General features: G+C 52.5%; 105 protein-coding genes, 5 tRNA genes, 1 riboswitch and 1 other annotated feature (1 of these 112 running past the window's edge). Of the genes, 89 read left to right on the forward strand and 21 right to left on the reverse strand.

Annotated elements, in window-relative coordinates; translation table 11 throughout:
* Window positions 1-3 precede the first annotated feature (3 nt).
* Together GN107_RS00005 and GN107_RS00010 are read left to right on the forward strand one after the other, a co-directional pair.
* Window positions 4-76: transfer RNA gene (locus GN107_RS00005), tRNA-Asn, on the forward strand.
* Between the two features lie 4 nt (window positions 77-80).
* Window positions 81-170, forward strand: a tRNA-Ser gene (locus GN107_RS00010).
* A gap of 555 nt (window positions 171-725) precedes the next feature.
* Here GN107_RS00010 and GN107_RS00015 read toward each other — a convergent pair.
* On the reverse strand, window positions 726-1,625 hold the full coding sequence (locus GN107_RS00015) for a DMT family transporter (protein WP_155286269.1): 900 nt from the start codon (window positions 1,623-1,625) through the stop codon (window positions 726-728).
* Window positions 1,626-1,629: 4 nt separating this feature from the next.
* A complete protein-coding gene (locus GN107_RS00020; protein WP_155286268.1) occupies window positions 1,630-2,277 on the reverse strand; it encodes a hypothetical protein in 648 nt (215 codons plus the stop codon).
* Between the two features lie 89 nt (window positions 2,278-2,366).
* Window positions 2,367-2,445: riboswitch (SMK box riboswitch) on the forward strand.
* Between the two features lie 2 nt (window positions 2,446-2,447).
* Between GN107_RS00020 and metK the strand changes: the two genes are divergently transcribed.
* Both metK and GN107_RS00030 read left to right on the forward strand, forming a co-directional pair.
* Window positions 2,448-3,629, forward strand: coding sequence for a methionine adenosyltransferase (metK, locus tag GN107_RS00025; RefSeq protein ID WP_155286267.1), 1,182 nt, complete (start codon window positions 2,448-2,450; stop codon window positions 3,627-3,629).
* A 209-nt stretch (window positions 3,630-3,838) separates the two neighbouring features.
* Window positions 3,839-5,308 (forward strand): MDR family MFS transporter, encoded by a 1,470-nt coding sequence (locus GN107_RS00030; protein ID WP_155286266.1) that lies wholly within the window; start codon window positions 3,839-3,841, stop codon window positions 5,306-5,308.
* A 55-nt stretch (window positions 5,309-5,363) separates the two neighbouring features.
* Here the strand turns inward: GN107_RS00030 and GN107_RS00035 are convergent, their stop codons facing one another.
* Window positions 5,364-6,011 (reverse strand): phosphatase PAP2 family protein, encoded by a 648-nt coding sequence (locus GN107_RS00035; RefSeq protein ID WP_155286265.1) that lies wholly within the window; start codon window positions 6,009-6,011, stop codon window positions 5,364-5,366.
* A 9-nt stretch (window positions 6,012-6,020) separates the two neighbouring features.
* Window positions 6,021-8,366, reverse strand: a complete 2,346-nt coding sequence (locus GN107_RS00040) for an LTA synthase family protein (protein ID WP_196246223.1) — start codon at window positions 8,364-8,366, stop codon at window positions 6,021-6,023.
* A gap of 98 nt (window positions 8,367-8,464) precedes the next feature.
* Window positions 8,465-8,667, forward strand: a binding site (T-box leader).
* Between the two features lie 50 nt (window positions 8,668-8,717).
* On the opposite strand from GN107_RS00040, the gene leuS reads away from it, so the two are divergent.
* Both leuS and GN107_RS00050 read left to right on the forward strand, forming a co-directional pair.
* On the forward strand, window positions 8,718-11,129 hold the full coding sequence (leuS, locus tag GN107_RS00045) for a leucine--tRNA ligase (protein ID WP_155286263.1): 2,412 nt from the start codon (window positions 8,718-8,720) through the stop codon (window positions 11,127-11,129).
* Window positions 11,130-11,394: 265 nt separating this feature from the next.
* Window positions 11,395-13,035, forward strand: coding sequence for a putative polysaccharide biosynthesis protein (locus tag GN107_RS00050; RefSeq protein WP_155286262.1), 1,641 nt, complete (start codon window positions 11,395-11,397; stop codon window positions 13,033-13,035).
* 65 nt (window positions 13,036-13,100) lie between these two features.
* Here the strand turns inward: GN107_RS00050 and GN107_RS00055 are convergent, their stop codons facing one another.
* Window positions 13,101-13,934: an NAD(P)H-hydrate dehydratase gene (locus GN107_RS00055; protein ID WP_155286261.1), complete on the reverse strand. Its 834-nt coding sequence runs from the start codon at window positions 13,932-13,934 to the stop codon at window positions 13,101-13,103.
* A gap of 121 nt (window positions 13,935-14,055) precedes the next feature.
* On the opposite strand from GN107_RS00055, the gene GN107_RS00060 reads away from it, so the two are divergent.
* From GN107_RS00060 to GN107_RS00075, 4 genes are all read left to right on the forward strand, one after another.
* Window positions 14,056-14,139: transfer RNA gene (locus GN107_RS00060), tRNA-Leu, on the forward strand.
* A 328-nt stretch (window positions 14,140-14,467) separates the two neighbouring features.
* Window positions 14,468-14,551, forward strand: a tRNA-Leu gene (locus GN107_RS00065).
* A 173-nt stretch (window positions 14,552-14,724) separates the two neighbouring features.
* Entirely contained in the window at window positions 14,725-15,573 is an 849-nt protein-coding gene (locus tag GN107_RS00070; RefSeq protein WP_196246222.1) for a Cof-type HAD-IIB family hydrolase, read from the forward strand.
* A gap of 100 nt (window positions 15,574-15,673) precedes the next feature.
* Complete coding sequence (locus tag GN107_RS00075) at window positions 15,674-16,012, forward strand: hypothetical protein (protein WP_155286259.1); 339 nt, start codon at window positions 15,674-15,676, stop codon at window positions 16,010-16,012.
* Window positions 16,013-16,132: 120 nt separating this feature from the next.
* Here the strand turns inward: GN107_RS00075 and GN107_RS00080 are convergent, their stop codons facing one another.
* From GN107_RS00080 to GN107_RS00090, 3 genes are all read right to left on the reverse strand, one after another.
* Window positions 16,133-16,351 (reverse strand): hypothetical protein, encoded by a 219-nt coding sequence (locus GN107_RS00080; protein ID WP_155286258.1) that lies wholly within the window; start codon window positions 16,349-16,351, stop codon window positions 16,133-16,135.
* A gap of 66 nt (window positions 16,352-16,417) precedes the next feature.
* A complete protein-coding gene (locus GN107_RS00085) occupies window positions 16,418-17,764 on the reverse strand; it encodes a PTS sugar transporter subunit IIC (RefSeq protein ID WP_196246221.1) in 1,347 nt (448 codons plus the stop codon).
* A gap of 65 nt (window positions 17,765-17,829) precedes the next feature.
* Entirely contained in the window at window positions 17,830-19,203 is a 1,374-nt protein-coding gene (locus tag GN107_RS00090; RefSeq protein WP_155286257.1) for a glycoside hydrolase family 1 protein, read from the reverse strand.
* 213 nt (window positions 19,204-19,416) lie between these two features.
* Between GN107_RS00090 and GN107_RS00095 the strand changes: the two genes are divergently transcribed.
* Window positions 19,417-20,178 (forward strand): GntR family transcriptional regulator, encoded by a 762-nt coding sequence (locus GN107_RS00095; protein ID WP_230678534.1) that lies wholly within the window; start codon window positions 19,417-19,419, stop codon window positions 20,176-20,178.
* 63 nt (window positions 20,179-20,241) lie between these two features.
* Here GN107_RS00095 and GN107_RS00100 read toward each other — a convergent pair whose 3' ends face one another.
* Complete coding sequence (locus GN107_RS00100; protein ID WP_155286255.1) at window positions 20,242-20,949, reverse strand: GntR family transcriptional regulator; 708 nt, start codon at window positions 20,947-20,949, stop codon at window positions 20,242-20,244.
* Window positions 20,950-21,207: 258 nt separating this feature from the next.
* Between GN107_RS00100 and GN107_RS00105 the strand changes: the two genes are divergently transcribed.
* From GN107_RS00105 to GN107_RS00155, 12 genes are all read left to right on the forward strand, one after another.
* Window positions 21,208-21,531 carry a PTS sugar transporter subunit IIB gene (locus tag GN107_RS00105; RefSeq protein ID WP_155286254.1) on the forward strand — a complete coding sequence of 108 codons (324 nt, stop codon included), beginning with the start codon at window positions 21,208-21,210 and terminating at the stop codon, window positions 21,529-21,531.
* A 113-nt stretch (window positions 21,532-21,644) separates the two neighbouring features.
* On the forward strand, window positions 21,645-21,938 hold the full coding sequence (locus GN107_RS00110) for a PTS lactose/cellobiose transporter subunit IIA (protein WP_371863471.1): 294 nt from the start codon (window positions 21,645-21,647) through the stop codon (window positions 21,936-21,938).
* Window positions 21,939-22,078: 140 nt separating this feature from the next.
* Complete coding sequence (locus tag GN107_RS00115) at window positions 22,079-23,524, forward strand: 6-phospho-beta-glucosidase (protein ID WP_155286252.1); 1,446 nt, start codon at window positions 22,079-22,081, stop codon at window positions 23,522-23,524.
* A gap of 94 nt (window positions 23,525-23,618) precedes the next feature.
* Window positions 23,619-24,779, forward strand: coding sequence for an ArgE/DapE family deacylase (locus GN107_RS00120; protein ID WP_155286251.1), 1,161 nt, complete (start codon window positions 23,619-23,621; stop codon window positions 24,777-24,779).
* A 75-nt stretch (window positions 24,780-24,854) separates the two neighbouring features.
* Window positions 24,855-24,977, forward strand: coding sequence for a hypothetical protein (locus GN107_RS11445; protein WP_269057676.1), 123 nt, complete (start codon window positions 24,855-24,857; stop codon window positions 24,975-24,977).
* Between the two features lie 276 nt (window positions 24,978-25,253).
* Window positions 25,254-27,053 carry an oligoendopeptidase F gene (gene pepF / locus GN107_RS00125; RefSeq protein WP_155286250.1) on the forward strand — a complete coding sequence of 600 codons (1,800 nt, stop codon included), beginning with the start codon at window positions 25,254-25,256 and terminating at the stop codon, window positions 27,051-27,053.
* Between the two features lie 127 nt (window positions 27,054-27,180).
* Window positions 27,181-27,654, forward strand: coding sequence for a nucleoside 2-deoxyribosyltransferase (locus tag GN107_RS00130; protein ID WP_155286249.1), 474 nt, complete (start codon window positions 27,181-27,183; stop codon window positions 27,652-27,654).
* Window positions 27,655-27,911: 257 nt separating this feature from the next.
* Window positions 27,912-29,819, forward strand: a complete 1,908-nt coding sequence (locus GN107_RS00135; RefSeq protein WP_155286248.1) for an HTH domain-containing protein — start codon at window positions 27,912-27,914, stop codon at window positions 29,817-29,819.
* A gap of 184 nt (window positions 29,820-30,003) precedes the next feature.
* Complete coding sequence (locus GN107_RS00140) at window positions 30,004-30,270, forward strand: ACT domain-containing protein (RefSeq protein ID WP_196246220.1); 267 nt, start codon at window positions 30,004-30,006, stop codon at window positions 30,268-30,270.
* Window positions 30,271-30,279: 9 nt separating this feature from the next.
* Window positions 30,280-31,623, forward strand: a complete 1,344-nt coding sequence (locus GN107_RS00145; RefSeq protein ID WP_155288040.1) for a PFL family protein — start codon at window positions 30,280-30,282, stop codon at window positions 31,621-31,623.
* 98 nt (window positions 31,624-31,721) lie between these two features.
* Window positions 31,722-32,696, forward strand: coding sequence for an asparaginase (locus GN107_RS00150; RefSeq protein WP_196246219.1), 975 nt, complete (start codon window positions 31,722-31,724; stop codon window positions 32,694-32,696).
* A 63-nt stretch (window positions 32,697-32,759) separates the two neighbouring features.
* Window positions 32,760-33,821: a competence protein CoiA gene (locus GN107_RS00155; RefSeq protein WP_196246218.1), complete on the forward strand. Its 1,062-nt coding sequence runs from the start codon at window positions 32,760-32,762 to the stop codon at window positions 33,819-33,821.
* Here the strand turns inward: GN107_RS00155 and GN107_RS00160 are convergent.
* On the reverse strand, window positions 33,808-34,401 hold the full coding sequence (locus GN107_RS00160; protein WP_155286246.1) for a CYTH domain-containing protein: 594 nt from the start codon (window positions 34,399-34,401) through the stop codon (window positions 33,808-33,810). The genes GN107_RS00155 and GN107_RS00160 overlap by 14 nt on opposite strands.
* A gap of 139 nt (window positions 34,402-34,540) precedes the next feature.
* Here GN107_RS00160 and yjbM point away from each other — a divergent pair, with 139 nt between their 5' ends.
* The 4 genes from yjbM to GN107_RS00180 are packed head-to-tail and all read left to right on the forward strand — an operon-like array spanning window position 34,541 to window position 37,716.
* Complete coding sequence (yjbM, locus tag GN107_RS00165; protein ID WP_155286245.1) at window positions 34,541-35,293, forward strand: GTP diphosphokinase; 753 nt, start codon at window positions 34,541-34,543, stop codon at window positions 35,291-35,293.
* A 3-nt stretch (window positions 35,294-35,296) separates the two neighbouring features.
* Window positions 35,297-36,097 carry an NAD kinase gene (locus tag GN107_RS00170; protein WP_155286244.1) on the forward strand — a complete coding sequence of 267 codons (801 nt, stop codon included), beginning with the start codon at window positions 35,297-35,299 and terminating at the stop codon, window positions 36,095-36,097.
* A complete protein-coding gene (locus GN107_RS00175; protein ID WP_155286243.1) occupies window positions 36,094-36,984 on the forward strand; it encodes an RluA family pseudouridine synthase in 891 nt (296 codons plus the stop codon). Before GN107_RS00170 ends, GN107_RS00175 begins: the two co-directional genes overlap by 4 nt.
* Before the next feature lie 57 nt (window positions 36,985-37,041).
* The gene (locus GN107_RS00180; RefSeq protein WP_155286242.1) at window positions 37,042-37,716 is read left to right on the forward strand and encodes a DUF6198 family protein; all 675 of its coding nucleotides are present in this window, start codon (window positions 37,042-37,044) and stop codon (window positions 37,714-37,716) included.
* Window positions 37,717-37,721: 5 nt separating this feature from the next.
* On the opposite strand, the gene GN107_RS00185 is transcribed toward GN107_RS00180, so the two are convergent.
* The 4 genes from GN107_RS00185 to GN107_RS00200 all read right to left on the reverse strand — a co-directional run bounded on the left by GN107_RS00185 (window position 37,722) and on the right by GN107_RS00200 (window position 41,120).
* Window positions 37,722-38,351, reverse strand: a complete 630-nt coding sequence (locus GN107_RS00185) for an endonuclease III domain-containing protein (protein WP_155286241.1) — start codon at window positions 38,349-38,351, stop codon at window positions 37,722-37,724.
* 107 nt (window positions 38,352-38,458) lie between these two features.
* On the reverse strand, window positions 38,459-39,103 hold the full coding sequence (locus GN107_RS00190; protein ID WP_155286240.1) for a copper homeostasis protein CutC: 645 nt from the start codon (window positions 39,101-39,103) through the stop codon (window positions 38,459-38,461).
* Between the two features lie 73 nt (window positions 39,104-39,176).
* Window positions 39,177-39,998 carry an undecaprenyl-diphosphate phosphatase gene (locus GN107_RS00195; RefSeq protein WP_155286239.1) on the reverse strand — a complete coding sequence of 274 codons (822 nt, stop codon included), beginning with the start codon at window positions 39,996-39,998 and terminating at the stop codon, window positions 39,177-39,179.
* A gap of 93 nt (window positions 39,999-40,091) precedes the next feature.
* Window positions 40,092-41,120 carry a lactonase family protein gene (locus tag GN107_RS00200; protein ID WP_230678533.1) on the reverse strand — a complete coding sequence of 343 codons (1,029 nt, stop codon included), beginning with the start codon at window positions 41,118-41,120 and terminating at the stop codon, window positions 40,092-40,094.
* A 140-nt stretch (window positions 41,121-41,260) separates the two neighbouring features.
* On the opposite strand from GN107_RS00200, the gene GN107_RS00205 reads away from it, so the two are divergent.
* Window positions 41,261-41,638, forward strand: a complete 378-nt coding sequence (locus GN107_RS00205; protein WP_155286237.1) for a PTS glucitol/sorbitol transporter subunit IIA — start codon at window positions 41,261-41,263, stop codon at window positions 41,636-41,638.
* Between the two features lie 158 nt (window positions 41,639-41,796).
* Complete coding sequence (locus GN107_RS00210) at window positions 41,797-42,009, forward strand: hypothetical protein (protein WP_155286236.1); 213 nt, start codon at window positions 41,797-41,799, stop codon at window positions 42,007-42,009.
* Window positions 42,010-42,234: 225 nt separating this feature from the next.
* Here the strand turns inward: GN107_RS00210 and GN107_RS00215 are convergent, their stop codons facing one another.
* The gene (locus tag GN107_RS00215) at window positions 42,235-42,894 is read right to left on the reverse strand and encodes a recombinase family protein (RefSeq protein ID WP_155286235.1); all 660 of its coding nucleotides are present in this window, start codon (window positions 42,892-42,894) and stop codon (window positions 42,235-42,237) included.
* 192 nt (window positions 42,895-43,086) lie between these two features.
* Between GN107_RS00215 and GN107_RS00220 the strand changes: the two genes are divergently transcribed.
* The 4 genes from GN107_RS00220 to GN107_RS00235 all read left to right on the forward strand — a co-directional run bounded on the left by GN107_RS00220 (window position 43,087) and on the right by GN107_RS00235 (window position 46,719).
* Window positions 43,087-43,692, forward strand: coding sequence for a helix-turn-helix domain-containing protein (locus GN107_RS00220; RefSeq protein WP_155286234.1), 606 nt, complete (start codon window positions 43,087-43,089; stop codon window positions 43,690-43,692).
* 281 nt (window positions 43,693-43,973) lie between these two features.
* Entirely contained in the window at window positions 43,974-44,951 is a 978-nt protein-coding gene (locus GN107_RS00225; RefSeq protein WP_155286233.1) for a mannose/fructose/sorbose PTS transporter subunit IIA, read from the forward strand.
* Between the two features lie 27 nt (window positions 44,952-44,978).
* On the forward strand, window positions 44,979-45,788 hold the full coding sequence (locus tag GN107_RS00230; protein ID WP_155286232.1) for a PTS mannose/fructose/sorbose transporter subunit IIC: 810 nt from the start codon (window positions 44,979-44,981) through the stop codon (window positions 45,786-45,788).
* A 19-nt stretch (window positions 45,789-45,807) separates the two neighbouring features.
* Window positions 45,808-46,719: a PTS system mannose/fructose/sorbose family transporter subunit IID gene (locus tag GN107_RS00235; protein ID WP_155288041.1), complete on the forward strand. Its 912-nt coding sequence runs from the start codon at window positions 45,808-45,810 to the stop codon at window positions 46,717-46,719.
* Between the two features lie 162 nt (window positions 46,720-46,881).
* Here the strand turns inward: GN107_RS00235 and rpsN are convergent, their stop codons facing one another.
* Window positions 46,882-47,151, reverse strand: coding sequence for a 30S ribosomal protein S14 (rpsN, locus tag GN107_RS00240; RefSeq protein WP_155286230.1), 270 nt, complete (start codon window positions 47,149-47,151; stop codon window positions 46,882-46,884).
* A gap of 112 nt (window positions 47,152-47,263) precedes the next feature.
* Window positions 47,264-48,205 carry a magnesium transporter CorA family protein gene (locus tag GN107_RS00245; protein ID WP_155286229.1) on the reverse strand — a complete coding sequence of 314 codons (942 nt, stop codon included), beginning with the start codon at window positions 48,203-48,205 and terminating at the stop codon, window positions 47,264-47,266.
* Between the two features lie 524 nt (window positions 48,206-48,729).
* Here GN107_RS00245 and GN107_RS00250 point away from each other — a divergent pair.
* From GN107_RS00250 to GN107_RS00300, 11 genes are all read left to right on the forward strand, one after another.
* Window positions 48,730-49,239, forward strand: a complete 510-nt coding sequence (locus GN107_RS00250; protein ID WP_155286228.1) for a tRNA (cytidine(34)-2'-O)-methyltransferase — start codon at window positions 48,730-48,732, stop codon at window positions 49,237-49,239.
* Window positions 49,240-49,402: 163 nt separating this feature from the next.
* Window positions 49,403-51,766 carry an FtsK/SpoIIIE family DNA translocase gene (locus tag GN107_RS00255; RefSeq protein ID WP_155286227.1) on the forward strand — a complete coding sequence of 788 codons (2,364 nt, stop codon included), beginning with the start codon at window positions 49,403-49,405 and terminating at the stop codon, window positions 51,764-51,766.
* A 36-nt stretch (window positions 51,767-51,802) separates the two neighbouring features.
* Window positions 51,803-53,059: an EF-P 5-aminopentanol modification-associated protein YfmF gene (gene yfmF / locus GN107_RS00260; protein WP_155286226.1), complete on the forward strand. Its 1,257-nt coding sequence runs from the start codon at window positions 51,803-51,805 to the stop codon at window positions 53,057-53,059.
* Window positions 53,060-54,361, forward strand: a complete 1,302-nt coding sequence (yfmH, locus tag GN107_RS00265; protein ID WP_155286225.1) for an EF-P 5-aminopentanol modification-associated protein YfmH — start codon at window positions 53,060-53,062, stop codon at window positions 54,359-54,361.
* Entirely contained in the window at window positions 54,361-55,086 is a 726-nt protein-coding gene (ymfI, locus tag GN107_RS00270) for an elongation factor P 5-aminopentanone reductase (protein ID WP_155286224.1), read from the forward strand. Before yfmH ends, ymfI begins: the two co-directional genes overlap by 1 nt.
* Window positions 55,087-55,180: 94 nt before the next feature.
* Window positions 55,181-56,098, forward strand: coding sequence for a helix-turn-helix domain-containing protein (locus GN107_RS00275; protein ID WP_155286223.1), 918 nt, complete (start codon window positions 55,181-55,183; stop codon window positions 56,096-56,098).
* 15 nt (window positions 56,099-56,113) lie between these two features.
* Window positions 56,114-56,704: a CDP-diacylglycerol--glycerol-3-phosphate 3-phosphatidyltransferase gene (gene pgsA / locus GN107_RS00280; RefSeq protein ID WP_155286222.1), complete on the forward strand. Its 591-nt coding sequence runs from the start codon at window positions 56,114-56,116 to the stop codon at window positions 56,702-56,704.
* A 102-nt stretch (window positions 56,705-56,806) separates the two neighbouring features.
* Entirely contained in the window at window positions 56,807-58,045 is a 1,239-nt protein-coding gene (locus GN107_RS00285) for a competence/damage-inducible protein A (protein ID WP_155286221.1), read from the forward strand.
* A 93-nt stretch (window positions 58,046-58,138) separates the two neighbouring features.
* Window positions 58,139-59,284, forward strand: coding sequence for a recombinase RecA (gene recA / locus GN107_RS00290; RefSeq protein WP_155286220.1), 1,146 nt, complete (start codon window positions 58,139-58,141; stop codon window positions 59,282-59,284).
* Window positions 59,285-59,560: 276 nt separating this feature from the next.
* Complete coding sequence (gene rny, locus GN107_RS00295) at window positions 59,561-61,126, forward strand: ribonuclease Y (RefSeq protein ID WP_155286219.1); 1,566 nt, start codon at window positions 59,561-59,563, stop codon at window positions 61,124-61,126.
* A gap of 200 nt (window positions 61,127-61,326) precedes the next feature.
* Window positions 61,327-62,457 carry a glycosyltransferase family 4 protein gene (locus GN107_RS00300; protein ID WP_155286218.1) on the forward strand — a complete coding sequence of 377 codons (1,131 nt, stop codon included), beginning with the start codon at window positions 61,327-61,329 and terminating at the stop codon, window positions 62,455-62,457.
* 57 nt (window positions 62,458-62,514) lie between these two features.
* On the opposite strand, the gene GN107_RS00305 is transcribed toward GN107_RS00300, so the two are convergent.
* Window positions 62,515-63,156, reverse strand: coding sequence for a YigZ family protein (locus tag GN107_RS00305; RefSeq protein WP_196246217.1), 642 nt, complete (start codon window positions 63,154-63,156; stop codon window positions 62,515-62,517).
* 31 nt (window positions 63,157-63,187) lie between these two features.
* On the opposite strand from GN107_RS00305, the gene GN107_RS00310 reads away from it, so the two are divergent.
* The 30 genes from GN107_RS00310 to whiA all read left to right on the forward strand — a co-directional run bounded on the left by GN107_RS00310 (window position 63,188) and on the right by whiA (window position 97,500).
* Window positions 63,188-64,477 (forward strand): helicase-related protein, encoded by a 1,290-nt coding sequence (locus GN107_RS00310; protein ID WP_196246216.1) that lies wholly within the window; start codon window positions 63,188-63,190, stop codon window positions 64,475-64,477.
* Window positions 64,478-64,677: 200 nt separating this feature from the next.
* Window positions 64,678-65,151, forward strand: a complete 474-nt coding sequence (locus GN107_RS00315; RefSeq protein WP_155286215.1) for a ComF family protein — start codon at window positions 64,678-64,680, stop codon at window positions 65,149-65,151.
* Between the two features lie 118 nt (window positions 65,152-65,269).
* A complete protein-coding gene (gene hpf, locus GN107_RS00320; protein ID WP_155286214.1) occupies window positions 65,270-65,830 on the forward strand; it encodes a ribosome hibernation-promoting factor, HPF/YfiA family in 561 nt (186 codons plus the stop codon).
* 214 nt (window positions 65,831-66,044) lie between these two features.
* Complete coding sequence (gene secA, locus GN107_RS00325) at window positions 66,045-68,408, forward strand: preprotein translocase subunit SecA (RefSeq protein ID WP_155286213.1); 2,364 nt, start codon at window positions 66,045-66,047, stop codon at window positions 68,406-68,408.
* Between the two features lie 235 nt (window positions 68,409-68,643).
* Window positions 68,644-69,760 (forward strand): peptide chain release factor 2 gene (gene prfB, locus GN107_RS00330; RefSeq protein WP_155286212.1). Its coding sequence is split into 2 segments (ribosomal slippage): window positions 68,644-68,715 and window positions 68,717-69,760, totalling 1,116 coding nucleotides; the frame shifts between segments, so codons are not numbered across the junction.
* Between the two features lie 15 nt (window positions 69,761-69,775).
* Window positions 69,776-70,462 (forward strand): cell division ATP-binding protein FtsE, encoded by a 687-nt coding sequence (gene ftsE, locus GN107_RS00335; protein ID WP_155286211.1) that lies wholly within the window; start codon window positions 69,776-69,778, stop codon window positions 70,460-70,462.
* The gene (gene ftsX, locus GN107_RS00340; protein ID WP_155286210.1) at window positions 70,452-71,339 is read left to right on the forward strand and encodes a permease-like cell division protein FtsX; all 888 of its coding nucleotides are present in this window, start codon (window positions 70,452-70,454) and stop codon (window positions 71,337-71,339) included. Before ftsE ends, ftsX begins: the two co-directional genes overlap by 11 nt.
* A gap of 149 nt (window positions 71,340-71,488) precedes the next feature.
* Entirely contained in the window at window positions 71,489-72,601 is a 1,113-nt protein-coding gene (locus GN107_RS00345; protein WP_155286209.1) for a PDZ domain-containing protein, read from the forward strand.
* Window positions 72,598-73,293: a response regulator gene (locus GN107_RS00350; protein ID WP_155286208.1), complete on the forward strand. Its 696-nt coding sequence runs from the start codon at window positions 72,598-72,600 to the stop codon at window positions 73,291-73,293. The genes GN107_RS00345 and GN107_RS00350 overlap by 4 nt, the downstream gene beginning before the upstream one ends.
* Entirely contained in the window at window positions 73,286-74,929 is a 1,644-nt protein-coding gene (gene pnpS, locus GN107_RS00355; protein ID WP_155286207.1) for a two-component system histidine kinase PnpS, read from the forward strand. The genes GN107_RS00350 and pnpS overlap by 8 nt, the downstream gene beginning before the upstream one ends.
* A gap of 64 nt (window positions 74,930-74,993) precedes the next feature.
* Entirely contained in the window at window positions 74,994-75,866 is an 873-nt protein-coding gene (locus tag GN107_RS00360) for a phosphate ABC transporter substrate-binding protein PstS family protein (RefSeq protein ID WP_155286206.1), read from the forward strand.
* Window positions 75,866-76,798, forward strand: coding sequence for a phosphate ABC transporter permease subunit PstC (gene pstC / locus GN107_RS00365; RefSeq protein ID WP_155286205.1), 933 nt, complete (start codon window positions 75,866-75,868; stop codon window positions 76,796-76,798). The genes GN107_RS00360 and pstC overlap by 1 nt, the downstream gene beginning before the upstream one ends.
* Entirely contained in the window at window positions 76,795-77,679 is an 885-nt protein-coding gene (gene pstA / locus GN107_RS00370; protein WP_155286204.1) for a phosphate ABC transporter permease PstA, read from the forward strand. The genes pstC and pstA overlap by 4 nt, the downstream gene beginning before the upstream one ends.
* 9 nt (window positions 77,680-77,688) lie before the next feature.
* Window positions 77,689-78,492 carry a phosphate ABC transporter ATP-binding protein PstB gene (gene pstB, locus GN107_RS00375; RefSeq protein WP_155286203.1) on the forward strand — a complete coding sequence of 268 codons (804 nt, stop codon included), beginning with the start codon at window positions 77,689-77,691 and terminating at the stop codon, window positions 78,490-78,492.
* A gap of 38 nt (window positions 78,493-78,530) precedes the next feature.
* Window positions 78,531-79,289 carry a phosphate ABC transporter ATP-binding protein PstB gene (pstB, locus tag GN107_RS00380; RefSeq protein WP_155286202.1) on the forward strand — a complete coding sequence of 253 codons (759 nt, stop codon included), beginning with the start codon at window positions 78,531-78,533 and terminating at the stop codon, window positions 79,287-79,289.
* Between the two features lie 67 nt (window positions 79,290-79,356).
* Window positions 79,357-80,034 (forward strand): phosphate signaling complex protein PhoU, encoded by a 678-nt coding sequence (gene phoU, locus GN107_RS00385; protein WP_155286290.1) that lies wholly within the window; start codon window positions 79,357-79,359, stop codon window positions 80,032-80,034.
* 214 nt (window positions 80,035-80,248) lie between these two features.
* On the forward strand, window positions 80,249-81,727 hold the full coding sequence (gene liaX, locus GN107_RS00390) for a daptomycin-sensing surface protein LiaX (RefSeq protein ID WP_155286201.1): 1,479 nt from the start codon (window positions 80,249-80,251) through the stop codon (window positions 81,725-81,727).
* Between the two features lie 11 nt (window positions 81,728-81,738).
* Window positions 81,739-82,056, forward strand: a complete 318-nt coding sequence (locus GN107_RS00395; protein WP_155286200.1) for a hypothetical protein — start codon at window positions 81,739-81,741, stop codon at window positions 82,054-82,056.
* Between the two features lie 177 nt (window positions 82,057-82,233).
* A complete protein-coding gene (gene hprK / locus GN107_RS00400; RefSeq protein WP_155286199.1) occupies window positions 82,234-83,175 on the forward strand; it encodes an HPr(Ser) kinase/phosphatase in 942 nt (313 codons plus the stop codon).
* A gap of 9 nt (window positions 83,176-83,184) precedes the next feature.
* The gene (gene lgt, locus GN107_RS00405; protein WP_155286198.1) at window positions 83,185-84,021 is read left to right on the forward strand and encodes a prolipoprotein diacylglyceryl transferase; all 837 of its coding nucleotides are present in this window, start codon (window positions 83,185-83,187) and stop codon (window positions 84,019-84,021) included.
* Between the two features lie 5 nt (window positions 84,022-84,026).
* Window positions 84,027-85,046 (forward strand): NAD(P)H-dependent glycerol-3-phosphate dehydrogenase, encoded by a 1,020-nt coding sequence (locus tag GN107_RS00410; RefSeq protein WP_155286197.1) that lies wholly within the window; start codon window positions 84,027-84,029, stop codon window positions 85,044-85,046.
* 82 nt (window positions 85,047-85,128) lie between these two features.
* Window positions 85,129-86,070, forward strand: a complete 942-nt coding sequence (trxB, locus tag GN107_RS00415) for a thioredoxin-disulfide reductase (protein ID WP_155286196.1) — start codon at window positions 85,129-85,131, stop codon at window positions 86,068-86,070.
* 185 nt (window positions 86,071-86,255) lie between these two features.
* A complete protein-coding gene (locus GN107_RS00420; protein WP_155286195.1) occupies window positions 86,256-87,986 on the forward strand; it encodes a phospho-sugar mutase in 1,731 nt (576 codons plus the stop codon).
* 318 nt (window positions 87,987-88,304) lie between these two features.
* Window positions 88,305-90,308 (forward strand): excinuclease ABC subunit UvrB, encoded by a 2,004-nt coding sequence (gene uvrB / locus GN107_RS00425; protein WP_155286194.1) that lies wholly within the window; start codon window positions 88,305-88,307, stop codon window positions 90,306-90,308.
* A gap of 59 nt (window positions 90,309-90,367) precedes the next feature.
* Window positions 90,368-93,220: an excinuclease ABC subunit UvrA gene (uvrA, locus tag GN107_RS00430; RefSeq protein ID WP_155286193.1), complete on the forward strand. Its 2,853-nt coding sequence runs from the start codon at window positions 90,368-90,370 to the stop codon at window positions 93,218-93,220.
* Window positions 93,221-93,261: 41 nt separating this feature from the next.
* Window positions 93,262-93,801, forward strand: coding sequence for an HdeD family acid-resistance protein (locus GN107_RS00435; RefSeq protein ID WP_155286192.1), 540 nt, complete (start codon window positions 93,262-93,264; stop codon window positions 93,799-93,801).
* 305 nt (window positions 93,802-94,106) lie between these two features.
* Complete coding sequence (locus GN107_RS00440; protein WP_155286191.1) at window positions 94,107-94,586, forward strand: ComE operon protein 2; 480 nt, start codon at window positions 94,107-94,109, stop codon at window positions 94,584-94,586.
* A 50-nt stretch (window positions 94,587-94,636) separates the two neighbouring features.
* Complete coding sequence (gene rapZ, locus GN107_RS00445) at window positions 94,637-95,530, forward strand: RNase adapter RapZ (protein ID WP_269057677.1); 894 nt, start codon at window positions 94,637-94,639, stop codon at window positions 95,528-95,530.
* Window positions 95,527-96,555, forward strand: a complete 1,029-nt coding sequence (gene mgfK, locus GN107_RS00450) for a gluconeogenesis morphogenetic factor MgfK (protein WP_155286190.1) — start codon at window positions 95,527-95,529, stop codon at window positions 96,553-96,555. Before rapZ ends, mgfK begins: the two co-directional genes overlap by 4 nt.
* Window positions 96,556-97,500 carry a DNA-binding protein WhiA gene (whiA, locus tag GN107_RS00455; protein WP_155286189.1) on the forward strand — a complete coding sequence of 315 codons (945 nt, stop codon included), beginning with the start codon at window positions 96,556-96,558 and terminating at the stop codon, window positions 97,498-97,500. It begins immediately after the preceding gene.
* A gap of 82 nt (window positions 97,501-97,582) precedes the next feature.
* Here the strand turns inward: whiA and clpP are convergent, their stop codons facing one another.
* Window positions 97,583-98,167: an ATP-dependent Clp endopeptidase proteolytic subunit ClpP gene (clpP, locus tag GN107_RS00460; protein WP_155286188.1), complete on the reverse strand. Its 585-nt coding sequence runs from the start codon at window positions 98,165-98,167 to the stop codon at window positions 97,583-97,585.
* A gap of 336 nt (window positions 98,168-98,503) precedes the next feature.
* Here clpP and GN107_RS00465 point away from each other — a divergent pair.
* From GN107_RS00465 to GN107_RS00530, 14 genes are all read left to right on the forward strand, one after another.
* Window positions 98,504-98,575: transfer RNA gene (locus GN107_RS00465), tRNA-Arg, on the forward strand.
* Window positions 98,576-99,141: 566 nt separating this feature from the next.
* The gene (locus GN107_RS00470; protein WP_155286187.1) at window positions 99,142-100,185 is read left to right on the forward strand and encodes a sugar-binding transcriptional regulator; all 1,044 of its coding nucleotides are present in this window, start codon (window positions 99,142-99,144) and stop codon (window positions 100,183-100,185) included.
* A 43-nt stretch (window positions 100,186-100,228) separates the two neighbouring features.
* Window positions 100,229-101,254: a type I glyceraldehyde-3-phosphate dehydrogenase gene (gene gap / locus GN107_RS00475; protein ID WP_155286186.1), complete on the forward strand. Its 1,026-nt coding sequence runs from the start codon at window positions 100,229-100,231 to the stop codon at window positions 101,252-101,254.
* Between the two features lie 101 nt (window positions 101,255-101,355).
* Window positions 101,356-102,546 (forward strand): phosphoglycerate kinase, encoded by a 1,191-nt coding sequence (locus GN107_RS00480; RefSeq protein ID WP_155286185.1) that lies wholly within the window; start codon window positions 101,356-101,358, stop codon window positions 102,544-102,546.
* A gap of 175 nt (window positions 102,547-102,721) precedes the next feature.
* The gene (gene tpiA / locus GN107_RS00485; RefSeq protein WP_155286184.1) at window positions 102,722-103,477 is read left to right on the forward strand and encodes a triose-phosphate isomerase; all 756 of its coding nucleotides are present in this window, start codon (window positions 102,722-102,724) and stop codon (window positions 103,475-103,477) included.
* Window positions 103,478-103,629: 152 nt separating this feature from the next.
* Window positions 103,630-104,937 carry a phosphopyruvate hydratase gene (eno, locus tag GN107_RS00490; protein WP_155286183.1) on the forward strand — a complete coding sequence of 436 codons (1,308 nt, stop codon included), beginning with the start codon at window positions 103,630-103,632 and terminating at the stop codon, window positions 104,935-104,937.
* A gap of 157 nt (window positions 104,938-105,094) precedes the next feature.
* Entirely contained in the window at window positions 105,095-106,588 is a 1,494-nt protein-coding gene (locus GN107_RS00495) for a ClC family H(+)/Cl(-) exchange transporter (RefSeq protein WP_155286288.1), read from the forward strand.
* Between the two features lie 107 nt (window positions 106,589-106,695).
* Window positions 106,696-106,932 (forward strand): preprotein translocase subunit SecG, encoded by a 237-nt coding sequence (secG, locus tag GN107_RS00500; RefSeq protein WP_155286182.1) that lies wholly within the window; start codon window positions 106,696-106,698, stop codon window positions 106,930-106,932.
* A 64-nt stretch (window positions 106,933-106,996) separates the two neighbouring features.
* On the forward strand, window positions 106,997-107,725 hold the full coding sequence (locus GN107_RS00505) for an alpha/beta hydrolase (protein WP_155286181.1): 729 nt from the start codon (window positions 106,997-106,999) through the stop codon (window positions 107,723-107,725).
* A 216-nt stretch (window positions 107,726-107,941) separates the two neighbouring features.
* The gene (gene rnr / locus GN107_RS00510; protein ID WP_155286180.1) at window positions 107,942-110,353 is read left to right on the forward strand and encodes a ribonuclease R; all 2,412 of its coding nucleotides are present in this window, start codon (window positions 107,942-107,944) and stop codon (window positions 110,351-110,353) included.
* Window positions 110,354-110,607: 254 nt separating this feature from the next.
* A complete protein-coding gene (gene smpB, locus GN107_RS00515) occupies window positions 110,608-111,081 on the forward strand; it encodes an SsrA-binding protein SmpB (protein ID WP_155286179.1) in 474 nt (157 codons plus the stop codon).
* Between the two features lie 89 nt (window positions 111,082-111,170).
* On the forward strand, window positions 111,171-111,755 hold the full coding sequence (locus GN107_RS00520) for a GNAT family N-acetyltransferase (RefSeq protein ID WP_155286178.1): 585 nt from the start codon (window positions 111,171-111,173) through the stop codon (window positions 111,753-111,755).
* On the forward strand, window positions 111,752-112,192 hold the full coding sequence (locus GN107_RS00525) for a GNAT family N-acetyltransferase (protein ID WP_155286177.1): 441 nt from the start codon (window positions 111,752-111,754) through the stop codon (window positions 112,190-112,192). The genes GN107_RS00520 and GN107_RS00525 overlap by 4 nt, the downstream gene beginning before the upstream one ends.
* A gap of 135 nt (window positions 112,193-112,327) precedes the next feature.
* Window positions 112,328-112,762 carry an ACT domain-containing protein gene (locus tag GN107_RS00530; RefSeq protein ID WP_155286176.1) on the forward strand — a complete coding sequence of 145 codons (435 nt, stop codon included), beginning with the start codon at window positions 112,328-112,330 and terminating at the stop codon, window positions 112,760-112,762.
* A 66-nt stretch (window positions 112,763-112,828) separates the two neighbouring features.
* On the opposite strand, the gene GN107_RS00535 is transcribed toward GN107_RS00530, so the two are convergent.
* Entirely contained in the window at window positions 112,829-113,317 is a 489-nt protein-coding gene (locus GN107_RS00535; protein ID WP_155286175.1) for an LURP-one-related/scramblase family protein, read from the reverse strand.
* Window positions 113,318-113,348: 31 nt separating this feature from the next.
* A complete protein-coding gene (locus GN107_RS00540) occupies window positions 113,349-114,224 on the reverse strand; it encodes a Cof-type HAD-IIB family hydrolase (RefSeq protein ID WP_155286174.1) in 876 nt (291 codons plus the stop codon).
* Between the two features lie 930 nt (window positions 114,225-115,154).
* Here GN107_RS00540 and GN107_RS00545 point away from each other — a divergent pair.
* A protein-coding gene (locus tag GN107_RS00545; protein ID WP_155286173.1) for a uracil-DNA glycosylase crosses the window boundary here: on the forward strand, window positions 115,155-115,343 show its beginning. Its footprint extends 501 nt past the window's final position; the window shows 189 of its 690 coding nt (coding positions 1-189); it begins with the start codon at window positions 115,155-115,157; the stop codon falls past the right edge of the window.

Raw genomic sequence — 115,343 nt, forward strand, 5'->3', positions numbered from 1 at the left:
CATTCCGGTTTAGCTCAGTTGGTAGAGCACCTGACTGTTAATCAGGTTGTCGTCAGTTCGAGTCTGACAACCGGAGTTATGGAGAGTTGTCCGAGAGGCTGAAGGAGCATGGTTGGAAACCATGTATACGGGTTTTGCCTGTATCAAGGGTTCGAATCCCTTACTCTCCGTTTTACAACCTTCGAGCAACTTCAAAAAATACTGAATTCACTAGTTATGCTTAGTGATTTCAGTATTTTTTTGTGCTAAAAACAATAATCAGAAACAGACAAGTGATTGGGGACTTGCACCGCTTGTCGTGAGGCAAAGTCGGAGGATGGCTGAAGCTGAACGCCCGGACGTTCAGGCACTGGAAGCTGGATGATTGCTCTGTCATGAATGCCGGGCGGTGGGATACTGGTACTGACCTGATGAATTGATAAACAGTGGTTGTTTCCCCGCACTCACTTTCGACAATAGTTATGGGCCGTGATGGTTAGCGTATGAGGACCTCTGTTCGCGGACCAGAAGTCCCTTATAGCAGTGTGGGTGCGCTGAATCAAGAGACCACAGCTAGTTGTACGTAGCTGGTTATGAGGACTACGGAGGGATTGGTTAACGGCTAGCAGGTTAATGCAATGTGGCTCATCCTTTTTGAATTGTCGTGACTATTCATAGTGAAAGTAATATAAAAGCCCCAGTCCACAAGTGGACTGGGGCGGGAACCAGATATTCTGGTGGCTCGTTCATGCACGTCGTTCACGCTTAATAAATAGTTTGCGGAAATCAATTTGCATGAGGAGGATGGCCAGCAGGATCAGGCCGCCACCGGCAACAAGGCTGATGGTTAATTCCTCGAAGCCAAAGAGGACGGAGAAGAGGCTACCAAAAACCGATTCGGTCATCATGATGAGACCAGCGGCAGTGGGGTCGGTGAACTTCTGGCCAATCAGCTGGAGCGTTTGGGCGCCGAACGACGAGAGGACCCCGAGAATGATCACCGGACCAATTGCTGCGGACCAGTTAATGGCTGCGTAGTGCGGTGATTCCGTCAGGAGCGACCAGAGCAGACCGCCAGCCCCCTGAATTGCCCCAAGCATGAAGGCGATACACCAGGGGTTGACGGTGGCTGCCTCACGACCAAAATAAACAATTTGGATGGCGTAGAAGATTGCCGACACGATAACCAGGATGTCACCGGTGTGGAACCCGAAATTGCCACCAAAGATATTGGTCAGAACGCACATGCCGATGATACACAGGGTAATGGCGAGGTAATCTTTAGGACTGGGTGTCTCTCTGGTCAATAGCCACATGATGAAGGGCACGAAGACAACATAGGTGGCTGTTAGGAATGCATTGTTGCCGGGCGTGGTGTACATGATTCCGGCTGTTTGCAGCTGGTAGGCAATGAGGTTGATGATTCCAGCGGTCAGGCCGATTTTGAACTCACTTTTGTTCATCCGCAGAATCTGGCGGTGGAAGAATAAGAACGCAAGGCTGGCGTAGATCAAACCGCGAATGGCATTGATGACCCCAGCAGGCATGTGGGCGTTTGTGGCCTGCTTTGAGAATATGTAGCCCGCACCCCAGATGGTGGCGGTGAGCAAGAGGGCGAGGTTGGCTTGGATTTTGCTTAACTTCATCGGCTTAACCATGTAGCATCGACAGGTGGACGAGGATGCTGACCAGCAGGGCGCCACCGAGCCAGTAATATTCGGGCCAGTCGCGCTTGCGTTTAGCTGGCAGCAAGGTCCATAAAATGGTGACAAAAGCGGGGATCAGGGTGAAGCGCTGCGCAACGTAAGCGGCAACGACGATGACAATTTCGCCAAGCCCGATGACTGGGAGGGGCAACTGACGGGCAAAAGCCGCCAAAATGAATGGTAGCAGTCCAAAACCTAGGTCCAGCAGGAACGTGCTAGTGAGTACGTGCGACTCGGTCATGGTCAGTGCAACCTGCATGAAGGCCGCTAGAATGAGCAACCCACTGACTTGCACCGGATGCGTTAGTGACTGGGTACTGATGATCCAGGCCAGACCGATTTGGGCCACGACTAGGGGCAAGAGAATCCACTGGCCACTGCTGGCGATGATGGCGCAAACCAGTGCAGCACCAGCCAGAATTGCGACGTGTTTTTGCAAAAGCATCGCTGCCAGCAGCACGCACAGCGCGAGGAGGGCAATGAAGTTGACTGACCACACTAGGTGACTGCCGCCGATTGCGAGGATCGGGGCGACGACCGCGAGCAGACCAAAACTCAGCGCGGTCACTGGTTTTTCTACATTAGATGACATAATAAGTTCCTTTCTTCTTAATGGATATGCTACTAAATATATCAGCAAGACGCAAAAGTTTATTCGCCGCCCGAGATGTGGTAACATAAATTAGTTGCAAACATTTCCCGATGGGGCTCAATTATTGAGTGTGCCTTGTAACCGAATACTTAAGGGGGAAAACCAATTCCATGCAAGAAAAACATCTATTTACTTCCGAATCAGTTTCGGAAGGGCACCCAGACAAAGTCGCTGACCAGATTAGTGATGCGATTCTCGATGCCATCCTGAAGCAAGATCCAAAGGCCCGTGTTGCCTGCGAAACCACCGTTTCAACCGGCTTGGTGCTGGTTGTTGGTGAGATCTCCACAACCGCCTACGTTGACATTCAAAGCATTGTCCGCGGCACCATTCGCCGCATCGGCTACACCAAGGACAGTGGCTTTGATCCAGATTCCGTCGCCGTACTAGTTTCCTTAGACGAACAATCACCTGACATTGCGCAGGGGGTTGACGACTCACTGGAAGCCCGGAACGCCGATACCGACCCACTGGACCGCATTGGTGCCGGTGACCAGGGCATGATGTTTGGTTATGCTTGCGACGAAACGCCGCAGCTGATGCCATTACCAATCGCTTTGGCCCACGCACTCATGCAGCGGACTGCTAAGGCCCGGCATGAAGGCATCCTCAAGTACCTGCGGCCTGATGCTAAGGCCCAGGTCACCGTCGAATATGACGACCAAGGCAAGCCTTTCCGCGTGGACACGGTCGTATTGTCAACGCAGCACAACCCCGACGTGACGCTCGAACAGATCCGCAGCGACGTTGAGGAACAGATCATCCGCAAGGTTATCCCAGCTGAATTGCTGGATGCCAACACCAAAATTTACGTGAACCCAACCGGCCGCTTCGTACTTGGTGGCCCGGCTGCCGATTCCGGTTTGACCGGACGGAAGGTCATCGTTGATACTTACGGGTCATACGCCCGTCATGGTGGTGGTGCCTTCTCCGGGAAGGACGCAACCAAGGTTGACCGCTCTGCATCCTATGCCGCCCGCTACATTGCCAAGAACATTGTGGCAGCGGGATTGGCTAAGCAGATCGAAGTCCAACTCGCGTACGCCATTGGGGTCGCAAAGCCCGTTTCAATTTCCGTTAACACTTTTGGCACAAACGCCATTTCCGAAGAGAAGATCGTTGAAGCCATTCGCGCCAACTTCGATCTGCGCCCAGCCGGCATCATCAAGATGCTAGACCTGCAGCGCCCAATATATGAACAAACAGCGGCTTATGGTCATTTCGGCCGCACAGACGTTGACCTGCCTTGGGAACACCTGGACAAGGTCGACGCTTTGAAAGCATTACTCTAGAATGATCGATTGGTGGCGGGACATTATTTGATGTCCCGTCTTTTTTTGTGCACAGAGCGGAGGCCCGCGGTCAGAAGCTGAGGACTAACGTACTTCTGGAAGAATGCCTGGTTTTGGGCATTATTTCAGAAGTGTGTTAGCCGCAAGCTTCAGTCCCGCGCAGCTCGCCTATGAAACAGAGCGCAGCGCAGCAGTAAAAAGGAGCAATTATGTCTAAGAAACGACAAACCAACGTGCCAGTTATCACCGCCATGGTGTTCATCGCCACGTTCATGGCGGCAATTGAAGGAACCATCGTCAGCACTGCCATGCCGACAATTTTGGGTGCATTGCACGGCGTCAGCCTGATGAACTGGGTCTTCACCACCTATCTATTGACCAGCGCAATGGCAACGCCGATTTATGGGAAAATGGCGGACCGCATCGGCCGGAAGCCGGTACTGCTGGTGGGCCTGGCGATTTTCGTTCTGGGGTCGCTGCTGAGCGGACTGTCGCAGTCAATGCTCGAACTAATTATTTTCCGGGCAATCCAAGGAATCGGGGCCGGCGCTATCATGCCGGTGACCTTCACCATCATCGCCGACATGTACCCCATCGAAAAACGGGCCCGCGTGCTTGGCTTTAACGGTTCGGCTTGGGGCATCGCGTCCGTCACGGCACCCCTGATTGGGGGCTTTATCGTTGACCGGCTGTCCTGGCACTGGGTCTTCATCATCAATGTTCCAATCGGTGTCATCACGATGCTGCTGACGCAGTTTTACATGCACGAGAATTTTGTCAAAACCGACAAGCCTGTGGATATCCTGGGGACAATTTATCTGGCATTGACCTTGCTGTTCCTGCTGATGGGCTTCCAGATGCTGGACTCGGCGCACGGACCGCTACTGTTCGCATTGCTGCTGGTGCTTACGGCGGGGATGTTAGCACTGTTTGTCCGCCAGGAGGGCCGGGCTCAGGACCCGATTATTAGTCTCAAGCTGTTCAAGTCGCGGACCTTCACGATTCAAAATGTCATGGCGGCGCTGGTTTCCGGTGTCGTAATGGGCCACGAAGTTTACATTCCGATGTGGATGCAGGGCATCCTCGGTCTGAGTGCCTCTCTTGGGGGCTTTGCGGTGACACCAAGTAGCCTGATGTGGATCGTGGGTTCATTCATCGCGGGCCGCATGATTGTGAACATGGTTCCTCGGCGGGTGCTCAGCATCGCCCTGCTGATCATTCTGGTCGGCATCGTTGCAATCGTGCTGCTGCCGCAAACAACGCCGTACGTCGCCTTCTTGGCTGTCTCAGCGGTGCTCGGGACCGGATTCGGAATCAGTATCACCACTACGACCGTGACCTCGCAGGCGGCCGTTGAAAAGGACCAGGTGGGCGTTGCGACCAGTGTGAACACGCTAAGTCGGACCTTGGGCCAAACCATCATGGTCGCGATTTTTGGCATCATCTTCAACATGCGCGTGGCGGCCGGGACTGGCGCCCACCCGGGACTGAACGCCAACATGATGAACAAGTTGGTCAACCCGCAGACGGCGACTCAGCTCGCTCCGGCCGTGCTCAAACCATTGCGAACGGTGCTCTTCTCCGCGTTGCACACGGTGTACGTTGCCAGCGCAATCGTGGTTGTGCTCGCGATTGTCATCAACCTGTTTGACCGGAAGCAGAAGCAATCAGCTGACTAATTGAGTTGGCACAAAAAAAGACGTCCTCGCGTGGAAGACGTCTTTTTTGCTGCAGTTACTGCTGTTCTTCTTTGCGCAGGGCCTTACTGAAGAATGCCCAATTGAGCATCAAGCCGCAGGTGCCGCAAGCATAGCCCGCAAGCACGTCAGTCGGGAAGTGCACCTGGACGTAGATGCGGCTGCAGCCAATGGCCAGGATGAACAAGACGCAGATTACGCGCAGCCTGGCCTGAGTGCTGCGGCGTTTAGCCAGCAGTCCGGCGCAGACAATGATGGTGCCGAAGAAGAGGACGGAGCCCGCCGAGTGGCCACTAGGGAAGCTCCAGCCCCCCGCGGCGACGAGATTGTGGACGTGCGGATCCTGCACGAAGGGGCGCGGCCGCAACACGATGTGCTTGATGATGTAATTGGCGAGGTTGACGCCGATCATGTTGGCGGCGATGAAACCGACGACAGCCGGCTTGCGGCGCCAAGCAAACAGCAGCGCGAGGCAGATGCTGAGAACCGCGACGACTGGCGGGTTGCCGATGCTGGTGATACCGATCACGATGGGGTTGAGCCAGGCTGAACGGTGCACAATGAGGGTGATACCCGCGTGGTCGATTGCGGGGATGAAGCCCGCACCATTCGTGACGCCGAAGCCCAGCACTAGCACGATCAGGGCGCAGCAGCCGGCAATACTAAATTTAACTTTTTGGCTCACAAAATCACGCTACTTTCCCGCTTTCCGCGCGTTACCTTGGTAAACAGTCTGGACGTAGTATTGCAGCGTCCGGAATTCATTGATTTTGGTCTGAACGTTCTTTGGCAGGGATGTTTCGGGCGTGTAGGTACCCTGGTACATGTCCTTACCCTTACCGAAGACTGGAATCGTCTTTTGCATGTTAGCCAGTGTTTGCATGTACTGATTACCCTGCCAGCCGGTGTGCTGGAAAATCGTGGGCAGGATGTACATCGGCGAGATGGTCGGGCCGACGCCCGTAAACTGAGTCTTGAGCCGCTTCTTGGCGGCATTGTTAGCCCACATTACGTAAGGGGTGTCGTAGAAGTTGCCGAAGCCCTGCTGGGTGCTCTGATCAAGGTTGATGCCGAGCATTTTGTAAGTGCTGTTGTTGAGCCCGCCCCACGGGTTGTGGTCACCCCAGAACGCGAGGACGACCGGCTTCTTGGAGTTCTGCAGCTGGTTGACCAGTGCCAAAAGGGCGTTGCTGGTTTTCTCGACCCCAGTCAGGTAGTTGTTGATGATGGCATAATCGGACTTGTTGTAGCCACTTTGCCACTTCACAACTGGTTGGCCGGAGAAGGTGGTGGGGTATGGTCCGTGGTTCTGGTAGGTAACGGTCTGGTTATAGACATACTTCCCATTCTTGGTCCGGTTGTTGATCTGCTTGACCAAATCGTTGAAGACAAGGGTGTCCGGGATAATGGGCGCCTTGCTGACGTGGTCGTTGTAGTAATTCTCCTTGAACAGGCGGGTCGGGAAGCCCAAGTAGCGGTTGATGTTCTGACGGTTGTAGAACCAGGCGTAACCTGCGTGGGCGGAGTATGTGTTGTAGCCCTGCTGTTTAAAGTAATCCGTGAAGGAATTGGTGTTCGTGCGAATGTTTGGTAGGTCGGTGAACCCGGTCAGGGCCTTGCGCTCAGTGTCCACGGTCCCGCCGCCAAAGATGGTAGTGGTGAGTTCACCGTGCATGGCCTCGCTCTGGACCTTGTGCAGGCCCGCGTAGACGCCGGGGTCAATGTTGATCTGCGGGTACTTACTGAAGTCTTGGAAGGCTTCCAGCTGAATCTCGATCACGTTGACGCGTTTATTCTTGGGGATGTTCTTGTAGGTGTACTTATTCAGGCTCTTGACCGCGGCGGCCTTAGTGTAGCCTTTTGGCGCCAAGACTTGGCCCTTATTCAGGGTGTTCATGAAGGAATAAACGAACCCATTCGTCGCGTCGCGGTTGTTTTTCTCCCAAATGTTCCCGTGGGTGATGGGCGCGATGGCGTTGAATTCGTCGTCATTAAGATAGAAGGACTTGGTGCTGACAACAATCGCGGCAACGGTCACCAGGCCGGTCACGAGGCGCCAGCTGAAGCCACGCCGGGATTTCTTGAGCAGGTACTGAGCAACGACGGCCATGATGACCACACCGATCAGCAGTGCTGTGTAGCGAAGCGGAGGCACGTAGCTGTAGTGTTTGCCCATGTCCCCGGCTTCACTGGCCAGGAAAATGTCCGGGAACTCAAAAGGAAAGTTGCGGTATTCAAGCATGAAGTAGTTCACAATGGCGAGAACGACAACTGGCACCCCGCCGATAATAATGCCCCAACCAATGGAATTGCAGATAAAGTAGAACAACAACATCAGGAGGAACACGATGAGGGTGTTGGCCAGCATCAATTTAGGGCCATGGACCAGAATGTCGCTGACTGTGTCGGGGCTGAACTGATTATAGCCAATGTAGAGCGCAATTGCGGTCGTAATCAGTGCCGCAACGAGAATGGTACCGATGTTACGGACCTGCCACAGCAGTTGGGCCCACTGGTACTTGGCGTAGGAACTGAACTCGCGGTCGAGGTCAAAAATGTGTACCTGCTGCTTACTGCTTGCGTGCCGTAAAAAGTGGCGGTAGAAATCGGGGGTGACAACGGCGGTTTCGTTCACAGCGGCGTCGTACTGAGCCGCAATGCTGCTACTTGGTACAACGCTGCCGTCCGCATTGGTGGGGAGACCTTGGGCTTTGAGGCCACTGTCCTTGAGTAGTAAATCAAGAATGAATTGCGGGATCGCATCACAGACGGTCATTCCGCTAGCATGGCGGAATTGCTGGCGGAGCGGCAACCGCTTGCGTAAGTTCTGCCATTCAGCTGTGCTGAGTGGTTTACTGTTGATGAAGCCCCAGCGCTTGCGCAAGTATTCCCGCTCGCTAGTGATATGTAGGCTAAATAATAGGTAGAACCAGAAAATGGGGAAAACGATCCAGAAACGTGCGGGTCGTCGCCACAAGTAATAGCGTAAGATTTGGTTGCTTACGCTCCGGCTCTTGAAAGCTGCATTTGCATTAAGCATGTTGATCCCTCCAAACAATAATGTCTCAATTCTAGCATATTTTCTTGAATGCATTGCTTGTCGCGGGCCGGTTTGTTTGTTATATTAGCTTTAATACTAAACGCACGGGAGAGTATTAGCGGTTAATTCTTCGTTCAGGAAGTCGGCGGGACTGTGAGCCGACCGGAGAATGCCGCGAACTGGCTCCCGCAGTTGTCAGTCCGAACTAAGTAAGACTGACCGGCCTGTCCGTTACCCAGTAAGAGTGCTGCACATTTGCGTGCAGAATTTAGGTGGTACCGCGGCTAAAGCCGTCCTAACAATGTTAGGGCGGCTTTTTGCGTTCAGCTATAAATAGGGAGGAAAATAGCAATGGCTTTTGACCACAACGCCATCGAGAAAAAATGGCAGAAATATTGGCGTGAGAACGATACATTCAAGACGGGGAAGGACCCGAAGAAGCCGAAGTATTACGTCCTCGACATGTTCCCTTACCCGTCTGGGCAGGGCCTGCACGTTGGCCATCCGGAAGGTTACACCGCAACGGATATTGTTGCCCGGATGAAACGGATGCAGGGCTTCAATGTTTTGCACCCAATGGGCTGGGATGCATTCGGTCTGCCCGCTGAGCAGTACGCACTGAAGACTGGGAACGCTCCTAAGGCCTTCACAGCCAAAAACATCGCCAACTTCAAGCGGCAGATCCAAAGCCTTGGCTTTTCCTACGACTGGGACCGGGAAATCAACACCACGGATCCATCCTATTACAAGTGGACACAATGGATTTTTGAACAGCTCTACAAGAAGGGCCTTGCTTATGAAGCCGAGATCCCAGTTAACTGGAGTCCTGACCTGGGCACGGTTGTTGCAAACGAAGAGGTTATCGACGGCAAGACCGAGCGCGGCGGCTTCCCTGTTATCCGCAAACCAATGCGCCAGTGGATGCTCAAAATCACGGCTTACGCTGACCGCCTGCTCGATGACCTGGATGACCTCGACTGGCCAGAATCCATCAAGCAGATGCAGCGCAACTGGATCGGCCGCTCTAAGGGTGCCAGCGTGACCTTCAAGATTGCCGGCACGGACAAGTCTTACGACGTCTTCACGACGCGGCCAGATACCCTGTTTGGGGCGACCTACTCCGTTATGGCGCCAGAACACGAGCTGGTTGCCCAGATCACGACGCCTGAGCAAAAGGCTGCGGTTGAAGCCTACGTTGCTGAAGCGGCCCGCAAGTCTGATCTCGACCGGACCGACCTGAACAAGGACAAGACTGGTGTGTTCACCGGTGCTTACGCCATCAACCCAGTTAACGGCAAAAAGCTGCCAATCTGGATTTCTGACTACGTTCTGGCCACTTACGGGACTGGTGCCATCATGGCGGTTCCCGCGCATGATGACCGCGACTGGGCTTTTGCCAAGAAGTTCGGCCTCGAAATCACCCCTGTAATTGAGGGTGGCGACGTAACTAAGGAAGCTTACACTGGCGATGGTAAACACATCAACAGTGAGTTCCTTGATGGTAAGAACAAGCAGGAAGCCATTGAAGCAATGCTGCAGTGGCTAGAAGACAAGGGTTGCGGTGAGGCTAAGGTCAACTACAAGCTCCGCGACTGGGTCTTCTCCCGCCAGCGGTACTGGGGCGAACCAATTCCCGTTATCCACTGGGAAGACGGCGAGACCACACTGGTTCCCGAAGACGAGCTGCCACTGCGGCTCCCTGAAGAAGCTGACATCAAGCCAAGCGGGACCGGTGAGTCACCACTGGCTAACCTTGACGACTGGGTAAACGTTGTGGACAAGAACGGGCGCAAGGGGAAGCGCGAGACGAACACCATGCCGCAATGGGCTGGTTCATCATGGTACTTCCTGCGTTACACCGATCCGCACAACGGCCGCATGCTGGCCGACCCGAAGAAGCTCAAGTACTGGATGAACGTTGATCTGTACATCGGCGGTGCCGAACACGCCGTTTTGCACCTGCTCTACGCCCGGTTCTGGAACCTCTTCCTCTACGACCTGGGTGTCATCCCGAACAAGGAACCATTCCAGAAGCTGTTCAACCAGGGCATGATCCTAGGCGACAACCACGAAAAGATGAGTAAGAGTAAGGGCAACGTGGTTAACCCTGACGATGTTGTTGCCGAATACGGTGCCGACACGCTGCGGGTTTACGAAATGTTCATGGGCCCACTGGATGCCGGGATTGCTTGGAGCACAGACGGTCTCGCCGGTGCGCACAAGTTCCTCGACCGCGTCTATCGGACCTTTGTTGACAAGGAAGGGAAGATGCGTGACCACATCACGACCATTAATGACGGTAAGCTCGACAAGGTATACAACGAGACCGTCAAGAAGGTCACGAAGGATTACGCTGACCTGCACTTCAACACGGCAATCGCGCAGCTGATGGTCTTCATCAACGAGGCGAACAAGGTTGATGCACTCCCATTCGAGTACTGTGAAGGCTTCGTCAAGATGCTGGCCCCAGTTGCACCACACCTGATGGAAGAAATTTGGTCCATCTTCGGACACAAGGACGGTATCAGTTACTCCAAGTGGCCAGAGTACGATGAATCCGCACTGGTCAGCGATGAGGTTAACGTCGTGGTTCAGGTCAACGGTAAGCTTCGGGCCCAGACCAAGATGGCTAAAGACACACCTCGGGACGAAGCGGAGAAGATTGCCCGCGGTCTCGACAACGTCCAGAAGTTCATCAAGGGCAAGGATGTTAAGAAGGTTATCGTCGTTCCTAACAAGCTGGTTAATATTGTTGCCAAGTAGTCAGTAGTAATACCGGCTGACTATGCCAAAAGAGCGTGCTGCTCCCAATTTTGGGAGGGGCACGCTCTTTTCATGCGGCAAAATGTGACAAGAAGTCAAAAATCCACTCGCAAAATTAGCGAAAATGTTAAGTTATTTAGCCGCAACGCGCAGGACACCGTTAATATCTTAAACTTTGTGCTATGGTTTAGTTTTGCGGTGCTAATTGCATGCCTGGCGCCATTCAATTAGAATTAGTCTGATACGTCTGGAAAGAGGAAAAGTCATGGATGACAAGGAACAAACGCGCAAACCCAAGGAGAAAACCGAACGCCAGAAGATGCTGACAGGTTCAGCGTGGATGACTGCCGGTAGTGTCATGTCCCGCATCCTCGGGGCGGTCTACATTCTGCCGTGGTGGATCTGGATGGGCAGCTCCGCTTATGCTGCCAATGCGCTCTTCACTAAGGGCTACCAAGTCTACTCGATTTTCATCATTATCTCCACGGCTGGTATCCCGGGCGCGGTTTCCAAACAGATTTCGCGTTATGACGCCATGGGTGAGTACTCAACGTCCTGGCGGCTGTTCTGGCACGGAATGATGGCCGTCAGCGTCATGGGTCTTGTCGCAGCGGGCCTAATGTGGGGCTTTGCGCCGCTGCTATCAGCCGGTGACCGCAACATGATCCCCGTGTTCCACTCCTTGGCTACCGCGTTGCTCATAATTCCCTTGCTGAGTATTATGCGTGGGTTCTTCCAGGGACATTCGGAAATGGCCCCGAGCGCCATTTCACAGTTTGTCGAACAACTGGTCCGCGTCGGCTACATGCTGGTCAGTGCCTACATGATCATGGTCGTGGGCAATCACAACTACGTTACCGCCGTTACCCAGTCGACTTTTGCGGCCTTCATTGGTGCCATCGCCGGGATCTTGCTGCTGCTGGCCGTGTTTGTGCGGCGCTTGCCGTGGCTGCGCGCCCGGAACGCCCGCAGTTTGAACCAGGTGCATGTGTCCACCAACCAACTGCTGATCGATATTGTGAAGCAGGCTGTGCCGTTCATCATCATGGATTCGGCCATCAGCTGGTACTACTTGATTGACCAGTACACCTTCTTTAAGGGCATGCTGAGCCTGTACCACACGAACATGACGCAACTGAATTACTTTTACGCCATGTACGCTGGGAACGCCAACAAGCTCATCATGATCGTTGTGTCGCTGGCGACCGCGATGGCCGTCACGGCGATTCCGATCCTGTCGCGGGCCATCACCAAGCGGGACATGAAGAACGTTGCCGCGCAGATTACGAGTATTTTGCAGCTATTCTTCTTCGTGATGTTGCCAGCCGCAATCGGGATGGCGGCAATCTCGCACCCCTTGTACGTGCTGTTTTATGCATATAACCAGCAGGGCTTCTTGATGCTCGAGATTTCCTGCCTGCTAGCCATTTTTCTCGGCCTCTTCACGGTGCTCGCGGCAATTCTGCAGGGCTTGTTCCAAAACGGAACGGCGATTCGGCTCATGCTTTATGGTGTTGCCACCAAGCTCATCTTGCAGCTGCCATTCCTGTACTTGTTCAACGTGAACGGACCAATGTTCACTTCAATTGCCGGGATGCTGGTCTCCTGCGGCTTCATGCTGCACTACCTGCGCAAGAACTTCCGCTTCAAGGTGCGCCAGACCGCACACCGGGTGCTGGGGATGACCGCGTTTAGCCTCGTGATGTTTGCGTTCGCGCGGATCGTGGTGATCCTGCTGTCCCACGTTCTGAATCCCGCCAGCAAAACCCAGTCCGCAGTGATTATTGTTGCGGCGCTTGTAGTGGGGGTGGCGGTCTACGCCTACCTGGTTTTGAAGACGCGGCTCGCAGATCGTGTTCTCGGTGGGCGCGTTGTCCGGATTCGCAATCTGATGCACATCAAGTAGTTAGCAAAATACGGTTCCCGCAGAGCAACTCCCAATTGGGGTTGGAGCATGCGGGAACCGTATTTTTAGTTGGTGCTGCCGCGACTAAGTTCATGCATTAACGCGGGTAATTCGGCGCTCACGGCTGTTGGCAGCGCCACGTATGCGTTCTCCGCGACGATGCTGGCTGCAGCGCTGTGCGTCCACACTGCTGCCGCGATGACCTTGGCGTGATAACCGAATTGAGCGCAAAAGGCTGCGATGACGCCGGTAAGAGTGTCGCCAGAGCCGCCAGTTGCCATCCAGGGCCCGCCAGCGGTGCTGCACCACTGGATGTCCGGAGCGAAAATTTGTGTTTCCGGGCCCTTCACGACGACGATTCCGCCAACTTGGGCGGCAGCTGGCGCGGAGACGGTTGGATTTTGCTGCGCGATGGGGATGCCACTGAGACGCTGCCATTCCATCTGGTGCGGGGTCCAGACCAAGTGACAGTGCGGCGGCGTGAGCTTTTCCCGCGCGAACAGGTCGATGGCGGAACCGTCGATGATCACGGTTTGCTGGGCCTGGACGGTGCTAATTAGCAAGTTGAGCACTGTCAGGGCCGCCGAGTCCGTTCCTAGCCCGGGACCGATTACGATGACGTCTGCACCCTGGATCAGGGGTTGCAGCGTCGCTGGTTGCCAGTCAGTGACCATTGCTTCCGGCAGGCGGGCGTGGAGTGGGCCCCAGTTAAGTGGATCGGTGGCGACAGTGGTCAGACCGGCTCCGGCGTAAACACTGGCTGTGGCGCTCATAATGGCTGCTCCGCCGTAATTTCGATTACCCGCGATAATGAGCACCCGGCCAAAAGTGCCCTTGCGCCCGTTTGCCGCCCGCGGCCGTACCACTTGGGCCGCAATTTCTTGATTCATAGTCTGCATGCTGCTGCCACCTTTCGTCCTTATTCTAGCAAATTCGGATGCGGTCGGGTGCTTAATTACGGAATCTGTCCGAAACCGCTTGGCAAAATCGGTAATGCTTGCTATAATTACATCTGTTGTTGCCGCAATGGCGGAATTGGCAGACGCGCAGTGTTCAGGTCGCTGTAAGGTTATCCTTGTGCAGGTTCGACTCCTGTTTGCGGCATGGCTTCAACGGTTAGAGAGTGGTCCGCAAGGCGGTTAGCTCCCGAGCATTAGAGAAAATGGCACCTACTCCCGACCTTTGGGGGTGGGTGCCATTTTAGCTAAGCGGAGGGAGCTGCATTGTGGACCACGTTTGGAGGCCGACTCCTCACCAGAATTACAAGCGGTCAGGAGTCGGCCGGCAGCGGTGGCCGTTTTAAAAGCAGGCGGAGCATTTGTGAGAGCCTTTTATTATGCGTTCAGCGTGACCTATTTGTGACCCCATGCAGGAATTCGTTACAAAGTGCTTGGCAAAGCGGTGAATGCTTGCTATAATTACATCTGTTGTTGCCGCAATGGCGGAATTGGCAGACGCGCAGTGTTCAGGTCGCTGTATGGTTATCCATGTGCAGGTTCGACTCCTGTTTGCGGCATCGCATCAACGGACTAAGTATCCCGGACCTTATTCGAAAAGGTTCGGGATATTTTTATGCTCGCAATTTTGATTCATGTTCGTAAACAATCGTGCAATTGGTATTTGCTAGGGAATTGCTATAATTAAATTAATTAGTGTGTGGTTCATTCACTAGGGAAAGGAGCGGGTAATTTGGCCACGTGGACGCAAAGTAACTTTAATAAGATTAAACTCGCCGGTTACGATTTGGATGGGACCCTCTACAACCAGCGCCTGCGCGTGTCGCCAGCCAATTTGCAGGCGGTACGTGCTTGGGCCGCTGCGGGACGCCTCACAGCCATCTGCTCCGGCCGGATGATTCCCCGGGTTAGTGCGCTGCTGCGCGATGAGCTCGGTGTCAGCGGCTACAAGATGTGTCTGAACGGTGCTTTAGTCTATGATCAACAGGATCGCTTGCTAGCGGCAAAGCCGATCAACGCACGGACCATCAAGGCGGCGTTCACCATCGCTAAGCGGTATGGAGTGCAGATTCGCTTTTACACCGAGCTCACGCACGCCTTCTACAAACCGGGGCAGCGGTCCACCTATTACGGTGGGGACTTAACATGCGATGTTAATTTTGCCACTCAGGCTGAACTGAGGGACATGCTGAATCACCCCGGGCTACACTTCTACAAGTTCACGCTGGAGGCGGCGTACGGAAATGTGCCCGCACTGATGCTGGCGCTGCGGGCAATGCGGCGGCTGCCGCTAAACATGACCCGGTCCAAAATGCTGCTATACGAGGGCCTGGCTCCTGGTGTCGATAAACTATTCGGGATGCGCGTCATCGCTAAGGATGCCGGGATCGAACTAGCGGACTGCATGTGTTTTGGGGACCAGCTGAACGACCTGACGATGATTCAGGGCGTCGGTTACGGCGTGGCAATGCGTAACGCCGTGCCGCGCGTGCGGCGGGTCGCAGCCTACGTTGCTCCGAGCAACTGGAACGATGGGGTGGCCCGGACGCTGAACACAGTGTTGCGGCAGAGTCCGAAATAAGGATATACATTTAGCAATTATGGGCTTTACATTTGTCCACCTTTCTGCCAGAATAAAGATTGAAAGCGCTTATTCAATTAGCGAAAAGGGGGACAAAGAAATGCTCCACGCACTTACATCCTTATTGATCAACAGCCTGGGAATTGCAGTTCTCATCATTCCGTTATGGTTGTTGACCCGCAATAATAAAACAATTTCTATGGTGCCGCTGGATAGTTCTGGGGCCGACGACGAACGCAGGTTTTACACCAACGTTTGGTTTTACGAGACGGCTAAGCTTAAAATCATGAACGGTGAAGCCTATCAGGTTGGTGCCACGGTTGGTACTCCTAATGGTCAGCGGTTCACGGTTGAAGAGGTTGATCATTTCCGGCGCTGCTTGGGAATGCAGAACCACTTTGAACTAACGGTTCACGTTCAAACCGCACCAATTGCATAATCAAAAATCTCGTCGTTAACGCGGCGAGATTTTTTTGACCGCAAGTGACAACAGAAAACGCCGGCAATCACAAAAAGTCCCAGCGCCAATCAGCGCTGGGACTTTCGTGATTCATTCAATTCATTGCTTGCGTGGTTTGCGGGCACGGCGTTGAATCCGTGCCGCCAACTCTTTGGGGTGCTTAATTGCCATGTAGATTTCGTAGATGAAGAACGCAAGGAGGACAAACGTTGAGATGGTGGTGACGGACAAGCCAAACTTGATCAAGTCATTGATGGCGAGTGCGAGCATCATCAAGGCTCCCACGATACTGATCCAGATTCGATTTTTCTTGGGCATAATGTAGCCTCCTGGTAATTTCTTCTAATAACTAATTTCAACTAACAACTAATACCTACTAACGGACTACAGTTCTCCTTCTTCGGACATTTCAGCCTGCTTCTTAGCAACACGTTCGCTAATCCGCATGAATGGGAGGTAGAGGAAGACACCACCGATGATAACTAGTGCTTGCAGAACAACTGAGCGCCAGTCACCAGCAGTTGCGAGGTAAGGGCCAATGAGAGGTGGAGTTACCCAAGGTACGAGGACAACGGTCCGGGATACAAGACCCCAAGCAGTTGCGAAGTAACCAATGATAGAACCAAGAACTGGGAACAGAACGAATGGAATCATCATTGGCAGGTTGAAGACGATTGGGTAGCCAAAGATCATAGGTTCGTTAATGTTGAAGAGTCCTGGTGCCAGTGAGAGACCGGCAACCTGACGTGAGGACTTAACCTTGCTGAAGAGCAAGATGGCGATGATCAGTGAAATAGTGGAGCCAGAACCACCAATCAGGGTGTACGTGGAAACAAATGAAGTGGTGATGATGTTAGGAATTGCTTTGTGGGCAGCGTATGCAGCCATGTTCTGGTTCATGTTGATCAGAACTAGTGGGTCCATCAGGGAGCCAGAAAGAACAGTCTGGTGAATCCCCAAGGTGAACAGCAAGTTGGCCAGGAAGTAAATGACACAGTAGCCAAGAAGACTGGTGTTGAAGCCCCGCAGTGGTTCCTGAATCCAGGTCTTGATGAGGCCAATCAGGTCAGAGTTGAAGACGCCGGCCAGAAGGGCAGTTACAACGGCCCAGAAGGACATGAGCAGCAGTGCAGGAATCAAAACGCTAAATGACTGGGAAACAGCCGGTGGAACTTGTGGTCCAAGGTCAATTTGTAAGGCCTTAATTTTGGCTAGCCGCATGAAAATCGCGGTGCCGACAAGGCCGATGATGATCCCCCCAAACATCCCCTGAGTACCAGTGTACAGTGTGGAGTAGCCGCCGGTAACCAGCGCCTGCTTAGCACCTGCAGAGGCAACAGTTCCGAGTGAAATGTTGCCAGGCATTACGATAAAGGTACTTGCCAGTGCCATTGCGGCAGCGGCGATTGGGTTGTCAAAGCCCTTATTCTTAGCCAATGAGTAACCAATCATTGGTGCGACCAGAACCCCGGCAACGTTTAGCGTCCCGTTGTTGATCGCGTTACCAAAGACTTGAATCTTGGCTAGCGTGTCCCCCTTGAAAATCCAGGTGAAGACGGTGTTGTTAAGCATAACCCCTAAGCCGGCAACGATGAAGACTGGTAAAATGATTGCAAATGCGTCACGCAGCGACCGGAGATAGACCCAGTTACCAACAGTGACAGAAACTTGGGTAAATTTATCGAGAAAACTAGAATTTTGTAGTTTCTCAGATGTAGTTTGTTTTGCCAAAGTTATTTCCTCCCTCAATTATTTGCACACCGAGCAGTGGTGCATGCGGATGTGCGGCACATAGATTATCCTAGGTCGGCACCATTGCTGGCGATGACCTTTTTGAACCAAGTGTAAGACTTCTTTGGTGTCCGCTTGAGGTCGAGCACCTCTTTGTTACTACTGTTGACGTAAACCATTCCGTAGCGCTTGTCCATGTTGCCACTCGAACTAGGAATATCGATCAAACCCCAGCCCAAGTAACCTAAGACTACTGCACCGTCAACATCCACTGCATCCTCAAGTGCACGAATGTGTTCGCGGTGGTAAGCGATGCGGTCATCATCTTGGATCGGACCTACGCCTTGAACTTCGTGGAGCCCAATGCCATTTTCAATTGGGAACATTGGGACGTGGTAGGCGTTGTAAGTCTTCGTGAGAATGTCGCGGAAACCGAGTGGATCAACGCCCCAGCCCCACTCGTTGTATTGAAGCAGGGGGTTGTGCGCATCACCATAGTCGAGATAATGGTTTGGAATGGTTCCAATTGGGACCTTGCTGCTGTCAATCAGGCCGCTCCGGTAGTAACTGAATGCAATGAAGTCACTACGTAGTTCGGCAATGATTGCCTTGTCTGCTGGCTGGAAGTCCATATCGATCCCGTGCTGGTGAACAAAATGCAGCACTTCAGTTGAGTAGTGGCCCTGAGTAAATGCATCGAGGAGATTGCGATTCATAAACTCATCGATCTGGCGCGCGTACAGAACATCACGGGGGTTAGGACTTGCTGGGTAAACTTCACTGTAGGCTAGCATCCCGCCAATTTTGGCATCCGTGTTAGCGTGCAGGTAGTTAGCTATCTCAGCGTGGGCGAGCATCACGTGATGGCTGATAGTGTAGAGTTCCGCATCAGTGCGTGGGCCCTGCAGGTAGCCGGAAATTCTGAATGCTTCTGCGGAATGGTAGAGGTTCTGTTCATTAAAGGTGATCCAGTACGGAACCTTATCCGCGAAACAATCAACCATTTTCTTGCCGAAGCGGACAAACGCTTCAACTACATGCCGGTCGATAAAGCCGTTATATTTTTTGGCTAGAGCGAGTGGCATGTCGAAATGGTAGAGACAAATCATGGGCGTGATGTGCCGTGCAATTAAAGCATCAATCAAATGGTCATAGAAGGCAATTCCTTCCGAGTTGAAATCTCCATCACCGGTCGGGCAGATCCGGCTCCAGGAAATTTGGAAACGGTAGCAGTTCATGCCTTGCTTAGCCATCAGGTCGAAGTCTTCTGCATAGCGATGATACTCGTCAATGGCGACGTGCCAATCGCTGGTGTCAGCGGTCGCCGGGCGAACATCATATACTGACAAGCCCTTGCCACCTTCATTCCAGCCTCCTTCCGTTTGCATGCTAGACGTTGAGTTGCCCCACAAAAAACCTTGTGGCAATGGGTGTGTCATGTTGCACCTTCCTTTCCTTGAATCCGTTTTCAATATACAGCGTTATCATGACCATGTAAAGCCCTTAATTTATAAAAGTATATACAAATCTGCAAAATAAGATGAACAAAAGCCGTTAGAATGCGTTAAAATCAAGACAGAGAATTTATAAAAACTTTTTTCGTTAGCGGATCGTGGGCAACTCAATCGATGCGGCTAAGGGAGGGATTGCAATTGTACAAATATCAAGAAATCGCGGTCGAGTTAAAGAAGGTCTTTACCAGCGGCAAGTATAAGCCTGGTGCGTTACTTCCGGACCAAGAGACACTCGCCAAGGAGTTTGCGACGACCCGGATGACCATCCGTAAGGCGATCCAAACCCTAGTTGTTGAAGGGGTTGTTTACACTAAGCGTGGCGCGGGGACCTTTCTCCGGAAAGACTATGATGCTCAGGACCACGATATGGAGTCCTTGATCGACAAGCCAATTGGGGCGACGGAGACTTACTCGGGACGCAAGGTTACCAGCCGGGTGCTGAGCCTGAACGCGCGCCTGCCAGATGAAGAGGAACAACGGCGCCTCATTATTGGTCCCAGTGAACCCGTTTACTTGATTCGCCGGGTGCGTTACGTTGATAACCAGGTTTATGCCTACGAACGGACCGTCATGCCAACCAAAATTGCTACCATTACTGAGGAAGTTCTGCGCGGCTCTGTTTACAAGCACCTGGCCGAAGAAAGCCACATTCATATTGCTGGTTCCCACCGCCGGGTTTATGCAATTAAGGCAACTCAGGATGATGTGGATGCGCTCGGTGCCAAGCTGAATGATCCGGTTCTGGCGATTAAACAGGTTAGTTACACCGAGGAGGGTGAACCCTTCGAATACTCAATCACCCACTTTCCCTACGAAACAAGTAGCGTGATTGCGGATGTTGAACTTGCCACTGGTACTTCTGGCCTCAGCCAGTTGCGGCACAAGTCACGTACCCATTAGCGGGGCAAACATAAAAAACGGTCGTCCATTATGGGCGGCCGCTTTTGTGGCTTGTGCTGCTTGTTAGTTGCTTTGGAGGTGCGAGGACAGAAAGTAAAATCGCAAGTCCGGGTAAACGAAGATGGTTGTTGAATAGTTGAACACTTGATTATTGCCGTAGTAATTCAGCTGGGTGAGAGTGAGGAACTGTTGCTTGCTTTTTTCCTGCAGCACTACCGCCTGGTCTGGGGAGAGGGTGGTCATGCCGATGTAGTTTTCGCAACTGCTGACGCGGATACCATAGCTTTCGGCTAGAAAGTCGAAGATGGAATGATTAGCCGCTTCGACAGTAATCACGGGAGCAATAGTGGTCAAATAGTACGCTTCTTCCAGACAGTAGCGCTCGCCGTCAAGGTCACGCAGGCGGACAATGCGGTACAACTCGCTACCGGTGTCGACGCGCATCCTGGCTGCAAGGGTGGCATCCGCGATGATTTTGTCGAAGGTGACCACCTTTGAGCTGAGGTGATAGTCGCCGCCGTGCATCGTCTCGCCGGGACCAACGGACAGATTGACGATGGCCTTAGATTGGTTCGGCAGGTCGTTAATAAAGTAGCCCGAACCCTGAACTCGGCGAATTAAGCCGCGCTGGTAAACTAAATCAATGGCGCGCCGGATCGTGTTGCGGCTAACAGAATAACGCCGCATTAGCTCGGCTTCGGTTGGCAGCTTGCGGGTGAAGACCCCTTTATTAATGAGCTCAATGATTTGTTCAGCAATATCGTGGTACATATAATCACTCCTCCCGCGTTTTTCCGTTGCGCTTGCTTCTATTGTACCCCAGCAAGGATATTTTGTGTGTGCTGGATAACATTTGGAAGCGTCGGCATGTCCCGACAGACCGCTACGGTCACGTTTACAAGAAAAAATCAAAATAAATTGGTAGGCACTTGAAAAAGTTGTTCCTACGTATTATGATGGGTTCATGGAGATGGAAGCGGTTACGCGGACCGCATCCGATAATTTACACGAAATTAGGGAGGAATTACCATGGCTGATAAGAAAATTATGTTGGTTTGCAACGCAGGTATGTCCACCAGCCTGCTGGTATCCAAGATGCAGAAGGCTGCTGAAGCTGATGGCCTCGACGCTGACATTTTTGCAACCGCTTCTTCAGATGCGGATAACAAAATCGAGAGCGAACACCCTGACATTTTGATGTTAGGACCGCAAGTTCGTTACTTGCTGAAGAGCTACCAAAGCAAGCTTGATATCCCTGTTGAAGTTATCAACATGCAGGATTACGGGCTGATGAACGGTGACAAGGTGCTTAAGCACGCACTCAGTGTGCTCGATAGTGAAGCAGCTAAGTAAGAATTAAAGCAATTAACGATTAGTGAGGAGCAGAACACATGGCAGAAGACAAATCAGTAACAACGAAGCAGCAAGCCCCAGAGGATGAGGACGACCAGAATCTTGAAGTAGTGATGGGTCTGATCATCAATGGTGGAAATGCGAAGAGTTCAGCTTTTGAAGCAATTACCGCAGCAAAGGACGGCGATTTCGCGACCGCTGATGCTAAGCTCAAGGAAGCTGACGACTTCTTGGTTAAGGCGCACAACACGCAAACTTCCATGCTCACCGATGAGGCGAATGGCAAGCACGCAAAGGTGACCTTACTTATGGTTCACTCGCAAGACCACATCATGAACGCAATCACGTTCAGGGACTTAGCTGGTGAGATTGTGGATCTGTACAAGCGGCTGGACAACAAGAAGTAATTAACCGCGGCTATGTGTCGGTGAATCATTCCGACTTGGCGAATACAACAACAAAAAGGGCTTGGGTGCTTGCACCCGGCCCTTTTGTTGCCTCAAGCGCCTTTAGCTGGCGGAACTGCAGTACAGAAAGGAATTACAAAATGACAAAACAAGCAGCATTTCCAAAAGAATTCATGTGGGGCGGAGCCGTGGCCGCACACCAAGTAGAAGGAGCGTGGCAAGAAGGCGGTAAGGGTGTCAGCATCGCAGACTTAATGCCGGCTGCCAGTCGCACGGCGCCGGCGCGGACGGTAACGGGGCACATCGAACCTGATAAGGATTATCCAAACCACTGGGGAATCGATTTTTACCACCAGTACCCAACAGATATTAAGTTGTTTCAGAAGTTAGGTTTGCAAGCATTTAGAACCTCAATTGCCTGGACACGGATTTTCCCGAATGGGGATGAAGCTGAGCCTAATCAGGCTGGACTTGCATACTATCGGGATCTGTTCACACGGCTACGTGCCGCTGGAATCGAACCGGTAGTTACCTTGTCGCATTTTGAGATGCCTTACCATTTAGTCAAAGAGTATGGTGGGTGGCGCAACCGTAAGCTGATCGGCTTCTTCACGCGCTTTGCTGAGGTGTGCTTCGCAAACTTCCATGATTTGGTGAAGTACTGGATCACGTTTAATGAAATTAATAATCAAACTGACTGGCACTCAGACCACCACTTGCTGCAAGATTCAGGCTTGGTGCTCAGAGCCGATGAGAATCACGAAGAGGACATGTTTCAGGCGGCGCACAACGAGATGGTTGCCGGGGCAGCGGCGACGATCGCGGCGCATCGCATCGACGCTAGCCTGCAGGTCGGCGCGATGCTCGCAATGGTGCCAATTTATCCCCTGAGCGCCAAGCCAGATGACGTACTTGAAGCGCAGCGGGCAATGCAGACCCGGTATTACTACGGGGATGTACAGCTGACTGGGAAGTACCCCCAGTGGCTACTGCGGTACTGGCAGCGGAAGGATTACCACATTGTCATGGCAGATGATGATGCGGCAACACTCCAGGCCGGTGCGGCAGACTACCTAGCATTTTCGTATTACTTTTCCCTCGTCACTAAAGCGCGCGCGGACGGCCTGCACGAGTATGATGAGCACAACGACCTGGTTGATAATCCTTACGTTGAGAAGACACGCTGGGGTTGGCAAATTGATCCGGCTGGACTCCGGACGATGCTGAACTGGATGCAAGACCGCTGGCACAAGCCAATGTTACTCGTTGAGAACGGCTTTGGGGCCTACGATAAGTTGGAAGCGGATGGAAGTGTTCATGATCCAGACCGAATCGACTACTTACGGCAGCACATTCAAGCGGTTCGGGCCGCAGTTGGTGAAGATGGCGTTGATCTTTTTGGCTACTTAATGTGGAGCCCGATCGATTTGATCTCCGCCAGCACCGGGGAGATGGCTAAACGCTATGGTTTGATTTACGTTGATCTTGATGATGCAGGGCACGGTAGCGGCAAACGCTATCTGAAAGACTCGTTTGCTTGGTATCAACGGGTAATCCGCACTAATGGGCAGGATCTCGATGATTAAGCGAAATGCTTTTGTGTAGCTCAGCACAAGTACTTGTATATTTATACGTCTTAGGATACAATATTCGTATTCACATAGACGGAGGTTATTATTAATGGATAATCAGGAAGCAGTTGAATTACTCCAAAAGGTTATTAAGATTCCCAGCGTGGCGGCAAAAGAGGCGGAAGTCGCGGACGTGCTCGATGCACTGGCGCAGCCCTATGTTGACGCTGGGGAGCTGACGGTGGAGCGACTCAATTATGCACCTGGCCGGGATAACCTCATCATTAAGTACGGACCGGACGATGCAAAAACTAAGCTCGGTATTGATGGGCACATGGATGTGGTTGATCCCGGTGATCCGGCGAAGTGGACTTATGATCCTTTTGCCGCCACCATTAAGGATGGCAAAATCTACGGCCGTGGTGCCAGTGACATGAAGAGCGGCTTGATTGCCGCCTTTGTGGCCTTTCTCAATGTGGTCAAAAAGCATGAACTGCACGATACGCAGCTGGTCTTCTTCGCCACGGTGGGTGAAGAAGTGGACAACTATGGGGCCCGGCAGCTTGCTGCCGGCCATTATGTCGACGGACTGAGCGGCATTCTTGTGTGTGAGCCGAGCAGTACCCAGATCGAGCCGAGTTGCCGCGGAATTATTGACTACACGGTAACCGTTCAGGGGAAGGCGGCGCACTCATCAACTCCTGAGCAAGGGGCCAATGCCATTACGGGTCTGTTTGCATATAGTGCAGCGGTTGCTCCTAAAGCTGCCAAGCTGTGTGCACCAGACCACCCGATGCTCGGCCACGCGACCCACAGCATTACCCTCATTAATGGGGGTAACCAGGTCAACATCATTCCGGAAGCGGCAAAATTACGGGCGAACATTCGCACGACGCCGCTTGCTGATAATGTGGCCTTCACCAAGGCGATTAATGCCGCGAAGGATGAGGCTGCGGCCGCGCACCCTGAACTGCATTTTGAACTGAGCGTTGATTCAACGATTGATTCCGTTGCCAGCTCCGCCGACAACCACCTCGTGCAGACTATTCAGGCGGTGCGCAACGCACAGGGCCTGCCTAGTCTGCCAGTTAAGGGCGGTACGGGCATCAATGATGCGGCGGTCATGCTGCAGCCGGGGATGGACCTCGCTGAATACGGTCCGGGCAATGATAGTTCGCACCAGACTGATGAATACGTTGATATTGCTGATTTTACCCAGGCAATCGGTCTGTACGAAAAAATATTTAGCCAGTACGGCTTGACTTACTAATGATAAGCTAGTATGATATTAATATTCGCTACCGTAAGACCATTCGCAAGACTATTTGAATGGAGGTAATGCAGAATGACATACCGTCTGCAACTAGATACGAAGAAACAACTATTTATCGCCATCGACGTTAGGAACCAGAAAAATGTCGGTACCGGTGCCACAGTCGAAGAGGCTGTTGCCGCTCTCAAGAGCTAATAAGTCAAACATTCGTTTCAGGGGTCACGCTAATGCGTGACCCTTTTTAGTACACAGAGCGGAGTCACCCGGGTTGCCCCTGAGCATCAAGGTGACTAAGGTATTGACGAGTGATCTTCTCGTCAAGGCCTTAGTCATTTTGATCGTAGGGGGCAGGGTACCGCAGCTCGACTCGGCACCGGCCGCTAGAACATCTCGCGTGCAGGAACTTTTTCCAGTGTCATCCCCGCAGTATTGCTCTATAATTAAGCCAAGATTAAAAATGGAGGACTAATTATGAAAAAACAGCAATTGCGCAGTGAAGTGCCGACGGAGCTAACTTGGAATCTGACCGATATTTATGCGGACGATGATGAGTTTAAGGCCGCAACGGGCGCTGCGAATGACCGCAGTGTGCGTTTGGCTGCAGCCGCGAATGATTTTGCAAATGACGCTGAGCACTTCTTGGAGGCGGTGCAGGAGTATTACGCGACTCAGGTCTTGATCAGCCACATTGGCGTTTACGCGATGCTCAAAACTAGTCAGGATGGTGCGGACCCCGCAGCCCAACAGCTGCAGGCTGATGCTGACCAGTGCTATTCGACATTTGGCAAGGCAACGGCGTGGTTTAAGTCCGCGGTGATTGACCTGACAGATGCCCAGCTGACAGCTTTTAAACAGGCAGAACCTGCGCTTAATGAGTATGGTCACGTACTGGACTTGATTCGTAAGCAGCGCGGCCATGTGCTCCCGCCGGACCAGGAGAAAATCCTGGCCGCACTCGCACCGACCCTGACGGCAGCCGAGGATATTCAGGTGACACTCGACGACACCGATTTGACCTTTGGGAACATTGACTTTGATGGCGAGCAGCAGGAACTGACCCGCGGGTTGATGAGCCGAATCCGGACTGAAGCGGACCGGCCGACACGGAAGCAGGCAGCCAAGCAGGCGGCGGCCAGTTACGTGGCGTTCCAGAACACTTTTGCCAAGACTCTGGACGCACACATTCACGTTCAGAACGTGGGTGCGCAGCTGCGCCACTATGACTCGGCTCGGCAAATGGACATGGCGCAAAATGAGTTGCCCGAGACGGTGTACGATGTCTTACTAAGTAAAACGCACGCCCACCTAGACTTGTTGCACCGTTATTACGCGCTGCGCAAGCGGGTGCTCGGTTTAGACAAAATGTACAGTTATGACTTGCGTGTGCCCCTCAATACGGATGCTAAACCCGAGCGGGTAGATTACGCGACCGCCAAGGAGGTTGCACTTAAGGCGCTGGCACCACTAGGTAAGGATTATCTGGATCACTTGCGCGTTGAATTTGCGAGCCGGTGGGTAGACGTTCCTGAAACGAAGGGCAAGACGACCGGTGGCTACGAGATTGGTGTTTACGGTGTCCACCCCTACATCCTGCTTAACTGGGCGGATACCTATAACGATTTGAGTACCTTAGTCCACGAGTCCGGGCACGCGATGCAGACGGTATACTCTGATGCGGTTCAAACTGCTTGGGATGCTGAATACCCGGCCTTCACTGCTGAGATTGCCTCCACGACTAACGAGAGTTTACTGAACGCATACGAGTTGGCGCAGAATAAAGCTGATCGCACGAAAAGCATTAGTTTGTTAACGGAAGCAGTTGACGATTTCGTTGGGACGCTCTATCGCCAGGCTCAGTTTGCTGAGTTTGAACACTTCATGTACACGACCGAAGCTAACGGGACGCCACTCACAGCACCAACTTTGAATGCTAAGTGGGCGACAATTCAGGCGGATTATTATGGTCCGGCCGTTACTACAGTTGATTGGCCGACAGCATCATGGGCACAGATCCCACACTTCTTCTACAATTACTATATGTACCAATACGCAACTTCTAAGGCGATTGCGACAACAATGGCGAAGCGGATTTTGACGGAGGGCGATCCGGCTGTTACTCGCTACAAACGGTTCCTGTCTGCAGGTAATTCAGCTTCACCAGTCAAGGTACTTGCCGATGCGGGGGTTGATATTCTGAGTGGTGATTATCTTGATGATGCCTTCGCTAGCTTTGCCGCCCAACTTGAGCAGTTGGAAGGTTTATTAGGCTAATAGGGCGGGGAAAATTCGCCTGAACGCGATATTAACTGTTAATCAGCACCGAATGAGAATGTGCACAGCTTGAGCGTTAATGCTAAACTAGCTAGATATCAAAAAATAGTTAGGATGAATAAACAGAATGACTAAAACAGCATATATTGCCTCAAGTTGGTTTAACGATGAACAAACCGCGTTGATGAATGCCGGTGTGGCAGCATTGAAAGTTAATAAGACCGTCGATTTTGAAAATAGTTACCTACCACTGTCCCACCAGTACAAGAGTTTAGACACCATGAAGAACCCTGAGCTGCTCAGCGACACCGAATGGCAATTGGCAACCTTTAACGGTGATGTGCAGGGCATTAACAATACCGATTTGGTAATTGCAATGTACGACCCGAAGGAAGCTAACAGTGATCCAGGCGTGCTCTGGGAAGTTGGTTATGCTTACGGAATCCGTAAGCCGGTCATCCTTGTGTTGCCAGACGCGAACGAAATTCCGCTGAACCTGATGCCCGCAATCGGTGCCACTGCAATCATCCACGTGCACGACCTTGCTGGCTACAACTTTAACTTTCCGGACTACGATGTGTATAAGGGCCAAGTCTACTAGGCATTACCAACTGCACAAGCATTAATATTAATGGGGCACCCGGCAATCGGGTGGCCCATTTTGTTTACTCAATTGATTTAATAAATTGTTAGTTAGTCACCCAATAGTGCGCATTTGTGGCTGTGGTGTCGGTCACTGGCCATGATAATTCACTCCCGTGCTGTGAGTTTGCAGTAAATGTTAGTGCTACGTGTTACAATGAGGACGTAAAATTGCGTTTTTTCATTTTATATAAATTACATTTAAGGAGTAACAATATGGATTGGCCATCACTTATCGCGACATTGAAACAAATCATGCAGGAGGACAAGATTAGCGCGAATACTCTCGCCGAGCAATTGGGCGTGTCAATTTCATCCGTTCGCAACTACTTGTCACTTCGTCAGCGGGCATCAATTAGCACCCGTGAGAAGATTGAAGCATTCGTCGCCGCACACCAGTCAGACAGCAAGAAGAGCACTACCACGCGTCGGCGTGGCGGTCGCAAAGCCAAGCAGGAAGCAAAACCAGCAGCACAGACCGAGAGCAAAAAACAGTCTGCAAGCACAACTAGCAAGCCAGCTGCCCGGACGCGCAAGCAAACTACTGCCAAGAATGACAATGCGGAGAGTAAGCAAAACACTGACGCAGCGGCGCAGACAGAACCGGCAAAACAGACTAACACCCGGAGGCGCGGTCGCCCGAGCAAGCAGCAGAGCAATGCTGCTAGTGAACAGTCGGCAAAGCAGACTGACCGCAAGCAGAACTCACGGGCCAGCCGCAGTAATAAGACTAACAGTCAGCAGGCCGCAACTACTACCAAGCAGCAGAACGCTAATACTAACGGCCAGCAGAAACAGCAACCTAAGCAAAATAAGCAGCAACAAACTAATATTCAGGCTAAGCCTGCAGCAGCTGCTAAGCAACCAGAACAAAAGCAGCAGGAGCCCAAGCAGAGTGCGGAACAGCCTCAGCAGGACACAACACCAATTGCTAGCCGGGTGAAGACGCCTGCGCGCAAGCCGGCAACTAACTCTGCTGTCCGGATTTACGTTGACGAATCATTCGGTCAGGGTGCTAACAAGCCTTTCACCGTGGGGATGGTGCTCTGCTCAACTGAACCGGGAATCATGCCTTTCCGTGAATTCACCAACACCTTGTACCCATTTGGTTGGGCGCCTGGTGATGAAGTCAAGGCACAGGGTAAGGACCTGAGTAACGTGAAGTACGTTCTGAAGGGCTCGCTTAATGATGACATCCGCATGGTCGCATTCCGGACTAAGATGGTCCCACCATTGCTCACAATCACCGATGATGATTCGACCATGGTTACGATTTTCCCTTACGTTTCTGGCCTGATCAACGCGATTGAGCAGTTGCAGCACAGCGGCTTGAAGGGGACTCAGTTCCAGATCATCATCGACCGCACGAACAAGTTACCTACCGAGTCTTTACGCGTGATTCAGAACATGCTGGATGTTTACTTCCAGCTGTCAACACCGCAGCACCTGTCCTTCCACATCACTGATGGTGATTCACGGGCACAAAAGGGACTGCAGCTCGCAGATTTTGTCGCGCACTATGCCTACGTTGAAGATCCTGAAAACACCAGTGATTTTGCGCCAGTTAACACCTTTATTGACGATGACCTTGGTAATGCCCGGCGCTTTGCTTTCTACTCTGGCTTGCGGCTCGTGCAGCTGCGTGCCGGCGCGCGGATGGTGATCGCCGACAACGCAGAGCGGGCTGAAGAAGAAGCCAATGCTGCTAGTGCCGCCGCAGCAGCTGACGAAGACGCTGATGTAGTCACTCCAGTTGATGATGCCAGTCCTAAGCACGACTTGAGCCGCGCAATGGAGCTAGCAATGGCACTGCGGAAGACGGTTATTTCCGCCGGCACAGCTGGGCTGCGCGGTAAGGAACTGGAATCAGTGCGCAGCCGCTTAAAGGGTCTGTCCACGACGGTTGCTAACTGGTTGCTTGACAGCCAGGACGGATTGCTTGATGGACTGGCTAACCGGACGATTGCGGACTTCCGCGAGCGCCTCGCAATCATCAGCCGGGTGGACAAGCCGTTCAAGCCTGCTGCCGAGATTGGTGAGCAACAGTTTCACATCTTCGAAACACAGTTAGACAAGATTCAGGATTTGCTAGAGTCTTACAGTACAACTGCTGAGAAGGATTAAGACGAATTAGAGTGTTTAGTGGGTGGCCGAGTCTAACTTGGCCACCTTTTTTATGGTCACATGTCAGTTAGCTAACTAACTAGCTGCTGATGTGCTGCATCAGTCACTGGCAATGTTCGGTTGTAGCCCCTCGTTCTGCCCGCACATTCCTGTTATAATAATAAAAAAACTAAGAGGTGCACACATGTTAGTTATCGTTTCAGTGTTCGGCCAAGACCGCGTGGGAATCGTTGCGGCAATTGCCACCGTGATGGCGAAGGAAAATGTTAACATTTTGGAACTGACCCAGACCATCTTTAAGGGCAACTTCACGATGATGATCAGTGCGCAGTTACCGGAGAACGCGGATTTTGCGGCGATTCGTTCTGACCTGGAGGACGCGGGGCAGGAACTGGGGATGACCGTTCAGATGCAGCGTCAGGAATTGTTTGACGCGATGCACAAGCTGTAGGAGGTAACAATGGAAGCTCAGCAGATTCAAGAAACGGTTGCGATGATTCGGGAAGAAAACCTGGACATTCGCACCATCACCATGGGGATTTCGCTTCTAGATTGTATTCGCGGGGATATTCAAGCGACAGCCGATGCAGTTTACGCCAAAATCACCACGAAGGCGAAGAACCTAGTGAAAGTAGCCGAAGAAATTGAAACCGAGTTCGGCCTGCCAATCGTTAACAAGCGTGTTTCCGTGACGCCGGTGGCCCTGCTTGCGGGCGGGGATGCTAGTTTTGACTTTGTGCAGATTGCTAAGGCCATGGACCGGGCGGCAATTGATTGTGGAATCGACCTGATTGGGGGCTACACGGCGCTCGTGCAAAACGGCATGACCAAGGCCGATGAAGCTCTGATGCGCAGTATGCCCGCCGCTTTTGCCCAGACCGAGCGGGTTTGTGGCTCCGTTAACGTTGGCAGCACCAAGTCCGGGATGAACATGGACGCCATTGCGCTGATGGGGGATATTGTGAAGCAGATTGCGACGCCAACACCGCAGAACGCGATGAAACTGGTCGTGTTCTGTAACGCTGTGGAAGATAATCCATTCATGGCTGGCGCGTTCTGGGGTGTCTCTGAGGGTGATTGTGCCATCAACACGGGGGTCTCTGGCCCTGGGGTGATGCAGCGGGCGATTGCGGCCATTCCCGATGCTCCCTTTGAGGAACTGTGTGAGACCATTAAGAAGACGGCCTTCAAAATCTCGCGGATGGGTCAACTGGTCGGGCAGATTGCCGCGGAACGTTTAGGGGTGCCGTTTAACATTGTTGACCTTTCCCTTGCACCCACTCCCGCTGCCGGTGATTCGGTTGCGCTGGTCCTGGAATCAATGGGGCTCAGTCACGTTGGTTCGTACGGCACGACCGCGGCCTTGGCATTGCTTAATGACGCTGTGAAAAAGGGGGGCATCATGGCGGCCGAGCGCGTTGGTGGTCTGTCAGGTGCCTTCATTCCGGTGAGTGAAGATGCCAACATGATTGCGGCTGTTGAGAAGGGCCACATTGGCCTCGAGAAGTTGGAAGCAATGACGGCTGTTTGTTCCGTTGGGCTCGACATGGTCGCCGTTCCCGGCGCAACGCCAGCAACTACCATTAGTGGCATGATTGCTGACGAAGCCGCCCTGGGGATGATCAACAACAAGACCACCGCGGTGCGGGTGATCCCGGTTCCCGGCAAGGATGTTGGTGATTTTGTTGAGTTCGGCGGCTTGTTCGGTCGGGCACCGATCATGAAGGTGAACGACGGCGACGCCAGCCAGTTTATTGCTCGCGGGGGGCACATTCCCGCACCAATTCATTCGTTCAAAAACTAAGCAAGCCAAGGGAGCGGCCCGCCGCTCCCTTTTGTTTGGAGTAAATGTCAGTGGCACCGCAGCGTTAGTAATTGTGCAGTGCTGTGAAGGAGGAAATAATGCGTAAAATTTTGGTCCTACACACGGGCGGAACCATTTCAATGAGTGCTAACGAACAGGGCGACGTTGTGCCGAACGCCGTCAACCCCTTGGTGGCTGCCGGCTTGGATCTGCCGGCAGATATCGAGCTGCAAACCGAGGAAATTTTCAACTTACCGTCACCGCACGTGACACCGGAACGGATGCTGGAACTCAGCACCCGGATTCGCGAGGCACAGGAGCATGAAGGCATCACCGGCGTCGTGGTCACGCACGGCACGGACACGCTTGAGGAGACGGCTTACTTTCTGGACTTGACACTCGACCCGGAAATTCCGGTCGTCGTGACGGGGGCGATGCGCTCTAGCAATGAAATCGGTTCGGACGGCTTGTACAATTTCCAGAGTGCCATTAAGGTTGCGGCCAGTCACGGTGCGCGCGGCAAGGGTTGTCTAGTGGTGATGAACGATGAGATCCACACCGCGCGTTTTGTGACCAAGACGCACACCACCAACGTTGCCACCTTCCGCACGCCCACTTTTGGTCCGGTTGGTTTGGTGACTAAGGATGGGGCGACCTTCTTCCAGGAACTCATTAATCAGGATGTGGAGCCCATCACCAGCTGTGCGGCCAACGTGTTCTTGATCAAGGCCTACGCGGGCATGGACGGCATGCTGTTTGACGCGTTACCGGAAAGTGCGAATGGGCTCGTGATCGAGGCTCTTGGTGCTGGGAACATGCCCCCCGCAACGCTGCCAGCACTGCAGCGGCTGATTGACCGCGGGGTGCCGATCGTTCTGGTGTCACGCTGCTTTAACGGGGTTGCCCAAGCCGTCTATGATTACGCGGGCGGCGGCGTTGAGCTGGAGCACATGGGTGTGATCTTCTGCCGCGGTCTTAATGGCCAAAAGGCGCGGATCAAGCTCATAGTCGGCCTGTCTGCCGGCAAGAGCGGGCATGAGCTTAAGCATTACGTTAATAACGCAATCAGCTAAATCAAGCATTCAAAAAGGAGACTGCGCAGAAATTGCGGAGTCTCCTTTTTGGAGGTGATGAAGATGTTTGTGGCACTTGATCAGGAGGGCCGGCGCTGTGAGTTACTCAGTCACGAGCAGGCTGCGGGGCTCAAGCGCGCCCAAGCACCTGTCTTTTGCCCGGCGTGCGGGGAACGCTTGTTGATTCGTAATGGTAGCCAGCTGCCAGCCCACTTTGCCCACCGCAGCCATGCCTGCAATTTTGGTGAACCCGAGAGCAGTGAACACCTGCGGGGTAAAATGCTGCTCAGGGACATTGCCGTTGCTGGTGGGTGGACCGCGGAGCTGGAGGTTTACCTGCCAGAGCAGAAGCAGCGGATCGACGTGCTGATCACGCACGGTGCGCAGCGGCGGGCTCTGGAGTTTCAGTGTAGTCCGCTGGCGGCGGGGCGTTTACGGGAACGAACGCAGGGTTACGCTAGTTTGGGTCTACCTACTCAGTGGTTACTCGGTAAGCGTTACTTTAATGACCGGGCCGCGGCGGGACGCGCCAAGTTCGCAATCCTGGGTCCACGGGGACTCGAACTACGCTTTTTAGACAGCGCGCGCGGACTGTTGTGGCGGGATACTCAATTGCGGCGGCACGGCGGCCAGCGGCAGTCACTGTGGCCGCAGTTAGGCCAAAGTTACGGCTGGGGGCGCGGTGTGCAGCCGGTTACTGCCGCGCGGAAGTTGGCGCTGGCATTACATTACCAGCAACGGCCATATTTACGTTTGCAAAACCAGTGTTACCCGCGGCGGCTGAACCTAGCGGGCTGCCCTTGGGTCGTGCAGCACGGATTAAGTGATTTGCCCGGCTTAGTTCTTCCCGAGGACCTGCTACGGGTGCAGTGGCTGCTGCAATTCAGCGCCGTGCCGCGGATCACTGTTGCCGCTAACTTGGCGTTTTGGCAGCAGGCAATCAGGACTAGTGCGCTACCCTTAGTTAACGCCCAGGCGTACGCAGAACTGGTGGCACCGCAATTTTGTGCAGAGTTAGTCCGGCGGGGGTATTTGGAGTGGCGTGCTGATGCGTGGCAATGGCTGCAACAGCCGCAGTGGTACCCTGATTTAGACACAAAATTAGCCCAGTTTAACTCTTTTTGACATGATGTTTGCTTGCGCGGCCGATTTTGTTCTGCACGGGTTTGACGGTGATTTTGTATTGCGTACAGATGGCTGCGAATTGTTTTTGAGCGGCGGCGTGGTCGGTGTATTCCATTTCTAATTCCCAATCAGTGTAGCCGTCTTCGAAGTGGCTCCAGTCGAGGACCAGTTTGCCGGCGGGCAGGATGCATTCTTGCCTAGTCGTACGCATGCTGGCGAAAGCGCTCAGTTCTTGAATCGTGAAGCCCATCGCCAGCAACTGCTTAGCCACGGTTCCCTCAGTGACCGGGTGCCCGCTTGCGATGGCGGCCTGCGCCGCGCTAAGTGTTAGCCGGTCGGTGTATTCAATGATCCGGCGGTCGACCGTACCAGAGGATTGGGCCTTCAGGGTCTGCTCCGCGTAGTCAGCGAACACCCGGATGCGCAGGGCATCGTTCGCGGCCGCCAGCCGGTGCGTTTTGTCGTCGAAATAGATATTGGTCTGGGTAAAGGCCGGCGCAAACTTAAAATCTTGCCGGAGTGCTGCGGCTTGATCGGCGCTGATAATGGTCTTAAACTCCCGCTCTAGTGAAATGCTCATGAGTTGGTCCTCCCCAATAATTCGTGATTCTCTCAGCTAGCCCCATATTAACACCGTCGCGATAAAAGTGGGCGGCGGTGTTATCTCTTTGTGGTCTTTGCTATAATGTACCGGAATACATAATAGTGGAGGGACTTGCATGGTACAGAATTGGGACGTATTTTTAATGCCATATGAACAGGCTGTTTCGGAACTTAAAATTAAGTTTCGTGGCATGCGGAAACAGTACCAGCAGGCTAGCAAGCACTCACCAATTGAATTTGTGACGGCGCGAGTCAAGTCGGTGGATTCGATTATTGAAAAGCAGGCACGGCGTTACATCGCTGATGATGTGCTCGAAACCGATATGCAGGATATCGCCGGGGTGCGCATCATGTGTCAGTTTGTTGAGGATATTTATGCGGTGGTTGACCTTTTGCACCAGCGCACCGACATGACCGTGCTCGAGGAACGCGACTACGTGACTAATGTGAAGTCGTCCGGTTACCGCTCCTACCACGTAATTATTGAGTACCCCGTGCAGTTGGTTGATGGTGAGAAGAAAATTCTGGCGGAGATCCAAATTCGTACTATGTCGATGAACTTCTGGGCGACCATTGAACACTCGCTGAATTACAAGTATCAGGGTGAGTTCCCTGACGACTTGAAGGCCCGGCTCAAGCGTGCCGCTGAAGCCAGTTTCCAGCTGGATAAGGAAATGTCCGAAATCCGCGAAGAAATTCAGGAAGCCCAACAACTGTTTTCCTATGGCAAGGGGCAGGATCTGCCGCAGATGCAGGGGATGCAGTTCAAGGACAGCGACAATCAAACTGATGGTGACGAGTCTTCGAACACGGATGACTCCGGCGCCAGCAGGCAGCATGATGATGGTCAGGACGACGGGGAGAAATAGCGAATGCGAGTATGGGTTTTTAGCAATTCAGGCACGGCTAGTACCAACGCCGCTCACAGTTTGAACAAGAAGCTGAAGGCGGCGGGCTTCACAATCAATCCCGCGCGGCCAGACGTTGTGATTACTGTTGGTGGTGACGGTACTCTGTTGTCAGCGTTTCACCGGTACAACGCCGCCCTCGACAAAATCCGCTTTGTGGGTGTCCACACCGGGCACCTCGGCTTTTACACCGACTGGCGCGATTACGAGCTGGATGAGCTAGTGACCGCACTTAAAAATGACCATGGCGAACGCATTGGCTACCCCTTGCTCGACATCCTGGTGACCTACGCCGATGACACGACCGGGCATTACGTTGCACTCAATGAGGCCACGTTAAAGCGCGCCAGCAGCACGATGAAAACTGATGTTTACATCAAGGATAATTTCTTTGAGAGCTTCCGTGGGGATGGTTTGTGCATTTGCACGCCGACTGGGTCCACTGCATACTCCAAGTCTAATGGCGGTGCGGTGCTTCATCCGCGGCTCCAGGCCCTGCAGGTGACCGAGATTGCTTCTATCAACAACCGGGTCTTCCGGTCCCTGTCCGCACCAATCATTTTGGCCCCCGACGAGTGGGTGGTGCTCAAGCCGGCTAGTGATGTCCAGTACGTCATGACCATTGATCAGTTCCACATGTCCGACCGGCCAATCAAGTCGGTCCGCTACCAGATTGCTGACGAGCACATTTATTTTGCCAAGTACCGCCACATGCACTTCTGGGACCGAGTCGAGGATGCCTTTATTGGGGCGAAGAAAGAATGATCCTGAAGTGGTATTACCGCGGCCAGCCGCAGCGCCTGCAGCACTTCATGCTGACGCAGGGCTTTAGCTCCGCGCAATTAACGCGGCTCAAGTTTCACGGCGGCAGTGTGTACGTGAATCATAAGCAACGCAAAACCACCTTCATGCTCCACGACGGTGATATCGTGCGCGTCATCATGGCTCCCGAAGTGCCCGCCGATGCGGTGGTGGCCACTCCTGGGGCCATTGATATTATTTATGAGGACCGCGACCTGTTGATCGTGAACAAGCCCGCAGGAACCGCGTCGATTCCGGCGGCCAACAAGCAGCCTGACTCCATGGCCAATTTGGTGAAGGCCTACCTGCAGCGCAGTGGGGCGGAGAGCACCGCTATCCACGTGGTGACGCGGCTCGACCGCGACACGAGTGGCCTGATGATTTTTGCCAAGCACAGCTTCGCGCACACGCTCCTCGACCGCCAGCTGCACACCGCAGACATGGACAAGCAGTACCTCGCGCTGAGTTCGGGGCCGGTCCCAATGGCTGCTCACGGCTGGATCATCCTCCGCTTGGGGCTTTCGGACGGCTTTTACATGCGCCGGGCCGTGGTGCCACAGGGCAAAATTTCCGTGACCGAATACGCCACCCTGGCGCAGCGCGGCCGCTACGCCCTTAGTCGTGTTTACTTGCACACCGGGCGCACGCACCAGATTCGCGTGCACTTCGCCGCGATTGGGCGGCCGCTGCTTGGGGATACACTGTACGGCGGTGAGTTACCAACAGGTAGGCAGGCGCTGCACTGCAGCGACCTGACCGTGCGCCAACCGTTCACCGGCGAGTTGTTGCACCTGCACGCCCCGCTCCCGGCGGATATGCAGGCGTTGATGACAAAAGTCGGGTTGCAATAGACAGAAGTGGCTGGTCCCTGCTGAGGCCAGCCACTTTTAACATGTATTTTTGGGGGAATGATCGTGTCACGCAAAACAAAGATTTCGGCCGCTCGGCAAGTGAGCTACTTCGTCATTTCGATTCTGATCAACGCTTTGGGTAACGCCCTGACCGTCACGCTGAATCTTGGCAGCGCACTCTGGACCGCTTCGGCCGTGAACCTGAGCCACCTGCTACCACTGTCACTAGCCGTCATCATGGCGGCTGAAGGGGTGGGCTTGGTCATTCTCAACGCAATCATTCTGGGCAAAATCGAGTGGCAGCGGATTGCCGGCAACCTGCTCTTTGTTTTCCCCTTCAGTTTTTTGATTGGGCGGATGGTTGTGCTGCTTGGTTTCCTGCACATCACCGGCTTGCCGCTGTTAGTACGGATAATTCTCGATATCCTGGGCATCGTGTTCATCGGGATCGGCATATCGATTTATCAGCGGCTGAACATAATTTTGCACCCGGCGGATGACTTCATGCAGATTTTGCGCTTCAAATTCTGCCGGGGGCATGCCGCCTGGGCCCAATTGCTATCCTTCACGCCGCCGATTATGCTCTTGATTCTGACCGTTAGCTGCGGGGTGCCCCTGGCCGCCATCAACATCGGCACACTGTTTGCACTTTTGTTCCAAGGCAGTGTTGTGGGAATCGCCGACAAGGTGGTTTTTCCGCACCTGCCGCATCTGCGGTTGGGAATGAACTAGTTTGCTCAAAGCTGCAGACGGTACCGATCAATGAGATCGAACGCATCTGTTCCCAGTTTCCCGTAGTCATCGAGGAGGGCGTGAAACTCCTGCGCGCGGACCACGTTCAAATCAAAATGGGGGGCAACTGCAGTCTGTAGCTGCTGGTAGTTGGCGTTCAGGCCTGCCAGCGGATTGAAAAGTCGGCGGGTGTAACTGTCCGCCACGAAGGCACTGCGCATGAAGACATACAAGAGCAGGACGTCCGCGGTCTCGTTGCCAATTCCGGGCAGAGTGCGGAGGTGCTTGCGTAGTTTTGCTGTTGGCAACTTGGTCAGGGTTTGGTAATCATCCCTGTACATGGTGAGTGCGGTGCGTAGGTAGCGCGTTTTGGCCTTGTAGAACCCGCTGGGGCGGATCAGTTCCTGCAATTCTTCGTCGCTGAGTGCCAAAATCGCACCCAAGCCGAAATTAGTGGCCGCGTTTAGATTGATGAGGGCACGGTCGACATTCCGCCAATTGGTGTTTTGAATCAGGATCATGCCGCAAATGAGTTGCACGGTGCTACCGGCCGGCCACCAGTGGCGTGGGCCCATGCGGTCGTACAGAATTTCGTATAAGTTATTAACAGTGATTGTACGTAACTTAGCAGCCATTGGGTGGCCTCCTTTTACTTAGTATTAGCTTAGCGCATTTGGGGGCACGCAAAAACGGACGTCAGCTGAATTCTGACGTCCGTTTTTATATTGCTCAGTTCATGCTGTTAGGCCTTCAGTTCTCCAAGAACATGTGTACCGTGAGCCTGGTTAACACCAATGTACTTGCAGATCTGGTCCTTGTTGCCGTCGTTCACACCGGCACCAGGAAGGATTTCAATCCGCCCGTCTGCCCAGTCAACGATTTGCTTGAGCTGGTCGAGATTGTCGAGTACGTTTGTGTCGAGCAGGCCACCGTGGGACAGGATCCGGGTGAAGCCTTTTTCAACGAGCCAGTCCATGGCTTCCTTTTGGTTCTCCTTAGGAATCCAGTCGAAGCAGAGGTTGCAGACCAGTTGCATGCCACCAGCGGCCGCAATCAGGTTTTCCATTGCGTCCTTGTCGAGCTGGTTGTCCTTGGTCAGCACACCGAAGATAACGGCGTCCATGCCCAATGCCTGGAATTCGAGCATGTCGTGTTCCATGATCTTCAGTTCGGTGTCGTTGAAGTAGTAGTCACCACCGCGGGGGCGGACCATTGCGACAACAGTGGCGTTGTGCTCGTGGCAGTACTTGAGACTTTCGATTGCAGTACCCTTGCTGGCAGTGGTGCCGCCAGCGGTCAGGTTACCGGTCAGCTCGATGCGCTGGGCACCGGCCGCCATAGCGGCAGGGACAAGGGTAAAGTTTTCAACAGCAACTTCATTTAGCATTGATAGATTTCCTCCAGTTTATAATGCGGATGATCCGCGATATTCCGGTGGCGCCGCACGACGCGGCCGGTGGTTACAGAACCATGACTAAAATAATGACGATCCCGAGGGCGATTCGGTACCAGCCAAAGCCGGTGAAATCGTGCCCCTGAACGAATTTGAGGAGCCACTTGATTGTGACCCAAGCCACAACCATCGAAACGAGAAAGCCAGTTGCCAGAACTAGGGAGTCGCTCATCGTGAAGGTGTTACCCTGCGCGAAGAACTTGCCCATTTTGAGGATGGACACCCCGAACATGGTCGGAATGGCCAGGAAGAACGAGAACTCGGTGGCCACGTACCGGCTAGTGCCGAGCAAAATCGCCCCGAGAATGGTGACCCCGCTTCGGCTGGTTCCAGGCACGATGGAGAGCGCCTGGAACAGGCCGATCATGATGGCTAGCTGGTATGAGATGTCGGCCAGACTGGTGATAGCTGGGGTCCGGTGCTTATTGTAACGTTCAATAATGATGAACAAAATCCCGTAGACGATCAGGGTCGTTGCGATGACCGGTGGTGTCTGCAGGTGTTTGTCCATCCAGTCATTCAGCGGCAAGCCGATAACGACGCTGGGGATGACCGCGATAATGACCTTTGCCCACAGCACCCACGTGGACTGTTTTTCTTGGTGGCTCTTGCTTGGGGCCAGCGGGTTGAGCTTGTTGAAGTACAGGAACACAACCGCCATGATGGCACCGAGTTGAATCACGTAATTGAACATGTACTTGAAGTCCGCGCTTTGCTGCATGTGGATAATTGATTGGACCAGATCAATGTGACCAGTGGAACTGACGGGCAGGAACTCGGTGAGCCCCTCGACAATTCCGATGATGATTGCTTTCAGTATGTTAACCATTGCTTAGTGTCTCCTCCATTTTCACAATGGTTTCAGTATAGCAAACCAGCGGCCCAATAGCGGTATAGCGCGGGGATTTAGTAAAATTTTGCTTTATTCAAACAGCACGCAAACGGCTTCGGGAGTCGCGATGTTGATTGCGGTTGGCAGTAGTTCACCGTTGACCGGGTCGCGGCGGTACAGCGTGCCGTTGTCGGTGTTTTGGTTGACAGCGAGGACATAGTTGCCACTCGGGTCAATGTTGAAGTCCCGCGGGAACTCCCCGAAGGTGCTGACGTAGCGGTGGAAAGTGGCGCTACCACTGCCATCCAGGTTGAACTGAGCGATACTGTTGTGACCGCGGTTGCTGACGTACAGGAACTTACCGTCAGCACTGATGCGGACCGCAGCCGCGCCGTTGTGTTCGGTCCAGTCGGCGGGGATGGTGCTCAAGACTTCCCGCGGGCTGAAGCTACCATCGGTTGGGTCGTAGTCCAGAACTTCTAGTGAACTACTTAGCTCACCGGCGAGGTAGGCAACGGACATTTTGGGGTTGAAGACGATGTGCCGGGGGCCAAAACCTGGTGTGGTGTGGAAGACTGTCGGTGTGCCCAACTTGCCAGCAGCGCTGACGGGGTAGGTGCTGACGGTATCGTTACCGAGGTCAACAACGACGAGGCGCTTGTCGGGTGTCAAACTTGCATAGTGGACGTGGCTGGCTTCTTGTTCCGGCCGCGGCCCCTTCCCGTCGTGCTTGACCTCATCGGTTGCGGAGAGGCTACCGTCTTCGCGGATACTGTAAACGTTGACCCGGCCTTCGTGGTAGTTGGCCGCGAAGACGAGCTGGCGGTCCTCATCGACGCCGACGTGGGCCGGCGAGGTGCCCGGTTCCATCACCTGATTGAGGACGCGGGGCTTTGCGCCTTTGAGGTCAATTGCTGCGACCCCACCGGCACCTTCACCGGCTGCAACTGTATAGAGGACGTGTGCCCGAGACTCAGCTAGGTAGGTCGGACCACTAATTGCGTCGCAGTACGGCAGTGGTGTGCTGACACTACCCGTATCCAAATCTAATTCGGCGCGATAAATGCCTTTACCTTCCTTGCGGGTGTAACCACCCAGGATGATGTTTTCTTTGCTCAAGCGAATTCCTCCTTCATCGTGGGGAAAATTACCCCACGTTTTGTGTACATTACCCAGTATACAACTTAAGAAAGCGGATTCGCCACGGAAAAAATATGGTATGCTGAGCATATCATCGAAAAGTGAGGTTGGATAGAAATATGGAGATTACGGCAAAAGTTCAGGCAATTGGTAAGGATGCACTCAGCCCTAAGGACGCGATGGTGATTCTGTTCGGGGAAAAGGCGACACCAGAATTGCGGGATGTCTGCGTGATCCAGGAGTTCACGGATCCTGCAGCGCAGAAGAAGATGCACGTTCGCCCTGGCGATCATATCTACATCAATGACATCAAGTACCGGGTTGCTGGTGTTGGCGGTTTGACCGACGCTAACCTCGAACAAATTGCACACGCAACGCTCATTTTTAAGGCCGTCCCGGACGATGACGACGTAATGGGCAACGCAATCTATTTGACACCATTTGCTAAGCCGATCTTTGAGGTGGGGACAACGATTCGTTACGATTTGGCGGATTAAACAAGCTATTTTGCGTCAGGAGGCGCATTGGTGATGCGAAAATATCGAGTACTGACAGGCGGCTTTGTTGGCTTGGGTTTTGTAATCACACTGGTATTAATGGTGCTGGCACCAAGAACTGTTGTGATGCACTTTGCTGGTGGCGGGGCTGCTGATAGTTGGGGGGGAGATCCGGCCTGTTCTTAGAGCCGGTACTTCTTCTGGTTATCGCCTTCTTTTGTGATCGCGCCGCGGTGCGGGAACGCAAACGTGAAGATCTGAGCGACTTCACCCAACTTTTACCTAATGAATGGCGGTATATGGAGCTACTGCTGATTTGCGTGGTGGCTTTTGCACTGCTGCAGATGTACCAGATTGGGTGGTTGCACTAACATGGGTTTAGACAGCTAGCGCCAGTTAAAAACACGGGTGACGCAAATTTTGGAATTTACGCCACTGCAATCTGAAATCCGAATGGTGTAATACAAACGGGCAAGCTACCAATTTTGGCAGCTTGCCCGTTTGTTTGCCCATGTTGAAAGTTCCGCGCAGAAACCAATGGTGACGTAATTGGCACATTAGCAAACTTATTTGTCTAACAAGGAGATTAATATCAATTATTTGACCCCACCCAAATCGTCATTTTCGGTGGGCTTTTTTTGTGGCAATTTACCTTTGGCGGTCAGTTCAGACTTGATCCGGTAAATCGTGTTCATCGAAATACCCAGTTCCCGACGAACCTGGGCGGCCGTTGCCCCGGAGCGGAGCATGCGGACGGTTTCTTTGTACGCGTGGCGGTAACGGGGGTTGGGACTGTGTGGTGAGTAGAGGACCGGCTTCCCCTTGTAAACCCCGCGCTGCTTCGCCAATCTAATGCCCTCGGCTTGACGTTCCCGGATGTTCTTCCGTTCTGCTTCGGCCTGGTATTTGAAAACTGTTAACAAAATACTTGTGAGCATGTTACGCAGATTTTCATCCTGCACAGCAGCAAAATCGGGTAAATCTAGGGACTGAAATGTGGCTCCAGAGTCGCTGATTTGCTGAATGATATTGGAAAGGTCTTTTGAGTTGCGCCCCAAGCGGTCGAGAGAGAGCACATAAACTGTATCTTTTTCCCGAATGAAGGAGAGCATGGCTTGGAGCTGGGGCCGTGCAGAAATACTTGCACCGGAGACTTTTTCTTGGAAAATTTTCTCGACACCGGCCTTCTGCAAGGCATCTATCTGCCGGGCAAGGTTTTGTTCGGTGGAGGATACACGGGCATATCCGATTTTCATGTAATTACCTCTTTTGGATTGTGCTGGATAAATAGTCTTGAAAAACAAGAATATTCATAGGGCGACAGACGTAACGGAAAACCCAAAAAGGAAAATCGCAAATGCCCATTGTAGAGCCGCTCAAATTTTCCCGTTAGACTGTACCATAAAAGTAAAGGGTTAACAACACCAAAAAAGGGGGATCACGAAAAAATGAAAGCACTTACCAATCAAGACAACCAATTCGTCCGTTTTGATCAAATTACTTACTTAGCCCATTTTCAAGGAATGAGTACCGCTGAATTAGCTCAAAAAGCAGGCATCAGTCACGCAACATTACTGGGTTGGCGGAAGCGGTCACCACGTGCGAGCCATCTGTTGGCAGTCGCAAAAGTGCTTGGGGTCTCAACTGATTATTTGCTCAAACGGACGGACGACCCCTTTGCCCACAATTCAGAACGTAAACATGGTGACGGTGAAGCTACTTGTGCGGCGACTTTTGCGCACCGCTTGCAGGTAGCAATGGCCGCAGAGGGGCTTAATCAAAGTGCACTCGCCGCTCGTGCGCAAGCTCTTGATGTACAAGGGCTAAGCAAAATTTCTGCTAGCACGATTTACTCTTATCTGCACGGAGGCGTGCAGCCCAAGCAGTACCGTCTTAACCTGCTTGCTGCGAGCCTCCATGTGAACGCGCAGTGGCTACTTGGTTATAACGTCCCGATGGCAGCGACAAAGCAACCTGTGACGAATTTACTGCTGTCGAAAGTTGAGGCGCTCCCCATCGAAAAGCAAAAGTCTCTGCTAGCCTTACTTGACTAGTTATTGAGGTTAATTAACTAATAAATACGCGTCATATAGTTAAACACATAGTGATAAATTATCACACTAATATTTTCAAAAATAATAAGTAAACCACATCTATTTTCATTTCATCGCTCGTAACGGGCATGGTGGATTTGTGGATATGATTGCTTATGCTGCTTAATACTATATGGGTACACTCACTAGGTAGATTTGAGTGAGGAAATATGCAATTTCACATTATAAATTAATCTTTCTTGGCTCAAAATACAAATTTATTTAGTAGGAGGCGACAAACAATGGTTGGAATCATTATTACTAGTCACGGTCAGTTTGCGGCTGGAATCAAGCAATCTGGGCAGATGATCTTTGGCGACCAAGAAAAAGTTGAAGCAGTAACTTTCATGCCAGACGAAGGTCCAGATGACTTGAAAAAGCATCTTGAAGAAGCCATTGCTAAGTTCGATCTGGAAGACGAGGTCCTCTTTCTGGTCGATTTGTGGGGCGGTTCGCCATTTAACCAGGCAAACGGCTTGTATGAGCAGCACAAGGACAAGTGGGCTATTGTCACTGGGGTTAATTTACCAATGCTGATTGAAGCATACGGTGCACGGCAGTCGACAAAGTCTGCGCATGATTTGGCAGCGCACCTGGTAACTGCCGGGCGTGACGGGGTCAAGGTTAAGCCTGAAGCTTTGGCACCGAAACCTAAAGCAGGCGGGCAAAAAGCCACATCAACGGCAAACGCTGGCAAACCAGGCAAAATGGAATATGTACTCGCGCGGATTGATTCGCGTTTGCTCCACGGCCAGGTTGCAACTACCTGGACGAAGACAACAGGTCCTAATCGCATCATTGTTGTTTCTGACAACGTTGCTAAGGATGAAATGCGGCGCACGCTGATCAAGGAAGCGGCTCCTGCCGGAGTTAAAGCGCACGTTATTCCGATTGATCAGATGATCAAGATTGCCAAGGATGACAAACATTTTGGTGGTCAAAAGGCAATGCTCTTATTTGAGACTCCAGAGGATGCGCAACGGGCTGTTGAGGGTGGCGTGCCGCTCAAGGAAATTAACGTAGGTTCCATGGCGCACTCTGTTGGCAAAGTTCAGCCAAGTAAGGTTTTAGCCTTTGACCAAACTGACATCAATTCGTTCAAGAAGATGGAATCAGAAGGAATTAAATTTGATGTACGTAAGGTCCCTTCTGATAACAACGAAAATCTTGATCACATTCTTGCTAGCGCGCAGGCTGAACTTGATAAGCAGAAGCAATAATCCGTTACACAGAGAGGAGGATATATAATGTCTCTAAACTTTATTCAAATCATTCTGGTGCTCATTGTTTCATTTCTGGCCGGGGTGGAAGGCGTTTTGGATGAGTGGCAATTTCACCAACCACTTGTCGCCTGCACATTGATTGGCCTTGTCACCGGGACGCTTGTACCGTGCATCATCTTAGGTGGACAGCTGCAACTGATTGCTCTTGGCTGGGCTAACGTCGGTGCTGCCATTGCTCCTGATGCTGCTCTTGCGTCCGTTGCGTCCGCAATTATTCTTGTTCTTGGCGGTCAGGGTAAAGCAGGAATCAGTTCTGCTATCGCGCTTGCTATTCCATTGGCTGTCGCAGGACTGCTACTTACAACCTTCGTTCGGACCATCGCAACTGCAATCGTCCACTTAATGGATGCCGCTGCTGCAAAAGGTAGTTTCAAGGGAATTGATTTCTGGCAATGGTTTGCGGTTTGTTTGCAGGGTGTGCGGATTGCCATTCCTGCCGGCTTGATTCTGGCTGTTGGCGCGGGTCCCGTTAAATCGCTGCTGGGGATGATTCCTGATTGGCTGAACCAAGGTCTTACCGTTGGTGGTGGGATGGTTGTTGCCGTTGGGTACGCCATGGTTATCAACATGATGGCTACTGCAGAAGTATGGCCATTCTTCGCTTTAGGTTTCGTTGTGGCAACAATTCCAAACTTAACTCTGATTGCGCTCGGTGCTATCGGTGTCGCACTCGCGCTGATTTACCTGACCCTGCAGGAATCCAGTAAGAGCAACGCAGCTACAGGCATTGCCAACACTGGTGACCCAGTCGGCGACATCATCGATAAGTACTAATGAAGGAGGTTGAAAACTAATGGCAGATCGTATTAAGCTCACAAAAAAGGATCGTTTCCACGTTATGTGGCGCACCCAGTTTCTGCAAGGTTCATGGAACTACGAACGTATGCAGAACGGTGGCTGGTGCTACTCTCTGATTCCAGCAATCAAGAAGCTGTACACTAAGAAAGACGATCAGATTGCCGCTTTGAAGCGGCACATGGAGTTCTACAACACGCACCCATACGTATCATCTCCTGTTACCGGTGTTGTTTTGGCTCTTGAAGAAGACCGTGCTAATGGTGCTCCTGTTACCGACGTTGCCATCCAAGGTGTCAAGGTTGGGATGATGGGCCCGTTGGCCGGTGTTGGTGACCCAGTATTCTGGTTCACCATGCGCCCAATTCTTGGTGCCCTCGGTGCTTCCATGGCGATTACTGGTAGCATCATGGGACCAATCATCTTCTTCGTAGTTTGGAATATCATTCGTTTGGCAGTTCTCTGGTACTCACAGGAATTCGGCTACCGTGCCGGTTCTGCAATCACGAAAGACCTTTCTGGTGGTTTGTTAGGTAAAGTTACCAAGGGTGCTTCCATTCTGGGTATGTTTATCCTGGGCGCACTGGTAAACCGGTGGGTTAACGTTAAGTTCACCCCAGTTGTTTCTAAGACTCCTCTTTCGAAGGGTGCTTATATCGATTGGGCACACCTGCCAAAGGGTGCGCAGGGGATCCACGATGCGTTGACGCAGCAGGCTGGCGGACTGGCTCTTGATAAGGTCAAGACCACTACGTTGCAGAATAACTTGGACCAGTTGATTCCCGGCCTAGCGGCACTGTTGCTTACTTTCGTTTGCATGTGGCTTCTGAAGAAGAAGATTTCCCCGATTTGGATTATTCTCGGACTGTTCGTTGTCGGGGTCCTGTTCCACGTTTGGGGCCTCATGTAGTTAACGATTCATTACATTTATGGGTACTGTTGTATTTGCTGAGAGTCCGGGTGCTTTTATCCGGGCTCTTATTTGGTAATGATCATTACAATTTTCGCAAGTAAAAAGGCTCAGATCTGCGCTGAAATCACGTGCAGGTCTGAGTCTTGTGTTTTATCTATATTACCAACTAGCTTTACGCACGCCGGGAATCTGGCCGTCGTGAGCAAGCTTGCGGAAGTTCAAACGGGACATGCCGAACTTACGCATGTATGCGTGGGGACGGCCGTCGATTTTATCACGATTGTGGACCCTGACTGGTGATGCGTCCCGGGGCAGCGTGCTTAATGCGGCGTAATTGCCTTCATCTTTGTACTGCTGCCGAATCTCTGCGTACTTTGCAACGGTCGCCTCAATGCGGCGCGCCTTGTTAATTTTGGATTTCTTAGCCATATATTACTATCTACCTCTGCAAAATTTGATTTTGCAATCCGCTTAACGCTCAAACAACTACTCTATTGTAACACGTTTGCGCAGATTTCACTAACAATTTGTTAGTGAAATGTTAAAAGAAGTGGCGCCGCCAGAATTGAATTCCCAGAACGCAGCCAATGAGAATTGAGACGATAATTGAGAAGACCCAACTCCAAGGCTGATCCGCAACGGGGAGTTTCATGTTCATGCCGTAGAAAGAAAACACGAGGGTGGGGATGGTGAGAATGATGGAGTAGCTGGTCAAGAACTTCATCACGCCGTTCATGTTGTTGTTGATGACGGAGGAGTAGGTATCCGCGGTCTCACGGATGATTGAATTACTGATTTGTGCCATTTCGATGGCCTGCTGGTTTTCAATCGTGATGTCGTCAAGGTAATCCAAATCGTCCTCGCTCAGGTGCAGCTGATTACCCCGGTGAATGGTATCGAGGACAATGCGGTTGGTGCGCAGGCTCATCATGAAGTAAACTAAGCTGCGTTGGATACCCATTAAGCCGTAAAGCTCATCGTTGCGAAGCGTTTTTTGCAGTTTATGCTCGATGCGCACCCGTTCTTTGTTTAAATCCCGCAGGTATGATAGGTAAGAAACACTGATTTGGTAAACAATGTGCATTGCAGCCATGTCGGAATCACGCGGATTAAACCCCGCGTCCTTACCCTCCGCAAAATACTGCAGCAGTGGCAGACTGTCATTATGAATGGTGACGATGTAGTTTTTGTTGGTGATCATCGCCAGCGGAATGGTCTCGTATGATTCATTCGTGGCGTTAATATCCACGGTCGGCATATCGTAAATGATGAGATTGGCATCATAGTCATCGTCGTATTCAAAACGGGCCCCTTCGTCAGGATCTAAGCCATATAGTAAGAAGGATTCCGGAATGCCAGTCTTCTTCATGATCAGCGCGCGCTCCTGGTCGTTTGGTGCAACCGCATTGATCCACACCCCGGTCGTGATGTCCTTGGTTTCGTGCAGACTGCCGTCGTTGCGGGCTTTATAAATGTTTAACATGCTTTTCCTCCACCCAATCAGTATCACTTGAATACTAATAGAATACTTTGTCGACCAGCTTAATAAAAGGATAACGCCAATTTTTGCTGCAAACAATGAATGTTGGTATGCATTCATGCATAAAAGTCAGGTTTGAAATGTTGCATTTGTTCATGAATGGTGGTATATTTTCGTCAAGGATTTTTCTCTGACTTTTATCAGGTGCGTGGTTGCCGGGTTTGATAAAAATTAGCGATTAAGCCTTCACTAGCGCATTTCTTCGCCGTGCTGGACACCGAAGATATGTGCTTTTTTTGTACCCTGAGGGGAAATAGGTCAGGACAGTGCGGCTGGGTGAACAATCTCGTTGTCGCCCTGATGCAGACATCCAAGCACATCGTTAATCTGTATACACGTGTTCGCCATTCGTGAACGGATTGTAATGTATTTCCTTTAGCAAGTATAATAGAAAACAACGAACCCGTAACGTAGCCAAAGCGGGACTAACTTGCTGCGGCTGTGAAGTAGAAAGAAGACAATCTATTATGACTAACCACATCGTTTTGTACCAGCCAGAGATTCCGCAGAACACCGGGAACATCGCCCGGACGGCTGCCGGCACGGATTCCGTGCTCGACATCATTAAGCCCATGAAGTTCAAGATTAATGATCACACAGTTCGGCGCGCCGGTTTGGACTACTGGGACAAGGTCCGTCTCGTTTTTCATGACAGCCTTGAGGACTTTTTAGAGACGGTTCCGGATCAGCGTTACCTATACTTAATTACGAAGTTTGCCGACAAAACATACTCTGACGCCGATTTAAGCGACACGGGTGTTGATCATTACTACATGTTCGGGAAGGAAACCACGGGGCTTCCGGAGCCGTTCATGCGTGCCAACCCGGAAAAGTGTCTGCGGATCCCGATGACGGAAAACATTCGCGCCCTCAACCTGTCCAATTGTGCCGCGCTCGTGATTTACGAAGCACTGCGGCAGCAGAATTTTGCCGGCCTTGAGCGTAGTCACACCTACGCCCACGATAAACTCAAGTAAGATCCGCTGGAGGTTATAAGCGGACCCAGCTAAACACAACGCAGCGGTAAGCTTGCACCGAATCCTGCTTGCCGTTTCTTTGTGTTGGCGCGTATGGGTGGCGCAAAAGTGCAATCAATCTGCGGCTTGTGTATAATCAACACAGAATGGGGTGGACTAGGCAATGCCACAAAGACGGCGAAAGACAAGTTCAAGAACGAAAAAAACGACAGCGCGGCGCCCAGCACGCAAAACTGCCGGCGACTATACCCTCAATTGGGTGGGGGCCGGGTTTGCAATCGTGGGGCTGCTTGCCCTCACCAGGTTGGGACTGCTTGGCGTTAGTTTTGCTAACGTCTTTCGGCTGGTCGCGGGAGACAGTTTCCTGCTTTTCAGCGCTCTGGTGGTCTTGTGGGGACTTTTTCTGCTTTTCACGGGGCGCCTGCCCAACTTTAAGCGGCGCGTTCTCAGTGGCTTTGTGCTGACTTATTGCGCCGCGCTAATATTGCTTAGTGCGCACGTGATGAACCAGCTGAACGTGCACGCACATTTCGTTGCTGCAACGTGGCAGATTCTGAGCGCCGACTTCAGTAAACTCACGACGGCGACTGCCAGTGGTGGCGGCTTGCCTGGTGCGGTTCTGTACAGCTTGACCTATCCGCTATTGGCGCAGGTTGGCACCAACATCCTGGGCTGGCTATTAGTAGTGGCTGGAGTGATGCTGATTTTTGATGTCTCCCCGAATCAGGTCTTTAAGGTCTTACAGCGCTTTGGTAGTGGCGCCTATGCCACCTGGGAACGGGTCAGCGCTCGGGTCGCGGATTGGTACGATCGCCAAATGAACAAAAAGCAAGCGCAGTCCAAGCGGTCCGCCAAGCACCAGCAGGATGATCCGGCGGACAAAGACTTACCAGCCGCTCATCCCGGGGCTGATGACTTGCATGGCCAGGTGGATTCACCCGTGCCCGACAGCGATGAGTTTCATATTAATGTGGCGGATCAAGCTGCTCCAGAAGCTTCGACCCCAACTCCCGTTGCTCAAGCTCCGACTCCGGTTCAGCCAGAAGCAACAACTGACCCGGCTGGTGATGAAATCGAGCTACAAACGGGGGCACCGAGTGACGATTACCAGCTGCCATCATTGGACTTGCTCTCAGATCCACCCGCCGTTGACCAAACTGAAGAATATGATGCAATCAAACGCAACCGTAAAAAACTAGAAAAGACTTTTGCCAGCTTCGGGGTCGATGTTGCCGTGAAGGCCGCTAACCTCGGGCCGTCAATTACAAAGTACGAAATTCAGCCCGCGGTTGGGGTGAAGGTTTCCAAAATCGTGAACTTGAGCGATGATCTCGCCTTGGCGCTCGCTGCTAAGGATATCCGGATTGAGGCACCAATTCCCGGCAAGAGTCTGATCGGGATTGAAGTGCCCAACCAGCACATCGCCACTGTTGGTTACAAGGAAGTACTCAAGGCCATGCCTAAGCACCCCGGTAAGCCACTCGTGGTCCCATTGGGCAAGGATGTTTCGGGGACGATTGTTAGCGCCGACCTGACCAAAATGCCACACCTGCTGATTGCGGGGGCGACCGGTTCGGGGAAGTCGGTCATGATCAATGTCATCATTACCAGCATTTTGATGACGACCAAGCCGACCGACGTGCGCCTGATGCTGATCGACCCGAAGAAGGTTGAACTATCCATTTACGATGGGGTGCCGCATCTGCTCGCGCCGGTAGTTACCGAGGCCAAGCGCGCACCAGCGGCTCTGAACAAAATCATCCAGGAAATGGAGCGGCGCTACGAGCGCTTCTCCGCCGCTGGGGTGCGGAACGTTGGCGAATTCAATAAGAAGGTTGCCGCTGATCCTGATTCTGGCCAGACCAAAATGCCCTTCATCGTCGTCATTGTCGACGAACTCGCCGACTTGATGATGGTGGCCGGTAACGAAGTCGAGACGGCCATCATTCGCATTGGGCAGATGGCCCGGGCCGCCGGGATCCACATGATCATTGCCACGCAACGGCCAAGTGTTGACGTTATTACCGGGCTCATCAAGGCCAACATTCCGTCCCGAATCGCCTTCGCCGTTTCTAGTGGCGTCGATTCCCGGACCATTATTGACATGAACGGAGCCGAGAAATTGCTTGGCCGGGGGGACATGCTCTACAGCCCGATGGACGTCAACAAGCCGCAGCGGGTGCAGGGAGCGTACGTGCCTTCCGAAGACGTTGAGCGCGTCGTTGCCGCAATTACGGCGCAGGTCAAGCCAGCTTACGACGAGGCGATGATTCCGACCGCCGAGGATGAGCAAAAGGAGCAGGCCGCGGACAACGATGAAGACGAGCTGTATCCACAGGTGCTGGAGTTCGTTGCTGAAAAGCAATCCGCCAGCACGTCGATGGTGCAGCGCCGCTTCCGCATTGGCTACAACCGTGCCGCCCGGCTGATCGATGACCTTGAAAATAAGGGCCAGATCGGGCCGAGCGAGGGGAGCAAACCACGGAAGGTTTACGCCAAGCCGAAGAACAACCCGCAGCAGCCATAATTAAGTTACTTAGTCACACTAAAAAAGAGGGATATATTGCGAGTCAAAATAGTCGAAGGGGTTCACTTGAACGTAGTGCCCAGCAAACAGTTTAAAACGACCCACGTCAACATCCAGTTTCTTGCCCCACTGCGGCGGGAGACGATTGGTGCCCGCACTTTACTGACCAGTTTGCTTGAAACAAGCAGCGCTGATTACCCGAGCCAGAATTTACTTTCCGCTCAGCTCGAAAAGATGTACGGGGCTAGCTTTGGTATCGGCGTTTCGCGCAGTGGCAGAGTTCACCGCGTCGGCGCCAGCATCAACGTGCTTGATGATAACTTTACCGAAAGTCCGCTGCTGCCTGAGGCTTTCGCTTTTCTGCGGCGGGTCCTGTTCCGGCCACTCATCAAGGACGGTAGTTTTGATGCGGCCACTTTTGCTCGGGAGCGCGACAACCTCGCAATTTACCTGAACTCCATGAATGATGACCGCGGAACCCAAGCGGGACTACGCGTTCAGCAGACGTACTTTGACGACCCAGCGCAGGCGGTGCCTAGCTTTGGCACGGCAGCCGACTTGGGCAACTTGACCGCGCAGTCCCTGGTTGATACTTACACGGACATGCTGCAAAATGACCAGATTGAAATCATCGTCATGGGAAATGTAGATGCAGACCACGTGGCAGATTTGACCCGGGAATTGAATTTTGCCCCCCGTGCTGACCTGAACGTATCTATTCCGTACGATCAGGCGGTGCACGGCGGGATTCGCTTGTTCCAGGAAAGTGAAGACGTTAAACAGAGTAAGTTGAACCTCGCTTACCACGTGCAGACCGATTCTTTTGGACCGCGCTACTATGCCGCTGAGCTGGCGGCGCAGTTGTTCGGCGGCTCGCCGCTGTCACTATTGTTCCGGAACGTGCGCGAAAAGCAGAGTATGGCTTACTACGCCAATGCCAGTACCAACTTGAACCGCCACATCATGATGGTGCAGACGGGGATCGACGCGGTTAACCGCGCGCGGGTCGAGGAGCTGATTGGCGAACAATTGGCAATGGTTGCGAACGGTAAGTTTACCGATGGCCAGCTTGAGGCTGTGCGGACGGGGATGCTTAGTGACCGCCGTGCCGCGCTGGATTCAATGCAGTACCTCAGCGATATGGCGCTGACCGCCGCGTTGTTCCCGAACCGCGTGGTCACGCCGGAACGGGAGCTAGAGCTGATTACTGCGGCAACGCGCGCTGAAGTTCAGCAGGCGGCTGCGGGGATGCAACTCCAGGCCGTTTATTTCCTGAAGGGGGAGACCAAGTAGATGCTCAAAACGGAAGACTATTCGCAGTCTGGGGAAGTCGTGCAGACGGATGTGCTGGATAATGGCTTGCACGTTCAGTACGTGTACAAGCCGGATTACCACAAAACCTACGCGATGTTCACCACCAATTTTGGCTCCATTGATAACAGTTTCCGCTTGGCTGGTGACGAGGAATTCACACGGGTACCAGCGGGGACGGCACACTTTCTTGAACACAAGCTGTTCGACAAGGAAGACTATGACGCCTTTGACCTCTTTGGCAAAACCGGGGCGTCAGCAAACGCGTTTACCAGTGCGACCCAGACCAGCTACCTTTTCTCCACGACCGATCACGTTGCGGAAAACGTCGACATCCTGCTGAGTTTCGTGCAGGACCCTTATTTCACGGACGCGACCGTGGAAAAGGAAAAGGGCATTATCGGTCAGGAAATTCAGATGTACCAGGATGATGCTGATTGGCAGCTTTATTCCGGTATTTTGGGTAACCTCTACCCAACCCACCCCCTGCACGTGGACGTGGCGGGGAGTATCGACTCAATAGCTACGATTACACCGGACATGTTGAAGACCGTGCACGCCGCGTTCTATCAGCCTCGCAACATGACCTTAACGGTGGTCGGTAATTTTGATGTGGATGCCATTCACAACGTGGTGCAGGCAAACCAGGCTAAGCATGACTTCAGCCAGCTGCGGGAACTTGAACGCGGTGTGCAGCCGGATTACGCAGCCGACAGCATCCTTCCTTACCGGATGCAGACACTGCCAATCAGTCGCAGTAAGGCCATCGTTGGGGTTAAGGGACTCACGGAAATCCCTGACAATCGTGACGGCTTACGGCAGACCTTTGCAGTGCGCTTGCTCTTGGAAATGATTTTTGGGGACTCTGGTGCCAAGTATCTTGATCTCTATGATCAAGGTGTGATCGATGAATCATTTTTCTATGAATTCACGACCGGGCGCGGCTTTAATTACATCACCCTCGGCGGCGACAGTGCCGACCCCGCGCAGCTCAGTGAGACGTTAATCAACGTCTTGACGGATTACAAGGACTCACCCGACTTCACGCCGGCGCGCTTTGAAGTTCTCAAGCGCGCCGCGGTCGGCAAATTCTTCGCGTCGCTTAACTCGCTTGAAAATATTGCCAACCAGCTCGCCAGTCAGAGCTTCAGTTCCGTTTCCCCGTTCTTGATTCCAGAGGTTGTCGAGGGACTGACCTTTGCGGATGTGCAAAACGCTGCGGAGATGCTCGTGCGCAGCGAGGCCATTTCGGTGTTCCACATTCACGCGGAGGAGGAACAGTAATGCCGGCAGTGTTGATTTTAGGTGCATCGGGTGATATTGGTGGGGCCAGCGCCCGGACGCTTGCGGCTGCGGGCTGGAGTGTGTACCTGCACTACAATCAGAACGCAGCGGCAGCGGAAGAATTATGCGCCGAGTTGCAAGAGCAGTATCCTCGGCAAGATTTCTTCACCGTTCAGGCTGATTTGCGCAAAATCAGTAGTGCCGCGAGCATCGTGCAGCAGTTATTTAGCGTAGACGCAGTGGTCGTTGCGTCCGGAATCACGCATTATGAGTTGCTCGTTGACAGCCCGGATGCGCACCTGGAAGAACTGACGAACGTCCATCTGCTCACGCCCATGGCTTTGATTCGGGACCTTCAGCCCAAACTGGCTGCTAGCGGTCGGGGCCGCATCGTCTTTATTGGCTCTGTCTACGGTAAGGATGGTTCAGCCATGGAGGTAGCTTATTCAGCAGTGAAGGGGGCGCAGTCCGCTTTCGCCCAGGCTTACGCCCAAGAGGTTGCCAGCCTTGGCATCACGGTGAATGTGGTTGCACCTGGGGCCATCAACACCAAGATGAACGCGAGCTTCGGCGCCGCGACCCTAGAGGCCGTGCGGGAGACCATTCCCGCCGGCCGTTTGGGTAGCGCAGACGACATTGCATATTTTGTCACGAGCTTACTTGATGAGCGGGCTGGCTACTTAACCGGGCAAACTTTGTATGTAACCGGCGCCTGGCGACCATGAAAGAGTACGAACTAATAATTTCTTAATTCAAGTGCAAGGGTATTTATGCTAGACTGAAAACATCGAATAAGTGAACGGGTGAGGATAAATAATCATGGATGAAATCGGCCAGAAACTTCGTGATGCGCGCCTTGAAAAAGGGTACACAATTGACGATTTGCAACAGATCACTAAGATTCAGAAACGGTATCTAATTGCAATCGAGGAGGGTAATTTTGATGCCCTTCCCGGTGACTTTTATGTACGTGCCTTTATTAAGCAGTACGCGAGCGTTGTGGGCATCAACACAGATGAACTGATGGAGGAATACCAGCAAGATATTCCGACCGTTAAGCCTGTAGTCCCAACGGATGAAGAAGAGGCCGGCAACGGCGAGACTAAGCAAACGCGAGTAACGCCCGCAGTGGAACAGGCCCGGAAGAACCGTTTCCGGCACTATCTGCCCCAAATCGGAATCGCAATTTTCGTTATCATCCTTCTAGTAGTGGTTTACACACTGACCATCACGCAGCAGCGGAAGGACAGCAAGCCAAGCATTCCGGTCGACAGCTCCAGTGTCAGCGTTGAAAAGTCCAATAAGAAGACTAAATCATCAGCAAGTAAGACCCAGTCCTCCAGCAAAAAGGCTTCTAGCAGTTCTTCTAGTACGAAGGCTAAGAAGAGCAGCAAGAAGAGTAGCAAGAGCAAGGGCTTGCGTGTTTCCAAGCCAACTGATGTTGCTGCTAACAGTCAGACCTTTACCGTGAAGAATCTGCCCAGCACCGGTAACAAAATTCAGATCAGCACCACAACTGCTGCTGCCTGGACGAGCGTTACGATTGACGGAACAACTAGTTGGCAAGGGACGCTTAACGCGGGTGCCAAGCAGTCTGTCACGATTCCTACTGGTGCTAAGACCGTCGTTGTCAAGAGCGGTAACGCGACCGTTAGTGCGTTCAAGATCAACAACAAGAAGGTTGACCTGGGCGACTCAACTAGCTTAGTCCGGACGCTCACGTTCACAATTGAATAGTTAGGGGACAGGATTTTGAATTTACCAAACAAATTAACCTTGATGCGGATGATTTTGATTCCCATCTTCACGATTGTATTAGCATTGGGCTGGCCAGCCGGGTCCGTCATGATTCTGGGAACCCAAGTTGCGACCGCGCAGCTCGTTGCGGTGATCATCTTCATCGTTGCCTCCCTGACCGACTTTGCGGACGGGCACATCGCGCGTAGCCAGCACCTCGTGACCAATTTTGGTAAGTTTGCCGACCCCCTCGCCGACAAGCTGCTGGTGATCACCGCGTTCATTTTCCTCGCGGTTAACAAGCAGGTCCCTGCATGGGGTGTGGCAATCATTGTTTGGCGGGAACTGGCCGTTACCGGCTTGCGCCTACTGCTTGCTAACGGTGGTGAAGTGCTTGCCGCCGCAATGCCTGGCAAGATCAAGACGACCTGCCAGATGTTTTCGATCATCTTCCTGCTCGTCAATAACGCCGGTTTTGCAAGTGTTCACTTCCCGTTTGCGCTGATTCTGTTCTATCTGGCCGTTTTCTTCACGGTCTACTCAGGAACGGAATACTTCTACAAGAACCGCGGTGTGTTTGCAGATAGCTTCGGTACAAAAAAATAATTCATACGATTAAGGGTCGTGACAGTTGTCGCGGCCCTTTGTTAGTGGTAAAAGGGAAACCGTTAACAAAAAAATATTAGCGAACGAAGGGACAATTAGGCGATGAATGCGGAATTAATAGCTGTTGGAACGGAAATGTTACTCGGGGAGATCGTTAACACAAATGGTGCGTATCTCGCCCGCGAGTTGAGCAGAATCGGGGTGGAGAGTTATTATCAGCAGGTTGTTGGGGATAATCCTGAACGCTTAGACGAAGCCATCAGTGTTGCTGAAGGCCGCAGTGACATGATTATTGTCATGGGCGGCTTAGGTCCGACCAAAGATGATTTAAGTAAGCAGGTCCTCGCCAAACACCTACAGCTAGATTTGGTCGTTGATGAGGCCCACCTTGAGAAGCTGCATGAACTTGCCCGGCGGCGGCAGCACGAACTAACACCGAATAACCTTGCGCAGGCACAGTTACCAGCTGGAGCAACTCCGCTGACTAATCACAATGGGCTTGCCGTGGGTGCGCTGCTTAAGCAGGGTGCGCACAGCTATGTACTTTTGCCTGGTCCACCGCGCGAATTCACGCTGATGGTTGACCGTGAACTGATTCCCCGTTTGGCGAAAGGACAGGACGAGTATTTGGTCAGTCGCACGCTCCGCTATTTCGGCTTGGGTGAGTCCGCACTGGTCACCGCAATCGGCGATATTATCGATCAGCAAACTAATCCCACCGTTGCCCCGTACATTAAGGACTACGAGGTGACGTTACGGCTGACCGCCCGCAGTGCGACCAAGGCGGCTGCAGCTGCAAGCCTTGACGAGCTCACGACCCGGATTCAAGCACGGATCGGCGAGTATTATTACGCAACTGGTGAGCAGGTGACGCTTGCGGAGACGGTGGTGCACGCGTTGGCCGCTCAGAACGCGACCGTGAGTGCTGCCGAGAGTTTAACTGCTGGTGCCTTCCAAGCCGCAATTGGCAGTGTTGCGGGCGCGTCCAAGGTTTTTGCTGGTGGTTTTGTTACCTATGCGGCAAGCGCTAAGGAGCAGCTGCTGGGGATTGACCCAGCCAGTATCGCCAAGTACGGTGTGGTCAGCGAAGAGACGGCTAAGAACATGGCTGCTGGTAGTCGGCGCATCATGAACAGCGACTACGGCCTTGGTTTCACCGGTGTGGCCGGTCCGGATGAGTTAGAGGGCAATCCAGCCGGAACGGTGTGGATCGGCATTAGCGGGCCACAAGGGACCTCTGCACGGGAGTTCCACTTGTCCGGCAAGCGGAATGAAGTTCGGGTGCGGGCAGTCAAAAGTGGGCTGATGATGCTGCTAAAACAGCTCGCGAAAACGAAGTAATTAGCTAGGAACATTTGTTCGATTTTTGCTTGCAATTAGAATCTGCAATCAGTATGATGGAACTAAGATCAAGTGAGTATAGGAGGCCAGCCAGTGGCTAAAGACGAACGTAAGGCAGCGCTAGATAACGCGCTGAAGAAGATTGAAAAGAATTTCGGTAAAGGTTCCATCATGCGGATGGGCGACAAGGTTGATACCCAGGTTTCAACGGTTTCAAGCGGTTCACTTGCCATCGATGAAGCACTCGGTGTTGGTGGTTTTCCCCGTGGCCGGATCATCGAAATCTACGGGCCTGAAAGTTCAGGTAAAACAACGCTCGCTTTGCACGCCGTTGCGCAGGTGCAAAAAGAGGGCGGCACCGCGGCCTACATTGATGCCGAAAACGCCATGGATCCTAAGTACGCAACTGCCTTAGGGGTCAACATTGACGACTTGCTACTTTCCCAGCCAGATACTGGTGAGCAGGGGCTTGAAATTGTTGACGCGCTGGTTTCCAGTGGTGCAGTTGACATCGTTGTTATCGACTCGGTTGCAGCCTTGGTACCACGGGCTGAAATTGATGGTGATATTGGGGATTCACACGTTGGTTTGCAGGCGCGGCTCATGTCCCAAGCCCTGCGGAAGTTGTCGGGGACCATTAACCGGACCAAGACCATCGCGATTTTCATTAACCAGATTCGTGAAAAAGTCGGGGTCATGTTTGGTAACCCTGAAACCACACCTGGTGGCCGGGCCCTGAAGTTCTACGCAACGATCCGCCTTGAAGTACGGCGTGCTGAACAAATCAAGGACGGCGGCGTGGTCATGGGTAACCGGACCAAGGTCAAGGTCGTTAAGAACAAGGTCGCACCGCCATTCCGGGTTGCTGAAGTTGATATCATGTACGGCCAGGGAATTTCCCAGACCGGTGAAATCATTGATATGGCCGTTGAAAAGGACATCATCGATAAGAGTGGTTCTTGGTACAGCTATAACGGCGATCGGATCGGTCAAGGCCGGGAAAACGTCAAGGCTTACCTCGCTGAGCACCAGGACTTCATGGACGAATTGCGGGCCAAGGTTCGGGTTGCTTACGGGATGGACGGCGATGCTTCTGATGCTGAGAAGAAGGCTGATGACAAAGCAGACAAGGCCGCCAAGAGCGCCGCTAAGGATGCTAAGGATGTGAAGACCACCGCAGTAGCGAAGGATACTCCGGCTGCTGCAGCTGAGCCTGAAGACCTGTTTGAAGGCAAATAAGTTTAGCTTTTCGAAAGCCGTTAGCGATAACGGCTTTTTTATTGCAAAAAAATTTTGGAGGCGCCATCAAGCGGGACAAACTTTTGTAAAGCTGTTCACAAAGGCATGGGTGCCTGATTCAGAACGTTTCTGTAAGCCCTTTAGTCATGGGCATGGCGCGCTTCTTGTTGACAGGGTGACACGCCACGTCTAAAATGAATGTTTGTAATAATCTACAAAAAATTAAAAAGCATCTGAGTGAACACTTACTTTTTTAGATGATGCGGAGGTGAAGACGTGACAGCAACACTGTTATCGATAATCCTCGCAGCCATCGCTTTAGTAATCGGATTGATCATTGGCTATGTAGCACGTAAACAGGTCCATGAAAACAAACTGAATCAGGCAACTGGCACCGCGGATGGGATTATCGAAACGGCCAAGAAGGAGGCTGCTTCCTTGAAAAAGGAGGCCCTCATTGAGGCCAAGGAGAAGGGTAACCAGTATCGCAGTCAAGTCGAAGATGAGCTGAACCAGAGACGGAGCGAAGTCTCAAAGTCAGAGCACCGACTTGAAACCCGCGAGGAAACTCTTGATCGGCGTGATGACACGCTTGATCGTAAAGAACAGAGCCTGACTGATCGGGACGCTGCCTTGGCGCAGCGGGAAGAGAACATCAAGACCCAAGAGGAAAAGCTCGAGCACAGCGCAGCTGATGCCCAAGCGGAACTCGAACGGGTTGCGGGTTTGACCCAGGATGATGCCAAAAACGAAATTCTTGATGAAACACGCGACCAGCTCACCCATGAGCGGGCAGTGATGATTCGGGATAGTCAGGCTGAAGCCAAAGAACACGCGGACAAGACGGCTAAACAGCTGGTCGCGGACGCAATTCAGCGTTCCGCCGCGGACGTTGTCGCTGAGACAACAGTTACGGTGGTCAACTTGCCTAGTGACGACATGAAGGGCCGGATTATTGGCCGTGAAGGTCGTAACATTCGTAGTCTTGAAACCCTGACCGGGATTGATATTATCATTGATGACACACCGGAAGCGGTTGTCCTCTCTGGATTTGACCCAATTCGGCGTGAAATTGCGCGGATGGCCTTGGAGACCTTGATTCAAGACGGCCGGATTCATCCGGCCCGCATTGAAGAGGCGGTCGACAAAGCGCGGAAGGAAATGGATGACCAGATCCGCGAGATTGGTGAAAAAGCCATTTTCGAGCTTGGCATTCACAACATGAGTCCAGATCTGATCAAGATCCTGGGCCGGTTGCACTTCCGGACTAGTTATGGTCAGAACGTTCTGGACCACTCGATTCAAGTTGCCAAGCTCACGGCTGTCATGGCTGCTGAGCTCGGCGAGGACATCACGATGGCCAAGCGGGCCGGATTGATGCATGATATCGGTAAAGCCCTCGATCACGAGGTCGACGGTTCTCACGTCGAAATCGGGACTGAGCTCGCCCGTAAGTACCATGAGCCAAAAGTTGTTATTAACACAATTGCGTCACACCACGGTGACGTGGAACCTGAAAGCATTATTGCCGTACTGGTTGCGGCTGCTGACGCGGTTTCCGCGGCCCGGCCGGGTGCGCGCAGCGAATCACTTGAGAATTATCTGCACCGTTTGGAGAAACTCGAGAGTATTGCCAATGGATTTAAGGGCGTGGATCACAGTTACGCTATTCAGGCGGGACGTGAGATCCGGGTCATTGTCAAACCAGACCAACTAAGTGATGACCAAGCGGTTATCGTTGCGCATGACATCAAGAGTCAAATTGAACGTGAGTTGGAGTACCCAGGCCACATTAAGGTGACCGTTATCCGGGAAACACGCACGGTTGAATACGCAAAATAAGCATGAATGACGGGAAGGATGTGACAGTAGTCGCATCCTTTTCATTTGGCGGCAGATATTGTTATAGTTGACTGAGCGGCGCATTTTAAGAAAACCTGATGATTCGCCGGTTCGGCCACCGAAAGTTGCAATAATTTTGCCACGCTCGGGGTCTGGGTAGTATGATTCTGTATAGAAACCTTTGAAAGTAGGGCGGCAGCATGCCATTATTTAAAATCGTCGTCAGTTTGGTTGTGACGATGTTCATATCAGCAGTTATCACCCCGTTCGTGCGGCGCTTGGCCTTTGTTCTCGGGGCAGTGGACAAGCCAAATGCGCGGCGGGTCAATACAAAGCCGATGCCAACGATGGGTGGACTGGCGATTTTTCTTGCGTTCACTTTCGCGACCTTCGTGCTTTTGCGCCCCCAATTTAACACGCACATGTTGTTTTCACTCTTTGGTGCTGAGGCCGTCGTCATCATCACGGGGATGATTGACGACATTAAGGAATTGACGCCGAAACAGAAAATGCTTGGCTTGATTATTGCCGCGCTCGTGGTGTACTTCCTGGCGGGTGTGCGCATGACAGAAGTTAACTTAGGCTTCATCCATTTTGAACTTGGGTGGCTGAGTCTACCGATCACCTTACTCTGGATCGTCGGGATCACCAATGCGGTCAACCTGATTGATGGTCTCGATGGGTTAGCGACCGGGGTATCGATAATTTCTCTGTCGACTATGGGTATCATTGGGTTCTTCTTCCTCACTACCGCGGAGGTGGGGACCCCGATTATGATTTTTACCTTGGTCGCCGCACTGATCGGCTTCTTGCCGCATAATTTTCACCCGGCCAAAATCTTTTTGGGGGATACAGGCTCACTGTTTATTGGCTTCATGCTCTCGGTTTTGTCGCTGCAAGGTTTGAAGAACGTGACCTTTATCAGCCTAATCATCCCGATCATCGCCCTGGGAGTTCCGATAACGGACACCTTATTTGCAATCATTCGGCGCTTGTTGAACCGGGTGCCCATCACTCAGGCGGACAAACATCATTTACACCACCGGTTAATGCAGATGGGGCTAACGCATCGGCAAACTGTACTGGTGATTTATGGGATTGAGCTGATTTTCTCAATGATTGCCTTGCTGTACCCGCTGAGCTCAGTTTTAGGAAACATTCTCCTGACGGTCGGGGTCGTATTCGGACTTGAACTCTTCGTCGAGCTGATCGGCCTGCTCGGGCCAAACCGGACACCAATGCTTTACTTGATCAAACACACGGTCCGCAAGCTCTCGCGCGAGGGTGAGTTGGTTCAAAATAAGACGGATGATAAACAGAGCAAACACTAAAAACGAACAAAATAATCGGCTCCGCTTAGTATTTTGCTAAGCGGGGCCGATTTTTGATTATTTTGTCTGAATTGGGACGGGGATCTCAGCGTTACGGGTGGCCCCGTTAGTAAAGCGGGCCCTGCCCTTTGTATAACTAGTGATCAGTTCCTGAGCGCGCGCAGTATCAGTCTCGTTCAGGAAAAGATGCATGCGAACCGCGGCGGTAAACTCGGCGCTCGTGACTGGCAGCTGTTCTTCCTTGAGCAGGTTGATCAGGGGGTCATAACTTGAGTAATCGGTATCCACGATCAGCTCGCGTTGATTTTCGATGCGCACGATGCCGGCATCGATAATTGCTGCTGTAACCGCACTGGTGTATGCCCGAATCAGTCCGGAAGCACCAAGCTTGATGCCCCCAAAATAACGGGTGGTCACGGCCACAACGTTGCTGAGATCATGGGCGGTCAGCCCACGTAAGGTTGGCGCCCCGGCGGTACCACTTGGTTCACCATCATCACTGGCTCGTTCCACCGATATTGGCCAGCCGACGCGTGCCGCCCAGACATTATGATTTGCCTTTCGGTTTGTGGCACGAACCTCGGCAACAAAGGCCTCAGCTGCGTCGTTGCTACTGACCCGTTGCAGTTGCGTAATAAAACGCGACTTTTTGATCTCGATTTCAGTTTGGGTGGGACGGGCAATGGTCAATTTCGTCAATTCTGCGGATTCTCCTTTTGAGGTGATGAAAATGGATGAAGTAGCCGCCGTGGCAGGTCAGCTTCTGAGTAGCAGTGAGGCTGAGTGGGCAGGGGTAACTGCTGATATTTTAGCACAGACACAGCAGGTGCCTGCAATCAGCAAAGTGAATGGCAAGTACATCTGCGCACGTTGTGGTGGTGTAGTGCCGACCAGTAGTCAGCGTTTACCAAGTGGGGTCGTTTACTGTGGTGCATGCATTGCTCTCGGCAGAATTAGCAGCGATATGATGTTGTGGCAGTTTCCGCAGCCGCACTATGCACCAGCGGCACTGCAAATGAGCTGGCATGGCCAGCTCACACCCCAGCAAGTTAGTGTTGCCGATGAACTAATTGCGACCTACCAGACTGGTGGTGAACGCTTGTTGTGGGCTGTTACGGGCGCCGGGAAGACCGAGATGCTCTTTCCACTGCTGGAACAAGCGCTCGCAGCGGGAACACGTGTGGCAATCGTCTCGCCGCGCATTGATGTGATTTTGGAGCTCGCCCCCCGGATTGCCGCGGCCTTTGCAGATGTACCCTTAGCGGTCCGCTACGGTGGCAGTGGGCCCCAAGCAGTCGGCCAGCTGTTACTGGCAACTGTGCACCAGCTGCTCCGCTTCAAGAAGACATTTGGATTGATTATTGTGGACGAGGTGGATGCGTTCCCTTATGCCGCAGATCCAGTGTTGGAACGGGCAGTGCGCAGTGCGAGTTGCGGTGCCCGGATTTTCTTAACCGCCACGCCGAGCGCTAGTCTACTTGCTCGCAGTAAACGTGGGCAGCTAGCAATCAGTTATCTACCCCGTCGTTTTCACGGCTTTCCCTTGCCGCTGCCGCAAGTGATTGTTGATGCCAGTGTTACGAAGCTGTCTGCGCGGGCGCGGGGAATTATTTCCCGGGTAATTAGGCAATGTGCGCGCACCCTTATTTTTGTTCCAGCGGTGGAGCAGCTCCGGCCCTTACAGCTAGCTTTGGCTAAGCTAAACATCACCGCAGAAACGGTCTACTCAGCTGAACCTTTGCGCAAGGAGCGGGTGCAGCGTTTGCGACAGGGTGAAGTCAACGTGCTGATAAGCACCACGATATTGGAGCGGGGAGTGACGTTTCCCAATTGCGGGGTAATCGTGTTGCAGGCGGACGCGCCTTTATTTGCAACGTCCGCGTTGGTGCAGATGGCCGGGCGTGCTGGCCGGGCTAAGGAGCATCCAGCTGATCCGGTGTACTTCTTGTGCCGTAATTATAATCTGGCGATTGCCGGGGCTCTGCGGCAAATCAAACAAATGAATCGGCGGCGGGCGTGATGCGCTGCCAGTTGTGCGGCCAACCGCTTCGCAGTAGTTGGTCGCTGCCAGAGCTACTGAATCTGCGGCCCCTGCAACCGGCGGCTTTATGCCAGCAGTGCAATGCTACTTTGCAAAAAATTGATCAAACAAATATCTGTGCTGATTGTGGGCGGAGCGGTGGACCCAGCCCTTGCCGTGACTGTCAACGCTGGCGGAAAATGGGGGAGGAAGTTCTGAACCACCGCGCGATTTATGAGTATAACGCCGCGATGAAGGATTTAATTGAGCGTTACAAGGGCATTGGTGATTATAACTTGCGACACTGTTTCATCAAAGACGTGACTAGTTTCGCTGACTTGCATTGCACTTTTGTTCCGCTATGTAGTGAACCCAAACACTTGCAGCGAAGGGGCTTTGATCCGGTGCTCGGGATATTTGCGACGTTGGATCTCCAGCAGTGGCTGCAAAAGGCGGATACTGCGCTGCCCCAGGCCAAGAAGAACCGGTTGTCACGAATGCTCACCCCGCAAAGCTTTTCATGTGTTTGCTCGCCAGTGCACATGGCTAAGGCACAGCGGGTTTGTCTATTAGATGACCTGTACACCACGGGCCGGACTTTCCACCATGCCGCTGCTGCTCTGCGTAAGGCGGGCTATCAGGGTGAGATAATTTCACGCTCATTAATCCGCTAACAAAGTTTTGTGAAAACGTTTGTAAAGCTGGCGGCGACTCTGTATAATTAAGTCAAGGAAGCAGAGATGTTTCCTGGCACCTGCCACCACAAATGGTGGCCGAAAGGGGAGAAGTATTATGCTTACTTACAACGTTCGTGGTGAGAACATCGAAGTCACCGAGGCTATCCGCAATTATGTTGAGAAACGGATCAGCAAACTTAACAAGTACTTTACAGACGCCACCCAGGCGATTGCACATGTTAACTTGAAAGTTTACTCCAACAAGGATGCTAAGGTCGAAGTAACCATTCCAATGCCATACATTACTTTACGTGCTGAGGAAACCAGCCCTGATTTGTACGCATCAATCGATTTGGTGACTGACAAGCTGGAACGGCAGATTCGGAAGTTCAAGACCAAGATCAATCGCAAGTCCCGTGAGAAGGGCTTCCCAGTATTGTCTGACGACGTTCCAAATGCAAACGGTGAGGACGAAGCGGACAACTCTAGCACCGATTTGAAGGTCGTGCGGACGAAGCGTGTATCACTTAAGCCAATGGATTCACAGGAAGCTGTTTTGCAGATGGACATGTTGGGCCACAACTTCTTCATTTTTGAAGATGCAGAGACCAATGGCACCAGCATCGTTTACAAGCGGCGTGATGGTCGCTATGGCTTGATTGAAACTGACGAATAAAGTCTTTATAATTAAAAATAGTGAGGGCCGACAGCTTGCCGGTCCTTTTTGAGTTGTGTGGCACACCACCAACTTTGCTAAATTTTGTCGCGTGCGGTTAAATATTAAGTAACTGTCATCTAATTGTCGCTTCAGAATGTTTTCAGGAAAAGCAATCAATGTTACAATCAGACAGATACTGTGTGCACGCTGCATGCGAGGAAGGATTCACGACATGGCAAACTTGTTACGTAAATGGGTTGAAAGTGACGATCGCGAAGTACGTCGTCTCGGCAAAATTGCCGATAAAGTCCAATCATATGAAGATGAATACGCGGCTCTTTCTGATGAAGAGTTGCAGGCTAAAACACCAGCATTTAAAGAACGATTAGCAAACGGTGAAACACTTGATGACATTCTCCCGGAGGCCTTTGCGGTTGCCCGGGAAGGTGCTAAGCGGGTGCTTGGCTTGTTCCCATTCCGGGTCCAAATTATTGGTGGGATTACGCTCCACGAAGGTAATATTGCCGAAATGAAGACCGGTGAAGGGAAGACCTTGACCTGCACGATGCCTGTGTACCTTAACGCCCTGAGCGGTAAAGGTGTGCATGTTGTTACCGTCAACGAATACTTAAGTCAACGTGATGCTACCGAAATGGGTGAACTGTACAACTGGCTTGGTTTGTCAGTTGGCTTGAACGCCTCCTCAATGAGTAGTGATGAGAAGCGTGCGGCTTACAACTGCGACATTACTTACTCAACCAACAGTGAACTCGGGTTTGACTACCTGCGGGATAACATGGTTGTGTACAAGGAACAAATGGTTCAGCGACCACTGAACTTCGCCGTAGTTGATGAAGTTGACTCCATCCTGATCGATGAGGCCCGGACCCCACTGATTATTTCTGGTGGTGCGCAGCAGTCAACCGGGCTTTACATCCGGACCGACCGTTTTGTGAAGACTCTTTCTGAGGACATCGATTACAAGATCGACTGGCCAACCAAGACCGCTTCCTTGACCGATAGCGGGATCGAAAAGGCCACCAAGTACTTCGGCCTCAAGAACCTGTACGATACCGAAAACACCGCTCTGACCCACCACTTGGACCAGGCACTACGGGCGAACTACATCATGCTGAAGGATATCGACTACATGGTGCAAGACGGTGAGGTCCTCATCGTTGACCAGTTTACTGGGCGCGCAATGGAAGGCCGGCGTTACTCCGATGGTCTGCACCAGGCAATCGAAGCTAAGGAAGGCGTCGAGATTCAGGATGAAAGTCAGACCATGGCTAACATCACCTACCAAAACTTCTTCCGGATGTACGAGAAGCTGTCCGGGATGACCGGGACCGCGAAGACGGAGCAGGATGAATTCCGCGAAATCTACAACATGCAGGTTATCTCCATTCCTACTAACCGGCCGGTTATCCGGATCGACGAACCCGATGTTTTGTACCCAACGTTAGACAGCAAGTTTAATGCGCTGGCAGAGGATATCGAGCGCCGGCACCGTCGCGGTCAGCCCGTACTGGTCGGCACCGTTGCCATCGAATCTAGTGAGCGGATCAGTAACTTACTTGATCAGCGCGGGATTCCGCACTCAGTCCTGAACGCTAAGAACCACTTCAAGGAAGCGGAAATCGTTATGAACGCGGGCCAGCGCGGTGCCGTTACCATCGCGACCAACATGGCCGGTCGTGGTACCGACATTAAGCTGGGACCTGGCGTTAAAGAGGCTGGTGGGTTGGCTGTTCTTGGTACTGAACGGCATGAATCCCGGCGGATCGATAACCAACTGCGGGGCCGTTCTGGCCGGCAGGGGGACCCGGGTCTGACCCAGTTCTACCTGTCTCTCGAAGATGATTTGATGCGGCGGTTTGGCTCTGACCGGATCAAGCAGGTTCTGCAGAGTTTGAAGGTTGCGGATGATGATCAAGTGATCAAGTCACACATGGTCAGCCGCCAGGTTGAATCTGCGCAAAAGCGGGTTGAAGGTAACAACTACGATACCCGAAAGCAGACCCTGCAGTATGATGACGTGATGCGTGAACAGCGTGAAGTCATTTACAAGCAGCGCCAGCAGGTTATCAACGAAACCGAAACCCTGAAGCCAGTGCTGATGGCAATGTTGTCCCGTACCATCGACCGGGTTGTGGACAACCACACCCAGGGCGCACAGTCTGATTGGAATCTTGAAGCCATTCAGGATTATGTTTACGCCAACATGGTTGGTGAAGACAAGTTTAAGCTCAGCGACATTCAGGGCAAGAGTGTTGACGAAATCAAGCAGGTCCTGATGAAGCTCGTTAACGACAACTACGATGCCAAGGCAAAGCAACTTAACGATGACCAGCAGATGCTGGAATTTGAGAAGGTTGTCATCCTGCGGGTCGTTGACTCACTATGGACCGACCACATTGACGCTATGGACCAGTTGCGGCAGTCAATTGGGCTACGTGGGTACGGCCAGATGAACCCACTTGTTGAGTACCAAGAAGAGGGTTACCGGATGTTCGAAGAGATGATTGCCACCATCGATGAGAATACAACGCGGCTGTTCATGAAGGCCGAGATTCGGCAAAACATTCGCCGTTAATTTAACTAAACTTAGACGGGTGCAATGCGGACCACAATTATCGTCTAAGCGTGGTTGATCCGTGGACGATTAAGGAGGAGGGACGCAGGTCTCGCCTCCTTTTGTGTAAATAAACATTTACTTGCGGCCGAGAAGCGTCACCGTTTCGTGAGCTTGTCGCACCGGAATTGTAATGTTGCCTCGGTAGAATGTAACGGACAGAAACGATTTAAAAATTAAAGATAGGAAGATCACAATGGAATTAAGCGCAATTCGCTCAACTTTGGGCGAAATCAGTAACAAAATAAAGCAGTTTAGGGGGTCGCTTTGACCTCGATGGCTTAAACGAACAGATTGCCATCAACGAGGCCAAAATGGCTGCACCAGACTTTTGGAACGATAACGTGCGCGCCCAGGAGTTAATTGACGCCACCAACGAGCTGAAGGAAAAGCACGACTCGTTTTACTCCCTTCAAGAAGCATACGAGAATCTTGAAGTTTCTTTGGAACTGCTCCAGGATGCTCCGGACGCAGATCTGCAGACGGAGACGGAAGCCGGACTCAAGAAGCTCCAGGCGCGGATGCAAAAGTACGAGCTCAACCTGTTGCTGTCTGAGCAGTACGACGCCAACAACGCCATCCTCGAAATTCATCCTGGTGCTGGTGGTACCGAAGCTCAGGACTGGGGCAGCATGCTCTTACGCATGTATCAGCGCTGGGCGGACCAGCACAAGTTTACGGTTGAGCTTGCTGATTACCTCGCCGGGGATGAGGCCGGTCTGAAGAGTGTCACCCTGATTATTAAGGGCAAGAACGCGTACGGCTTGTTGCGGAGTGAGCGCGGCGTGCACCGGCTTGTCCGGATTTCACCTTTTGATGCGGCGGGACGGCGGCACACCAGCTTTGCCTCCGTTGACGTGATGCCCGAACTGGACGACTCGATCAACATCGACCTGTCGTGGGACGACATCAAGATGGAAGTGTTCCGTAGTAGTGGGGCTGGTGGTCAGCACATTAACAAGACTAGTTCTGCCGTGCGGCTCATTCACATTCCAACCGGAATCGTGACCTCCAGTCAGGCCGAACGCTCGCAGTTTCAGAACAAGGCGACCGCTCTGGCCATGCTGAAGGCCAAGCTGTACCAGCGGGAACAGGAAGCCCAGGCGGCGAAGAAAGCCGAAATCAAGGGCGACCAGATGGACAATGGCTTTGGTTCCCAAATCCGTTCTTACGTCTTCCACCCTTACACGATGGTCAAGGATCACCGCAGCAATTACGAAACTGGTAACGGGCAGGCCGTAATGGACGGTGATCTTGACCCCTTCATCTACGCGTACCTGCAGTGGCAGTTGGCACAGAAGAATCCGGACTAGCGAAAGGAGTTTGCCATGATTAGCATGGAGAACGTTAGTAAGCAGTATGAAAATGGTGTGACCGGAATTGCGGACGTCAACCTGACCATTAAGCAGGGCGAGTTCGTGTACGTAGTCGGTCCGAGCGGTGCTGGTAAATCGACATTCATCAAAATGCTTTACCACCAGCTGACCCCGACGACCGGTGACATTAAGTTTAACGATTACGATTACGCCACCATGAAAAACAAGGATATCCCGTACTTGCGCCGGGAAATGGGGGTCGTCTTTCAAGACTTCAAGCTTCTGCCCCGGCTGACAGTTTTCGAAAATGTGGCTTATGCCATGCAAGTTGTTGAGAAAGAGGACGCGGAGATTCACGACCGGGTGCTTGAAGTCCTTAAGGAAGTGGGTTTGGAACACAAGATTCGCCGCTTCCCGAGCGAATTATCCGGTGGTGAGCAGCAGCGGGTGGCGATTGCCCGGGCAATTGCCAACAAGCCGAGTGTGCTGATTGCCGATGAACCGACGGGGAACCTTGATCCAGACACCAGTGATGGCATCATGGACATTTTGGAGGCCGTTAACCGCCAGAATACAACGATTATCATGGCAACCCATAACCGCGATGTTGTGGATAGCCGGCCGCACCGTGTTCTTGAGGTTGCCAGTGGCCAGTTTGTTCGCGATGAAGAGGAAGGGAGCTACGGAGTTGAAGACTAGCGTAATGAAACGCCACTTGAGTGATAGTTTCAAAAGTCTCCGCCGGAATGGCTGGATGACCGTGGCGGCCGTTTCTGCCGTGACCGTGACCCTGCTTTTGGTAGGGATCGTTCTCGCGATGATTTTCAATGTGAACCGGGTTTCACAGCAGGTTGAAAATGATGTCCAGGTGCGGGTAGCGGTCAACCGAAACGTTAGCCAGGCAAAAAAAGACACTCTGCAGAAGCAGCTCAAGTCCTTGCCAGACGTGACGCAGGTAAAGTACCGTTCCCGCTCGCAGGAACTCAACGGAATCATTAGTGGTTATGGTAAGCAGTGGCAGATGTTCCGCGGCGACGATAATCCTCTCAACGATGTGTTCCTCGTTAAAACTAGTAGTGCGCACGCCACGATGAGTGTTGCTAAACACGCCGAGAAACTGGCGAATGTCAGTGAGGCGAGCTACGGTGGCAAAACTGCGCGGAAGCTGTTTCGCTACGTGAACACACTTCGCAACTGGGGTCTCGCTTTCACAATCATGCTGCTACTCGTGGCGGTCTTCCTGATCAGCAACACGATTCGGATCACTATCCTTTCGCGGAGTGCCGAAATCGGCGTTATGCGCCTGGTGGGGGCGACTAATTGGTATATTCGTTGGCCATTCCTCCTAGAAGGGGCGTGGACCGGGTTACTTGGCGCGGTCGTGCCCGTGGTGGTCGTTGATTTGGGTTACAATTTCGTCTACCACAGTATGAACATGGCGCAAGTGGGTAACGGCTATTCCTTGTATCCACAGCTGCCATTCCTGTTCTGGATGGACGTGCTCTTGGCCGGAATCGGCGTTGTGATCGGTGCGGTCGGTGCGGTTGTTTCCATGCGCCGCTTCCTCAAGGTCTAGAAAATTTAGATAGTTTGGCTTAGGGGTCACTCGTTCGCGAGTGGCTCCTTTTGTAAATGTCTTGTACAGATTGCCGTCAGGGGCGGCCTGATCAAACTATCTGGCTGGATTGCATGATATACTAGTGAGAGAAATGAGGTGGCGTCTTCTTGACAGTTAGCAGCTTGCTTGCGTTATTGTTTGTAGTTGTTTCAGTACTGGGATTAGTGGTCAGTTGGCTTGCTGCTAGCCAGCGAGTGCGGCGTGAACGGCGGGATTTTCGCCTTGCCGCGCAGAGCGCACTCGTTGAAGTACCACGGTACCTGCTATTGGGATTGGTACCCGCTTTGGTGCTCGGCCCACTGTTGATCATTCTGGGTTTACGCGTCAGCACGGCCTTCGTGCTGGCTTTCGCAGTTGTCACGGCGGTCAACGTCTTGTTGCCAGCATATTCACCATTATTAATCAGTATCGTGCCCCTATTCAGTGTTTTGCTACAGGAACGGTGGGGGCGCAGCTTGGGACTGGTAAGCAGCAAGGACGCCGCAGCAACGGCAATCATGCTGGTCGGCTTGCTCTGTGCCCTCAATGCTCTGGCCTGCTTGTTTACGCCTTATCATAATTCGCCCCGGTTGCGACGGCGCCACGGCAGGAAGTGGGCTGCGTTCAGCGTGCGGCAGTTATTGCTGTTTCCGCTACTGGTCCCGATTCCAGGGCAGCTGTTTGCGGCGTTGCCGTTCAGCCATGTGCTGGGAATCACGGGCGGCTGGAGTTTAGCCCTGCTGCCGGTAGTCCTTGGTTTTGGTTTCACGAACCGGGGCGGCTACAGTCGGCACACTCAACATCGGCGCGCATGGATCGAGGGTGTGACTGGCTTGCTGATTGCAGCGACAGGTTGCAGCATGGTGCTCAGCGGCATGAGTAGTACGCTGGTTTTGCTGGTAGTTGCGGTCCTAGGACTCTTGGCTTACGGATTGGAATTATTTGTCAGTCGCGGTCGCTATTCAATCGGTGTGGCCGCAGGTGGGGTCCGTGTGGTTGCGGTCCTGGACGGGACGCCAGCGGCCCGGATGCATTTGCACCGCGGCGACACGGTATTACAGTGCAACGGGCAGGATGTTCCGACCGCTGCTGCATTATACGCGGCGACTCAAGAGCTGGGGACTTTTTGTCGCTTGCGGGTCCAAAATCGGGACGGCGAATTACGCTTAGCCGAAACGGCGATTTTTGCCGGTAGTCCGCACATGTTAGGAATTATTACTTTTGCAGAGGAAGAGCAATGAAAAAAGTTCTGGTTGTTGATGACGAACCGTCAATCGTCACCTTACTTAAGTACAATTTGGAAGCTGAGCATTACCAGGTTACGACAGCTGCGGATGGTAATTCAGCGTATAACGAGGCTTTACGGCACAAGTTCGATTTTATTATTTTGGACCTCATGCTCCCCGGGATGGACGGACTGGAGGTCACCAAGCGCCTGCGCCGGGCTGACATCGCGACCCCCATAATCATGCTGACGGCTAAAGACAGCGAGACTGACAAAATCGTCGGCTTGGAGCTTGGTGCCGATGATTACGTGACGAAGCCATTTTCACCGCGTGAGATCATTGCTAGATTAAAGGCGATTGAACGCCGCGTCGATGATACTCGCTATCGCAAGGCCGCCGTGGTTAATATTGGACAGCTGCATATTGATACAGGTAGTCACCGCATTTTGATGGGTAAGGAGCGGCTGATGCTCACCCCCAAGGAATACGAACTACTCGTTTACTTAGCGGAACACGCGGGGCAGATTCTCAGTCGGGAACGGCTTTTGGACCGTGTTTGGGGATATGACTATGCGGGGCAAACCCGGATGGTGGACGTACAAATCAGTCACCTGCGCGAGAAAATCGAAAAAGATCCGAAGAACCCGGATTATATTCAGACTGTTCGGGGGTTTGGATACGAACTGGAGGAGCCGACCGATGCATAAACATGAGCGTCGTAGCGTTTGGGAATTGAGCCTGCTAGCAATAGTGGGCTTTTTTGCCATTTTGGCCATCGCGGTGGTTGGGTTACGGGTGCACCAACGTGAAGCCCTCCGCAATACTGCCAGTATTGTGCGGAGTGACACCCGGCCCCCAGCGTGGACCCACATGCACGTTGTGGACATGAAGGGCCACAGCTTGCGGGCCCGTGATTTGCGGACCCACACAATCAATGGTCAGATTCCGGAGGCGGGTGCCTTCGACACGATTCATCCGCATGGTGTCCCAGAATTGGTCTACTACATGAACGTTGACGGGCGCTTGTACGCCCTCACGCAGCGACGCCAGACGGTCTGGAACGTTGCACCGCACCTGATGTTGCTTTTAATTATCGTGTACTGGGGCTTATACGTATTACTAATGTTGTTGTGGCGGGTTCGGAGCAAGCACTTACGAGCTGAAATTCAGAGCATCGCCCGCAATTTTCAGCAAATTCGGCGCAATGAACCAACGCAGCAGTTGTTGTTAACGCCCCATTCACGTCTGTACCCAATCGCCCAGGCGGCCCAGGATTTGGCGCAGCAATTAACTACAACGCGGCAAGATGCGCAGATGCGACGTGCGCGTTTTGACCGCCTGATGCAGAATTTACCTCAAGGGGTAATGCTGATCGATGACGCACGTAACGTGCAAATCACGAACGCAGCAATGGCGCAGATGCTCGGGAAGAGCATTCAGCCCGTTGTGCACCCATATGTTGATGATATTAAAGATTATCACCTGACCAAGATGGTTGAAAAGGCACTGCTTAAGGGCAAAGTGCAGCGGCGGGAATTGGACCTTAGTGAAACTGAACGGTCAGTTGAAGCCAGCGTGGTGCCGATTGGCGTAGGCAACAACCGTAGTCAGGTTCTGATCATCCTTTATGATTTAACATATTTGCGGAGTGTTGAAAGAATGCAGACGGACTTTGTTGCCAATGTCAGCCACGAACTTAAGACCCCAATCACCGCAATCAGCGGCTTTGCGGAGACATTGCTCGGTGGAGCCAAGGATGACCCGGCTGTTCTGACGCAGTTTCTGCAAATTATTGCCAAAGAGGCGGCGCGGCTGACGCAACTGGTTAACGACATTATCACCTTGCAGCGTGGGGGGACGGATCGGCATTTGGAAACCATTAGCGTTCGCCAAGCGGTTGAACAGGCACTTCAGAACGTTGCGGGCACTATCAAGAAGCGGCAGCTTCACGTAGAGACTATCGTGCCGCGGGAATTACACGTGCGGGTCGACGCACCCCGGCTGACACAGGTTCTGCATAATCTAATCGACAACGCCGTCTTTTATAACCGCGATGGTGGTGCAATTACCGTTAGCACTTTGCGAGAAGAAAATCAGTTGGCTATTATCGTCCGCGATACCGGAATCGGGATCCCCGCGGCCGAGCAGGCGCGGATTTTTGAACGATTCTACCGGGTCGATAAGGCGCGCAGTCGCAATAACGGTGGTACCGGCTTAGGACTGGCGATTGTTGCCGATGCGGTCAATGATTTGAACGGTAAAATTCAGCTGACTAGTCAGCCTGGCCGCGGCAGTACCTTCACCGTAACGATTCCGGTCGCATTTACAGAACCTTTACAATAATTGGGCCGCGCCGTTACACAGTGCTGGTATTCTGAAAATGTATTGAAAACGGAGGTGGGCATAAATGGCGAAACGGAAAATGGTTCTGGGTGTACTGACCATGGTGGTGCTAGCGCTGGGATTAGGGGCGTGCAAGCGCAACGATGGGCAGTCAATTACGATTGTTGGTAGTTCCGCTTTGCAACCCTTAGTTGAAGCTGCGGGTGAGCAGTACAGCAATGATAACTTAGGTGTGTTCATCAATGTACAAGGCGGCGGTTCCGGTACCGGTCTTTCCCAGATTCAAGAGGGCGCCGTTGGAATTGGCACTTCCGATCTATTTGCGAGCGAAAAAACAGGCATTAAGGCCAGCAAGCTTGTCGATCACCGGGTTGCGGTTGTTGGCGTGACCCCGGTTGTGAACAAAAAAGTCAACGTCAAGAACCTGAGCATCAGCCAGTTACGGCAGATTTTCACCGGTGAAATAACTAATTGGCGCCAGGTCGGGGGCAAAAATTTGCCCATCGTAATCGTCAACCGGGCGCAGGGTTCCGGGACCCGGGCAACTTTTGAACGCTGGGTTATGGCTGGACAGCCAGCGATTGCTGCGCAGGAACAGGATTCCACGGGGATGGTTCGCCAAATCGTTGCCAGCACTCCGGGAGCGATTTCCTACATGGCGTTTTCCTACGTTGATAAGAGCATCAAGCCACTGGCCGTTGATCACGTTGCCCCGACCGCCGCTAATGTGCACACTAACCGCTGGAAGATTTGGGCCTACGAGCACATGTACACGCACGGTCCGGCTCGCGGTTTGAACAAGCGGTTTATTGATTATGTTTTAAGCAACAACATTCAGAATACCCTGGTCAAACAAATGGGCTACATTCCGGTTAGAGACATGCGTGTCGAACGGGACGTTAACGGTAAGGTCACCGCAGTGAGGGGGAACGAATAATGCAAAATCAAAATGATGATATTCGTGCCGCCCTATTGCGGAAGTCTCGGTCTAGTAAGCTGGAACGGCGCGGGAAATTTATCTCGTGGCTGTGCATTGCCATTATTGTGGTTGTCGTGTTTGCTATCTTTGGCTTCGTTGCTTACCGCGGCCTGTCCACCTTTTTTGGCACCAAGGTGACCCTCTGGAATTTCCTGAGCAAAACTGCTTGGGCGCCTGGGACCACAGATGCGTCTGGGGTGCCGAAGGTTGGAGCGCTGCCCATGATTGTCGGTAGTTTCGGTGTTACACTGCTGTCGGCCCTCCTAGCGACCCCGTTTGCGATTGGGGCGGCTATCTTCATGACCGAAATCTCGCCGCGTTGGGGTGGCAAAATTCTCCAGCCAGTCATTGACTTGCTGGTGGGGATTCCGTCAGTTGTCTACGGGTTCATCGGCTTGAGCGTGGTGGTGCCACTGATTAGACATGTGTTCGGTGGCACCGGGTTCGGGATCCTCGCCGGGACCTTCGTGCTCTTCGTCATGATTTTACCCACAGTGACCTCAATGACTGTTTCTGCATTGCGGGCCGTGCCACGGAACTACCGGCAAGCATCACTGGCCCTTGGCGCAACGCGCTGGCAGACCATCTACAAGGTAGTCCTGCGGGCGGCGACACCTGGCATTTTGACCGGAATCGTTTTCGGAATGGCGCGGGCGTTTGGTGAGGCGCTGGCAGTGCAAATGGTGATTGGGAACGCGGCGCTGTTGCCGCAGAACCTGATCAGTCCGGCCAGCACCCTGACCTCCGTTTTGACGAGTGGAATTGGGAACACGGTCATGGGCAGTCTTGAAAACAACGCGCTGTGGTCACTGGCGCTGTTGCTGCTACTCATGTCCTTAGCGTTTAACTTGATTACACGCTGGATCGGTAAGCGAGGTGCAATGAAATGACAGCTAAACGTGCTGATAAAATCGCGACGATTATTTTGGATGTCATCGCGGGCGTCATCGTCCTCATCTTGGCCAGTCTTCTTGGTTACATTCTGGTGCGTGGCTTGCCTGAAGTTTCCTGGCATTTCTTGACCAGTCCGTCTAAGGCCTTCAGTTCAGGTGGGGGAATCGGAATCCAGCTTTTCAACTCCTTTTACTTGCTGTTATTGTCGATGCTCATTTCGCTACCGCTAGCGATGGGGGCGGGGATTTACCTTGCGGAGTACTCAAAACCTTCCTTTGCGACCGATTTTGTCCGGACCGCAATTGAAATTCTCAGTAGCCTTCCGTCTGTAGTTGTGGGTTTGTTTGGTTTCTTGGTCTTCGTACTGCAGTTTCAAATCGGCTTCTCCATTCTGAGTGGGGCTTTGACCCTAACCGTTTTCAACTTACCACTGCTCACCCGGAACATTGAAGACGCCCTTCGCCAGGTTGATTTTGCCCAGCGGGAAGCAGGGCTAGCGCTTGGTTTGTCGCGTTGGGAAACCGTTCTGCGCATCGTTATACCGGAGGCGCTGCCGGGGATCATTTCCGGGGTTGTTCTTAGCGCCGGCCGGGTGTTTGGCGAAGCTGCGGCCTTGATTTACACCGCCGGACAGAGTGCGCCAGCACTGAATTTTGCTGACTGGAACCCCGCCTCAATTTCTAGTCCCTTGAGTCCAATGCGTCCGGCCGAAACGCTCGCCGTGCACATCTGGAAAATTAATTCTGAGGGGATTCAGCCCGATGCTTCTGCAGTTTCTGCTGGTGCCAGTGCGGTGCTGATTCTGGCCGTGTTGCTGTTTAACTTTGCGGCCCGGTTCTTGGGTAACAAATTGCACAAAAAGATAACTGCTGGATAGGAGGCAAGCATGGCATATTCGCTTGATGACCGTTTCATTCGGGAACTGCCTGCAGATAGTGAAATTGCGCTGAGCACCGACGATTTACGGGTGTTTTATGGCGACAAGGAAGCTATCCACGGGGTGAGTTTGCCCTTTGAACGCTACAAAATTACGTCCTTGATTGGTCCTAGTGGTTCGGGTAAGTCCACTTATTTGCGCTCGTTGAACCGGATGAACGACACGGTTCCAGGCGCGCACGTTGAGGGTCGAATCAATTACCGGGGATTGAACATTAACTCTTCTGAAGTGGATGTGTACGAGATGCGCAAGCACATCGGGATGGTGTTCCAGCGGCCGAACCCCTTTGCCAAATCAATTTATGACAACATCACTTTTGCCCTGAAGCGTTTCGGCATGCGGGATAAGGAGCAGCTTGATGCAATTGTTGAGATGAGCCTGCAGGGGGCCGCACTCTGGGATGAGGTTAAGGACAAGCTGCATAAAAGCGCTTTGGCCTTGTCTGGTGGGCAGCAGCAGCGGCTGTGTATTGCCCGGGCAATTGCGATGCACCCCGACGTATTGCTACTGGACGAACCGGCCAGCGCACTGGATCCCATCTCAACGGCCGCTGTCGAGGACACCTTGCTGCGGCTCAAGGATTCATACACGATCATTATCGTGACCCACAACATGCAGCAGGCTGCCCGGATCAGTGATTACACGGCGTTCTTTTACAGTGGCCAGTGCCTTGAATTCGATGAGACCAGCAAAATCTTTACGCGGCCGAAGATCCAGGCGACTGATGATTACGTTGCTGGGCATTTCGGTTAGCATTGGCGACGGCTGCTTATTAGGCAGGAGGAGTGAACATGGCAGAAGAGATTATTACGGCCAAGGACGTGCGGCTCAAGTATGGCGATTTCGAAGCGCTGCACGGTATTGACCTCAGTTTTCGCAAAAATGAAATCACGGCCATGATTGGTCCCAGTGGCTGCGGCAAGTCGACGTTCTTGCGCTGCTTGAACCGGATGAATGACTTGATTGACGGTGTGACCATTACTGGTGACATGCGGCTCGAGGGTAAGGATATCTACGCTCCCGATACCGATGCAGTTGAGTTGCGCAAGCAGGTCGGGATGGTGTTCCAGCAGCCGATTCCCTTCCCGTTTAGTATTTATGACAACGTTGTGTATGGTTTGCGCGTGGCCGGAGTTAAGGACCGCGGAACGCTTGACGCCGCCGTTGAGAAGAGTTTGCGGCAGGCTGCGCTGTGGGATGAGGTTAAGGATAAGTTGCACGACTCCGCACTGGGGCTTTCGGGCGGTCAGCAGCAGCGGGTTGCGATTGCCCGCGTGCTTGCAACCCAGCCGGAAGTAATCTTGATGGATGAACCAACTAGTGCGCTCGACCCAATCGCAGCCACCTTGATCGAAAACATGTTGCTTGAACTGCGGAGTGACTATACAATCATTATTGTCACGCACAGCATGCATCAGGCCTCACGGATCTCAGACCGGACGGCGTTTTTCTTGCAGGGTAATCTGGTCGAATTTGCACCAACCAAGACGATTTTCATGAATCCGCAGAAGAAAGAAACTGAGGATTACATCAGTGGGCGTTTTGGCTAGATGAAGCGCAGGGTTGCTAGCGCGCGGCAGTAGGGACGGCTTTTATAATCAAAAGGGGGCACGGATGATGCGTCAAGAATTCAGTCAGGATCTGCAGGACTTGCACGTGAGCTTTACGGAAATGGGAATGATGGTGAATGAAGCCATTCACAAGTCTGTTAAGGCGTTCATCAATCACGACAAGGCCTTGGCCCGAACGGTGATTGCTGATGACCACAAAATCAACGAACACGAAGTTAGTTTGGAGCAGCACTGTTTCGAAATCATCGCCCTGCAGCAGCCAGTGACCAGTGACTTGCGCCAGGTTGTGACGGCGATGAAGGCGAGCGCGGACCTTGAACGCATGGGCGACCACGCTGTTTCGATTGCCAAATCAACCATTCGGGTTAAGGGCAAAACGCGGGTGCCTGAGATCGAGGATACCTTAGCGCAGATGGCTGCGTCCGTTAAGAAAATGGGCGAAGAGGTTCTTGACGCGTATGTGCACACCGACTACAAGCGGGCCGCGACCATTGCGGCTGAAGACCATCATGTCAATGGCTTCTCACGAGATGTTTACCAGGCCTGCATTAAACACATGCAGGAGGATGCCAACACGGTCGTTGGTGCGATGGATTACATGCTCGTGGCCTCATACTTGGAGCGAATCGGGGATTACGTCACGAACATTTGTGAATGGATCGTTTACCTGCACAATGGCAAACTGACCGAACTCAACAATAATGCCGATGAGGATAAATTCTGATTGCACATTTTGCAGTCCCGGCCCGACCGTGCCTTGCCTTAGCCTGATTCCGCCGCCGCGGAACCGGGCTTTTTTCACAGAGTGGCAGCTCGCGGTTAAAAGTTGTTAATCGGTCTAAGGTCGGACAATAAAATCAACCTTTGGCCCTATGTAATCCTCGCGGGGGCGCTGCATAATAGGATTATCGAATCCGAAGTCAAATGGAGGCCGAGACATGAATGAACGTGAACGAATTTTAGACTTAGTAAAAAAAGGTGTTTTATCAAGTGAAGAGGGCCTGGTTCTACTTGAGAACCTCGCCAAGCAGGACAAACAGAATGTGGCGGATGCAAAACCAGCTACCGAACCTAAGCAGCCTGAAGCTCCCCAGGACGATTCAGCGCAGCCGGATGCCCCAGCTGATGGTGATCCTGAGCTAGACGCGGCCAACAAGCGCCGTGCCGAAGTTAAAACCGCGCTGGACACCAGCGCAGAGGAACTTGCAAAGTTGCGGCGGCAGAGCGCCGCTAACGATGAGCAGATCATCGTTTACGACACGATGGAAGATCTGGATACCCTGACGCCAGAAAAGGCACAGGCCCGCAGCGACCTGCAGGTTCAAAATGCCGCCCTCAGTAAGCAGATCAGTGCTCTCGAGGAAAAGCGAACCCAGCTCAAGCAGGAGCAGAGTGAACTGGACCGGAAGCTCCGGAAGGAAGACCTGAAGAGTAGTATCAATCGGGTCATTCCTGACGATTGGCAAGATCAGGCCAAGAGTGCCGCAGCAGATTTGGGCAAAACTGTTAGTGATGCCAGCAGCCAAATTGGGTCAATCGTTAAGCACACGGCTAAAACCGTAATGGACAACGTGGACTGGAAGGACATCACCGTTCGGGTTCCTGGTATTGCGACCCAGAAGTTCACCCATACTTTTGATTTTCCGAATTGCGCAGCCAGTGTGCTCGACGTGAACGTTGCTAACGGGGACGTGCAGCTTAAGGCGTGGGATGAAGATGACATTAAAGTTGAGGCAAGCATTCGTTTCTTCGGCAAGGTTGACGGCGATTTGGTTGAAGAATTCACCCAGCGGAGCCGAATCGAGGCTGATGCGGACCACTTCATTTTCCAAGTGCCAAACAAGCGAATCGAGGCCAACCTGGTAATCAGTTTGCCGCAGCGTGATTATGACCACGTTGCCCTCCGCACCCTTAATGGGGATGCCAAAATGACCGATGTCCGCGGTAAGGACTTCTTTGCGAAGACAACCAATGGTAATCTGCGGTTTGAAAACCTGCAGGCGGTCATGTTGGAAGCGGAAAATGTTAACGGAGATGTTAAGGCCGTTGACGCTACCGTCAATTCTGCACTGATCAGTACCGTCAATGGCGATGCGCGTTTAGCTGGTCGTGCGCGCTCTGCTAAGTTGTCAACGGTTAATGGGGACGTCAAAGTCACCCTTCGCGGCAGCGCCAAGACTGTTAACGCAACGAGCGTTAATGGGGACGTGAAGGTTGCCGTTCCGGCAAGCAGCGGTCTCAGCGGGCAGGTTAAATCCCGCTTTGGCAGCATTCGTTCCCGGATGACTGGTGTTGACACGCCTAACAAGCGGATGCGCAGCATCAATCTTGATCGCGCTGGCGATGGGGTGAGCGTTTTGAACCTGAGCACCGTTACTGGTGAGGTTCTGCTTAAAGACACAGATATTGAGAAGTAGGTGATTGCTTTTTGCCACTGTTGTTAATTCCACTAGTCATGATTGGCCTTGTGCTGTTACTGGTGGTGCCAGTCATGTTGCTTTACATGTTGTTTAAATTTCTTGCTTTACCAATTATGATTTTGCTGATTGTGTGGCTCTATGGCCGTTTGCACCCACAAGCAGGTGGGCACGACAAGCACATCCAGCGGACACAGTACCGGCACTTCACCGGCCACAGCTGGGCCCAGCCAGGTGCGCAGCCGCAACGGAAAGACGTGACCGGCAGCGCTGAGGAACACGATGCGCAGGGTGGGGCGCATGAACAGCAGCACTGGGATGATTTCTAGGCTTCAGAAAGAAATCAGGTGCGCCAACTGAATTAGAATGTAGGGGCGACGTTGCCATAGCAGCGCCGCCCTTTTGCTAGCACCGTGCATTTAGTTAAAGAGTCCCGCCTGGAACCGCCGGTGTGCGGGCGAGTATGGTAAACTATAGACTAGTATATAAGAGGGTAGGTGAACGCAATGGCTGATTATGTAACCGTCGCCGCTTTGGTTGACGCTGCTAACCTGACCGTAATAAGTGGTAAGGAATATTTGGCTGAACGTCAGATTGTCGTCAGTGACATTTCGCGTCCCGGGCTTGAACTCACGGGTTTCTTTAACTATTATCCCCATGAGCGGATTCAATTGTTCGGGCGCACTGAAATTTCTTTTGCCCGGAACATGTCCAGTGATGACCGGAAGGAAGTCCTGCGGCGGATGTGTGCCCGGGACACCCCGGCGTTTATTGTTTCACGGGGGTTAGAAGCACCCGCTGAGATGTTGACGGCTGCGGCTGCGGCCCACATACCGGTTCTGAGCTCGACACTGCCCACGACCCGGCTGTCTTCTCTAATTACCGATTATCTTGACGGTCAGCTCGCTGAGCGGCAGAGTATTCACGGCGTGCTCGTGGACCTCTTCGGCCTGGGCGTCCTGATTACCGGGGATTCCGGGATTGGGAAGTCTGAAACTGCGCTGGAACTTATCCAGCGGGGCCACCGGCTGATTGCTGATGATCGGGTCGATGTTTACCAGCAGGATGAACAGACCGTGATCGGTGAAGCCCCAGCGATTTTGTCGCACATGCTTGAAGTGCGCGGCATTGGGATTATTGACGTGATGGATCTGTTCGGTGCTGGCGCCGTGCGTCAGAGCACTTCAATCAGCCTGATCGTCCACCTTGCTAACTGGACGTCCGACAAAACCTTCGATCGCCTCGGCACAGGCATCGACAAGCAGATGATTTTTGATGTTCCCGTGTCCAAAATCACCGTGCCGGTTAAAGTCGGTCGGAACCTCGCCATTTTGATTGAGGTTGCCGCCATGAATTACCGTGCCAAAACAATGGGTTACGATGCGACCAAGAAGTTTGAGACCAACTTGAACAACCTGATTGAACAGAACTCAGAAAACAAAGATTAGGAGAACGTGATGGTTGCTGCTTTAAACCCAATCGCCCTCCGTCTGGGTGGCCTGGAGATCCATTGGTATGGGGTGATCATCGCTTTTGGCGTGATGCTCGCCGTGTACCTTGCTTCGACAGAGGCCAAAAGGCGGAACGTCAACGAGGACCACATCCTGAACCTGGTCTTGTGGGCGTTGCCCTTCGCACTCATTGGAGCGCGCATTTACTACGTTGTGTTTGAATGGCCGTACTATTCCGCCCACCCGAGCGAAATTATCGCTATTTGGCACGGCGGCATTGCGATTTACGGGGCCTTGATTGCCTCCGCAATCGTCTTCATCGTTTACTGCCGCGTCAAGGACCTGTCCATCTGGCTGATTCTGGATATTGCCGCGCCGACCGTCATGCTGGCGCAAGCAATTGGCCGGTGGGGCAACTTCATGAACCAGGAGGCGTTTGGTCAGATCACCAAGCTATCCTTCTTGCGCGAGTTGCACCTGCCTGAATGGATCAGTCAGCAGATGCTGATTGGCGGGCACTACCGGATGCCGACTTTCCTGTTCGAATCGGCGTGGAACTTGACTGGTTTTATCATCATCATGTCCATACGGCATCATGCCAAGTGGTTCCAGCAGGGAGAAATTTTTCTCACCTACGTGCTCTGGTACAGTTTCGGCCGTTTCTTCGTTGAGGGGATGCGAACCGATAGCTTGTATCTCGGAGCTGGGATTCGGGTATCACAATTAGTTTCAATTATTTTGTTTGTCTGTGCGGCCGCGCTATTCATCTATCGCCGCCGCCAGCAGAGTTCCCCATGGTACATGGAGGGAAATCTGAACGCCGCTATTAACAATAAGGAGTGAATCTTTTGTCAGTCAAAATTGCAGTTCTTGGTGCCGGTTCATGGGGCACAGTGCTTGCCAACTTGCTTACCGAAAATGGGCATGACGTCACGATTTGGGCGTACATGCAGAAGGACTCTGCTGAAATCAACGAGAAGCACAGTAACGAGCACTACCTGCCTGGCCTGCGCCTTGATAGCCGTTTGAAGGCAACGTCTGACTTGAAGACCGCCGTTGATGGGGTCGACATCGTGCTCTTCGTCGTCCCAACCAATGTTGTGCGGGGGGTTGCTGAACAGCTGTTGCCACTGCTCCAGGAGAGCGGGAACAAGCCGGTCCTGGTCACCGCTGCTAAGGGTCTTGAAGTTGGCACTTACATGCGGGTTTCCCAAGTGATTGAGTCCGTTATTCCAGCCGCCAACTGCAAGGGGGTTGTGGCGATCTCTGGTCCTAGCCACGCCGAGGACACTTCAGTTAAAGACATCACGACTCTGACAGCAGCATCAACCAATCTTGAAGCTGCGCAGTACGTGCAGAAGGTTTTTGCAAACAGTTACTTCCGTCTGTACACCAACCAGGACGTGATTGGTGTTGAGATGGGAGCCGCCCTGAAGAACGTTATCGCAATTGGCGCTGGTGCCCTGCACGGCTTAGGTTATGGTGATAATGCCAAAGCAGCCTTGATCACCCGGGGCCTGGCTGAAATCAGTCGGCTTGGGGTAGCGATGGGTGCTGATCCACTGACATTTATCGGCTTGTCCGGTGTGGGGGACCTGATCGTTACGGCAACAAGTGTGCACTCCCGTAACTGGCGGGCTGGTAACCAGCTCGGCCACGGTGAGAGCCTGAAGGACGTTCTGGACAACATGGGCCAGGTCGTTGAAGGGGTCTCCACGGCTAAAGTTGCCCACGAATTGGCCGCCCAAAAGGGTGTTGAGATGCCAATCACGGATGCAATTTACTCCGTGCTGTACGAGGAAAAGCCGATCAAAAAGGCAATTTCTGACCTTATGCAGCGTGAAAGTAAGCCTGAATTTGATTACTAAGCCACAGACTTTACTTTTTGCCCGCAACAGGGTATAGTTAGTTCATTCTTACAAATAGTAAGTGGTGAAGGGGGATAAGCGCATGAGCAAAGAAGTTGACGTAGTCGTAATTGGCGCTGGTCCTGGGGGCATGACCGCGGCACTTTACGCTTCACGTTCTAACCTATCCGTTGTAATGATCGACCGCGGGATTTATGGCGGCCAGATGAACAACACGGCAACGATTGAAAACTATCCGGGTTACCCATCAATTATGGGCCCTGATCTTGGCGAGAAGATGTATGCTGGGGCAACTCAGTTTGGCGCCGAGTACGCGTACGGTAACATCACTGGTATTGAGGACCACGGGCGCACCAAGACCGTGCACACCGATGATGGTGATTATGAGACTAAGGCGGTTGTTATCGCTACTGGGTCCGAGTACAAGAAACTCGGCATTCCTGGTGAGGAAGAGTACGCTGGCCGGGGTGTCTCTTACTGTGCCGTGTGTGATGGTGCGTTCTTCAAAGGTCAGGATTTAATTGTTATCGGTGGCGGCGATTCCGCGGTTGAGGAAGGTGTCTACTTAACTCAGCTAGCCAATTCCGTAACAATCATTCACCGGCGCGACCAGCTCCGGGCCCAGCAGATCCTGCAGAAGCGGGCATTTGCTAACCCGAAGATCAAGTTCATTTGGAACGCACAGGTTGAGGAGATTACCGGTGATGACAAAGGTGTCACTGGTGTTGATTACAAGGACAAAATCACTGGCGAGCAGAAGCATGTTGCTGGCGGTGGTACCTTTATCTATGTTGGCATCAAGCCGATGACTGCCGCTTTTGCTGGTCTCGGCATCTTGGATGAGCAGGGCTGGGTCAAGACGGATGACACGATGCACACCAGTGTGCCCGGTATCTTCGCAATTGGTGATGTGCGGCAGAAGAAGTTACGTCAGATCACCACTGCGGTCGGTGATGGTGGCTTAGCAGGTCAGGGTGTCTTTGATTACATCCAGACGCTGAGCGACGAGACAACTACTGCTTAAGATTGACAAATATAGTTCGGAAATGGGGCTGCTGATTAGTGGTCCCGTTTTTTTGTGGCCAAAATTGGCTGGAATTGCCCAGGTGGTTTAAGACAATTAGCGGTGTTTTGGCCGAATCCCCTGTATCTGCCAGCGTTTCCATGTATACTAGGCTGTAGAATACTAACAGAATTGGAGCTGGAAGAATGGACTTCGAGACAAGATATGCGCGGTGGACGCAGCAGGCTGATTTGCCCGCAGAGCTACAGGCAGATTTGGCAAAACAAAAGGACGACGCGGCTTTGCGAGAGGACGCATTTGCGGTCCCGCTGAGCTTTGGGACCGCGGGGATGCGCGGCGTGTTTGGTGCCGGAATCAACCGGATGAATATCTACACCGTTGCGCAGGCCACTGCTGGGCTCGCGCGGTACATGACGGAACTCGGTCAGGAGACGATGGATCGCGGCGTGGCAATCAGTTTTGACTCGCGGCATAACTCTGAATTGTTTGCCCATGTGTCTGCGGCTGTGTTGGGTGCAGCCGGCATCAAGAGCTACGTGTTTGATGCGCTCCGGCCAGTACCAGAACTATCATTTGCTGTGCGCTACCTGCACGCTTTTGCCGGAATCATGATCACTGCTAGCCACAACCCGAAGGAATACGATGGGTACAAGCTCTATGGTGAGGACGGCGGTCAGCTGCCGCCCGACGCATCGGATCGCATCACGGAGTACGTCCGCAACGTGGATGATATCTTCAGCATTCCGCAGGCCAATGAGAGCGAAATGCGCATGTCTGGTCTGATGACCCTGATCGGCGAAGATGTCGACTCCGCTTATCTGGACGCTGTTGCTGGTGTTACCATCGATTCAGAACTGGTTCACCGGGTTGGGAAGACCATGAAGCTGGTCTACACACCGCTGCACGGGACCGGCAAAATTCCGGTTATGCGCGCGTTACAGGCCGCGGGTTTTGCGAACTTTAGCATGGTGAAAAAGCAGGCGATTTACGATCCTGAATTCATTACCGTTAAGCACCCGAACCCTGAGTTCAAAGAGGCCTTTGACCTTTCAATCGCGCTCGGTAAACAGCAGGGGGCTGACCTTCTGATCGCGACCGACCCGGATGCCGACCGCTTGGGTGCGGCTGTGCGGACTGGTGATGAGTACCACTTGCTTACTGGTAATCAAATCGCTAGTCTCCTGCTCAATTACATTCTGCACGCCAGCAAGAAAGCCGGTAAGCTGCCGCAGAACGCTGCCGTTGTGAAGAGCTTTGTTTCTACTGAGCTTGCCGACCGCATCTGTGCCGACTACGGGGTCAAGATGATTACCGTTGAGACAGGGTTCAAGTTCATCGGTGACGCAATCGCGCACTTTGAACAAAGCGGTGAGCACACCTTCATGTTTGGCTTCGAAGAGAGTTACGGCTACCTGATCAAGCCATTCGTGCGGGACAAGGATGCCGTGCAGTCAACCTTGCTGTTGGCTGAAGTGGCCGCGTACTACTCCGAACGGGGAATGACCCTGGCTGATGCGCTGGAGGAACTGTACAAGCGTTACGGCTATTTCGACGAGTCCACGACCGCCCTTGAATTCACAGGGATCACCGGACCGAAGAAGATGGCTGGCCTCATGCACGCGTTCCGGGAGCAGGCGCCCGCTGATTTTGCTGGCACCGCGATTGTGCGTAGTGAGGACTACTTGAGTGGTGTCGCCAAGACAAGTGCTGGTACCGAACAACTGACCTTGCCTAAAGCCGACGTTCTGAAGTACTACCTTAGCGATGGCACCTGGATTGCTATTCGGCCAAGTGGCACCGAGCCAAAGGTCAAGTTTTACATTGGTGTTAGTGCGGATGCGGCTGATGTTGCCGCTAAGAAACTGGCTGACTACCATACGGCATTGAGCGCATTTGCTGATTCCGTTGAAGAGTAATCGTTAAAGCTTTGCCCGCAGCAACCGAGAAGTCGGGGCTGCGGGTTTTTATTTGATTATTTCCCGGGTGATGACCGGCAAAATTTACATTGTATGCACTTAGTCGGTTACCGCACGCATTGTTGGCGAGCTGCAGGAGTACGCAAATGCTCAGCTTCAAACCGTCCCGCTCCGCTCTGTGTTTACGCTCTGTGGCGAAAGTGTGTTCGCTATGGTAGACTACTAGCAGATAATAAAGTACGGCACTGGCTGCTTGGCGGGCTGAAATTATGGTTTCAGCCCTATTGATATCCGGTGACGCGGATTGGAGGAACGAAAATGGCAGACACACGTGAACAACGGCCTTTTGAATTGGTCTCACCATACAAACCGGCTGGGGACCAGCCGCAAGCAATCAAACAGTTGGTTGACGGTTTCAAAGCTGGTGAGAAGGAGCAGATTTTGCTTGGTGCGACCGGGACCGGCAAAACCTTCACGATGAGTAACGTGATTGCACAGCTCAATAAACCGACCCTGATTTTGTCGCATAACAAAACCTTGGCGGGGCAGCTGTACGGGGAATTCAAACAGTTCTTTCCGCACAATGCGGTTGAGTACTTTGTTTCTTACTACGATTACTACCAGCCAGAAGCTTATGTTCCGAGCTCCGACACCTATATCGAAAAAGATTCGGCAATCAACGACGAGATTGACCAATTACGGCACGCAGCAACCAGTGCGCTGCTCACGCGTAGTGATGTGATTGTGGTCGCCTCCGTATCCAGTATCTTCGGGTTAGGGAACCCAAAGGAATATTTTGACCACTTGATTTCCTTGCGCCCAGGGATGGAGATGGACCGCAACAGCTTGTTGCGCTCACTCGTTGACATTCAGTACGATCGCAATGATATTGATTTTCAGCGGGGCCGCTTCCGGGTGCGGGGAGATGTTGTTGAAATTTTCCCAGCCAGTGGTTCTGAGCACGCAATCAGAGTCGAGTTCTTCGGCGACGAAATCGACCGGATCACCGAGGTGGATGCATTAACCGGTGAGGTGCTCGGCACGCTTGACCACGTTGCGATTTTCCCAGCCACTCACTTCATGACCAACGATGACCAGATGGACGTTGCCATTCAGGGAATTAGTGATGAACTGGATGCCCGACTCAAGGAGCTGCGGGCTGACGACAAATTGCTAGAGGCCCAGCGTTTGGAGCAGCGGACTAATTACGATATTGAAATGCTGCGCGAGATGGGCTACACCAGTGGGGTTGAGAACTATTCGCGGCACATGGACGGCCGCAAACCTGGCGAACCGCCATACACGCTGCTGGACTTTTTCCCCAAGGACTTCAACATCATGGTCGATGAAAGTCACGTCACGATGCCACAGCTGCGGGCGATGTACAACGGCGACCGGGCACGGAAACAGGTGCTGATCGACTATGGCTTCCGCTTGCCGAGTGCGCTGGATAACCGGCCGCTAAAGCTGGAGGAATTTGAGCAGCACGTCAAGCGCATTTTGTACGTTTCCGCGACCCCTGGGCCCTACGAAATGGACCGGGTCCCGAAGAAGGACGTTGCTGAACAGATCATTCGCCCAACTGGCTTGCTCGATCCAACGATTGAGGTGCGGCCGATCATGGGCCAAATTGACGACTTGGTTGAGGAAATCAACAAGCGGACCGCTAACAAGGAGCGAGTTTTTGTCACGACTTTAACCAAGAAGATGGCCGAAGACTTGACGGATTACCTGAAGGAACTAGGCATTAAGGTCAAGTACCTGCACTCAGACATCAAAACGTTGGAACGGACGCAGATCATTAGAGATTTGCGGCTGGGTAAATTTGACGTCTTAGTCGGAATCAACTTGCTGCGGGAAGGCATTGACGTGCCCGAAGTCTCGCTGATTGCGATTCTGGATGCCGACAAAGAAGGTTTTCTGCGTGCGGAGCGGTCACTCATCCAAACTATCGGGCGCGCGAGCCGGAACGAACATGGGCACGTCATCATGTATGCTGATTCGGTGACCGAATCCATGCAGGGGGCGATCGACGAAACCAAACGGCGTCGGCAGATTCAGGAAAAGTTCAATGAAGACCATGGCATCACGCCGAAGACCATCATCAAGCCAATCCGGGACAATATCTCGAATATTAACAAGAACGACAAGGACGACGATGCCAAGAAGACATTCGCTGAGGTTGACATGGCCGACATGACCAAGGACGAGAAGAAGGAACTGGTCAAGAACTTGCGCGAACAGATGCAGGCGGCCGCCAAGAAGCTGGACTTCGAGCAGGCGGCGAACCTGCGCGACACGATTCTAGAGCTAGAAGCTTAGCTTGTCTTAGCTGGCGTTTTGGTCACCACGTGATTATTAAATAAATTGAGGATTATTAAATGGCAACTGATAAAATCGAGATCCACGGCGCACGTAGCCACAACTTAAAAAATATTGACGTAACGATTCCGCGCAACAAGATGGTGGTCGTTACCGGTCTGTCTGGGTCGGGCAAGAGCTCACTAGCCTTCGACACGCTCTACGCTGAGGGGCAGCGGCGTTACGTTGAGAGCTTATCTGCATACGCCCGTCAGTTTTTGGGGCAAATGGACAAGCCAGACGTTGATTCAATTGACGGTTTATCACCAGCCATTTCGATCGATCAGAAGACGACCTCGAAGAACCCACGGAGTACCGTGGGGACTGTCACCGAGATCAATGATTACTTGCGGCTGCTCTGGGCCCGGGTCGGGACACCAATTTGCCCGAACGACGGCACGCCAATTGTGAGCCAATCCGTTGAACAGATGGTCAATAGAGTTTTGGAACTGCCAGCAGGCACCAGGCTGCAACTGCTGAGTCCGATTATTCGCCACCGCAAAGGTGAGCACAAAAAGGTTTTTGCCAAAATTCAGCGGGAAGGTTACGTCCGGATGCGCGTTGATGGCGAAGTCGTCGACGTGAACCCTGATTACGAGGTCGATAAGAACAAGTTCCATGACATCGACATCGTCATTGACCGGATCGTGGTGAAGCCCGAAGTACGGTCCCGTCTGTTCGATTCCTTTGAGGCAGCATTGCGGCTATCTGAAGGCTACGCCACTGTGGATGTCATCGGGGGCGACCCACTTGTCTTTTCAGAGCATTATGCTTGCCCAATTTGTGGCTTCTCAGTCGGCGAACTCGAACCCCGGCTGTTTTCGTTCAACGCCCCATTTGGTGCCTGCCCAGTTTGTGACGGCCTAGGCAGCAAGTTGAACGTTGACGTTGATTTGGTCGTGCCCGACCCAACGCTTACCCTGAAGCAGGGTGCGCTGGCACCATGGAACCCAATCAGTTCCCAGTACTACCCGGCACTGCTCGAACAGGCTTGCACGGCGTTTGGCATTCCTATGGACGTGCCATTTAACAAGCTCAGCAAGGAGGATCAGGGTACGGTTCTGCACGGCGCCGGCAGTCGGACTTTCCATTTCCACTATGAGAATGATTTCGGTGGGGTGCGGGATCTAGACGTTGAGTTTGAAGGGGTCATGCCTAACGTTGAGCGCCGCTACCGCGACACCAACAGTGACTTCACCCGTGGCCAGATGCGGCTATACATGACCGCATTGACCTGCCCAGCTTGCCACGGTAAGCGGCTGAACCCGCAGGCCCTCGCCGTTAAGGTTGACGGTAAAGATATCGCCGAAGTTAGTGATTTTGCCATCAAGGACGGCCTGCCGTTTTTCAAGCAACTCAAACTCAGTGAGCAAAACAAGACCATTGCCCAGCCAATCGTGAAGGAAGTCGTTGATCGCCTGACCTTCCTGATTAATGTTGGCTTGGATTACCTGACCTTGTCCCGGAGTGCGGGGACGCTTTCCGGTGGTGAAGCCCAACGAATTCGCTTGGCAACGCAAATTGGCTCCAATCTCTCCGGCGTGCTCTACGTACTGGATGAACCATCGATTGGTTTGCACCAGCGCGACAATAACCGGCTGATCTCATCGCTGAAAAAGATGCGGGACCTCGGCAACACCTTGGTAATCGTTGAACACGATGAGGACACGATGCTCGCGGCGGATTACCTGATCGATATCGGGCCTGGCGCTGGTGAGCACGGTGGTGAAGTCATGGCCGCCGGAACGCCTAAGCAGGTCATGCACAGCCGTAAGTCGCTGACCGGGAAGTACCTTTCTGGGCGCAAATTCATTCCAGTGCCGACCGAACGGCGTGCTGGTAATGGCGAAGTGATCCGCGTTACCGGTGCCCGTGAGAACAACCTGAAGAACATCAGCGTTGATTTTCCTCTGGGCAAGTTCATCGGGGTGACCGGTGTTTCCGGTTCTGGCAAGTCAACGCTCGTGAACTCAATTTTGAAGCGCGCGCTCAAGCAGAAGTTGAATCACAACTCAGAAAAGCCTGGGAAGTATAGTTCCATTTCTGGTTGGGAAAAATTGGAAAAAATTGTTGATGTAGACCAATCCCCGATTGGGCGGACGCCGCGTAGTAATCCGGCCACCTATACGGGTGTATTCGATGACATTCGCGGCTTGTTCGCGCAGACCACGGAAGCGAAGCTCCGGGGCTACAAGAAGGGCCGCTTCAGTTTCAACGTCAAAGGTGGGCGTTGTGAGAACTGTAAGGGCGACGGGATCATCAAAATTGAGATGAACTTCCTGCCTGACGTTTACGTGCCTTGTGAGGTTTGCCACGGTTCGCGATACAATTCCGAGACACTAGAGGTCACCTACAAGGGTAAGAACATCTCTGAAATTTTGAACATGACCGTCAACGAGGCTGTGCAGCTATTCGCACCAATTCCAAAGATTGCCCGCAAGCTACAAACAATCGTTGATGTTGGTCTGGGCTACGTCACCTTGGGTCAGTCCGCAACCACGCTCTCCGGTGGTGAGGCACAGCGCATGAAGCTTGCTAGTGAGCTGCAAAAGAAGAGCACCGGCAAGAACTTCTATATTCTTGACGAACCAACCACTGGTCTACACACGGATGACATTGGCCGGCTACTCGGCGTACTGCAGCGGCTGGTTGATGAGGGTAACACCGTCCTCGTTATCGAGCACAACCTGGATGTGATCAAGTGCGCCGATTGGCTGATCGACTTGGGGCCAGATGGCGGTGACGGTGGCGGTCAGGTCGTTGCTACTGGTACGCCAGAAACAATTGCTAAGTGTGCGGATAGCTATACCGGTCAGTACCTCGGCCCAATCATGAAGCGAGACGAGGATCGCGCCGCGGCACGTAAACGCTAGACGTGGTAGAATTGGTAAAAAGTTGCTAGGAGGCTAAAGCCATGTACTTTTCACGTAAACGTTGGGGCTTTGATTGGCGCGAATTATTTACCGGCGTGTTGTTTGTCATTGCGGGCATTTTCCTGTTCATCCATCCGGGTGCCGGGCTTGTGACCTTGGCCTTGATGTTTGGCGCGATTGCCATCATCCGGGGAATCACCGCGATTGCCAGTTTCTTCAAAATGCGGGCGTACACTCCGCACATGTCTTGGGTCCTGCTCCTGTCAGGAATTATTGACGTGCTGCTCGGGTTGCTGTTTCTCTTTAATGTTCCCGCTGGCATCATGGGGGTTTCGATTCTCTTTGCCATCTGGTTTGTCATCGACTCAGTGGCCAACCTGGTCAATGTCGGCCACTTGCGCCGCATGAGCACGCTGTGGTTCGTGATTTCGCTTGCTTTGGATATCCTGACGTTGCTGCTAGCCATTTTGCTGTTGATGCAGCCGGTCGTGGCCGCGGTCTCCTTCGCGATGCTCGTTGCGATTTATCTGGTCCTCTTTGGCATCAATGCCATTGTGATCGCCTTTGCGCGGAGCATTTAATTTTAATTTTAACTTGAACTAACTGTGGGGTCCGGATTCTGTCCGGGCCCTTTTTTTACAGAGCGAAGCGGGGCGCACAGAAGCTGAGCATTTGCGTACTCCGGAAGAAATGCCGGGTTTTGGCATTACTTCCGGAGTGTGCAAAGCGCAGGGTTCGCTACGCTGTCCTTTGAACTAATGGCAGCAAGCTGCAAAAGTTCAAGAGGCTGCCCCGCGTAGCTCGACTTGTGACCAATAGCGTTAGGTCAGGTTATGTAAGCGTATAATGGGGACAAAATGTAAGTGCACGAATGGAGGAACTAACAATGCCAGATGAACGATTAGATTGGGACCACTACTTCATGGTGCAGGCGGTGCTCCTCGCTGCCCGCAGTACCTGCAAACGGTTGTCAGTTGGGGCGCTACTAGTGCGCGACAAGCGAGTCATTGCGGGGGGCTATAACGGTTCGGTCTCCGGGGATGAGCACTGCATCGATAGTGATTGTTACGTAGTTGATGGGCACTGCGTCCGGACGATTCACGCCGAAATGAATGCAGTTTTGCAATGCGCTAAGTTCGGCGTTTCAACGGACGGTGCGAGTGTTTACGTGACCGATTTTCCTTGCTTGCAGTGCACCAAAATGCTCCTGCAGGCCGGCATCAAGCACATCTACTACCTGCGCAACTACAATAATGATCCGTACGCACTGCGCTTGTTGAAGCTGAAAAACGTGCAGGTAACCAACATCCACCTCACTAAGGATAGTGTGCAGCGGAGCCACCTCCTCGATTACGTAGAAGATTAGGAAAGACACGCCCGGCATGCTATACTGTTGGGAAGAGAAGGGGCGATCGTGTGCAAGAAACAGAAAACACAGTCGAATTAGTAATCATTTCGGGGATGTCTGGTGCCGGTAAAACTGTTGCCGTCCAGGCTTTTGAGGACCTCGGCTACTTTTGCATCGACAACATGCCGCCAGCACTGATTCCTAAATTCTGGGAATTACTGACTAAGGCCGGCACAATAAAAAAAGTCGCACTGGTTGTGGATCTGCGCAGTCGGGCCTTTTACGATCAGATTGTTGATATTCTGAACGGCTTGGAAAACAGCGAGGACGTTAACGCTCGCGTGCTGTTCCTGGATGCGACGGACACGGAGCTTGTGTCCCGTTACAAGGAAACCCGGCGCGCCCACCCCTTAGCGATGGAGGGCCGGCTGATGGACGGCATCACCAAGGAACGCGAATTGTTGCGGCCACTCCGGAACCACGCGGAAGTCATCATTGACACGACCAACTTGTCACCGCGGGAACTACGGGAGGAACTATTTGCCAGCTTCAAGAACAAGCGGCGGCCGGTGTTCCACCTCGAAGTCATGAGTTTTGGCTTTAAATATGGTTTACCTCTGGACGCAGATATTGTGATGGACGTGCGGTTCTTGCCGAATCCTTACTACGTCCCTGAGTTGAAGGAGAAAAATGGGACGGATCCCGACGTGTACGATTACGTCATGAAAAATCCGCTTGCCGAGAGCTTTTTCAAGCAATACGACCAGCTCTTGCATGAAATCATGCCTGAGTACATCAAAGAAGGCAAGACTAGCTTGACGATTGCGATTGGCTGCACGGGCGGGCAGCACCGCAGTGTGGCTTTTGCGGAGCGCATCGGGGCTAGTTTCAAGGATGAGTATCCAGTCGATGTGACGCATCGGGATATGGATAAGAGGAAAGAGACGGTGAACCGCTCATGACAGCTGATCACAGAATCATTCGGGTCATCCGCGGGCGCCGGCCAAAAGTCGTCGTTATTGGCGGGGGTACCGGGCTGCCGGTCGTAGTTAAGAACCTGCACGATCAGAACGCTAACGTGACCGCGGTCGTTACCGTTGCCGACGATGGCGGTTCGAGTGGTGCCATTCGTGATTACATCAACGTTGTGCCGCCTGGTGACATCCGCAATGTCCTCGTTGCGTTGTCGGATATGCCGCGGGTGCAGCGCGACATCTTCCAGTATCGTTTTGAAAGCACGGATTCTTTCTTTGCGGGTCATGCGATTGGTAACCTCATTATTGCCGCGCTGACTGAGATGCGCGGTGGGGTGTTCGCCGCCGTGCAGGAGCTGAGCTCGATGATGCAGGTCGATGGGCACGTTTATCCGGCTTGTAACACGCCGCTGACCTTGAATGCCGAATTTACGGACGGCAGCAAAATTTCCGGTGAGGCGGAGATTACCGCCGCGGGTAAACGGATTCAGCACGTGTCGGTTTCCCGGAGCGATAATCAGGGCGAACCTGAGGCCGAACCGGAAGTCGTTAAGGCAATCATGGACGCAGATGTGGTCGTGCTCGGACCGGGGAGCCTGTTCACCAGCATTTTGCCCAACCTCATGATCAAGAATTTGGGTGAGGCGGTGCTTAAAACACAGGCCGAGGTCATCTACATCACCAATATCATGACGCAGAAGGGTGAGACCGATAACTTTACGGATGCTGATCACGTGCGCGTACTCAACCGCCACATGCACGAGAATTTTGTTGACACCGTGCTCGTGAACATTGCGCCAGTTCCAGATGGTTATCTGGACGAGAAGAAGTACGTTGAGATTTCCAAGCCCGTCCGTAGCGATTACAAGGGGCTGCGGGAGATGGGTTGCCGAGTGATTTCGTCTGACTTCCTGAAATTGCGCGATGGCGGTGTGTTCCATGACGGTGACAAGGTGGCGCGAGAGATTTTAAACCTCGCCTTCCAGTCACACCTGAAGAAGGGAAGGGATTAAATGGCCAGTTTTGCCAGCCAAGTCAAAAAAGAGCTGACGCAGCTTGAAGTGCACCCCGAACACGCGAAGGCAGAGCTATCCGCTTTGATTCGCATGAACGGGACTTTGACCATTGTTAACCACCAACTGGGACTTGATGTCCAAACCGAGAATCCAGCCATTGCGCGCCGTTTGTATTCGCTGATGAAGCAGCTGTACGAGTATGATGCCAAGCTAATCGTGCGGCGCAAGATGAAGCTCAAGAAGAACAACCAATACGTTGTGCGCCTGAGCCGGGGCGTGAAGCCGATGCTGCAGGATCTGGAAATACTCGATCCGATGGGCCTGAGTATCAACACGGCTGTTGCGGACAAAATTCTCAGTGAACCGCAACGGATGCGCTCGTATTTGCGCGGTGCGTTCCTCGCCGGTGGGTCGATCAACAATCCGGAAACCAGTCGTTACCACCTGGAAATCTACTCACTGTATGAAAACCACAATGAGGGGATCCTGCAGATGATGAATCATTTTGATTTGAACGCGCGGACCGTGCCGCGGCGCAGTGGCATGATCGTGTACCTGAAGGAAGCGGAAAAAATTTCCGACTTTTTGAACGTGATTGGCGCCACCAGTGCGATGCTCAAGTTCGAAGACATTCGCATCATGCGGGATATGCGCAACTCCGTGAACCGTTTGGTTAACTGCGAGACCGCCAACATGAGCAAGACCGTCGACGCGGCGCAGAAGCAGATTGAGAGTATCAATTACCTGCAAAGTCACGGCGGCTTGGATAAGCTGCCCCAGCGGCTGCAAGACATTGCGGAGGCGCGTGTTGCCAACCCCGAAGTTTCACTAACGGAACTCGGCAAGCTGGTCGCTGGCGGACCAATTTCTAAATCGGGCGTCAACCACCGGCTACGCAAAATCAATGAACTAGCCGATCAAGCGCGGGGAATTAGTGCCTGATCATCCAGTCATTCAAGACACAAAAATAGCGGCACACCTTGACGGGTGCGCCGCTATTTTGCGGAACGGATACGTTTAGTAATTAGTCTTTCTTGTTGGTCAGAATGTCGTCAATCAGGCCGTAATCCTTGGCTTCTTGAGCAGTCATGTAGTGGTCACGTTCAGTGTCCGCAGTAACCTTCTCGATTGGCTGGCCGGAAGCATCAGCGAGCATCTTGGTGAGCTTTTCGCGGGCCTTACCAATTTGCTGAGCCGCAATTTCGATTTCGGTTGCTTGGCCTTGTGCACCGCCAAGTGGCTGGTGAATCAGGACTTCGGAGTTAGGAAGGGCGAAGCGTTTGCCCTTAGTCCCACATGCGAGCAGGACACTGGCCATGGAGGCAGCCATCCCGATTGCAATGGTCTGAACATCGGACTTGATGAGGTTCATCGTATCGAGGATTGCCAGACCAGAAGTAATAACGCCACCTGGTGAGTTGATGTAAAGGTAGATGTCCTTACCGGAATCTTGTGCGTCTAGGAAGAGCAGCTGAGCAATGATGGAGTTGGCCACCTGGTCGTTGATCTCGCCGGACAGCATGATGATGCGGTCTTTCAGCAGACGGGAGTAGATGTCGTATGAGCGTTCACCGCGACTAGTCTGTTCAATAACTGTAGGTACTAGCATTTGTGTGCCTCCTAATTGGTTTAAAATTAAGCGCGGGTGTTTAGCACTCGCTTGGATACAGTGCCAAGAGTACACCAAACGTCAAAGAAGGTCAAATGTTTAGGCACTTTTTTCCTTCGATTTAGCATTAATGCGACTTTTGGTGTAGCAACAGTGTGCATGCAGAGATTCACGCGCGCTGTTTTCCATAGTATACAGTGCTTCGTGGTCCTTCTCAATGCGACGGATGGGGGTGGCTGTCCCCTAATGTGTGACTTAATTCACTTTAAACTACGAATATCTGTCATAACTGCTTGCTTTTTGCCAGGGCCTTGGGTATTATAGTTAAGTACTTTTGCGCGGTTAGTGTAATGGATCGCACGTGAGATTCCGGTTCTCGAAATCCGGGTTCGACTCCCGGGCTGCGCAGCATAAATCCAGCGAACAACGTGGTGTGGCGTCTGATACAGGCGCTATTTTTTTACTCTTTTTGAAGAACAGTTTTGGTGAATTACTGTGCCGCGTTTTGTTTCCGTGGTCTTTTCTCCAGATTGTGCTTGTCTGTATAGCTCTTTGCTTGGCCATGCGTATGCTGTAAATGATAATCAAGGGTATGAATAAACTTAGCAGCTTGATCAAGTTCAAAATTGAACATTGGTTTGGCTTTTTCGCTTACAAAAGATGCTAATATGAGACACCAATTAGATACGGCCCGAATTACTTTACGAACACATCGCCATCAATTCCCCAATAAAGGGTGCAATTTACGAATGTTCTGTGAACGCTCGCGCCAATTATTCCAAAAACCCGAATTAAATGCGCCTTTTCCGTGATATCCGGGTCACTGCGCTTGCACCGGGTAGGGCACGTTGCTATAATGAACCTTGTTGGTAAGGAGAGCGTCAAACAACGTGATTCCTTAATTTTTTTGGAACTGACGGGTCGCTTTGCGCACCTGTTGGTCGCAAAGCGTCCCAGTGAGAAGGAATGAGCTAATGCAATCCGAGTTTGCCTGGATCGAGTCTATCGCGCCGGACATGCTGGCTGTGGCGACCAAACGTTACCAGATCCTTCAATACGTTAATTGGATGGAACCAGTTGGCCGGCGATCGCTCGCCGACCAGATGCATACATCTGAACGGACGTTGCGCACGGAAATTGATTTTCTGCGGCGTCAAGGGTTACTTGAGAGTTCAAGAAGCGGTGTCGTAATGACGCGGCATGGACGTGAGGTTTTTGCCAGTATGGACGACTTCATGAACCAACTGTTGGGCATTCGCACCGATGAGAAGATGCTTGCAAGTAAGCTTGGCATTGAGCATTGTCTGATTGTTTCGGGCGATGCGGATCAAAGCAGCCGAGTCTTGGACGACATGGGCCGGACACTTGCTCGAACCATGCAGCTACTCTTACCGCTTGGCAAACAAACCGTTGCGGTAATGGGTGGCACCACTCTTGCTCGGGCCGCACAGCAGATGAATTACCAACTTTCCACTGGCCGGGACCTGATGTTTGTCCCCGCACGGGGCGGCGTCGGAGAAACGGTCGACATTCAAGCGAATTCAGTTGCCGCGGCAATGGCCGAGTCAACTGGGGGCAGTTACAAGGTCCTTTACATTCCGGAGAATGTTAGCTCAGAGACTTATGCGCCACTACTCAAGGAGCCTGCCGTTAAGGAAGTATTACAGCTTATTGACAATGCTTCCGTGGTGATTCATAGTGTAGGGGAAGCGCTTGTCATGGCACGGCGACGGAACATGGATGCTGAGATTCAGAACATGTTACAGAAACAACAAGCCGTTGCTGAGGCATTTGGAACTTTCTTTGATGCGAGTGGCAAAATAGTTTACAAGATTCCGAAAATCGGTCTGACGATTAGGAACCTTGATGAGATTCCGTTCGTCTTTGCAATTGCAGGGGGCCGCAGTAAGGCCTCAGCAATTCAGGCGTACATGCAACATGCCCCGAAGAACACGTGGCTGATTACAGACGCGGGGGCAGCAAATACGATTTTAACCGGGGTTAACCCGTTAAAATAATAATTTCTCATTTTTTCACTTTCCTAAAGGAGGAAATTTTAGCATGACTGTTAAGATTGGTATCAACGGTTTCGGCCGTATTGGCCGTTTGGCTTTCCGTCGGATTCACGAACTTGGTGCAAAGTCCAGCGACATTGAAGTTGTTGCGATCAACGATTTGACCACACCAGCAATGCTCGCACACCTGCTCAAGTACGACTCAACTCACGGCACATTCCCTGGTGAAGTTAGTGCTACAGACCACTCCATCATTGTTGATGGTAAGGAATACCCTGTTTACGCTGAACCAGACGCAAACAACATTCCTTGGGTTAAGAACGACGGCGTTGACTACGTTCTCGAATGCACCGGCTTCTACACCTCTGAAGAAAAGGCACAAGCTCACATCAACGCTGGTGCAAAGCGTGTCCTGATTTCAGCACCTGCTGGTAAGATCAAGACCATCGTTTACAATGTTAACCACGACAGCCTTACAGCTGACGACCGCATTGTTTCCGCTGGTTCTTGCACAACCAACTGCCTTGCACCAATGGCATACTTCCTGAACAAGGCATTCGGTATCGAAGTTGGTACCATGACCACTGTTCACGCATACACTGGTACACAGAAGCTTCTGGATGCCCCTGTTCGCGGTGGTAACAAGCGCGCTGCTCGTTCAGCTGCTTACAACACTATCCCTCACTCAACAGGTGCTGCTAAGGCTATCGGCCTTGTAATCCCAGAACTTGTTGGTAAGCTTCAGGGTCACGCACAGCGTGTTTCTGTTCCTGATGGTTCACTTACCGAACTTGTTTCAATCCTTAACAAGAAGGTTACGGCTGACGAAGTCAACGAAACCCTCAAGAAGGCAACTGAAGGTAACGAAAGCTTCGGCTACAACGCTGACGAAATCGTTTCTTCCGATGTTGTTGGTACAACTTATGGTTCTATCTTCGACCCTACACAGACCGAAGTTACAACTTCCGGCGACTACCAGCTTGTTAAGACCGTTGCTTGGTACGACAACGAATACGGTTTCACTTGCCAGATGGTTCGCACTCTGCTTGCATTCGCAAAGCTTGCTGACTAATTACTAGTCGCATCTAGCGAAACAATTTAAAACCGAACTGCCGAAAGGGGGAGGGGGCTTGCTCCCCTCCCTCTTTTGCATTATCTAAGGAGGATTTATTCGTGGCAAAACTCATTGTTTCTGACCTCGATGTTAAGGACAAGAAGGTTCTCATTCGTGTGGACTTCAATGTTCCTATCAAAGACGGCGTTATTGGCAACGACAACCGTGTTGTTGCAGCATTGCCTACAATCAAGTACGTTATTGAAAATGGTGGTAAGGCTATCCTGCTTTCCCACTTGGGCCGTGTTAAGACTGAAGAAGACAAAGCTAAGCTGAGTCTCCGTCCAGTTGCAGAACACCTTTCCGAACTGCTCGGCAAGCCTGTAACCTTCGTTCCTGCTACTCGTGGTAAGGAACTCGAAGATGCAATTGCTAAGATGCAGGACGGCGACGTTCTTGTTATGGAGAACACTCGTTTCGAGGATCTCGATGGCAAGAAGGAATCCGGTAACGATCCTGAACTCGGCAAGTACTGGGCAAGCCTTGGCGACCTGTTCGTCAACGATGCCTTTGGTACCGCACACCGTAAGCACGCTTCAAACGTTGGGATTGCTTCCAACATGAAGCAGACGGCTGCCGGCTTCCTGATGGAAAAGGAAATCAAGTTCCTTGGGGATGCTGTTGAGCACCCTAAGCACCCATTCGTTGCCATTCTTGGTGGTGCGAAGGTTTCTGACAAAATTGGTGTTATCTCCAACCTGATTCCTAAGGCCGACAAGATCATCGTCGGTGGTGGGATGACCTACACCTTCTACGCAGCTAAGGGCCTTTCAATCGGTAACTCAATGGTTGAAAAGGACAAGATCGACCTTGCTAAGCAGATCATGGACGAAGCTGGCGACAAGCTGGTTCTGCCTATTGATAACGTTGTTGCAACTGAATTCAACAACGATGCTCCTCACAAGACCGTTGAAGGCGACATTCCTGATGGCTACATGGCTCTTGATATTGGTGAGAAGTCCATCGAGCTCTTCAAGCAGACACTCAAGGGTGCCAAGACTGTTGTTTGGAACGGACCTATGGGTGTGTTCGAAATGAGCAACTACGCCAAGGGTACTTACGAAGTTGGTAAGGCCATGGGCGAACTGACCGATGCTGCTACAATCATCGGTGGTGGTGACTCTACAGCCGCTGCTATTGAACTTGGTATTGCTGACAAGATCACCCACATCTCCACTGGTGGTGGTGCTAGTCTTGAATACCTTGAAGGTAAGGAACTGCCAGGTATCGCCGCAATCAGCAACAAGTAATTACGGCTGCCTGATTCAGCGAGTCACTCCTAAACAATAGGGGCTGACGAGTTGACATGCACGGAAGCTTGCTTGCGTGCATGTCCGTTAGTCCCGATTGGTCCTCGCGACCACGGGTGACTTACGACAAACAAACCGGGAAACCGGGATGATTTTGAAAGGAAGTTTTCATATAATGCGTACCCCAATTATTGCTGGTAACTGGAAGCTCAACAAGAACCCTAAGGAAACAAAGGACTTCGTTGACGCTATCAAGGGCAAGCTCCCAGATGCCTCCAAGGTTGAGACCGTGATTGCTGCTCCTGCAATCGACCTCGATGCTTTGCTTACTGCTGCTGAAGGCGAACCACTCAAGGCTGCTGCCGAGAATGCTTACTTCGAAGACGAAGGTGCTTTCACTGGTGAAACCAGTCCTAAGGCTCTTTCCGAAATGGGCGTTAGCTACGTTGTTATCGGCCACTCCGAACGTCGTCAGTACTTCAAGGAAACCGATGAGGACATCAACAAGAAGGCCAAGGCCATCTTCAAGAACAACATGCTCCCAATCATCTGCTGTGGTGAAACTCTTGAACAGCGTGAAGCCGGCGAAGCTGAGAGCTGGGTTGCTGGTCAGATCAAGGCTGCTCTTGAAGGCCTGAGTGCTGAACAGGTATCCAAGACTGTGCTTGCATACGAACCAATCTGGGCTATCGGTACTGGCAAGACTGCCTCTGCTGACCAGGCTGAAGAAATGTGCGCACACATCCGTAAGACCGTTGCTTCCCTTTACAACGACCAGACGGCTGCTAACGTTCGCATCCAGTACGGTGGTTCCGTAAAGCCTGCTAACGTTAAGGAACTCATGAGCAAGGAAGACATCGATGGCGGTCTCGTCGGCGGTGCATCCCTCGTTCCTGACAGCTTCATCGCTCTGGCTAACTACCAGGACTAATATTTTCCGAAAACGGGTGACAAAAGGCTAGTTCTTTCCCGATATTCTTATCATTTTGCTCGTCAATTTGGTATGATAGTACTCGGGAAGACGCTTTTACTTATCCCATTAATGGCGTAATTCACACAATTACAAAAGGAGAAAATCACACAATGTCTATCATTACTGATGTCTTTGCTCGTGAAGTTCTTGACTCACGTGGCAACCCTACTGTTGAAGTTGAAATGTACACCGAGGATGGCGGTTTCGGCCGTGCACTTGTTCCTTCAGGTGCTTCCACCGGTGAGCACGAAGCTGTTGAGCTCCGTGACGGTGACAAGTCTCGCTTCGGCGGCAAGGGCGTTCTGAAGGCCGTTGCTAACGTTAACGACAAGCTTTCAAAGGCTGTTATTGGTCTTGACGTTACTGACCAGCGCCTCATCGACCAGACCATGATCGAGCTTGATGGTACTCCTAACAAGGGCAAGATGGGTGCTAACGCCATTCTTGGTGTTTCACTCGCTGCTGCCCGTGCAGCTGCTGACGAACTTGGCCTGCCACTGTACGAATACCTTGGCGGTCCTAACGGTCACGTGCTCCCAACACCAATGATGAACGTTATCAATGGTGGTGCACACTCAACCAACACGATCGACTTCCAGGAATTCATGATCATGCCTATTGGCGCTAAGAGCGTTCACGAAGCTATCCGCATGGGTTCCGAAACCTTCCACGCACTTCAGGCACTCCTGAAGGCCAAGGGCGACATCACTTCTGTTGGTGATGAAGGTGGCTTTGCTCCTAACCTTAAGGACAACGAAGAAGCCTTCGAAATCCTTGTTGAAGCTATCAAGAAGGCCGGCTACAAGCCTGGTGTTGACATCGCGCTTGCATTCGACGTTGCATCTTCCGAACTTTGGGATGGCGACAAGAACGGTTACGTTCTTCGTTGGAGCAACCCAGACAAGGTTTACACAACTGACGAATTCATCGACTACATTGACAGCCTGATCAACAAGTACCCAATCGTTTCCGTTGAAGACCCTATCGACGAAAACAACTGGGAAGACTGGCAGAAGATCACCAAGAAGATTGGTGACAAGGTTCAGATCGTCGGTGATGACTTGTTCGTTACCAACACTGACTACCTGCAGAAGGGTATCGACATGGGCGTTTCCAACTCCATTCTGATTAAGCTTAACCAGATTGGTACCCTTACCGAAACCTTCGAAGCTATCGAAATGGCCAAGGAAGCCGGCTTCACAGCTGTTGTTTCCCACCGTTCCGGTGAAACTGAAGACACCACGATTGCTGACTTGGTTGTTGCTACCAACGCCGGTCAGATTAAGACTGGTTCAATGAGCCGTACCGACCGTATCGCTAAGTACAACCAGCTTATGCGGATTGAAGACCAGCTCGGCACTGCAGCCCAGTACAAGGGCCGCAAGTCATTCTACAACGTTAAGAAGTTCAACTTCTAAACTAGTAGTTGATTGCCACGAAGAAGCCGCCAACATTATGTTGGCGGCTTTTTTGTGCTCCGAGCCATGCTATACTGAAATAGAAGTAATTGAGTGAGGTAGAATAGCAATCTTGAAAAAAACTACGCGTAGTGATCATACACGCTTTAGTTACATAATGGCCGGACTCGGCGTCGGGGCAATTGGTGGCTTTATCGTTGCCGTGTTCCGGCTCGCAATCGAGCGCCTGCTGGACTTAATGAAATATCTATATGCACACCCGACGCCAGCAATCGTGCTGGCAATTGTTGTCTGCAGTCTGCTGGCCGCGGCATTTATTGGCCGGATGCTCACCCAGGAGCCCAACATCAGTGGTTCCGGGATCCCCCAGATTGAGGGCCAGTTGCGCGGCGACATGGAGTTCAACTGGTGGCGCATCCTCTGGCGGAAGTTTATCACCGGAATTTTGGGTATTGGTAGTGGCTTATTCCTTGGTCGCGAAGGACCGTCGATTCAACTCGGTTCTGCAGTTGGTCAAGGCTGGGCTGAAGTCACAAAGCAGGAGGGTTCTAGCCGGCGGGTGCTGATTGCTGCTGGGGCCGCCTCCGGGTTGTCGGCTGCGTTCAACGCACCAATTGCCGGGACGATGTTTGTTCTGGAAGAGGTGTACCACAACTTCAGTCCGCTTGTCTGGATGACCAGTCTTGCTAGTGCTGTGGCGGCGGACGTTGTCTCGGTTGGCTTCTTCGGGATGCGGCCGGTGCTGCACCTGCATTACGTGCACAACATGCCGCTGTACATGTACTGGCACTTCATTTTGCTGGGGATCGTGTTGGGCGTGCTGGGGATGCTGTACAGCAAAGTTACCTTGATTATGCCGAAGCTGTACAGTTATACGCATATCCCGCGGGCCTACCAAGGGGTGATTCCTTTGCTCCTGGTGATTCCGCTTGGCCTAGCTTTACCGTGGATTCTCGGCGGTGGGAACAGCATTATTCTGAATTTCGGGGCGCACATTCCTGGCTTTTGGCCGTTAGTAGCGCTGTTTATCATGCGCTTTATTTTCTCAACGCTGTCGTATGGTAGTGGCTTGCCCGGGGGGATTTTCCTCCCCATCCTGTCTTTAGGGGCTGTGATCGGGGCCGCGTACGCGGTGGGAATGAACCAGATTGGGCTGTTGCCACACGAGTACATCATCAACTTCATTATCTTCGCGATGGCGGGTTATTTCGCCGGCATTGGGAAGGCGCCGTTCACGGCGATTCTGCTGATCACCGAAATGGTGGGGTCACTGCACCAGCTATTGCCGCTCGCGCTGGTCTCCTTGACCGCGTTCACCGTGACGGACCTAATGGGTGGGGCACCGATTTACGAAGCCTTGCTCAGCCGTTTGGTCTTGCCGCAGCAATTGGGCCGTTTGCACCAGCCCGTGCGGTTTGAGCTGCCGGTCTTTGCCGGTGCAAGCTTAGACGGAGCGCAGGTGCGGGATTACCGCTGGCCAAAAGACAGCCTGCTGGTCGAAATCCGGCGCGGTGAGGAAGCCCGGATCCCGCACGGCGACACAGTGATCCGGGCGGGCGACACCCTGATCGTCATGACTGACGGTAGCGCGCAACACCGGGTCCGGGCGCACATCGAAAGAAGCACAACGGACACGTCAGCGGACGACTAAGGCTATGCAAGAGTAAGCCGATTGTGTTACTCTAGTGATAGTAATTTTTTTGCGGAGACGGGCGAGTACTGATCACTTACTCCGCTCACAGTATGGAGGAATTCAACGTGCAGTCATTACTCACAAACCTGCTTATCTTAGATTCGATCTTAATCGTGATTGCAGTTCTGATGCAACCAAGTAAACAACAAGATGCCTTGAGCGCCCTCTCCGGTGGTGCGACTGACCTGTTTGGTAAGTCCAAGTCCCGAGGGTTCGAAGCGTTCATGGAGAAAGTTACCGTCGTGCTGGGGGTTGCTTTTTTCGGCCTGTCAATTGCACTGATGTACCTGTCATCTCACTAAAGGCGGATCCTCCTGCAAGGGCAGGGGGATTTTTTGTTCACTTGTGAACTGCAGGAGGCACATCATGATGCGAATTCCCCAAGCTGAAGAGCTCGTCGGCACGAACAAGAATCTTGGCGTCGTGCTGCTCCATTCATTTACTGGTAGTAGTCGGGACATGAAGTTTCTGGCCCCGGCGCTAAACGCTGCTGGTTACGGTGTTTACGCACCGATTCTGCGCGGCCACCACGACCGTAGTTTCGGTGGCCCGTTGCTAGGTGGCAATCCCCAAGATTGGTGGGTCGATACCCAAGCTGCAGTGCGCCGCATGCACCGCTCCTACGCCCACGTGGCGGTGTTTGGCCTGTCACTGGGCGGGATCCTGGCCATGCGGGCGATTGAGGAGCTGCCGGCTGTCGTGGCGGGTGGGGTCATGGCCTCGCCAATCATGGACGGCTCGCCCTTCTTTACGCGGACGGTCCAGCGTTATTTCGATTACGTGCAGCACTTTACCGGTGCGCAGACGGACCGGATGGCGCTGCAGCCAGCAATCGACCAGCAGAATGCGGCCATTCGTGATTTTGCGCGGGGCGTGGCGGCCAAAATTGATACGGTGCGCAAGCCTGTTTTCATCGCGCAAGGTGGCGCCGACTCGGTGATCGATTGTCAGACCGCCAAGCGGACACGCGCCGGCTTGGTCAACGCCAGCGTTGATTTTCACTGGTACCCGCACGCCGACCACATTTTGACCGTTGATCCTGTTCATGAGCAGATGGAAGATGACATCTGCAGCTTTTTGGCTGGAGTCAATTAAGTTACAGTCCCAAATCCGCAAGCCATGTTTACCGCGATAAGGTAAAATGGAAGCTGAATTACAATTGTTGAATATCAAGAATCAGGTGCCACAACCGCTGTATTAATTAGCACGGTTAGGTCAGCCAGCTCTAATTGCAGAGTGGTTGACCTAACCACGCTAAGCTGATAATTGGCGGGCACCTTGATTCGGCTATTTATAGAAAGAGGTGCTTCAATGACCACAGTCGGTCATATGCGCAACGAGTTACTCTCGTTATTCAGGCGCAATTACAATGTTAGTTACTCTGCCACTTCGATTAGCAAGGCGCTCCACTTGCAACACGCGGATTTGCCCGTGCTTTTGGATGCCCTTGACGGCCTCGAAGCCGACAACATGATTCATAAGAATGACAGGCAGTTATACGATTTTGGCCCTAAGAATGAGCTGGTCGAGGGGACTTTCCGGGCTAACGATAAGGGCTTCGGTTTCGTTGCCGTTACCGATTCCACGGATCCAGACGTGTTCATCGCGCCACCAAACACGCACTTTGCGCTCGATGGCGATACGGTCGGAATCAAAATTCTGCACCCAATGAAGCCGGGTGATTCCCGCGGTGCTGATGGGGAAGTCGTTGAGATCCGCGAACGTAAATCCACCAGTATGGTTGGGGAATACACCCCACTGTCTGATGCGGATGCGATTCGCACCGGCTGCATTGGGACTGTCAGCAGCCACGAGAAGAAGATGGCCAAGTACCCAATCTACGTCAAGGACACCGGCATGCTGCCGCAGCAGGGCGACATGGTGACCGTTGAAGTTACGTCCTTCCCTGACCGGACGCACCCTGACAGTATGCAGGGGATGCTCGTTAGTGACCTTGGGAACAAGAACGACCCCGGTGTGGACACAATGTCCATCGTGTACCAAAACCACATCAAGGCCGAGTTCCCAGATGAAGTCATCGAACAGGCAGCACAGATTCCGGACCACGTCACCGAAGCTGACCGTAAAGGCCGTCGCGACATCACCGATGAAGTCGTCGTCACCATTGACGGGGATGATTCCAAGGACTTTGACGATGCGGTCGGTCTGACCGTCTTGCCAAATGGCCACTGGCGTCTAGGTGTGCACATTGCTGATGTTTCTTACTACGTCACCCCAGGCACGCCTTTGGACGACGAAGCATATGAACGCGGCACGTCAACCTACCTGACGGACCGGGTGATCCCAATGCTGCCATTCCGGCTTTCTAACGGGATTTGCTCATTGAATCCTGATGTTGACCGCCTGGCAATGTCTTGTGAGATGGAAATTGACGAACACGGGCACGTTTTGAACCACGAGATTTTCCAGTCCGTCATTCGTTCCCACGGCCGGCTCACTTACAACAACGTCAACAAGGCGCTTGACGGGGATGCCAGTGCACTAGGCGACCGGCAGGACCTGCTGCCAATGCTGCAGCAGATGGCTAAGCTGCATGAAGTAATGTACAAAATGCGGCATGCGCGTGGGGCCATTGATTTTGAAGAGAACGAAGCCCAGATCATCGTTGATGACGACGGCCACCCAATCGATATTGTCCTGCGCGAACGGGGCACTTCCGAGCGGATGATCGAAAGCATGATGCTCGCGGCTAACGAAACTGTTGCTAAGCATTACTACGACAAGCACCTGCCATTCCTCTACCGGGTCCACGAAACGCCAGATGCCGATTCCATCCACGAATTCATCGAGTTCTTGGCCACATTCGGGATCCACGTTCAGACCGAAAAGGATAAGGACATCACGCCGAAGATGCTCCAGCAAGTCGTTACGGACGTTGCCGGGACGCCAGAAGAGGCCATGGTCAATGTTAAGCTGCTGCGGAGTCTGAAGCAGGCGCGGTACTCACCAGATCCACTCGGCCACTTTGGTTTGGCAGCGAAGTATTACAGTCATTTCACTTCCCCAATTCGCCGTTACCCTGACCTCGTTGCGCACCGGCTCATCCGGACATACGCCCAGCAAGGTACTGGCGAAGCGGTCAAGGAAAAGTGGCGTAACGCGCTACCTGACATCGCTGTGGCAACATCAGCTGCTGAACGGCGGAGTGTTGACGCTGAACGGGCCGTTGACGATCTCAAGAAGGCCGAATACATGGCTGACAAGGTTGGGCAGGACTTCGATGCCGTTGTCAGCTCCGTGCTCAGCTTCGGGATGTTCGTTGAGTTGCCGAACACCGTTGAGGGTTTGGTGCACATCTCAACCATGGACGATGACTACTACCAGTTTGTTGAAAAGCAGATGGCATTAGTCGGCGGCCGGACGCACAAAATGTACCGGATCGGGCAGCCGATTCGCGTGCACCTTGAGAACGTTGACGTTGACCAGCGCCAGATCGACTTCAAGTTGATTGAAGGCGAGCCAGTGCCAACCGCAACCTTTGACGTTAGTGATCTGAAGTCCGAAGCACCAGTGCGGCCAGCACGCCGCGGCGGGAACTTCAATAACAACCGGCGTGGTACGCACGGTGGTGCCGGCAAGCCAGCAAAGAAGGGTGGCAGCAACCTCGACGCTCTAGCGAAGAAGTGGGGCGCCCGTCCAGCCGGTCAGGGCAAGAACAATCAGCACGGACCTAAGCGGCAGCTAAGGGAAAAGCGCAAGTAATATACAGAGCGGAGCCAAGCGGTTAGAAGGTGAGGATTAACAGGCTCCGGGACAAATGCCTGGTCTTGGGCATTTAATCCGAAGCAGGTTAACCGCAACCTTCGCTACGCTGTCCTTTAAACTAATGGCAGTAAACTGCAAAAGTTTAAAAGCTGCTTGGCGTAGCTCGACTAGTCACTAGCTGCTAGAACTGAAACGTTTTAGCATGCCTGTGTCTCTACACTGGTCCAAAAGAACATCGGGAGGCAGGAATTATGGCTAAGAAGAAGCAAAGTCCAAAACCAGACAACCTGCTCGCCCAGAACAAAAAAGCCCGACACGATTTCAACATTCAGGAAACCTACGAAGCCGGTTTGGTTCTGACGGGTACTGAAATCAAGTCGGTACGGGCGGGCAAAATATCGCTCAAGGATGGCTTCGCAAGGGTCAAGAACGGCGAGGTCTGGCTTGAAAACGTGCATGTTGCCGCGTACACCGAGGGTAATCAGTTTAATCCGGACCCGCTACGCAGCCGCAAACTACTTCTCCACAAGAAGGAGATTGCCAAGCTGATGAAAGCAACGGCGGGTAAGGGAACGACCATTGTGCCGCTTAAAGCTTACCTGAAACATGGGTACGCTAAAGTGCTGATTGGCGTTGCCGTTGGGAAACACGATTATGATAAGCGTGAGACCCTGAAGCGGCGTGATCAGGACCGGGAAATGCAGCGTGTACTGAAAAATCGTTAAAGTAATGGTGGCCGTGAGATTGATTTCACGGCCACTGTTTTACATATTGGGTGGTCATTTTTGGCGCCCGCACTTAAAGGAGAAGTATAGTGAATATTCGACCTGCCGTAGCAAGTGATGGTGTCCAGGCGGCACCACTAATCAAAATTGTGTTTGACGAAATGGAGATTCCCGAAATTATGGCCATGCCTACCGCGGAGGTCGACAAAGTATTTGCGGAAGCTTTCAAAGTGCCCGCGTACCGTTACAGCTACGCGCACACGGTTGTGGCGGAACAGGATGGGGAACTGCTCGGTGTTTGCGTGGGTTACCCCGCGGAAGCCGAGGACCACATTGATGATGCTTTTGCCCCGTTCTTGCCGCAGGTGGGCATTACCGACGGCCGGGATCTGTTTCCGGACCACGAGAGTTTTCCTGGTGAGTGGTATTTGGACCTGCTGGCGGTAAAAGCCAGTGCGCGGGGCCGCGGAATTGGTACTAAACTGCTGCAGGATGCAATCGTGCGCCGCGGTCAGGCCGGAGATACCCGGGTCGGGCTCCTTTGTGATTTGGTTAATCCCAAGGCGCAGGCGTTATACTCGCGCTTAGGTTTTGTTGAAGACGGCCAGGTGCGCTTGTTTACACATATGTATCGGCACATGAGCAAGTCAACCGGTGTGGAGGTAGCAAAATGACAGCGAAACGCGAATTAGTGATCGGCGGGCAGCCTTGGCAACGCGCCGCAAGCATCTGGGTGCGGATGAACGTGTTCGTAATCGAGCGGGGCATCGCGCTGCAAGATGAATTCGATGCCAACGATGAAAAAGGGGTCACGTACGCCGTTATCTATGAAGATCAGCGGCCCATTGCCTGCGGTCGCTTCCTGCGCGAGGGTGAGGATGCCGGGCGCTTGACCCGGATTGCCACCTTGGCGGACTACCGCGGTCAACATTTAGGCAGTCAAATTATCGCGGCTCTTGAACGCCACGCGCAGTCGCTGCACATCAAGAACCTGAGCATTCATGCGGAGCTGACGGCCGTTTCTTTTTACACGCGCTTAGGTTACCGTAACGCTTCCCCGGTCTACCTAGAAGACGGGGTCGCCTGCCGCACCCTTGTCCGCCAGCTGTGATTTATTGAATAATTTCTGTTCACAGCTGATGAACAGGCGTACTTGTAGTATAATCAGCACAGACAGATTTACAGTGACTGGGGATTTTGCGGTCACAATCGGGATATTTTGAGAGAATATGGGGAAAAAGCAAGCATGGACAAGTATTACATTGTTGATAAGTCAATCCTCCCAGAAGTGGTTGAGAAGGTCATTGAGGCACGGACACTGCTTGAAAATGGGGAGGTTCACCAAGTAAGTGAGGCCGTCAAGCGGGTCGGAATCAGCCGCGGCACTTATTACAAGTACAAGGACGTCGTTTTCCGGCCGAGTCAGGAAATGGATAACCGGAAGGCTGTCATCTCATTGATGCTGCACCACGAGCGCGGCATCCTGTCTGAGGTTTTGGCCCGGGTCTCCAAGGCCGAAGCCAGCATTCTGACCATTAACCAGAACATTCCGATTCACAACTGGGCGAGTGTGGTTTTCTCCCTCGACATCAGCAACATGGTGGAAACATTGGATGAGCTGAATGATGGTCTGCGCAGCTTGCGGGGCGTCAGTGCGGTGCAACTGGTTTCCGTTGAATAAAATTGTGCACAAAAATAGCGCCAAGCTTGAACTTTCAGGCTTGGCGCTTATTTGTATCCGCAGACCTTAAAATGAATAACTCAGTGGCGTCTGTTTCCGAATCGTTGCCGTGCGGATCTGGTCCAAGGCGCTGGCCAGAAGTACGCAGTAAGGATTGTTATCCGGATTGCTGGTCCACAGGCGCAGACTCGCACCGCCAGCGAGCATGTCCATCGAGAAAATCGCTTCGAAGACGTGATAGGCAGTGTAGCGGTTGCTACTCAGGTTCCCGGTGATCAGCCAGTTGCTGCCCCGCAAAATGTAAACAGGATGCGTGGAGCCCGTCAAGCGGATCATCGTATAACGGTCATGACCGTTAAGTTCGAGCTCAAAACGGTCGCTGGCTTCCCGGCTGTTTTTAATCGAGCCGAGCAGGTGGGCGTCAGAGTTCATGAGTTTAAAGTCGATCGGGTTGCTAAAACTACGGCGGAGCAGGTAGCGGGTGCTGTTTTTCTTATCAGTGACCGGTGTCATCCTGCCAGCATGTAGGGGATCAGTTTCCCAATATAATTCCACCAGTAATCACCTCAATTTGTTAAGTTAATCCTTATTTACCGCGGTTGACTTCAAGTGCCTTCAAGATTGCGAGCGCGACCCCGTGGTTAGTGTTGGTTGCAGTTTCGAACCACGCGAGGTCCTTGATTGGCTGCACAGCGTTACCCATTGCTACGCTGTACTTAGCGTCGCGAATCATGGATTCATCGTTGAAGTTATCGCCGATTGCCATTACCGATTCCATCCCGTAACCCTTTTGCTTGGCATACTTAGCGAGGGCAATACCCTTTTGTGCCTGGATATTGTTGATTTCGATGTTGTTACGTGAAGAACTCGTTACCATCAGTTTAGCAGTTTTTAGCAACAATTGTTTGGGTTCCGTCAGTGCGGTCGGATCGGCCGTGTTAAAGGCGATGATTTTCATGACGTGGAGCTCGGGGTTGCTGACGACATCCGTGTAATCATCAACGTAATTGATGTTCATGATTTCCAGACGGGCGGAGGCGAGAGCCACAGCCAGCTTGTAGTTCGTGTCGGGGTTGAGGTTCACTAGCAGATCGGCAACATTTTGAATCCGGCGCACGCGGCTGTTAGAGAAAATCCCGTGGTTGGTGACGAGTTCGTAGTAGAGGTCCCGTTCGTCAAGCAAGCGCATGGAGTAGCTGGTCATGTCATCGTCAATGGGGATGGAGACGGCCAGGTTACCCTGTTCGTCGTAGACCATTGCCCCGTTCAGGGTGATGAATGCCGGAGTCAGTTTCTGATCAGCCAGCAGTGGTTTCGCTTCGCTGAGGCCGCGGCCGGTGGCAACAACAAACTCGATGCCACTTTCACCGGCCTGGCGAATTGCCGCGGCGTTTTCGTCTGAGACCTGCATCTTGTCGTTGAGCAAGGTGCCGTCCATATCGGAAGCAATTAGTTTAATCATGTGCGTCTCCTCCATTCGTTTGCTTACATTTTAACATGAAGTCGCTTTCACTGAAAGAAATCTCCTGTGGGCGGGCAAAATCTACTCTTATAGATTGAGGCTGCCGGTCTGGCGGGGCGCTCACTGCAGCCCGGGCCACGGAAACTTTTGCTCCACTGCGCTGGGCTGGTAATTGCATGCGCAGGGCCGGGTTCGAGCCTTGGTGAAAAGCGTGCCAAGTCTCGCCCCTGAACTACAAGCCCGCTTGCACGCGTCCACCCTGCCGATAACCTGTCATTAACTTTTCAATCAGCATGGCGGTCTTTCCGTTCTCTCCGATTATTAGCGGCAATCCTCTGCAAAAAGCGCAGTGTATCGCCGCTAATAATCGCGATGGCATGCATTACCAGCCCAGCTACGTTACGCGAAAGTTTCCGCGCCCCTATGTTGGCTTCCAATTTACCGACTGCAATTATTAGTAACAGTTACCTCAACTGGTGTCTTTTGATAACTTGTTTCTAAACGGTAAACGTTATATGTTCAGCAAATGCCTTGCCAATGTTTGGAATCCGGTCAGTAGTCTGGGTACTCAAACGTAGGGCTGGCGGGGTATTCACGGAGCGGAGGTACAACGGGTAGCCATGCCATCGCAGATATTGCCGCCAATATCTGGGGGAAACGGAGAGACCGCTAGTAAAATTTCCGTGCGGAAGGTTAGTGCTCGTGGAAATAAGTTTAAGATGGCGGGCTCGTAGTTTAGGGTCAAGACTTGGCGTGGGCTTCGGCAAGGCTTGAACCCGACCCTGTGCATGGCTACCCGTTGTGCCGCAGTGGGAGTGAGTACCCCGCCAGCCCGGCATTCAAGTTCCAACCCCGCATTTTGGCCTTAAACAGCCTGACGACTAGAATTTAGCGGGTCTGTTGAGTAGACTAGTAGGCGGAGGAATCGCTATGAAGACCTTAATTAGTAATGATTGGCAAGACATACTCGCACCCGTATTTGCCAGCCCAACATATGCCCAGTTGCATAACTTTCTGAAGGCTGAGTATTCCAGCAAAACAATCTACCCGGATATGTACCACATCTTCCAAGCTTTTGAGTGGTGCAGTTTTGCAAACTGCAAAGTCGTGATTCTCGGT

Origin of the sequence: Lacticaseibacillus zhaodongensis, from assembly GCF_009687905.1 — a bacterium.
Lineage (GTDB): Bacteria > Bacillota > Bacilli > Lactobacillales > Lactobacillaceae > Lacticaseibacillus > Lacticaseibacillus zhaodongensis.

What these genes read in the sequence shown, in the direction of transcription:
- GN107_RS00015 (WP_155286269.1), bottom strand. Translation starts at nt 1,625, where the DNA reads ATGAAGTTAAGCAAAATCCAAGCCAACCTCGCCCTCTTGCTCACCGCC.
- GN107_RS00020 (WP_155286268.1), bottom strand. Translation starts at nt 2,277, where the DNA reads ATGTCATCTAATGTAGAAAAACCAGTGACCGCGCTGAGTTTTGGTCTG.
- metK (WP_155286267.1), top strand. Translation starts at nt 2,448, where the DNA reads ATGCAAGAAAAACATCTATTTACTTCCGAATCAGTTTCGGAAGGGCAC.
- GN107_RS00030 (WP_155286266.1), top strand. Translation starts at nt 3,839, where the DNA reads ATGTCTAAGAAACGACAAACCAACGTGCCAGTTATCACCGCCATGGTG.
- GN107_RS00040 (WP_196246223.1), bottom strand. Translation starts at nt 8,366, where the DNA reads ATGCTTAATGCAAATGCAGCTTTCAAGAGCCGGAGCGTAAGCAACCAA.
- leuS (WP_155286263.1), top strand. Translation starts at nt 8,718, where the DNA reads ATGGCTTTTGACCACAACGCCATCGAGAAAAAATGGCAGAAATATTGG.
- GN107_RS00050 (WP_155286262.1), top strand. Translation starts at nt 11,395, where the DNA reads ATGGATGACAAGGAACAAACGCGCAAACCCAAGGAGAAAACCGAACGC.
- GN107_RS00055 (WP_155286261.1), bottom strand. Translation starts at nt 13,934, where the DNA reads ATGCAGACTATGAATCAAGAAATTGCGGCCCAAGTGGTACGGCCGCGG.
- GN107_RS00075 (WP_155286259.1), top strand. Translation starts at nt 15,674, where the DNA reads ATGCTCCACGCACTTACATCCTTATTGATCAACAGCCTGGGAATTGCA.
- GN107_RS00080 (WP_155286258.1), bottom strand. Translation starts at nt 16,351, where the DNA reads ATGCCCAAGAAAAATCGAATCTGGATCAGTATCGTGGGAGCCTTGATG.
- GN107_RS00090 (WP_155286257.1), bottom strand. Translation starts at nt 19,203, where the DNA reads ATGACACACCCATTGCCACAAGGTTTTTTGTGGGGCAACTCAACGTCT.
- GN107_RS00100 (WP_155286255.1), bottom strand. Translation starts at nt 20,949, where the DNA reads ATGTACCACGATATTGCTGAACAAATCATTGAGCTCATTAATAAAGGG.
- GN107_RS00105 (WP_155286254.1), top strand. Translation starts at nt 21,208, where the DNA reads ATGGCTGATAAGAAAATTATGTTGGTTTGCAACGCAGGTATGTCCACC.
- GN107_RS00110 (WP_371863471.1), top strand. Translation starts at nt 21,645, where the DNA reads ATGGGTCTGATCATCAATGGTGGAAATGCGAAGAGTTCAGCTTTTGAA.
- GN107_RS00115 (WP_155286252.1), top strand. Translation starts at nt 22,079, where the DNA reads ATGACAAAACAAGCAGCATTTCCAAAAGAATTCATGTGGGGCGGAGCC.
- GN107_RS00120 (WP_155286251.1), top strand. Translation starts at nt 23,619, where the DNA reads ATGGATAATCAGGAAGCAGTTGAATTACTCCAAAAGGTTATTAAGATT.
- GN107_RS11445 (WP_269057676.1), top strand. Translation starts at nt 24,855, where the DNA reads ATGACATACCGTCTGCAACTAGATACGAAGAAACAACTATTTATCGCC.
- pepF (WP_155286250.1), top strand. Translation starts at nt 25,254, where the DNA reads ATGAAAAAACAGCAATTGCGCAGTGAAGTGCCGACGGAGCTAACTTGG.
- GN107_RS00130 (WP_155286249.1), top strand. Translation starts at nt 27,181, where the DNA reads ATGACTAAAACAGCATATATTGCCTCAAGTTGGTTTAACGATGAACAA.
- GN107_RS00135 (WP_155286248.1), top strand. Translation starts at nt 27,912, where the DNA reads ATGGATTGGCCATCACTTATCGCGACATTGAAACAAATCATGCAGGAG.
- GN107_RS00140 (WP_196246220.1), top strand. Translation starts at nt 30,004, where the DNA reads ATGTTAGTTATCGTTTCAGTGTTCGGCCAAGACCGCGTGGGAATCGTT.
- GN107_RS00145 (WP_155288040.1), top strand. Translation starts at nt 30,280, where the DNA reads ATGGAAGCTCAGCAGATTCAAGAAACGGTTGCGATGATTCGGGAAGAA.
- GN107_RS00150 (WP_196246219.1), top strand. Translation starts at nt 31,722, where the DNA reads ATGCGTAAAATTTTGGTCCTACACACGGGCGGAACCATTTCAATGAGT.
- GN107_RS00155 (WP_196246218.1), top strand. Translation starts at nt 32,760, where the DNA reads ATGTTTGTGGCACTTGATCAGGAGGGCCGGCGCTGTGAGTTACTCAGT.
- GN107_RS00160 (WP_155286246.1), bottom strand. Translation starts at nt 34,401, where the DNA reads ATGAGCATTTCACTAGAGCGGGAGTTTAAGACCATTATCAGCGCCGAT.
- yjbM (WP_155286245.1), top strand. Translation starts at nt 34,541, where the DNA reads ATGGTACAGAATTGGGACGTATTTTTAATGCCATATGAACAGGCTGTT.
- GN107_RS00170 (WP_155286244.1), top strand. Translation starts at nt 35,297, where the DNA reads ATGCGAGTATGGGTTTTTAGCAATTCAGGCACGGCTAGTACCAACGCC.
- GN107_RS00175 (WP_155286243.1), top strand. Translation starts at nt 36,094, where the DNA reads ATGATCCTGAAGTGGTATTACCGCGGCCAGCCGCAGCGCCTGCAGCAC.
- GN107_RS00180 (WP_155286242.1), top strand. Translation starts at nt 37,042, where the DNA reads ATGATCGTGTCACGCAAAACAAAGATTTCGGCCGCTCGGCAAGTGAGC.
- GN107_RS00185 (WP_155286241.1), bottom strand. Translation starts at nt 38,351, where the DNA reads ATGGCTGCTAAGTTACGTACAATCACTGTTAATAACTTATACGAAATT.
- GN107_RS00190 (WP_155286240.1), bottom strand. Translation starts at nt 39,103, where the DNA reads ATGCTAAATGAAGTTGCTGTTGAAAACTTTACCCTTGTCCCTGCCGCT.
- GN107_RS00195 (WP_155286239.1), bottom strand. Translation starts at nt 39,998, where the DNA reads ATGGTTAACATACTGAAAGCAATCATCATCGGAATTGTCGAGGGGCTC.
- GN107_RS00205 (WP_155286237.1), top strand. Translation starts at nt 41,261, where the DNA reads ATGGAGATTACGGCAAAAGTTCAGGCAATTGGTAAGGATGCACTCAGC.
- GN107_RS00215 (WP_155286235.1), bottom strand. Translation starts at nt 42,894, where the DNA reads ATGAAAATCGGATATGCCCGTGTATCCTCCACCGAACAAAACCTTGCC.
- GN107_RS00220 (WP_155286234.1), top strand. Translation starts at nt 43,087, where the DNA reads ATGAAAGCACTTACCAATCAAGACAACCAATTCGTCCGTTTTGATCAA.
- GN107_RS00225 (WP_155286233.1), top strand. Translation starts at nt 43,974, where the DNA reads ATGGTTGGAATCATTATTACTAGTCACGGTCAGTTTGCGGCTGGAATC.
- GN107_RS00230 (WP_155286232.1), top strand. Translation starts at nt 44,979, where the DNA reads ATGTCTCTAAACTTTATTCAAATCATTCTGGTGCTCATTGTTTCATTT.
- GN107_RS00235 (WP_155288041.1), top strand. Translation starts at nt 45,808, where the DNA reads ATGGCAGATCGTATTAAGCTCACAAAAAAGGATCGTTTCCACGTTATG.
- rpsN (WP_155286230.1), bottom strand. Translation starts at nt 47,151, where the DNA reads ATGGCTAAGAAATCCAAAATTAACAAGGCGCGCCGCATTGAGGCGACC.
- GN107_RS00245 (WP_155286229.1), bottom strand. Translation starts at nt 48,205, where the DNA reads ATGTTAAACATTTATAAAGCCCGCAACGACGGCAGTCTGCACGAAACC.
- GN107_RS00250 (WP_155286228.1), top strand. Translation starts at nt 48,730, where the DNA reads ATGACTAACCACATCGTTTTGTACCAGCCAGAGATTCCGCAGAACACC.
- GN107_RS00255 (WP_155286227.1), top strand. Translation starts at nt 49,403, where the DNA reads ATGCCACAAAGACGGCGAAAGACAAGTTCAAGAACGAAAAAAACGACA.
- yfmH (WP_155286225.1), top strand. Translation starts at nt 53,060, where the DNA reads ATGCTCAAAACGGAAGACTATTCGCAGTCTGGGGAAGTCGTGCAGACG.
- ymfI (WP_155286224.1), top strand. Translation starts at nt 54,361, where the DNA reads ATGCCGGCAGTGTTGATTTTAGGTGCATCGGGTGATATTGGTGGGGCC.
- GN107_RS00275 (WP_155286223.1), top strand. Translation starts at nt 55,181, where the DNA reads ATGGATGAAATCGGCCAGAAACTTCGTGATGCGCGCCTTGAAAAAGGG.
- GN107_RS00285 (WP_155286221.1), top strand. Translation starts at nt 56,807, where the DNA reads ATGAATGCGGAATTAATAGCTGTTGGAACGGAAATGTTACTCGGGGAG.
- GN107_RS00300 (WP_155286218.1), top strand. Translation starts at nt 61,327, where the DNA reads ATGCCATTATTTAAAATCGTCGTCAGTTTGGTTGTGACGATGTTCATA.
- GN107_RS00310 (WP_196246216.1), top strand. Translation starts at nt 63,188, where the DNA reads ATGGATGAAGTAGCCGCCGTGGCAGGTCAGCTTCTGAGTAGCAGTGAG.
- GN107_RS00315 (WP_155286215.1), top strand. Translation starts at nt 64,678, where the DNA reads ATGGGGGAGGAAGTTCTGAACCACCGCGCGATTTATGAGTATAACGCC.
- hpf (WP_155286214.1), top strand. Translation starts at nt 65,270, where the DNA reads ATGCTTACTTACAACGTTCGTGGTGAGAACATCGAAGTCACCGAGGCT.
- secA (WP_155286213.1), top strand. Translation starts at nt 66,045, where the DNA reads ATGGCAAACTTGTTACGTAAATGGGTTGAAAGTGACGATCGCGAAGTA.
- ftsE (WP_155286211.1), top strand. Translation starts at nt 69,776, where the DNA reads ATGATTAGCATGGAGAACGTTAGTAAGCAGTATGAAAATGGTGTGACC.
- GN107_RS00350 (WP_155286208.1), top strand. Translation starts at nt 72,598, where the DNA reads ATGAAAAAAGTTCTGGTTGTTGATGACGAACCGTCAATCGTCACCTTA.
- pnpS (WP_155286207.1), top strand. Translation starts at nt 73,286, where the DNA reads ATGCATAAACATGAGCGTCGTAGCGTTTGGGAATTGAGCCTGCTAGCA.
- GN107_RS00360 (WP_155286206.1), top strand. Translation starts at nt 74,994, where the DNA reads ATGGCGAAACGGAAAATGGTTCTGGGTGTACTGACCATGGTGGTGCTA.
- pstC (WP_155286205.1), top strand. Translation starts at nt 75,866, where the DNA reads ATGCAAAATCAAAATGATGATATTCGTGCCGCCCTATTGCGGAAGTCT.
- pstA (WP_155286204.1), top strand. Translation starts at nt 76,795, where the DNA reads ATGACAGCTAAACGTGCTGATAAAATCGCGACGATTATTTTGGATGTC.
- pstB (WP_155286203.1), top strand. Translation starts at nt 77,689, where the DNA reads ATGGCATATTCGCTTGATGACCGTTTCATTCGGGAACTGCCTGCAGAT.
- pstB (WP_155286202.1), top strand. Translation starts at nt 78,531, where the DNA reads ATGGCAGAAGAGATTATTACGGCCAAGGACGTGCGGCTCAAGTATGGC.
- phoU (WP_155286290.1), top strand. Translation starts at nt 79,357, where the DNA reads ATGCGTCAAGAATTCAGTCAGGATCTGCAGGACTTGCACGTGAGCTTT.
- liaX (WP_155286201.1), top strand. Translation starts at nt 80,249, where the DNA reads ATGAATGAACGTGAACGAATTTTAGACTTAGTAAAAAAAGGTGTTTTA.
- hprK (WP_155286199.1), top strand. Translation starts at nt 82,234, where the DNA reads ATGGCTGATTATGTAACCGTCGCCGCTTTGGTTGACGCTGCTAACCTG.
- lgt (WP_155286198.1), top strand. Translation starts at nt 83,185, where the DNA reads ATGGTTGCTGCTTTAAACCCAATCGCCCTCCGTCTGGGTGGCCTGGAG.
- trxB (WP_155286196.1), top strand. Translation starts at nt 85,129, where the DNA reads ATGAGCAAAGAAGTTGACGTAGTCGTAATTGGCGCTGGTCCTGGGGGC.
- GN107_RS00420 (WP_155286195.1), top strand. Translation starts at nt 86,256, where the DNA reads ATGGACTTCGAGACAAGATATGCGCGGTGGACGCAGCAGGCTGATTTG.
- uvrB (WP_155286194.1), top strand. Translation starts at nt 88,305, where the DNA reads ATGGCAGACACACGTGAACAACGGCCTTTTGAATTGGTCTCACCATAC.
- uvrA (WP_155286193.1), top strand. Translation starts at nt 90,368, where the DNA reads ATGGCAACTGATAAAATCGAGATCCACGGCGCACGTAGCCACAACTTA.
- GN107_RS00435 (WP_155286192.1), top strand. Translation starts at nt 93,262, where the DNA reads ATGTACTTTTCACGTAAACGTTGGGGCTTTGATTGGCGCGAATTATTT.
- GN107_RS00440 (WP_155286191.1), top strand. Translation starts at nt 94,107, where the DNA reads ATGCCAGATGAACGATTAGATTGGGACCACTACTTCATGGTGCAGGCG.
- mgfK (WP_155286190.1), top strand. Translation starts at nt 95,527, where the DNA reads ATGACAGCTGATCACAGAATCATTCGGGTCATCCGCGGGCGCCGGCCA.
- whiA (WP_155286189.1), top strand. Translation starts at nt 96,556, where the DNA reads ATGGCCAGTTTTGCCAGCCAAGTCAAAAAAGAGCTGACGCAGCTTGAA.
- clpP (WP_155286188.1), bottom strand. Translation starts at nt 98,167, where the DNA reads ATGCTAGTACCTACAGTTATTGAACAGACTAGTCGCGGTGAACGCTCA.
- GN107_RS00470 (WP_155286187.1), top strand. Translation starts at nt 99,142, where the DNA reads ATGCAATCCGAGTTTGCCTGGATCGAGTCTATCGCGCCGGACATGCTG.
- gap (WP_155286186.1), top strand. Translation starts at nt 100,229, where the DNA reads ATGACTGTTAAGATTGGTATCAACGGTTTCGGCCGTATTGGCCGTTTG.
- tpiA (WP_155286184.1), top strand. Translation starts at nt 102,722, where the DNA reads ATGCGTACCCCAATTATTGCTGGTAACTGGAAGCTCAACAAGAACCCT.
- eno (WP_155286183.1), top strand. Translation starts at nt 103,630, where the DNA reads ATGTCTATCATTACTGATGTCTTTGCTCGTGAAGTTCTTGACTCACGT.
- GN107_RS00495 (WP_155286288.1), top strand. Translation starts at nt 105,095, where the DNA reads ATGGCCGGACTCGGCGTCGGGGCAATTGGTGGCTTTATCGTTGCCGTG.
- GN107_RS00505 (WP_155286181.1), top strand. Translation starts at nt 106,997, where the DNA reads ATGATGCGAATTCCCCAAGCTGAAGAGCTCGTCGGCACGAACAAGAAT.
- rnr (WP_155286180.1), top strand. Translation starts at nt 107,942, where the DNA reads ATGACCACAGTCGGTCATATGCGCAACGAGTTACTCTCGTTATTCAGG.
- smpB (WP_155286179.1), top strand. Translation starts at nt 110,608, where the DNA reads ATGGCTAAGAAGAAGCAAAGTCCAAAACCAGACAACCTGCTCGCCCAG.
- GN107_RS00525 (WP_155286177.1), top strand. Translation starts at nt 111,752, where the DNA reads ATGACAGCGAAACGCGAATTAGTGATCGGCGGGCAGCCTTGGCAACGC.
- GN107_RS00530 (WP_155286176.1), top strand. Translation starts at nt 112,328, where the DNA reads ATGGACAAGTATTACATTGTTGATAAGTCAATCCTCCCAGAAGTGGTT.
- GN107_RS00540 (WP_155286174.1), bottom strand. Translation starts at nt 114,224, where the DNA reads ATGATTAAACTAATTGCTTCCGATATGGACGGCACCTTGCTCAACGAC.